General features: G+C 51.5%; 80 protein-coding genes, 1 pseudogene and 1 riboswitch (2 of these 82 only partly in view). Of the genes and pseudogenes, 37 read left to right on the forward strand and 44 right to left on the reverse strand.

Annotation, left to right across the window (positions count from 1 at the left end; genetic code table 11):
- From GU926_RS08655 to GU926_RS08670, 4 genes are all read left to right on the forward strand, one after another.
- Window positions 1–7,356, forward strand: the 3' portion of a protein-coding gene (locus GU926_RS08655) for a T9SS type B sorting domain-containing protein (RefSeq protein WP_160690965.1). The gene continues 9,744 nt to the left of window position 1, outside the view; the window shows 7,356 of its 17,100 coding nt (coding positions 9,745–17,100); its start codon lies beyond the left edge, outside the window; it ends in the stop codon at window positions 7,354–7,356.
- Window positions 7,357–7,366: 10 nt separating this feature from the next.
- Window positions 7,367–8,323: a PorP/SprF family type IX secretion system membrane protein gene (locus GU926_RS08660; protein ID WP_160690967.1), complete on the forward strand. Its 957-nt coding sequence runs from the start codon at window positions 7,367–7,369 to the stop codon at window positions 8,321–8,323.
- A 272-nt stretch (window positions 8,324–8,595) separates the two neighbouring features.
- Window positions 8,596–10,398 carry a translational GTPase TypA gene (gene typA, locus GU926_RS08665; protein ID WP_160690969.1) on the forward strand — a complete coding sequence of 601 codons (1,803 nt, stop codon included), beginning with the start codon at window positions 8,596–8,598 and terminating at the stop codon, window positions 10,396–10,398.
- Window positions 10,399–10,770: 372 nt separating this feature from the next.
- A complete protein-coding gene (locus GU926_RS08670; protein ID WP_160690971.1) occupies window positions 10,771–11,712 on the forward strand; it encodes an SDR family oxidoreductase in 942 nt (313 codons plus the stop codon).
- 262 nt (window positions 11,713–11,974) lie between these two features.
- On the opposite strand, the gene GU926_RS08675 is transcribed toward GU926_RS08670, so the two are convergent.
- Together GU926_RS08675 and GU926_RS08680 are read right to left on the reverse strand one after the other, a co-directional pair.
- Window positions 11,975–12,715, reverse strand: coding sequence for a hypothetical protein (locus tag GU926_RS08675; protein WP_160690973.1), 741 nt, complete (start codon window positions 12,713–12,715; stop codon window positions 11,975–11,977).
- 109 nt (window positions 12,716–12,824) lie between these two features.
- Entirely contained in the window at window positions 12,825–13,883 is a 1,059-nt protein-coding gene (locus GU926_RS08680; protein ID WP_160690975.1) for an oxidoreductase, read from the reverse strand.
- A gap of 375 nt (window positions 13,884–14,258) precedes the next feature.
- Here GU926_RS08680 and GU926_RS08685 point away from each other — a divergent pair, with 375 nt between their 5' ends.
- The 3 genes from GU926_RS08685 to GU926_RS08695 all read left to right on the forward strand — a co-directional run bounded on the left by GU926_RS08685 (window position 14,259) and on the right by GU926_RS08695 (window position 16,226).
- Window positions 14,259–14,450: a cold-shock protein gene (locus tag GU926_RS08685; protein ID WP_160690977.1), complete on the forward strand. Its 192-nt coding sequence runs from the start codon at window positions 14,259–14,261 to the stop codon at window positions 14,448–14,450.
- A gap of 126 nt (window positions 14,451–14,576) precedes the next feature.
- Window positions 14,577–15,482: a polysaccharide deacetylase family protein gene (locus GU926_RS08690; protein WP_160690979.1), complete on the forward strand. Its 906-nt coding sequence runs from the start codon at window positions 14,577–14,579 to the stop codon at window positions 15,480–15,482.
- 204 nt (window positions 15,483–15,686) lie between these two features.
- Window positions 15,687–16,226 carry a pyridoxamine 5'-phosphate oxidase family protein gene (locus GU926_RS08695; RefSeq protein WP_160690981.1) on the forward strand — a complete coding sequence of 180 codons (540 nt, stop codon included), beginning with the start codon at window positions 15,687–15,689 and terminating at the stop codon, window positions 16,224–16,226.
- Window positions 16,227–16,372: 146 nt separating this feature from the next.
- On the opposite strand, the gene GU926_RS08700 is transcribed toward GU926_RS08695, so the two are convergent.
- On the reverse strand, window positions 16,373–17,542 hold the full coding sequence (locus GU926_RS08700) for a trans-sulfuration enzyme family protein (RefSeq protein ID WP_160690983.1): 1,170 nt from the start codon (window positions 17,540–17,542) through the stop codon (window positions 16,373–16,375).
- Window positions 17,543–18,126: 584 nt separating this feature from the next.
- Window positions 18,127–18,549, reverse strand: coding sequence for an OsmC family protein (locus GU926_RS08705; RefSeq protein ID WP_160690985.1), 423 nt, complete (start codon window positions 18,547–18,549; stop codon window positions 18,127–18,129).
- A 59-nt stretch (window positions 18,550–18,608) separates the two neighbouring features.
- On the opposite strand from GU926_RS08705, the gene metX reads away from it, so the two are divergent.
- Together metX and GU926_RS08715 are read left to right on the forward strand one after the other, a co-directional pair.
- Complete coding sequence (gene metX / locus GU926_RS08710) at window positions 18,609–19,628, forward strand: homoserine O-acetyltransferase MetX (RefSeq protein WP_160690987.1); 1,020 nt, start codon at window positions 18,609–18,611, stop codon at window positions 19,626–19,628.
- 198 nt (window positions 19,629–19,826) lie between these two features.
- Entirely contained in the window at window positions 19,827–21,608 is a 1,782-nt protein-coding gene (locus GU926_RS08715; RefSeq protein ID WP_160690989.1) for a glycoside hydrolase family 15 protein, read from the forward strand.
- Between the two features lie 712 nt (window positions 21,609–22,320).
- Here GU926_RS08715 and GU926_RS08720 read toward each other — a convergent pair.
- Entirely contained in the window at window positions 22,321–24,498 is a 2,178-nt protein-coding gene (locus GU926_RS08720; RefSeq protein WP_160690991.1) for a bifunctional alpha,alpha-trehalose-phosphate synthase (UDP-forming)/trehalose-phosphatase, read from the reverse strand.
- 227 nt (window positions 24,499–24,725) lie between these two features.
- Here GU926_RS08720 and GU926_RS08725 point away from each other — a divergent pair, with 227 nt between their 5' ends.
- From GU926_RS08725 to GU926_RS08735, 3 genes are all read left to right on the forward strand, one after another.
- Window positions 24,726–25,820 carry a mechanosensitive ion channel family protein gene (locus GU926_RS08725; RefSeq protein WP_160690993.1) on the forward strand — a complete coding sequence of 365 codons (1,095 nt, stop codon included), beginning with the start codon at window positions 24,726–24,728 and terminating at the stop codon, window positions 25,818–25,820.
- A gap of 79 nt (window positions 25,821–25,899) precedes the next feature.
- On the forward strand, window positions 25,900–28,215 hold the full coding sequence (locus GU926_RS08730; protein WP_160690995.1) for a TonB-dependent receptor: 2,316 nt from the start codon (window positions 25,900–25,902) through the stop codon (window positions 28,213–28,215).
- A gap of 73 nt (window positions 28,216–28,288) precedes the next feature.
- Entirely contained in the window at window positions 28,289–29,407 is a 1,119-nt protein-coding gene (locus GU926_RS08735) for a PepSY-associated TM helix domain-containing protein (RefSeq protein ID WP_232058471.1), read from the forward strand.
- A gap of 520 nt (window positions 29,408–29,927) precedes the next feature.
- On the opposite strand, the gene GU926_RS08740 is transcribed toward GU926_RS08735, so the two are convergent.
- The 4 genes from GU926_RS08740 to GU926_RS08755 form a co-directional block, all read right to left on the reverse strand.
- Window positions 29,928–31,151, reverse strand: a complete 1,224-nt coding sequence (locus GU926_RS08740; protein ID WP_232058472.1) for an RtcB family protein — start codon at window positions 31,149–31,151, stop codon at window positions 29,928–29,930.
- 440 nt (window positions 31,152–31,591) lie between these two features.
- Window positions 31,592–34,867 carry a S41 family peptidase gene (locus GU926_RS08745; RefSeq protein ID WP_160690997.1) on the reverse strand — a complete coding sequence of 1,092 codons (3,276 nt, stop codon included), beginning with the start codon at window positions 34,865–34,867 and terminating at the stop codon, window positions 31,592–31,594.
- Between the two features lie 482 nt (window positions 34,868–35,349).
- A complete protein-coding gene (locus GU926_RS08750; protein WP_160690999.1) occupies window positions 35,350–35,943 on the reverse strand; it encodes a thymidine kinase in 594 nt (197 codons plus the stop codon).
- Window positions 35,944–36,367: 424 nt separating this feature from the next.
- Complete coding sequence (locus GU926_RS08755; RefSeq protein ID WP_160691001.1) at window positions 36,368–36,688, reverse strand: 2Fe-2S iron-sulfur cluster-binding protein; 321 nt, start codon at window positions 36,686–36,688, stop codon at window positions 36,368–36,370.
- Between the two features lie 43 nt (window positions 36,689–36,731).
- Between GU926_RS08755 and GU926_RS08760 the strand changes: the two genes are divergently transcribed.
- The gene (locus tag GU926_RS08760; RefSeq protein ID WP_160691003.1) at window positions 36,732–37,877 is read left to right on the forward strand and encodes a hypothetical protein; all 1,146 of its coding nucleotides are present in this window, start codon (window positions 36,732–36,734) and stop codon (window positions 37,875–37,877) included.
- Between the two features lie 127 nt (window positions 37,878–38,004).
- On the opposite strand, the gene GU926_RS08765 is transcribed toward GU926_RS08760, so the two are convergent.
- The 11 genes from GU926_RS08765 to GU926_RS08815 form a co-directional block, all read right to left on the reverse strand.
- On the reverse strand, window positions 38,005–38,211 hold the full coding sequence (locus GU926_RS08765) for a hypothetical protein (RefSeq protein WP_160691005.1): 207 nt from the start codon (window positions 38,209–38,211) through the stop codon (window positions 38,005–38,007).
- Between the two features lie 127 nt (window positions 38,212–38,338).
- Window positions 38,339–39,616, reverse strand: a complete 1,278-nt coding sequence (gene rodA, locus GU926_RS08770) for a rod shape-determining protein RodA (RefSeq protein WP_160691007.1) — start codon at window positions 39,614–39,616, stop codon at window positions 38,339–38,341.
- A 2-nt stretch (window positions 39,617–39,618) separates the two neighbouring features.
- Window positions 39,619–41,451 carry a penicillin-binding protein 2 gene (gene mrdA, locus GU926_RS08775; RefSeq protein ID WP_160691009.1) on the reverse strand — a complete coding sequence of 611 codons (1,833 nt, stop codon included), beginning with the start codon at window positions 41,449–41,451 and terminating at the stop codon, window positions 39,619–39,621.
- Entirely contained in the window at window positions 41,448–41,972 is a 525-nt protein-coding gene (locus tag GU926_RS08780) for a hypothetical protein (RefSeq protein WP_160691011.1), read from the reverse strand. Before GU926_RS08780 ends, mrdA begins: the two co-directional genes overlap by 4 nt.
- Entirely contained in the window at window positions 41,965–42,831 is an 867-nt protein-coding gene (gene mreC, locus GU926_RS08785) for a rod shape-determining protein MreC (protein ID WP_160691013.1), read from the reverse strand. Before mreC ends, GU926_RS08780 begins: the two co-directional genes overlap by 8 nt.
- Window positions 42,832–42,843: 12 nt before the next feature.
- Window positions 42,844–43,872, reverse strand: coding sequence for a rod shape-determining protein (locus tag GU926_RS08790; RefSeq protein ID WP_160691015.1), 1,029 nt, complete (start codon window positions 43,870–43,872; stop codon window positions 42,844–42,846).
- Window positions 43,873–44,218: 346 nt separating this feature from the next.
- Window positions 44,219–45,748: a bifunctional phosphoribosylaminoimidazolecarboxamide formyltransferase/IMP cyclohydrolase gene (purH, locus tag GU926_RS08795; protein ID WP_160691017.1), complete on the reverse strand. Its 1,530-nt coding sequence runs from the start codon at window positions 45,746–45,748 to the stop codon at window positions 44,219–44,221.
- 213 nt (window positions 45,749–45,961) lie between these two features.
- The gene (gene purN, locus GU926_RS08800) at window positions 45,962–46,561 is read right to left on the reverse strand and encodes a phosphoribosylglycinamide formyltransferase (protein ID WP_160691019.1); all 600 of its coding nucleotides are present in this window, start codon (window positions 46,559–46,561) and stop codon (window positions 45,962–45,964) included.
- A gap of 813 nt (window positions 46,562–47,374) precedes the next feature.
- On the reverse strand, window positions 47,375–48,208 hold the full coding sequence (locus GU926_RS08805; RefSeq protein WP_160691022.1) for a TIGR03915 family putative DNA repair protein: 834 nt from the start codon (window positions 48,206–48,208) through the stop codon (window positions 47,375–47,377).
- Between the two features lie 19 nt (window positions 48,209–48,227).
- Window positions 48,228–48,377: a hypothetical protein gene (locus GU926_RS08810; protein WP_160691025.1), complete on the reverse strand. Its 150-nt coding sequence runs from the start codon at window positions 48,375–48,377 to the stop codon at window positions 48,228–48,230.
- 89 nt (window positions 48,378–48,466) lie between these two features.
- Window positions 48,467–49,732 carry a putative DNA modification/repair radical SAM protein gene (locus GU926_RS08815; RefSeq protein WP_160691027.1) on the reverse strand — a complete coding sequence of 422 codons (1,266 nt, stop codon included), beginning with the start codon at window positions 49,730–49,732 and terminating at the stop codon, window positions 48,467–48,469.
- A 191-nt stretch (window positions 49,733–49,923) separates the two neighbouring features.
- Between GU926_RS08815 and GU926_RS08820 the strand changes: the two genes are divergently transcribed.
- From GU926_RS08820 to GU926_RS08850, 7 genes are all read left to right on the forward strand, one after another.
- A complete protein-coding gene (locus GU926_RS08820; RefSeq protein WP_160691030.1) occupies window positions 49,924–51,870 on the forward strand; it encodes a BamA/TamA family outer membrane protein in 1,947 nt (648 codons plus the stop codon).
- Window positions 51,871–52,178: 308 nt separating this feature from the next.
- The gene (locus GU926_RS18655; RefSeq protein ID WP_160691033.1) at window positions 52,179–55,865 is read left to right on the forward strand and encodes a PKD domain-containing protein; all 3,687 of its coding nucleotides are present in this window, start codon (window positions 52,179–52,181) and stop codon (window positions 55,863–55,865) included.
- A complete protein-coding gene (locus tag GU926_RS08830; RefSeq protein WP_160691035.1) occupies window positions 55,865–56,911 on the forward strand; it encodes a PorP/SprF family type IX secretion system membrane protein in 1,047 nt (348 codons plus the stop codon). Before GU926_RS18655 ends, GU926_RS08830 begins: the two co-directional genes overlap by 1 nt.
- A gap of 128 nt (window positions 56,912–57,039) precedes the next feature.
- Complete coding sequence (locus GU926_RS08835) at window positions 57,040–57,876, forward strand: CvfB family protein (protein ID WP_160694686.1); 837 nt, start codon at window positions 57,040–57,042, stop codon at window positions 57,874–57,876.
- Between the two features lie 35 nt (window positions 57,877–57,911).
- The gene (locus GU926_RS08840; protein ID WP_160691037.1) at window positions 57,912–60,404 is read left to right on the forward strand and encodes a DUF5916 domain-containing protein; all 2,493 of its coding nucleotides are present in this window, start codon (window positions 57,912–57,914) and stop codon (window positions 60,402–60,404) included.
- Between the two features lie 8 nt (window positions 60,405–60,412).
- Window positions 60,413–61,078: an oxidoreductase gene (locus tag GU926_RS08845; RefSeq protein ID WP_160691039.1), complete on the forward strand. Its 666-nt coding sequence runs from the start codon at window positions 60,413–60,415 to the stop codon at window positions 61,076–61,078.
- Between the two features lie 159 nt (window positions 61,079–61,237).
- Complete coding sequence (locus GU926_RS08850) at window positions 61,238–62,023, forward strand: SAM-dependent methyltransferase (protein WP_160691041.1); 786 nt, start codon at window positions 61,238–61,240, stop codon at window positions 62,021–62,023.
- 617 nt (window positions 62,024–62,640) lie between these two features.
- On the opposite strand, the gene GU926_RS08855 is transcribed toward GU926_RS08850, so the two are convergent.
- The 4 genes from GU926_RS08855 to GU926_RS08870 all read right to left on the reverse strand — a co-directional run bounded on the left by GU926_RS08855 (window position 62,641) and on the right by GU926_RS08870 (window position 65,218).
- Complete coding sequence (locus GU926_RS08855; protein ID WP_160691043.1) at window positions 62,641–63,504, reverse strand: cyanophycinase; 864 nt, start codon at window positions 63,502–63,504, stop codon at window positions 62,641–62,643.
- Window positions 63,505–63,514: 10 nt separating this feature from the next.
- On the reverse strand, window positions 63,515–63,862 hold the full coding sequence (locus GU926_RS08860; RefSeq protein WP_160691045.1) for a cupredoxin domain-containing protein: 348 nt from the start codon (window positions 63,860–63,862) through the stop codon (window positions 63,515–63,517).
- On the reverse strand, window positions 63,859–64,404 hold the full coding sequence (locus GU926_RS08865) for a DUF4142 domain-containing protein (RefSeq protein ID WP_160691048.1): 546 nt from the start codon (window positions 64,402–64,404) through the stop codon (window positions 63,859–63,861). Before GU926_RS08865 ends, GU926_RS08860 begins: the two co-directional genes overlap by 4 nt.
- Before the next feature lie 121 nt (window positions 64,405–64,525).
- Entirely contained in the window at window positions 64,526–65,218 is a 693-nt protein-coding gene (locus GU926_RS08870) for an RNA polymerase sigma factor (protein ID WP_160691050.1), read from the reverse strand.
- 296 nt (window positions 65,219–65,514) lie between these two features.
- Window positions 65,515–65,623, forward strand: a riboswitch (SAM riboswitch).
- A gap of 83 nt (window positions 65,624–65,706) precedes the next feature.
- Here GU926_RS08870 and metH point away from each other — a divergent pair.
- The 4 genes from metH to GU926_RS08890 all read left to right on the forward strand — a co-directional run bounded on the left by metH (window position 65,707) and on the right by GU926_RS08890 (window position 73,078).
- Window positions 65,707–69,852 carry a methionine synthase gene (gene metH, locus GU926_RS08875; protein WP_160691052.1) on the forward strand — a complete coding sequence of 1,382 codons (4,146 nt, stop codon included), beginning with the start codon at window positions 65,707–65,709 and terminating at the stop codon, window positions 69,850–69,852.
- Between the two features lie 302 nt (window positions 69,853–70,154).
- On the forward strand, window positions 70,155–71,108 hold the full coding sequence (gene metF / locus GU926_RS08880; RefSeq protein WP_160691054.1) for a methylenetetrahydrofolate reductase [NAD(P)H]: 954 nt from the start codon (window positions 70,155–70,157) through the stop codon (window positions 71,106–71,108).
- 191 nt (window positions 71,109–71,299) lie between these two features.
- Window positions 71,300–72,277 (forward strand): hypothetical protein, encoded by a 978-nt coding sequence (locus GU926_RS08885; RefSeq protein ID WP_160691056.1) that lies wholly within the window; start codon window positions 71,300–71,302, stop codon window positions 72,275–72,277.
- Window positions 72,278–72,523: 246 nt separating this feature from the next.
- On the forward strand, window positions 72,524–73,078 hold the full coding sequence (locus GU926_RS08890) for a hypothetical protein (RefSeq protein WP_160691058.1): 555 nt from the start codon (window positions 72,524–72,526) through the stop codon (window positions 73,076–73,078).
- Window positions 73,079–73,247: 169 nt separating this feature from the next.
- Here GU926_RS08890 and GU926_RS08895 read toward each other — a convergent pair whose 3' ends face one another.
- The 12 genes from GU926_RS08895 to cmk all read right to left on the reverse strand — a co-directional run bounded on the left by GU926_RS08895 (window position 73,248) and on the right by cmk (window position 85,451).
- Entirely contained in the window at window positions 73,248–74,186 is a 939-nt protein-coding gene (locus tag GU926_RS08895; RefSeq protein ID WP_160691060.1) for a succinylglutamate desuccinylase/aspartoacylase family protein, read from the reverse strand.
- Window positions 74,164–75,099: a 30S ribosomal protein S6--L-glutamate ligase gene (rimK, locus tag GU926_RS08900; protein WP_160691062.1), complete on the reverse strand. Its 936-nt coding sequence runs from the start codon at window positions 75,097–75,099 to the stop codon at window positions 74,164–74,166. Before rimK ends, GU926_RS08895 begins: the two co-directional genes overlap by 23 nt.
- The gene (locus tag GU926_RS08905) at window positions 75,096–75,596 is read right to left on the reverse strand and encodes an ATP-dependent zinc protease family protein (RefSeq protein WP_160691064.1); all 501 of its coding nucleotides are present in this window, start codon (window positions 75,594–75,596) and stop codon (window positions 75,096–75,098) included. The genes rimK and GU926_RS08905 overlap by 4 nt, the downstream gene beginning before the upstream one ends.
- A 138-nt stretch (window positions 75,597–75,734) precedes the next feature.
- Complete coding sequence (locus GU926_RS08910) at window positions 75,735–76,214, reverse strand: hypothetical protein (protein ID WP_160691066.1); 480 nt, start codon at window positions 76,212–76,214, stop codon at window positions 75,735–75,737.
- A gap of 89 nt (window positions 76,215–76,303) precedes the next feature.
- Window positions 76,304–76,768 (reverse strand): hypothetical protein, encoded by a 465-nt coding sequence (locus GU926_RS08915; protein ID WP_160691068.1) that lies wholly within the window; start codon window positions 76,766–76,768, stop codon window positions 76,304–76,306.
- A gap of 165 nt (window positions 76,769–76,933) precedes the next feature.
- A complete protein-coding gene (locus tag GU926_RS08920; protein WP_232058473.1) occupies window positions 76,934–78,142 on the reverse strand; it encodes a PQQ-dependent sugar dehydrogenase in 1,209 nt (402 codons plus the stop codon).
- Between the two features lie 142 nt (window positions 78,143–78,284).
- Window positions 78,285–79,100 (reverse strand): alpha/beta fold hydrolase, encoded by an 816-nt coding sequence (locus tag GU926_RS08925; RefSeq protein WP_160691070.1) that lies wholly within the window; start codon window positions 79,098–79,100, stop codon window positions 78,285–78,287.
- 301 nt (window positions 79,101–79,401) lie between these two features.
- Complete coding sequence (locus GU926_RS08930) at window positions 79,402–80,334, reverse strand: hypothetical protein (protein WP_160691071.1); 933 nt, start codon at window positions 80,332–80,334, stop codon at window positions 79,402–79,404.
- Window positions 80,335–80,355: 21 nt separating this feature from the next.
- On the reverse strand, window positions 80,356–82,926 hold the full coding sequence (locus GU926_RS08935) for a family 20 glycosylhydrolase (RefSeq protein ID WP_160691072.1): 2,571 nt from the start codon (window positions 82,924–82,926) through the stop codon (window positions 80,356–80,358).
- A 121-nt stretch (window positions 82,927–83,047) separates the two neighbouring features.
- Window positions 83,048–83,590, reverse strand: a complete 543-nt coding sequence (locus GU926_RS08940; protein WP_160691073.1) for a DUF502 domain-containing protein — start codon at window positions 83,588–83,590, stop codon at window positions 83,048–83,050.
- Window positions 83,591–83,667: 77 nt separating this feature from the next.
- Window positions 83,668–84,561: a 4-hydroxy-3-methylbut-2-enyl diphosphate reductase gene (locus GU926_RS08945; RefSeq protein ID WP_160691074.1), complete on the reverse strand. Its 894-nt coding sequence runs from the start codon at window positions 84,559–84,561 to the stop codon at window positions 83,668–83,670.
- Between the two features lie 188 nt (window positions 84,562–84,749).
- The gene (gene cmk, locus GU926_RS08950; RefSeq protein ID WP_160691075.1) at window positions 84,750–85,451 is read right to left on the reverse strand and encodes a (d)CMP kinase; all 702 of its coding nucleotides are present in this window, start codon (window positions 85,449–85,451) and stop codon (window positions 84,750–84,752) included.
- Window positions 85,452–85,755: 304 nt separating this feature from the next.
- Between cmk and ade the strand changes: the two genes are divergently transcribed.
- On the forward strand, window positions 85,756–87,402 hold the full coding sequence (gene ade / locus GU926_RS08955) for an adenine deaminase (protein ID WP_160691076.1): 1,647 nt from the start codon (window positions 85,756–85,758) through the stop codon (window positions 87,400–87,402).
- Between the two features lie 91 nt (window positions 87,403–87,493).
- Window positions 87,494–88,330: a sulfite exporter TauE/SafE family protein gene (locus tag GU926_RS08960; RefSeq protein ID WP_160691077.1), complete on the forward strand. Its 837-nt coding sequence runs from the start codon at window positions 87,494–87,496 to the stop codon at window positions 88,328–88,330.
- A 9-nt stretch (window positions 88,331–88,339) separates the two neighbouring features.
- Here GU926_RS08960 and GU926_RS08965 read toward each other — a convergent pair whose 3' ends face one another.
- From GU926_RS08965 to GU926_RS08990, 6 genes and pseudogenes are all read right to left on the reverse strand, one after another.
- Window positions 88,340–88,774, reverse strand: a complete 435-nt coding sequence (locus tag GU926_RS08965; protein WP_160691078.1) for a response regulator — start codon at window positions 88,772–88,774, stop codon at window positions 88,340–88,342.
- Window positions 88,771–90,054: a sensor histidine kinase gene (locus GU926_RS08970; RefSeq protein ID WP_160691080.1), complete on the reverse strand. Its 1,284-nt coding sequence runs from the start codon at window positions 90,052–90,054 to the stop codon at window positions 88,771–88,773. Before GU926_RS08970 ends, GU926_RS08965 begins: the two co-directional genes overlap by 4 nt.
- A 163-nt stretch (window positions 90,055–90,217) precedes the next feature.
- Window positions 90,218–91,195: pseudogene (locus GU926_RS08975) on the reverse strand (PLP-dependent cysteine synthase family protein); the annotation flags it as partial.
- 74 nt (window positions 91,196–91,269) lie between these two features.
- Window positions 91,270–91,974, reverse strand: coding sequence for a carboxypeptidase-like regulatory domain-containing protein (locus tag GU926_RS08980; protein WP_160691084.1), 705 nt, complete (start codon window positions 91,972–91,974; stop codon window positions 91,270–91,272).
- A gap of 87 nt (window positions 91,975–92,061) precedes the next feature.
- Window positions 92,062–92,802 carry a hypothetical protein gene (locus GU926_RS08985; RefSeq protein WP_160691086.1) on the reverse strand — a complete coding sequence of 247 codons (741 nt, stop codon included), beginning with the start codon at window positions 92,800–92,802 and terminating at the stop codon, window positions 92,062–92,064.
- Window positions 92,803–93,033: 231 nt separating this feature from the next.
- Entirely contained in the window at window positions 93,034–94,263 is a 1,230-nt protein-coding gene (locus tag GU926_RS08990; protein ID WP_160691088.1) for a metallophosphoesterase, read from the reverse strand.
- 150 nt (window positions 94,264–94,413) lie between these two features.
- Here GU926_RS08990 and radC point away from each other — a divergent pair, with 150 nt between their 5' ends.
- From radC to rny, 6 genes are all read left to right on the forward strand, one after another.
- Window positions 94,414–95,118, forward strand: a complete 705-nt coding sequence (gene radC / locus GU926_RS08995; RefSeq protein WP_160691090.1) for a RadC family protein — start codon at window positions 94,414–94,416, stop codon at window positions 95,116–95,118.
- 385 nt (window positions 95,119–95,503) lie between these two features.
- Window positions 95,504–96,106: a DUF1684 domain-containing protein gene (locus GU926_RS09000; protein ID WP_160691092.1), complete on the forward strand. Its 603-nt coding sequence runs from the start codon at window positions 95,504–95,506 to the stop codon at window positions 96,104–96,106.
- A 654-nt stretch (window positions 96,107–96,760) separates the two neighbouring features.
- Window positions 96,761–99,175 (forward strand): phenylalanine--tRNA ligase subunit beta, encoded by a 2,415-nt coding sequence (gene pheT, locus GU926_RS09005; protein ID WP_160691094.1) that lies wholly within the window; start codon window positions 96,761–96,763, stop codon window positions 99,173–99,175.
- 1 nt (window position 99,176) lies between these two features.
- Complete coding sequence (locus GU926_RS09010) at window positions 99,177–99,473, forward strand: hypothetical protein (protein ID WP_066505871.1); 297 nt, start codon at window positions 99,177–99,179, stop codon at window positions 99,471–99,473.
- Between the two features lie 159 nt (window positions 99,474–99,632).
- On the forward strand, window positions 99,633–99,923 hold the full coding sequence (locus GU926_RS09015; protein ID WP_066505874.1) for a cell division protein ZapA: 291 nt from the start codon (window positions 99,633–99,635) through the stop codon (window positions 99,921–99,923).
- 67 nt (window positions 99,924–99,990) lie between these two features.
- The gene (gene rny, locus GU926_RS09020; RefSeq protein ID WP_160691096.1) at window positions 99,991–101,589 is read left to right on the forward strand and encodes a ribonuclease Y; all 1,599 of its coding nucleotides are present in this window, start codon (window positions 99,991–99,993) and stop codon (window positions 101,587–101,589) included.
- Window positions 101,590–102,178: 589 nt separating this feature from the next.
- On the opposite strand, the gene GU926_RS09025 is transcribed toward rny, so the two are convergent.
- The gene (locus GU926_RS09025; RefSeq protein ID WP_160691098.1) at window positions 102,179–102,655 is read right to left on the reverse strand and encodes a Dps family protein; all 477 of its coding nucleotides are present in this window, start codon (window positions 102,653–102,655) and stop codon (window positions 102,179–102,181) included.
- 309 nt (window positions 102,656–102,964) lie between these two features.
- On the opposite strand from GU926_RS09025, the gene GU926_RS09030 reads away from it, so the two are divergent.
- Window positions 102,965–103,900 carry a hydrogen peroxide-inducible genes activator gene (locus GU926_RS09030; protein WP_160691100.1) on the forward strand — a complete coding sequence of 312 codons (936 nt, stop codon included), beginning with the start codon at window positions 102,965–102,967 and terminating at the stop codon, window positions 103,898–103,900.
- Between the two features lie 74 nt (window positions 103,901–103,974).
- Complete coding sequence (locus GU926_RS09035; protein WP_232058474.1) at window positions 103,975–105,558, forward strand: glycerol-3-phosphate dehydrogenase/oxidase; 1,584 nt, start codon at window positions 103,975–103,977, stop codon at window positions 105,556–105,558.
- 1,166 nt (window positions 105,559–106,724) lie between these two features.
- Here GU926_RS09035 and sucD read toward each other — a convergent pair.
- Window positions 106,725–107,615, reverse strand: coding sequence for a succinate--CoA ligase subunit alpha (gene sucD / locus GU926_RS09040; protein WP_160691102.1), 891 nt, complete (start codon window positions 107,613–107,615; stop codon window positions 106,725–106,727).
- A 259-nt stretch (window positions 107,616–107,874) separates the two neighbouring features.
- Here sucD and GU926_RS09045 point away from each other — a divergent pair, with 259 nt between their 5' ends.
- The 3 genes from GU926_RS09045 to GU926_RS09055 form a co-directional block, all read left to right on the forward strand.
- Window positions 107,875–113,754, forward strand: a complete 5,880-nt coding sequence (locus GU926_RS09045; RefSeq protein WP_160691104.1) for a carboxypeptidase-like regulatory domain-containing protein — start codon at window positions 107,875–107,877, stop codon at window positions 113,752–113,754.
- Between the two features lie 179 nt (window positions 113,755–113,933).
- The gene (gene uvsE / locus GU926_RS09050; protein WP_160691106.1) at window positions 113,934–114,827 is read left to right on the forward strand and encodes a UV DNA damage repair endonuclease UvsE; all 894 of its coding nucleotides are present in this window, start codon (window positions 113,934–113,936) and stop codon (window positions 114,825–114,827) included.
- A gap of 104 nt (window positions 114,828–114,931) precedes the next feature.
- Window positions 114,932–115,343, forward strand: the 5' portion of a protein-coding gene (locus GU926_RS09055) for a DUF6929 family protein (RefSeq protein ID WP_160691108.1). 602 nt of this gene lie beyond the right edge of the window; the window shows 412 of its 1,014 coding nt (coding positions 1–412); the start codon lies at window positions 114,932–114,934; the stop codon falls past the right edge of the window.

Genomic DNA, 115,343 nt, shown 5'->3' on the forward strand with positions numbered 1-115,343 from the left:
AACGTTCTGGCGGGTGAGCACACGGTGGTCGTGAAAGATGTCAATGGCTGTACGTTCACGCAAAAGGTAACCCTCACCAATATTGCAGGGCCTTCTACCTTTGCTTTTGCCACGCAGTCTTCTATCTGCGGCAGCAATAACGGAGCCATCACCATCACTGGAGTGACAGGCGGCACAGCCCCTTATACCTACAGCAAGGACGGCGTGAACTTCCAGGCGGATGCTTCCTTCACAGGAGTCTTGGCCGGTGCCCATATCGTCACGGTGAAGGATGCCAACGGCTGCACCGTCAGCAAGTCGGTTTCTGTATCTGATGTGAAGGGACCAACCGCCATAGCCACCTCCATCATCCCAAGCAGCTGTGCAGACAACGACGGTTCCATTAAAGTCTCTGGGGTAACCGGCGGAACGGCACCTTTCCAATATTCACTAAATGGAGCGGCTCTCACTTCTGAGTTGTCCTTCACAGGTTTAGGTGTCGGAACGTACACCCTCAAGGTAAGAGACGCCAATGGCTGCGAGGTTTCCACCTCAGTGAAAGTTGAGCAGAACCTGCCTACCACGTTTGCCTTCACCACTGTGGCTTCTACCTGCGGTAACAGCAATGGAAGCATTACCATTGGCAGCATCGCGGGAGGCTTCGGGCCGTACCAGTACAGCAAGGATGGGACAACTTTCCAGACGGGCGCTACCTTCTCTGGTTTGATGGCCGGCAATCATACTCTCACGGTGAAAGACGCCAGAGGCTGTGTGGTTTCTAAGTCTGTTACGCTCAACAACCTTGCGGGCCCTTCTGATTTGTTTACTTCTATCAAGGCATCTACCTGCGCAGACAGCAATGGAGAAATAACCATTTCAACCGTAACTGGTGGAACCGCTCCTTACACTTATAGCAAAGATGGCGGCACCTTCCAGACATCAGCCAACTTCACCAACTTATCTGCAAGTGCCTATTTGTTCACTGTGAAAGATGCCAATGGCTGTATCTATAAAGAAGAGGTAACCCTGCAAGATATCTCCGGACCTTCCTTCACGGCGGTGGCCCAGGCTTCTACCTGTAGCGCCAGCAACGGAACAGTTACGGTCAGAGATTTGATAGGCGGCACGGCACCGTTCACCTACAGCAAGGATGGCAAAACCTTCCAGACAAGCGCCACATTTACGGGACTGATGGCTGGCACCTATACCATTCTGGTGAAAGACGCCAATGGTTGCAGCTTCAGCCGCACTGTGAAAGTAGAGAATGTGGCTGGCCCGAGTGATTTGCAACTGACGGCCACCGCCTCTACCTGCGGTAGCAGCAATGGTGCCATTGAAGTCAGAGAAGCAACCGGCGGCACCGCGCCGTTTACCTATGCTTTAGACGGAGGCGCCTTCCAGACTTCCACTTATTTTGACGCCATCTTGAATGGTGAGCATACCATCCACGTGAAAGATGCCAACGGCTGTACGTATAGTGAGAAAATCACAGTGACAGACGTTGCTGGTCCATCGGCTATCGTGGCGACGGCCAAAGCTTCTACCTGCGGCAATGCCAACGGCGAATTGGTCATCACAGAGGTAGTGGACGGCACGGCTCCGTTTACCTATAGCAAAGACGGGGCAACGTTCCAGGCCACTTCTACCTTTACAGGTTTGGCAGCTGGGTCTTACACCATCACGGTGAAAGACGCGAACGGTTGTACCACCAGCAAAGTCTTTACGGTGAACAACACCGCAGGACCAACGCTGGTAGCCACAACCACCAACCCTGCTTCCTGCTCAAACCAGGACGGTCGTCTAACTATTGCAAGCGTGACCGGCGGCAAGGCTCCTTACAGCTATTCCATCAATGGCACCACCTTCCAACCGCAGACTACCTTTGAGGCAATTGCGGCGGGCACTTACACCATTACCGTGAAAGACGCCAACGGCTGCTTGGTAACCGCCACTGCGCAAGTAGGTCAGAATGTGCCCACCGCCTTTGCCAGCACTACCGTAGCCTCTACTTGTGGCCAAAGCAATGGCAAGATTCAGGTAACCGGAATAACGGGCGGCACGGCTCCATACAGCTATAGCTTGGATGGCACCACGTTCCAGTCGGCATCCAGCTTTTCTGGTGTAGGCGCTGGTACCCATACCGTCTTTGTGAAAGACGCCAAGGGCTGCACCTATAGTGGGCAGGTACAGGTCACCAACGTAGCCGGTCCTACCGCCTTTATTTTGAATCCTAAAGCCTCTACCTGCGGCAATGCCAACGGGCAGGCAACAGTGGGCACGGTAACGGGCGGAACGGCACCTTTCACCTACTCTTTAGACGGAGCTACCTTCCAGACGGGGTCTACTTTCTCTGGCTTGATGGCGAATGAGTACACCATCACCGTGAAAGATGCTAATGGCTGCACCTTCTCGCAACAAGTGATTATCCAGAATGTTGCCGGACCATCAGACCTCATCGCAGAAACCAAGGCCTCTAGCTGTGGTCGTAGCAACGGTCAGGTTTCGGTGGCGCAGGTAACGGGAGGAACAGGCCCTTATACCTATTCGTTAAACGGAGGAAACTTCCAGACATCCAACATCTTCACAGGACTGCCTGCAGGTAGCTTCCTTCTCATGGCTAAGGATGCCAATGGATGTATCTCCAGCAATACCATCACCATCACCAACGTAGCTGGCCCAACGGAGATTACTACCACTCTGGCAGCTTCTACTTGTGGCGCTCAGAACGGCAGCATTCACGTGACGGCAACCACCGGCGGAACTGCTCCTTACACCTACGCTTTGGGCAATGGCAACTTCCAAGTTGGGACAACCTTTGCTTCCCTAGCAGCTGGCGACTATACGCTTACCGTGAAAGACGCCAACGGATGTACCCATAGCACGCAGGTAACGGTGGAAAATATTGCTGGCCCTTCCGATTTGGTAGCCACGGTTACTTCCTCCACTTGCGGCGAGGCGAATGGTCAGGTGGCCTTCACCAAGGTATTGGGAGGAACGGAGCCTTATGTGTACAGCATTGATGGCACTTCGTTCCAGAGCTCAGTTACCTTTGCAGATCTGCTAGCCGGCACCCACACGTTCACGGTAAAAGATGCCAATGGCTGTACCCTCACCAAGGCCTTTACTGTCACTAATCTGGCTGGCCCTACTAAAGTGGTAGCCGCTTCTACTCTTGCCAGTTGCCAGGGCGCTGACGGTAGCATCACAGTAGGAACGGTAACTGGAGGCATGGCTCCTTATAGGTATTCTGTAGATGGTACTTTGTATCAATCAGGCCCCACCTTCGCCTCATTGACGGCGGGTAGGTATACCGTAACCGTGAAAGATGCCAATGGATGTCTGGTTAGCACTTCTATAACCGTAGACACCAACACGCCTAAGGCAGTCACCAGCACTACAAAAGCTTCTACCTGTGGCAATAGCAACGGAGAGATTACCATTACCTCCGTTACTGGCGGGACGGCACCTTACCAGTACAGCGTCAACGGGCTTGACTTCCAGGCTTCGGCTTCGTTTACCGGCTTAGAGGCAGGAACGCATACCATCACCGTGAAAGATGCAAAAGGTTGCACGGTCTCTCATGAGGTAGCCATCACCAACATTGCCGGGCCTTCTGGTTTTGCCAGCACCGTTCAGGCTTCCACGTGTGGCTTAGCCAATGGCGAAGTAACCCTAGGAAACATCACGGGTGGAACAGAACCTTTCAAGTATAGCTTAGACGGACAGGTATATCAGGCATCTGCCACCTTCAAAGCCTTGGCTGCCGGTACCTATACCATTACCGTAAAAGACGCCAACGGTTGCATTGTTGCCCAACAAGTAGAAATCACCAATGTATCGGGGCCGTCGGCTTTTGCCTTAGAGACGAAAGCCTCTACCTGTGGTCATAACAATGGCAGCATTACTATTACAGAAGTGACCGCTGGCACGGCTCCTTACAGCTATAGCAAAGACGGTAGCACCTTCCAGGCGTCTTCTGTCTTCTCTAATCTACCGGCGGGAGAATATACCTTCTGGGTGAAAGATGCCAATGGTTGCACCATCAGCAAAGCAGTGAGATTAGACAACGTACCAGGCCCTTCTGACCTGTTATTGACCAACACTGCCTCTACCTGCGGCGCTCAGAACGGAACCATCACTCTGAGCGAGGTAACAGGTGGTACCGCTCCATTCAGTTATGCATTGAACAACGGCGCCTTCCAGGCGGAAGCTGACTTTGCCAATGTAAAAGCGGGCACTTACACCATCACAGTGAAAGACGCGAATGGCTGCACGTTCTCCCAAACCATAACCGTGCGGGACATTGCAGGACCATCCGGTGTGTTGGCACAAACAACGGCCACTACCTGCGGCGCCAGCAATGGCGCGGTGACCATCACCTCGGTTTCCGGCGGAACGGCTCCTTACTCCTACAGTCTAAATGGTAACACGTACCAGGCTGCAGCAACCTTCCAGAAGGTAGCAGCCGGTACGTATACCATCCACGTGAAAGATGCCAATAGCTGTACGTTCACAACCACTGTAACCGTAGCCTCCGTGGCAGGACCAAGCGCATTGGCTTCTACTACCACCTCAGCTAGTTGCACTGACCAAGACGGTAGCCTGACTGTGACCGGCGTGACCGGCGGAACTGCTCCTTACAGCTATTCCATCAATGGCGGCAACTTCCAGAACAGTGCAACCTTCACAGCCCTTGCTTCTGGCAGACATGTAGTAACAGCTAAAGATGCCAATGGCTGCGAAACCAGTGCAACGGTTCAAATAGGCCAACAGGCACCTGTTCAGTTTGCTGCTTCGGCGTCTGCCTCTACATGCGCAGGAACAAATGGAAAGATCACCGTAGACAATGTAACTGGCGGCTCTGCTCCGTACAGCTACTCCCTCAACGGCGGTAGCTTCCAGTCAGGCAGCAGCTTCACGGGTCTTACTGCCGGCACCTACACCATCACGGTGAAAGACGCCAAAGGCTGCACGCACACAGAACAAGTAGAAGTAAGGGATGTGGCAGGCTTTGCCGGCATGACAGCTTCTGTGCAGGCGGCCACCTGCAATGCCAGCAATGGCAAGCTCACCGTCTCAACACTAGCGGGCGGAACGGCTCCATTCCAGTACAGTCTGGATGGCAACACCTTCCAGAGCGCCGCTACTTTCATCAAGTTGGAGGCCGGCAAGTACACCGTCTGGGTGAAAGATGCCAATGGTTGCACCTTCTCCCAAGAAGCAGAAATACCTGCAATAGAAGGGCCTTCTGACTTTAAGATTGGAGTACAAGCTTCGGCCTGTGGCAATGCCAACGGAACCATCTCCGTGGCCGATATTACCGGAGGGGTGGCACCATTCACCTACAGCAAAGACGGCAGTACATTCCAGGCTTCGGCAGTCTTTGAAAACCTGCCTGCCGGCACGTATGCCATCACGGTGAAAGATGCGAATGGCTGTACTCATGTCAGAGAGGTCGAAGTGGAGAAGGCAGACGGTCCTAAGGATTTCATGATGACCAGCCTTGCGCCGGCCTGCGGGAAATCTACCGGAAGCGTTACGGTGAGTGAATTCACGGGCGGAACGGCTCCGTTCACCATCGCCCTGGAGGGCGGCAACCTGAGGAAATCTGCTAAAAACGTTACCAGCTTCACCTTTGACCAGTTGCCAGCCGGCTCCTATACCGTCAGCGTGATTGATGTCAATGGCTGTAGCCTGACCAGGCAAATTACCTTGACCGACCAAAAAGGCATCACCGCCTTTATTACCTCTACCAAACCGGTCACCTGCTCAGAGAAAGGTACTTTAACGGTAACGGCCACCACCGGCGGAACGGCACCATTCCAGTACTCTCTGGATGGTACCACGTTCCAGGTGTCTAACACCTTTACCCAACTAGCAGCCGCCACCTATACCGTGCATGTAAAAGATACCAACGGCTGTAGCGCAGTAGCTACGGTGAAGGTGATAGAGAACAAGCTGCAGGAGGCCACCCTAACGGCCACGCCAGAAGATTGCGGCCTGAAGAATGGCTCCATCACCGCTACTAACATCACGGGCGGAACAGAACCATACAGCTACAGTCTGAACGGCGGCACCTTCCAGGCAACGGCTAGCTTCAAGTCTCTGACGGCCGGCAGCTATACGTTCGCCGTGAAAGACGCCACCGGCTGCGTGATTACCCAATCTATCACGGTTGGTAGCACGGGCGGCGTGCAGTCGTTCATATTGGCTAAGACAGATGCAACGTGCGGTAGCAACAGCGGCACGGTGACGGTAGGCCAGGTAACCGGCGGACAAAGCCCTTACACCTACAGCATCAATGGAACATACTTCCAAACCTCGCCAGCGTTTACCGGCTTGGCAGAAGGAACCTACCAGATGACGGTGAAAGACGCCAAAGGATGCCAGACGGTACAACCCATAACGGTGGCCAGCAGCCAGACCATTACCAAGGTGAGCTTCACGGCAGAACCAGCGGGTTGCGGACAGGCCACCGGACGAGTAACCGTTACGGAGGTGACCGGCGGCGTTGCCCCTTACACCTACTCGCTCAATGGCACTACCTTCACCAGCAACACGCTCCTGATCGGAATAGCCCCAGGTACTTACCAACTCACGGTAAAAGACGCCAAAGGCTGCACCTATTCAACTCCAGTGGCCGTCACGCAAGTGGGAGCCCAGATAGCCTTGGTGAAAGACGTGTTGTGCCAAGGCGATGCCAATGGTTCCATTTTGCTCTCTACGCAGGGCGCCAAAGGCCAGGCTGAGTTCAGCATTAACAACGGGCAGTCGTTCCAGAAGGATTCTGTGTTCAGCAACCTGGCAGCCGGCACTTATGAGGTAGTGGCCCGTTTCAACGGCAGCTGCACCATGAGCCTGGGCAAGATCACGGTGAAGGCTCCTGCGGTTCTCAAAGTGGCTGTGAAACCGTTGACCGCAAGCACAGCGTCTGTGACTTCTATTTCTGGCGGTACGGCCCCTTACACCTACCAGGTAGACCAAGGTGCTTTCATCACAGAATCTGAATTCCAGAACCTGACGGCGGGCAACCATACGCTGGTGGTGAAAGACAAGAACGGCTGTACCCTGAAAGTGACCTTCACCATGCCTACCATTGAAGACGGCAAAGGCATTGAGATTCCAACGGGCTTCACCCCTAACGGCGACGGGATCAATGATGTCTGGGTGTTGAAAAACGTGAGCACCTACTTCCCGGGTTGCAGCGTGACTGTGTACAACCGCTGGGGCAGCCCGGTGTTTGAGTCCAGAGGTTATGCCAAACCTTGGGATGGCACGCACATGGGCAAGCCCGTTCCGGCCGGTACTTATTACACCGTGGTGGAGCTTGGCAACGGACAGCCGGCCATCCGGAAATCATTGACCATCATTAGATAAGTAGCGTCTTATGAAAAAGTATTGCATTCTTTTATTCATCTTCTTGCTGGCAGCCTCTGTGGCGGAGGCCCAGCAGAAGGCCCTGTCCAGCCAGTACATGACCAATTACTTTCTCTTGAACCCGGCGGTGGCCGGGTTTGAGAAAGCCCCTGCCTTCAAGGCCGGTTTCCGGAACCAGTGGGTAGGGTTTGACGGGGCGCCCAAGACATTCTACATAAGCGGCGAGACGGCCTTGTTTCAAAACAGCAGGTCCAGAAGCCGGCGCAGAATGCAGGCCTTCCACGGGGCAGGTGGGTATATTTACACAGACAACACCGGCCCCACCAAGCAGACGGCGGTGCTGGCTTCTTATGCCTACCACGTCCCTTTGAACCGCGAAATCTACCTTTCCTCTGGCATGTTTGTGGGCGTGCAGCAGTTCAAGTTTGACCCCAACAAGGTAGAACTGGCAGACAACTCCAACCATCTGGACCCCGTGACCGCGGCTGGCCCCATCAACAAGTTCATGCCAGACCTGACCCTGGGCACCTACCTGCACAGCGAAGAGTTTTTTGTGGGCGTTTCCTTGTTTCAGGTGTTGGGCAATAAGTTTTTTGAGGCAGAGAACACCAACAATGAGAGCCGCCTGTACCGTCACTTGTTTGTGTCTGGGGGCTATAACTTTGATGTGCACAGAAACATTTCGCTCACGCCTTCGCTCTTACTTAAATACGCCGAGCCCGCCCCGGTGCAGGTAGATGTCAACGTGAAAGGCATTTACCATTTCAGCAAGCGCCGCAGAAAAGCAACCGATGACCAGCTATGGGCAGGAATTTCTTACCGTACGCAAGACGCCATTGTGGGCCTGCTGGGCACGCAGTTTAAAGAGCAGTACCAGTTTTCTTATTCCTATGACATTACCGTCTCCAGGCTCAGGCCCTACAGCGCAGGTTCTCATGAGATCATGCTGGGCTTTCGGCTGAAATAAACATCTGTAACTGGTACGGATAAGAGTCGTTTTTGGGCTGTTTTCATGAAAACAGCCCAAAAACGACTCTTTCTTTTTAAAGAATAAGTAAAGGCGCTCTGCAAGCATTTTTAGCATTTAATGACGGGTAAACTGGAACTTAGCAAGCCGCCCTCCTGTTAGCCCCTGAACAACACCAGAACCGTAACTGGTTGGGTCAAAGGCATTTTTATTTTTTAATATAAAATAACGCCTAAAAAACCCTACCTTTGCGCCCTGAAAATAACCTCTGAATGCAAAGTATCCGCAACATCGCGATTATTGCCCACGTGGACCACGGTAAGACCACGCTGGTAGACAAAATCATCCACGCCTCAAAAATTTTTGACGCCCACCAACAGTTCGACGACCTCATCCTGGACAACAATGACCTGGAGCGGGAGCGCGGCATCACCATCGTTTCCAAGAACGTATCGGTTCGTTACAAAGATGTGAAAATCAACATCATTGACACGCCTGGTCACGCCGACTTTGGAGGGGAAGTGGAGCGCGTGTTGAAAATGGCCGACGGTGTTCTTTTGTTGGTAGACGCCTTTGAAGGCCCTATGCCACAGACCCGTTTCGTGCTAGGAAAAGCCATCTCCCTTGGCTTGAAGCCAATTGTGGTGGTAAACAAGGTAGACAAAGAAAACTGCCGTCCGGACGAAGTACACGAAATGGTATTCGACCTGATGTTCAACTTGGACGCTACTGAAGACCAATTGGACTTCGTGACCCTGTACGGTTCTAGCAAGCAAGGTTGGATGAGCACTGACTACCAGAAGCCAACCGACAACATCACGCCTCTTTTGGACGCCATCATTGACGTGATTCCTCCGGCTCCTTATGAAGAAGGTACGCCGCAAATGCAGATCACGTCTTTGGACTACTCTTCTTTTGTGGGTCGTATTGCCATTGGACGCGTAAAGCGCGGTACCTTGAAAGAAGGCGCCAACATGAGCCTTTGCAAGCGTGACGGTTCTATCAAGAAAGTAAAAATCAAAGAACTTCAGGTATTTGAAGGCTTGGGTAAAGTAAAAGTGGAGTCTGTATCTGCCGGCGAAATCTGCGCCGTGACCGGTATTGAAGGCTTTGACATTGGCGACACCCTGGCTGACTTTGAAAACCCAGAGCCGTTGGAGCGCATCTCTATTGATGAGCCAACCATGAACATGTTGTTCACCATCAACAACTCTCCTTTCTTCGGGAAGGAAGGTAAGTTTGTAACATCGCGCCACTTGCGTGACCGTTTGTTCAAAGAGATGGAGAAAAACCTGGCCCTAAGAGTAGACGAGACAGATAAAGAAGATACCTTCCTGGTATACGGACGTGGTATTCTTCACTTGTCAGTTTTGATTGAGACCATGCGCCGCGAGGGCTACGAATTACAGGTAGGTCAGCCGCAGGTTATCTTCAAAGAAATTGACGGCCAGAAGCATGAGCCGATTGAGCACTTGGTAGTAGACGTTCCGGAAGAATCTGCTGGTAAAGTGATTGAATTGGTAACGCAACGTAAAGGCGATTTGACCATTATGGAGCCGAAAGGCGACTTGCAGCACTTGGAGTTCAACATTCCGGCGCGTGGTTTGATTGGTTTGCGTAACAACGTCTTGACGGCTACGGCTGGTGAGGCGATCATGAACCACCGTTTTGTAAGCTACGAGCCTTTCAAAGGTGCAATCCCAGGCCGTATCAACGGTTCTTTGATTGCCATGGAAACTGGTCCAGGAACGGCTTACTCTATTGATAAGCTGCAAGACAGGGGCGTGTTCTTTGTTGATCCGGGTGAAGATGTGTACATGGGCATGGTTATTGGCGAGCACTCTCGTCAGAATGACCTGACCGTGAACATCCAGAAAGGTAAGCAGTTGACCAACATGCGTGCCTCTGGTTCTGACAACAACGTGAAAATTGTTCCTAAGAAGCAGTTCTCTCTGGAAGAAGCCATGGAATACATCCAGAAGGATGAATTGCTGGAAATCACGCCTAAGAGCATTAGAATGCGTAAGATTTACCTGGACGAGAACGAGCGCAAGCGCTACTCAGACAAAAACTAATCTTAGTTATTCATAAAGAAGAAGCCCGGCCACATTGGTCGGGCTTCTTCTTTTATAGGCTGTTCCGCTTTTAGCCTGTTTTCTGAAAAACAGCCCAAAAACGACATTCCCCTTTGATTTACTTTGGTTTTATGCGCCAACATTAGTTTCACCTCTTCGGCTGTCAGGTATTTTCTCCATTTACCACCTCAGATTTTAGAACCGCAGCTATTTCCCAAGGGACAGATGGAGTAACTGTTCTGGAAGCAGGATAGTATAGCAATGGGTAGGTTTTATGAAAAGCGGAACGCTTACCTACTAGGCAAACGCAGGGAGCTTCCGGCTGTTACTGCCTTGCCTGAAACATCATTAAGCTATAAAGGGAACCCGAACATGAAAGACAAGAAGAAAGAGGAAAAGACCCAAGGCTCATCTAAGAAAGCTACTGAATCAAGCCAACTCCAGAACCCCGTTGATAAATACCCGAAGCCACCCTTCAAAGGCCAGAAGCAGCCTTGGCCGGGCTTGGCCTGCAAGATGGACCCGGTACCTGACCACGGCGAGAAAACCTATAAGGGATCTGGCAGGCTGCAAGGCCGCAAAGCGCTGATTACCGGTGGTGACTCGGGCATGGGCCGGGCCGCCGCCATTGCCTACGCGCGCGAGGGTGCCGATGTGGCCATCAACTACTACCCCACTGAGGAAGATGACGCCCAGGAAGTGATTGCTCTCATTGAGGCCGAAGGCAGAAAAGCCATTGCCATTCCAGGAGACATCCGTGACGAGGCCTTTTGTAAGAAACTAGTGGAAGAAGCCGTACGGGGACTGGGCGGATTGGATATTCTGGTGAACAATGCAGGCTACCAGCAAACCCAGGAATCCATTCTGGATGTCACCACGGAGCAGTTTGACTCCACCATGAAGACCAACATCTATGCACCCTTCTGGATTACCAAAGCTGCGCTTCCTCACCTGAAACCGGGCTCGGCAATCATTTCCACCTCCTCAGAACAGGCCACAGACCCTTCGCCCGACTTGTTTGACTATGCCCAGACCAAGGCCGCCAACACCAGTTTTGTGCGGTCTCTGGCTAAGCAGTTAGGTGCAAAAGGCATTCGGGTAAACGGTGTAGCCCCTGGCCCCATCTGGACTCCATTGCAGGTGAGCGGCGGTGCTACCCAGGAAAAACTAAAGCGGTTTGGCGGTGACACGCCCATGGGCCGGCCCGGACAACCGGCAGAATTGGCTTCCATCTACGTGCAACTAGCCGCCAGTGACGCCAGCTACGCCACCGGCCAGATTTACGCCTCTACAGGAGGTGGTGGCCAGCCATAATTTGGGAAGCATTTGCTTTCCATAAACAGAGAGAGGACTGTTTTAGGCAGTCCTCTCTCTGTTTATGTTATTTCCTATCAAAGTGGCTTCTAGAAATACTCAACCTTATTTGCTTTTCGCTTTCCATTATAGTTAATCGTTTTTGGCCTGTTTTCCAGAAATGAGGGCAAAAACAGAAGTAGTGGCTTGGACAGCCAAGAAGTTCAATGGACTCAACTATGCAATAGCTTTGGCAAATTGCTGTAGTTGCAACTAATATTTTTTATTCATCCATCAGCCATTCTTGGGCTTTTGTGTTTAGGTTGTATTTTAGAACTCCTTTCCTCATTCCAATAAATGCCACATCATCTTTAATAATCAGCGAGTTAGGATACAACCCATAGCTCCAAAATCCATCTTTAATAAGTACCTCTATACTCTTATCCTTTCTTACTTTTATAAGGTTGTTGGAAGTGATAACAATAAGGTTTTTGTTGCTGTCTACTCCTAACCCTTCCGGAGCGTATGGAAGCCCCAGATACTTCTCCACTTGCCATTTACCTCCTTTCTTATAAATTCTTAATAGACTCCCTCTAGAAGTTGAGAGATGCGCTAATCCTTCAATTGCAAATACCTGATCATCCACTCTTACTATCTTCACCACTTGGTCATCGGATATCTTCAGGCATTCCTTTCCTTTCTTATCAAACCAACCTAACGCACCGCCCCATTCGCCTTTATCAAAGCCGACCAAGTATCCATCTGGGAATGAGACTATTGTTTGTCGTCCGCCAAAGTCGCTGCTACATCCCTTTGGTAATCCAAATGGAAGGCTTTCTGGTTTGAAGTATCTGTCAGATGTAGCTAAAACTAGGTTGTCCTTTATAAATACCTGCCAGTCGCTTGAGTCCAGATTATAGCCCTTAGCTTGTTCTTTGGTTGGAACAGGATAAGATTTCCATAATTTAACCAATACTGGCTCTTTAAAGAGCCAGATAAGCAGGACGATGAAAAGGTATTTCATAATTTTCTAACTGGCCAATAATATTCTAAATAGAGGTTCTTATTCTGGGTATCATCCCAATATATTGAATATAATGCAGCCGAATTCACAAAAGGCAAGGCTCTTGTAATCAATCCACAGCCACCACCCGCTTCTCCGCACTGCTCTGCATGGCCAGCTCAATCACCCTAATCACATCCCGCGCCTGCTCGGGCTTTACTTCCAAATCTGCTTCTCCCAAAATAGCCTGCTTCACATTCTCATAGAACCCGCGGTAGTCCCCTACTTCACTCTCCACTTTGCCTAGGAAGTGTAATCCTTGGATTTCAGTGTTCAAATGGCCCCAGAGGTTTTCCGGTTCCACGCCCCAGGTGGCGGGCAGGTCCTTCGGGAAGAGGCCTTGCTTGAGGGCTTCCTCCTGCACGTCCAGGCCGTGCTTTAAGAAAGAACCTTTGTCGCCGTGCAGGATGTAGCGGGGGCCGGGTTCACGCACCAGCATGCCGGCCGTGAGAACCACTTTTAGTTTGTCATAGAAGAGGATGGTCTCAAACTTGTCAGGAATCTGGCTGCCTTCGCGCTGGCTTCTGATGTCTGCCCAAATGGATTGCGGCATTCCAAACAAGGTCAGGGCTTGGTCAATGAGGTGGGAGCCTAAATCATAGAGGATGGTGGTGCCGGGCACGGCTTGTTCCTTCCAGGTGTTGGGCCTGATGGCGTTTCTGAACCGGTCAAAGTGCGCTCTATATTCTACCAGGTTGCCTAATAGTTGCTGCTGCACTAGTTTCTGTACGGTTTTAAAGTCACTGTCCCAGCGGCGGTTGTGGTAGACGGTGAGGATTTTGTGCTGGGCCTTAGCCAGTTCTATGAGTTCACCTGCCTCTGCTGACGTGACGGTGAATGGTTTTTCTACTACCACGTGCTTGCCCGCCAGCAGGGCTTCCTTGGCCAGAGAATAATGGGCGCTGTTGGGCACGGCCACAATTACCAGGTCTATGTCATCATCTTTCAAGATGTCCTGCACATGGGCAGTCACCACGGCTTTGGGGTAGCGCTCCTGCGCCAGAAGAATATTCTCTTCCCTTGATTCCCTGATTCTGGTGAGTTCCAGACCCTCCACGGCCTCTACAAACGGGGCATGGAACACCTGTCCGGCCATGCCATAGCCTATCAATCCTACGTGTATCTTCATTATTCCTGCTTATTACGGATTCTGTGACCAATCCTGCTTCAAAGAAAGCCAATCATGGTGAACTCTACTATTCTCTCCATGAGAAGACGTAAACATGGACTTGCCCGTTTTTTGCCTCTTTTCCAGAAAATAGTCTAAAAACGTTGGTCAGCCATCAGGCCTTCCCTTGAAAAATAATAAGCCGCCTTTGTAAAAGCCATAAACGGTCTCCGTATTTGTACTCAATTTTTATAAAAAGGCTGAATAAAGACGTAATTCACTCATTTACAAGGCATAAAAGCTATTCATCCTGTAAGGTTCTAAACAATTTTATTTGTAAATAGCATAGAGTATTCGGGAGAATACCTACCTTTGCATATCTATTAAAATCACAAAATGAAAAACGGTAAAGTAAAATTCTTCAATGACTCCAAAGGATTTGGTTTCATTAAAGATGCAGAAACAAACGAAGAGTACTTTGTTCACGTGTCTAACCTGGTAGACGAGATCAGAGAAAATGATGAAGTAACTTTTGAGCTGAAAGAAGGCAGAAAAGGTTTGAACGCTGTTAATGTGAAGCTTGCATAAGTTTTAATATATATCAGTTTCAGGAAAGGGCTTTGCATACATGCGAAGCCCTTTTTTTGTACCTTACCTGTACGTAGAGCGTGGTACCTCTGCCAGCAATTTTTTCTTTCTTTTATCTCTTTTTGTATGACCCGGAACCGCAGTTGGTATTTCTTGCTCTTGCCCGTTTTGTTGTTGGCAGGCTATTTTCTTTTAACCTTTTCTGGGCAGACCGAAGCCCAGGCCCCCAAGCCGGCCGCGGCCAGCTCCACTCCATCACCCACGCAGGCTACTTCTGCCGCCCCGGCCACCACTGCACCTGCTGCCAACGCTCCCTTCAAGGAAGTAAAAGCCACCGCAGAATCTATTCTGGCCAGACCACAGGTGCCCATTCTGTGCTACCACCAGATACGCGAGTGGACGGCCAAAGACGGCAAAGTGGGTAAAGACTATATTGTGAAACCCGCTGAGTTCAAGGCCCAGATGAAGATGCTCGCCGACAGCGGGTACCATACCATCCTGCCCGACCAGCTCTACGCCTACCTCACCGAAGGCAAGCCTTTACCGTCCAAGCCCATCATGCTCACCTTTGATGACACCAAATTGGACCAGTACACCGTGGCCAAACCTACCCTGGAAAAATACGGTTTCAAAGGCGTGTTCTTTTTGATGACCGTGTCCATTGGCCGACCCAACTACATGACCAAGGCGCAAATCAAAGAACTCTCAGACCAGGGCCACGTGATAGGCTCGCATACCTATGACCACCACAACGTCAAGAAGTATGAAGGCAAGGATTGGATTACCCAGATTGAGAAACCTACCAAGCAACTAGAAGCCATCACCGGCAAGCCCATCCGCTACTTCGCGTACCCGTTTGGTTTGTGGAGGCCCGAAGCCATTCCAGAATTGCAGAAACGCGGCTTCGCGGCAGCCTTCCAACTCGCCACCAAACGCGACCAGCAAGACCCGCTCTTCACCATTAGACGCATCATAGCCAGCGGCTACTGGAGCACTCGTACCTTGCACAACAGCATCAAGAATAGCTTTTAGGTTAGAGTCAAGACGCAAGACATAGGATTCAAGATTTCCTAGTTTCGCTATCGCCCAAAACAAAACCCGTTTTTGGCCTGTTTTCTCAGAATCAGGTCAAAAACGGGTTTTCGCTTTCTATAGAAATTCAACCGCTAGAGGGAGAAAGAAAACCGATGCCTGGCAAACACAGTACATCTTTCTAACCTAACGACTTACAAAACTATGGATAGCATCAACCAGAATCAACCCGAGAAGAACCACCAGGATTTGCATGGCGCCGAGGCCGCCAAGAAAATGAAAGACTTGGCAGAAAACGCCGAAAGCTGTTTCTTCTGCACCAACATCAAAGCCAGCCAGCCCATCACTACCCGTCCCATGGCAGTCCTGAAAGCAGACGAGGCCGGTAATTTCTGGTTCCTGACCTCAGACGATTCCCATAAGATTGAAGAACTACAGCAAGACCCGTTTGTACAGTTGATGTTCCAGGGGTCCAAGCACTCAGACTTCTTGACCGTCTACGGCAACACCGAAGTGAGCAAGGACAAAGCCATGATCAAAGAACTCTGGAACCCCATGCTCAAAACTTGGTTCACTGAAGGCGAGGATGATCCCAGAATCACCGTCCTCAAAGTAGTGCCCACCGGCGGTTATTACTGGGACAACAAACACGGCAACGCGGTGGCGTTCGCAAAACAAGCCATTGGCGCAGCCACTGGGGTTACGCTAGATGATTCGATTGAAGGAAAGCTGGACATGCAATAAGAACCAGAGTCTTACTTGGTTTAAAACAGAAAAGCGTTTTTGGGCTGTTTTCTAGAAAACAGCCCAAAAACGCTTTTTTCATGCAAGAGCTTTTAACGGCTACTTAGGTTTAATCGAATCTAAAATAAAGACCAATCTTGGTTAGGCTAACACTTCTCCAGCGCTTGTAGAATGTCATTCAAGATATCATCTGCGTGCTCCAACCCTACGGATATTCTGATAAGCCCGGGCGTGATGTTGACGGCTAGGCGCTCCTCTTCGGTGAGTTTGGCGTGCGTGGTGCTGGCCGGGTGCGAGGCAATGCTCCGCGTGTCGCCCAGGTTGGCCGTGAGCGACAGCATTTGCAGACTATCCAGAAATTTTCTTCCGCTGGCTAAACCGCCGGTGAGTTCAAAGCAAAACAAGCCGCCGCCGTTTTGCATCTGCTTTTTGGCAATTTCATACTGCGGATGGCTGGGCAGAAACGGATACTTCACAGCGCTTAGTTTAGAATGGCCTTGCAAGGCGGTGGCAATCTTCAAGGCATTGCTGGCGTGGCGTTCCATGCGCACATCCAAGGTCTCCAGGCTTTTGCTCAAGACCCAACCGTTGAACGGCGACAGTGCTGGGCCTGTGCTTCGGCAGAATAGGTAAATGTCTTTTATAAGCTCCTTCTTGCCTACCACTACGCCGCCCATCACACGCCCTTGCCCGTCAATCCACTTGGTCGCTGAATGCACCACCAGATCAGCGCCAAACTCTATGGGTTTCTGGTTCACCGGTGTGGCGAAGCAGTTGTCCACGTTGAGCAGGATGTTGTGTTTCTTGGTCAGTTGCCCCACCCATTCTAGGTCAATGATGTCCAGGCCTGGGTTGGTGGGCGTCTCAATATAGAGCATCTTGGTATTGGGCCTGATGGCGGCTTCCCACTCCTCGGGCTTGTCTGCGGGCACGTAGCTGTATTCAATGCCGTACTTGGGCAGGTACTTGGTGATGACCGTGTGCGTACTCCCGAAGATGGAATTACAGGCCAGCAAATGGTCTCCCTCCTTGAGCAAGGCCATGAACGAGGCAAACACTGCACTCATACCAGACGCCGTTGCGAAGCCTGCCTCCGCTCCTTCTAAGGCTACCATTTTGTCGGTGAACTCCTGCACGCTGGGGTTGCTGAACCGGCTATAGATGTTATCGTCGGTCTCATCAGCGAAGGCGGCGCGCATGTCCTCGGCGTTGTCAAACACGAAACTGCTGGTCAGGAACAGCGGGGTGGCGTGTTCCATTTCTTGGGTGCGTTCGGTTTGGGTGCGGATGACTTGGGTGATGGGATGGTAGTTCATTCTTAATGTGCTAATATGCTGATGTGCTAGGTTTTTGCTTCAATCATTCTCGCCGTTGATGGGGTTCCCCAGCCGTGGTTTGTGCCCTCACCAACCACCTCAACTGCTTATTAAGTCTTCTTTCTTTCACACGCAGGGTGCATGCAGTTGGCTGTTGCTGAGTAGTTTCTTTCTTGCGGTGCGAAATACCTGCCGTGTTTCATAGTTTCCGGTAAGCGCTCATGGCCGCGGGGCCCCGTCCTGGCCCTTCGCGCTGCTGTTGTTTGTGGGACTTTGTCCCTCCCGCCGCTGGCCGCGGCGCACAAACACCAGAGGCGCTCAGGACCAGGACTGGTTTCGGTCCCATTCTGTTGTGGCTTGATGGGTGGTTTGCTTGTTGCTGGTGATGGCCTTGGCTGTTGATGCAGAGTCATGCGTGCTGACGCACGGTTTTGTTTATCTGCTGGCACGTAACCGGCTCAGGCCTGCGGCCTGGAAGCATATTTATCGTTTTTGGTCTGTTTTCTGGAAAACAGACCAAAAACCCACTCCAGACTCAAGACTCGCGACTCTAGACTCAGGACTAAAAAGGACTCAGGACTGGCTTACGCAATAAGCTTCACTTCCCAAGTAATATTGGCGCCGGCGCGGCGCAAAGTCTCAGCCACGGAGCAGTACTTGTCCATGGAGAGTTGGCAGGCGCGTTCGGCTTTGTCTGCGTCAATGGTGCCGCCTAGTTCGTAGACCACGTGGATGTTGGTCCAGAGGGCAGGCTCTTTGCCGGTTTCGCGCTCGCCGTCTATTAGCATTTTGAAGTGGGTGATGGTCTGGCGCTGTTTGTTCAGGATCATGACCACATCAATGCCGGCACATCCGCCCAGGGCCATCAACAGCATCTGCATGGGACGTACGCCAGCGTTGGTGCCGCCGCCTTCGGGGCTGGTGTCGGTGGTGATGACATGGCCGTTGGTGTCTTTGGCCTCGAAGCCGTAGTCGCCGGCGGTGCGTTCTAATTCTATTCGTATCATTTTCTTCGTATTTAAAACCTACAGCGCCTTTCTTTGCAGAACATTGGACCCTGTGCGGCATGAACTATTTTCAGTATCCCCATCCGTTTGAACTGGAGAACGGGCAAACCCTTCCAGCGCTCACTCTGGCCTACCATGCGTTTGGTCAGTTGAACGCAAAGAAAAGCAATGTAGTCTGGATTTGCCATGCCCTCACTGCTAATTCAGACCCATTGGACTGGTGGAACGGTGTCACCGCAGACGGCAAAGCCATCAACCCAAAGGACCATTTCATCATCTGCGCCAACATTCTGGGTTCCTGCTATGGCTCTACGGGCCCGTTGAGCGTGAATCCAGAAACCGGCCAACCCTATTATGCCATGTTTCCGCAGGTCACCATCCGGGACATGGTCAGGGCGCACGCGCTGTTGCGGGAGCATCTGGGCATAGAAAAGATTTACCTTCTGGCCGGCGGAAGCATGGGCGGATATCAGGCCTTGGAGTGGTGCCTGCGGGAGCCTGGCAGAATAGAGAACCTGTTCTTACTGGCCACCTCGGCCGCCGAAAGCGCCTGGGGCATTGCCATCCATACCACCCAGCGCCTATCCATTGAAGCTGACTGTACTTTTGGCGAAGCATCAGACACGGCCGGTAGCAAAGGCTTGAAAGCGGCCCGGGCCGTGGGTATTCTCACCTATAGGAGCTTCCAGATTCTGGAGCAGAACCAAACCGACCCAGACCCTGAGAAACTAGACAACTTCCGGGTCTCCTCGTACATCAACTACCAGGGTAACAAGTTAGTCAGTCGGTTTAACGCGTACAGTTACTGGATTCTAACCAAGGCCATGGACAGCCATCATCTGGGCCGTGGCCGAGGCGGCAACTTGGCAGACGTACTACAACAGATTCACCAGAAAACGCTGGTCATTGGCATTAGCAGTGACGTATTGTGCCCGGTACAGGAACAGAAGTTTATTGCCCAGCACGTGCCCAACGCTCAGTATGTGGAGATTGAATCTGACTATGGGCATGACGGCTTCATCATTGAAGGCGAGCGCATCACGCAGGCGTTACAGGCGTGGTTGCCGGCTATTCAGTAAACCAGTACACAGTCTTTTCCTCGTCACAATTTCACCTTTAGGGCTTGCCTGAATTTCGTTTTTGGCCTCTTTTCCAGAAAACAGGCCAAAAACAGGTTTGGGGAGTGGACTTCATATTTTTAGAAACCTCAGCCTAGGCAAAACGGTACACGGTATGGCAGAGGCCGGCAGACAATCCCGGCGTCTGGTAAATTCTGCATGGCGAAACACACGTATGACATGGGCTTGATTGGCAACTGCGCCTATCTGGCCCTGATCCACAAAGACACTAACATTGAATGGCTCTGCTGGCCACGTTTTGACAGCAGCTTTGTATTCGGGCCCATGATGGACCGGCAGAAAGGCGGCGAATTCTCTCTCAAACCGGACGCTGAGAATTTCACCTCGCACCAATACTACGTGGAGAACACTAACATTCTCTGCACAGAAATCACGTGCCAGGAGGGAAGCTACCGGGTCACTGACTTCGCGCCGCGTTTTAAACAGCACCAGCGGTATTACAAGCCGCTCATGTTAGTGAGAAAAGTGGAGCCGCTGGCGGGTTCGCCGCGCATAAAAGCTACTTGTAGACCAGTGGGCAACTACGGCCAGCTAGAGCTCAAACGAAGACGCAGTTCTAACCATATTGCGTTTCTGGGCTTGGACGAGGACGTGCGCCTGACCACCAATGCCTCTTTGAGCTATATCCTGGAGGACCAGTATTTTGTCTTGAACGAGACGCTTTATTTTGTACTCACCTACGGCGCGCCGCTGGAGGCCAACCTTGAGAGTACCGTAGAGGCGTTCTTAAACCAGACCAAGCGGTACTGGCATAACTGGGTCAAGAACACCAGCATCAGCAATTTCTTCCAGGAGCAAGTGATACGGTCTGCCTTGGCCTTGAAGATTCACCAGTACGAAGACACCGGTGCCATCATCGCCTCGCCTACCACCAGCTTGCCAGAACACCCCGGCAGCGGCCGAAACTGGGATTACCGCTTCTGCTGGATGCGCGACACGTTCTACATTCTCAACGCGTTCAACAACATTGGTCACTTTGAGGAGATGGAGCGGTACTTCCATTTCATCGCCAACATTACCGCCAAAGACACGCCGCGCTACCAGCCCTTGTACTCCATCAGTGGCCAGAGCAAATTGACAGAGCTGGAGCTGGAACTGGAAGGCTATTTAGGCAACAAGCCGGTACGCATTGGTAATGACGCCTACACCCATATTCAAAACGATGTCTACGGGCAGATTCTGGTAGCCTTGTTGCCGCTCTACATTGACCGCCGCTTTAATGACGCTGAGCGCATTGAGTCCCAGAAGCTGATTTACAAGACGCTGTACAAAATCCAAGACACCATGGAAGAGCCCGATGCGGGCCTGTGGGAGTTCCGGGATTTCGCGCAGTACCACACTTACACCTACCTGTTCCATTGGGCGGGCGCGGCGGCGGCAAGAAGCGCGGCCAGGCATTTCGGGGATGACCAGCTGCACCAACTAGCCACTGATTTGATGCAACAGGCCGCCGCTAAGATTGAGCAGTGCTTTGACCCAGAAAGAGGCGTGTACACGCAGGCCATAGGGAAGAACCACTTGGATGCCAGCACGCTGCAACTGATCATGATGCACTACATTGACCCCGCCTCTGAGGTAGCCAAAACGCACCTGAAAGCCATGGAACGCGAACTCAAAACCCCCGAAGGTCTCTTCTACCGCTACAAACACGCCGATGACTTTGGCGTGCCGCAAAGCACGTTCCTTATCTGCGCCTTCTGGTACATTGAGGCCCTGGCCTGCGTGGGCCGCGTAGACGAAGCCCTGCATGAGTTTGAGAACATCCTCCAATACACCAACCACTTGGGCTTATTGAGCGAGGACGTAGACTCCAGAGACGGAAGCCAGTGGGGCAACTTCCCGCAGGCCTACAGCCACGTTGGGTTGTTGAATGCCGCCTACCGCATCTCTAAACGACTGGACAGACCTTCTTTCTTGTAAAAAGGAGACTGCTTGATGTGAGAAAGGCCAGCATACTGCTGGCCTTTTCTATTTTATAAAGGTGCGCCGTTTTTGGCTTGTTTTAAGGGAATTAGGCTAAAAACGATGTTCTCACGCGCCAGGGCGCAAACGCATTGCAACCCCTCACCTAGCAGTCCGCCAGCCCTTGACCTCGGAAAAAGAGACTGGTCAATTTAAGTCTCTTTGCCCGAGGGAGAAAGTATTGGCTTGTCAACTGGCAGTGGCGCAAGCCCACTATGAAACGAATCACTTCTCAGCGTGCGCCTCTCTGAGCCCCCGCCCTGTCCGAGCGGTCAGCGAGTTCGGGGGCTCTTGATTCTTTTGGTTAGGTTGAACATCAAGGATCAACGTGACAAACCTCTCTCGGAGAGAGAAGCGTTGAAAGTTGGGAGTTAAGAATTGAGAGACAGAGGCGAAAAGGTGGCTCTACTGGTATAAACACCCCTCTATTGAGCTGCGCTCGCTGCCTCAAACTCCCGTTTGGGCAATCCTCAAGGGGAGAATCCGCTTTTAGAAAAGGGGTTTTAGTCGGCAACAGAATAAGTCAGCTCAAGAAGTCATCCCCCTACCCCCTTCAAAGGGGAACGAATTGCGTAGTTTCTCCTAAACAGATCAGCATCAAATTCCTGTAACCGTTTTTGGCCTGTTTCACCCGAAACAAGCCAAAAACGATTCTCAAGGTTAAAACGAATTATTGGTCACATACCTCCTGCAGCAACTTCCTTACCTCCTTAGAACTATCCAGATGGTACTTGGCCAATGAGCGCTGACTGCCTACTTTAATGGTATAGGCATCCTCCGGCATCATCTTGAACATATCCTCGTCGGTGCGGTCATCGCCTATGGCCAGCAGAAAGTCATGCGGAAGCAGTTCCAACCACCGCAGCACGGCTATTCCTTTGTTCACCTCCACGTTTTTGATCTCCAGCACCTTGTCGCCCTCCATGACCTGTAGGTTGATGTTGGCGGCCATGAACTGCAGGTGGTTGCCCAGCTCGCGGGCCCTGAGTTCACCCAGGGTTGGGTCTACCTTGCGGTAATGCCACACCAGGGAGTAATCCTTTTCTTCTATGAAGGAACCAGGGGTGCGGCTCACGTGCATGTCCATGATGGGCCTAACCTCGGTCTTCCACTCATTGGTGAGGTGGTGCATCATCTGCCACTCCTGGGTTTGGGGACGCATCCAGACGCCGTGCTCGGCAATGATGTCTACGGGCAGGTGTCCCACCCACTGTTGCAGCGTATTCCGGTCACGGCCACTGATGATGACCACCCGGTTTTTAGATTCCTGGGTCAGACACTCCAGCAAATGCAAAAGTTCTTCATCTGGGAAGGCATGTTTGGGATTCTGGGTGAAGCCGGTGAGCGTGCCGTCATAATCCAAGAACAAGATGCGCTGCTGGCCCCGGGTGTAGTCTTGCAGCAGTTGCTGGCGCTCTTGTTTAGACAATGACTCGGTGGCCAGGCTTAGTTGCTTGAGTTTGATGTACTCCAGGCGGTTCATGAAAATGCTCACCCACTGGTGAATGTCATAGCGCTTGAGCACCTCCTGCATGTGCTGCATGCGGGTTTGCTGCTCCTCTTCGGGCATGATCATGGCCTCGCGCATGGCCTGTACCATCTGGCCCAGGTCATTGGGGTTGATGATGATGGCCTCTGACAGTTCTTTGGACGCACCGGCCATCTCACTTAGAATAAGCACGCCCTTCTGGTCCAGCTTGCTGGCAATAAACTCCTTGCAGACCAGGTTCATGCCGTCGCGCATGGGCGTGATGAGCGCAATGTCTGCCACCGTATATAAAGCAGAAAGTTCCTCAATGGGAAACGAGCGGTAGAAGTACTGAATGGGGTTCCAGGTGATGGTGCGGTAAGAGCTGTTGATGCGGCCCACCAGTTCGTCAATGGTTTCTTTGAGCTCCTTATACTTTTCAACCTGGTCTCTGGACGGCACTACTAGCATGAACAAGGTCACCTTCTCCCTGAACTCCGGGTACTCCTGCAACAGCAGCTCAAAGGCCTGCAACCGCGCCGGAATACCTTTGGAATAGTCCAGACGGTCAATGGAGAGAATTACTTTCTGGTCATGGAGCACCTCATGGTAGGGAATGAGTTTTTCCTTCATCTCTGGAGAACCGGCCAGCTGCGCGTACTTGGTATAGTCAATGCCCATGGGGAACGCGTCTACCATAATCTGGCGGTGGCCGTTGTCAATGAGGCCTTGGGCGGTGTTCATACCCGCAATGCGGCTCACGGAGCTCAGGAAGTGGCGGGCATCGTCATAGGTATGAAAACCAATCAGATCGGCGCCCAGCATGCCTTTCAAGATTTGTTCGCGCCAGGGCAGCATTCTGAACACCTCATAAGAAGGGAACGGTATGTGCTGGAAAAACCCGATGCTGCTGTCTGGAAACGCTTCTCTGATATAGGCCGGCAATAAGAGTAATTGGTAGTCATGCACCCAGATAGTGTCGCCGGGTTGGGCCAGTTCCATCACCGCCTGGCAGAACTTCTGGTTCACGTGCTGGTAGGCAGCCCAATAGGCATCATCATAAACGGTGTATTGGCTGAAGTAGTGGAAGGAAGGCCAAAGCGTCTCATTGCTGAAGCCCTCGTAAAACTCTTTGATCTCGCTTTCAGTGAGAAAGACCGGGTGCATGCTCTGCTGCTTGAGGTCCTGAACAACCTGTTTTTCTTCTTCTTCGTCCTCAAAGGAAAGGCCGGGCCAGCCAATCCAGACGTTGTCGCCCTCCTTATAAATGGAACCTAAGCCTGTGGCTAAACCTCCTTCACTTGTTTCATACGCCAGCCCCTCTTCTTTTCGCTGCACTTTAATGGGGAGTCTGTTTGAAATAATAATGGTTTTAGACATAGGAAATCTTTAAATGGCACATAGAGCAGTGGGCAGAAGGAGTAAATTGGAAGTTTTTCCGTCTTCTGTCACCTGCTCGGGTCTTATAGTTTACTCGTTTCCTTACCCATAGGTTAAGAGATATATAAAAAGTCCTATACTCTTTCAGACACCCGGGCAGCGTGGCGCGGCAGGCAACCTTTAGAGCTTGCAAAAGGTAAGGGAAGACTTGGCAGCCCCTCTTGCACATGGAATTACTTGGACAATTAAAGCACTTCACCCTAGACCACTTATCTCAGTTCATGCAGGGCTTGAGCGTCATAGTGGGGGCTTTGCTGGCGGGTATTCTTCTGAAATGGGTAATATTCAAAGTGCTGGCCGCCTACCAGCACTGGTTCCCGCACGTGTGGGTTGAAGGCATGCTGCGCAAGCTACCCAAGCCGGTGGCGTACTTTCTTCCCTTACTCATATTATCTACCGCCCTGCCTTTGGTGCCTCTGGCGCCCAAGCCGTTTGAGGTAATGAGGCGGTTCATGGAGATCTTACTCACCTGCGCCTTCGCTTATTTCCTCATTGGCTGGGTGAACGTGGTACAGTTCAGGATCAGGAAGAAGCACCAGCTGGACAAGGAAGACAACATACGCGAACGGCGGCTGTTCACGCAATTGCAATTCATACGCAGATTTGTCATCATCCTGATCATCTTCTTTGCCGCAGCCTTGATTCTCATGAGCTTCCCAACGGTACGCAAAATAGGAACCGGTCTCATCACTTCTGCGGGTATTGCGGGCGTGATCATAGGCTTTGCCGCGCAACGGTCGTTGGCCAACCTGCTGGCGGGCTTCCAGATTGCGTTCACGCAGCCCATTAGAATTGACGATGTGCTAGTGGTGGAGAACGAATGGGGCCGGGTGGAAGAAATCAACCTCACCTATGTGGTCATGCGCCTCTGGGACCAGCGCCGTCTGGTCCTGCCCATCAATTACTTTATTGAAAAGCCCTTCCAGAACTGGACCCGCACCAATGCCGAGCTTCTGGGCACGGTGTTTCTGCACTTGGATTACACTGCCCCGGTAGAGGTCCTGCGCCTGGAACTCAACCGGGTTTTAAAAGAAACGCCGCTCTGGGACGGACGCGTGGGCATTCTGCAAGTAACGGATTCTAAGGAACGTACCCTGGAGTTGCGCATGCTGGTAAGCGCCCGCGACTCTGGGACCGCCTTTGACCTGCGTTGCCTGGTGCGGGAGAAGCTGGTGGACTTTGTGCAGAAGAACTACCCAGAATGCCTGCCGCTCACCAGAACCTTGGTGCCCGGAGCAGCCGACGGCGGCATGATTATTTAGAAACACTCTAAACAATTTTGCATTCCTGAATTCAACCCGTAAGTTTGCGCAAGTTTATAATTAGTCTAAATAAATAGACATGCGCCGCATTCTTACTTCCCTCGTTCTTTTTCTATTCACTTCCTCCGTCCTCTTTGCCCAGTCCACCACGGGCCGCATTGAGGGCCGCATCCAATCCCAGAAAGGCGAATCCCTGCCCGGCATCAGCGTAGGTCTGGAGGGAACCACCTTGGGCAGTACCACCGATGAAGAAGGCAAGTTTCTGATTAAAAGCATTCCGGCCGGCAACTATACGATGGTCATTTCGGGCATTGGTTATGAGTCTGTCAAGCAAACCATTTCTATTGCCGCTCAGCAGGTGCTACCCGTGTTTATGCGCTTGAATACTTCAGACTTCACCTTGGCGCAGGTAGAGATTACCGGTAGCAAAGCGGGCAATTACCTGGAGCGCGAAGGCACCACCGCCACCAAGATGGAAGCCCATTTAAGCACCGTGCCGCAGTCGGTGCAGGTGTTGTCTCGCCGGGCCATGGACCAGTTGCAGGTAGTGCGCGTAGAGGATGCCATGCGTAACGTAAGCGGTGTTTCGGTAGAGACTGGCTTTGGCGGCCGCACGGACATTTTCCAGATTAGAGGCTTTAGAACTGACCAGACCAGCATTTTCAAGAACGGTTTCAGAAACCCGGCCCGTACCTACCGCGAAAGCGCCAACGTGCAGCAGATTGAAGTCATGAAAGGCCCTGCCTCTGTCCTGTATGGCGTGAGCGACCCGGGCGGACTCATCAACATCACCACTAAAAAACCAACGGCCTACACGTTCCAGTCCATCCAATTAACAGGTAATAATTTTGGCCTGGTTAGACCCAGCGTAGATTTAGGTGGCACCATTGGCGAAGAAAAAAACTTTAAATATCGCCTGAATGGTTTGTACGAGCGCAGTGAAAGCTACCGTGATTTTGTGAAGACCAAGCGCTACTTTGTGGCCCCTTCGGTGACGTATGACTTCTCCCCTAACACGTCTTTGAGCGTAGAAGCTGAGCTCCTGAACCACAATCAGCCTTCTGACCGCGGTATTTTTGCCGTGAATGGAAAGATTGCCGACGTGCCTCGTAGCCGCAGCTTGGGCGAGCCCGACAACTATTCTTTCTACCAGAACCGCTTGGTGCAGTACAACCTCACGCACCGCCTGAATGATGCCTGGAGCCTGCGCCACGCCATGAACTTTAATTACGGCACAGAGACCCGCAAACTGGTTGAGCAGACTACGTTGGTGAAGAACTCAGACCGCCTCATTAACCGCCGTTACCAAGATCAGTACACCTTTGACCGCTACTTCGCCACCCAGAACGAGGTATACGGCAAGTTCAATACAGGCACAGACATTGCCCACCGCACCGTGGCCGGCGTGGAGTACAGTTCCTTCACATTGGATTTGAACGTGAAGCGTGCGGCTTATGACATTCTAGACATTTATAACCCAGAGTACAGCACCAAACCCAAGCCCGTTAATGGCACTGCCACCTCACAAGACTACCGTGACCGCACGCAGAACGTTGGCTTTTACCTGCAGGATTTCATCACCATCCGTCAGCGCCTGAACGTGCTACTAGGCGGCCGCTTTGACATCTTTGACTACCGCAGTGAAGACTATTTTGGCCAAGACACCACTACACAACGCAACTATGCTTTTAACCCGCGCATTGGCTTGCTGTATGAGGTCTATGGTCCTTTGTCTGCCTACGCCAACTACTCTACCGGTTTCCAGACTGAGGTTGGTCGTACCTTGGAAGGTGACACCTTTGAGCCTCTAAAAACTCAGCAATTAGAAGGTGGTATCAAACTAGGCTTGTTCCAGGACCGCTTGAACCTGACCACCAGCTACTTCAGAATCAAGAAAAGCAACATCTCTGCCGTAGACCCGCGCGACGTTAACTTTAGAGTACAGGTAGGCGAAATTTTGAGTGAAGGCGCTGAAGTAGACGTAACCGGTGAGATTTTGCCTGGTCTGAACCTGATTGCCACCTACAGCTTTATTGACGCCCTCATAAAGAGCGATGGTGTAACTACCAGCGGCACTCGTTTCCAAAATGTAAGCCCTCATAACTTCACTTTCTGGACTACCTATGAGTTGCAGGATGGCTTGTTGAAAGGCCTGGGCATTGGCGGTGGTTTCACCTCGGTGCAGTCGCGCCCAGGAGACATCAATGACACGTTCAGACTGCCAGGTTATACCAAGGTGGAAGCCACCATCTTCTACCGCGCTAAGCGTTTCAACGTGAGTGTGAACGGCAAGAACCTGACAGATGAGTACTACTATGACGGCGCGCAGTCGGCCACGGGCATTATGCCAGGTGCCCCACTGACCGTGATTGGCACCGTTGGGTTTAACTTCTAAGGAATTTCCGCTTAATTTTACAGCGCCGGCTTCTCTTGCTTATAGGTAAAAGAAGCCGGCGTTTTTTGTGACTATGAAACTGAAAAAAGTCCTTGTCTTTGTACACCTCTGGGTGGGTCTGGTGAGCGGAGCCGTTTTGTCTGTGGTAGGCATTACGGGCTCTTTGTATGTGTTTCAACCAGAACTGACGGGCTTATTCTATTCACAATATTACCAGACCCAAAACACAGGTCCTGTCTTTCCAGCAGCCCAAGTGGTACAGAAAGCCGAAGCTCAGTTTCAAGAACCTATTGCCACACTCAACTTCCCCACCCGCGAACTGGAGAACTATCAAATCAAGCTTCTGAAAAAGAAAGAATGGCTGTTTTATGATTTTCATACCGGCGAGTTTCTAGGCGAGATGAAACAGCGCCGGGGCGTCTTTGAAGGCATTCTGGAACTGCACCGCCAATTGACCCTAGGCGAAACCGGCTCACTCATCACGGGCACCTGCGCTTTATTGATGGCCATAGTCTTGCTGAGCACCGGCCTGTATTTGTGGTTCCCCAGAAAGAAGCGTTTACTAAAAGACGGGTTGCGTTACAAGAAAGGCGCCGGACCCAAACGCCGGGTGTATGATTTGCACAATGTGACCGGTTTCTACGCGTCCATCCCGTTGTTCATCATGGCTGTGACCGGCGTAAACTTCGCGTTCCCCGAAGAGACTCAAACCGCCTTCAACCAGATTACCGCTACCACTGAGCGCATGCCCGCCGGCAAAAAGCTAAAGTCTGCTTATGTGGCTAACGCGGAAAGCATAGATGTAGAACAGGCCTTACAACGCATGGCCACCTATTACCCCAATCACGCCAAGCGCAGTCTGGCCATGCCCAAAGACAGTGTGGGCACCATCCTGTTCACATTTGTAGAGGACCCTACCGTGGGAGCCGGGCCAGAGTTGCGCCCGATGGTGTATCTGGACCAATATACCGGCAAAGAGATTTATCATTTCAACCCAGAGACTAGCCCAAGGGGTGCCCGCATTCTGCGCAACTGGTTTATCCCTATCCACTTCGGGGAGGTGGGGGGCTATGTGACCAGAGTTCTTTGGTTTGTCTTGGGCTTTCTACCTGCTTTCCTCTGGGTGTCTGGCTTTGTCATCTGGCGGAACAAGAAGTGCAAGAACAAGTTCGCTACTGTCAAGGCTGGCTGAGTCGTTTTTAGCTTGTTTTCCAGAAAATAGGCCAAAAACGAATCACAGCCGTCCCTTCTCCCTGAGGGATAAGATTAGAATGACAGGTCCCATTGCTGAGTTAAATTTGGCGCGGAGTCTTCCGACTCGTGACTTAGGATGGCGGGTAGTCTCCAGAATACTCTCGTGGGCACCGCGAAATCCCTTACGCATTGCTTCTCGGAATAATTCCCTAATGCGTTATCATCCCCCTACCCCCTTCAAAGGGGACGGAATGCGTATTAATCGTAGAGACTAGGCATTGCCTTGTCTCAGGCGCATTCCTGATTTATCTACTAATGTGAACACCCCCTCGCCCCCCTCAAAGGGGGAATTTGCGTTTGGCAAGAGCTGTTGGCGCAGACACTCGCAGGTGCTGGCACACATTACGAGGTCTTTTGAGTTAGCAACTTACCGTTTTTGAACAGTTTCCTGGAAATCGAATCAAAAACACCTCAGGTCAAATTGAATAACAATCAGCAATTGACAATCAACAATAATATTAATCTTTATAAGGGTCATACACTTCATCACTGGCCATGGCTACGCCCAAAGGTCTAAGTGTATGCAGGATTTTGATGGTGTTGCCTTGGTGTTTGAGTACGTCTTCTAGCTTCTTGTAGGCTTCGGGGGCCTCATCGGCGCCGGCGCCGCGTAGTTCAATTTTGCGGGCTTTCATGCGCATCTGCACTTCGTCAAAGTCTATGAGTCCCGGCGAGATGACGGTCTTGCGTTTGACGCCTTTTCTATCGCGCATCCATTTGGTTTTGCCGGCAGCGGCTCTTCGGCTCATAACCCTTCCCGCGCCGTGCACGGTGGAGTACAGCCCTCTAATAGAAAGCTCGCTCTCCACGCCTTCAATAATCACCGAATTGTCATGCATGTTGGCGCCAATAAAGCCTTTCTGACCCGGAAACGCAGGCGTACAACCCTTGCGCACCACCCAGTATTCTTCGCCCTGATGCTTCTCAAACCACGCGAAGTTGTGGTGGTTATGGATAATCTCAGTACTCTGCGCGCCCAGTATCTCCAGCACTTTCTCTACCACCACATCGCGCCCGGCATACGCATACTCACCCGCCAAGCCCATGGCCGCAATGTAGTCTTGCCCCAGTTCTGAGTGAATGTCAAACAAGATGGGCGGGCCGTCCATGGGGCCTTCTTTGGCCTTGTCAAAAAACGAAAGACCCTGTGACATGGCAATAAACCCAGAGGCCGTCTTGTGCCCGAACCCCCTGGACCCGAAGTGCACGCCAATCCAGAGAAAGCCTTTCTCGTCCTCGAACAAATCAATGAAGTGGTTGCCGCTCCCCACGGTGCCTAACTGTTCGGCGGCCATCTTGCGCAGTTCACGCTGGGGCTTAAAGTCGGCGTTTTTGATGTGCTCCAATACCGGATGGTCCACGCGCTTGGGATTAGGCCGGCCCACCCCGAAGCCAATCTGGTCCACAATCTCATCCATGATGCGGGCAATATTCACATCGCTGGCCAGCACGTTGGTCTTGACGGCCTTGTTGCCACAGCCAATGTCAAACCCCACCCCCGACAAAGACACCTTGTTTTTATAGGCCACCGCCCCGCCAATGGGGTGCGCGTAGCCGTAGTGGGCATCGGCGGTGAGGACGCCAATGTCTTCCTCACTCACGCACCGCTGTATCTGTTCAATAGCGCTCTGGTCAATGATTTCTTCCCCGAAGACTGTGATGTTGTTGATTACCGTAGCCATAGCAATTGGAGTTGGTGGCTTAGGCTATACGAGAAAAAGCTCGTTCGTTTTTAGGCTATTTTCTGGAAAAGAGGCAGAAAACGGGAAGTAAGAGCAGATGACAAACACTCGCTCGCGTCCCGCGAGTGTGAGGAACGACGGCGTCCCGCCACTTCTTAAAACATTGCATGAAGCCCCTATAACGGCCAGAGGCCTGCAGTAGCTCACACTCGCGGGACGCGAGCGAGGGCTTTGAAGCAATTACTTAATTCCCTCTCCTGCTTTTTTGAAAGGAGAAGGCCGACACTTCCTCATACAGCCTACCCAAAGACCTCGTAGTGTCCGCAGGTCCTACGAGTGTCTTCACCCATTTTTGGCCTATTTCCACCAAAATACGCCAAAAACGAAAGAAGCCCTACCAAATCTGGCAGGGCTTCTTTTTATCAAACTGACATTAATGATTACTTCTTAGGCAGTTCTTGCAAGAGAACCTCCACGGCTTTCTCTAGCTGCTGGTCGCGGCCTTGGGCGGCGAGGGCAGGCTCATTAGCCACCATATAGTCTGGCTCCAATTGGGTGTTCTCCAAGAACTTACCTCCTTTTAAGGTGCGATATCCTACTTGTGGTATCCCGAAGACCATGGTTGGGTCAATCAAGGTTTCCCACCAGACAAACGTACCGGTACCGGCTACGGGCATGCCCACGGTCTTACCCAAGCCCAGTTCTTTGTAGAGCATCGGGAAGATGTGCGCGTCTGAGTAGTTGCTCTCGTTCATGACCACCACCGATGGCTTCGTCCATTTGTTGCGGGGCTCATCTGAGAGGTGCTGGTTTCTAGGGATAAACTCGGCATAGCGCTTGGTGTTCAGGAAGCTGATGAGGTCATCATGCAGGTTTCCACCACCGTTGGAACGGGTGTCTACAATGAGCGCTTCTTTGGTGGCGTTCTTGCCCAAGGCGTCTTCATACACCGTGCGGTAGCTGGCGTCGTTCATGCCTCTAATGTGCACGTAGCCCAAACGGCCACCTGACAAGCGGTCTACTTCTTTCCGGCGGTTTTCAACCCAACGCTGGTACAGGAGTTCGCTCAGTTCACCAGAATTGATAGGCTTCACGGTTTCTTCCCAGCGCTTTTTGGTTTTCTCATCATACAGAGACACCAATGTGTACTTACCAGATTTGCGGTTGAGGATTTGGTCCAGGTCGGTGTTTTCCTCGATGGCCTGTCCGTCAATCATCTCAATGATGATACCCGGCTTCACTTTGGAGCTGGCGCGGTCAAATGGGCTCAGGTTGATGACTTCCTTCACCTTCAAGCCTCGGCCAGTGTACTGCTCATCATAGAATAAACCAAGCGACGCGGTGGCATCTGGATTGGTGGCGCGGTGGCTGTAACGACCGCCGGTGTGCGAGGCGTTCAGTTCGCCCAGCAACTCGCTCAACACATCTGCGAAGTCATAATTATTGGCGATGTGTGGCAGGAACTGACGGTAATTCTCAGTATTGGCTTTCCAGTCTACGCCGTGCAAATCTGTGACATAGAACTTCTGCTCCAGCTCCCGTATCACGTGGTCATACATGTAGGCACGCTCCGCAGAGGCGTTCAGGTTCATCTCGCCATTCACTTTAAGCGTTTCCTGCTTGCCGTTCTCGGTGTCCAGTTTCAGGATTTTACCTTCGGTGAGCACGAACAGGTTTTTGCCGTCTTTGCTCATGACCATGTCACCGCCGCGGGCTCCTAGTTTGGCCAGCAGTTTGGTGTCATTGTCACGCAGGTTGGTTACCCACAGGTCATAGCCTTTCTCGAAGCGGGTCAAATAGAATAATCTGTCTCCTTTAGAGGAAACCACCGCGTCTGCGATGTCTGAAGAAGTGCCGGTCAGGCGGGCTTTGCGGTAAGCCAAGTTGTCTAGCTCAATGCCCATGCCCGCTGGAGCCATGGTTTTAGGTGCTTCCCCTTTCTTGCCTTTGCCCTTAGGCTCGGCTTTCTCGGCTTGGCTTCTGGCTTCGGTCTCGCGCTTCTCCAGGTCTTCCAGCAGGTTGTAGTCATCCTTGCTCAGCTTGAAGCGGTCGAAGGCGTCTTGCGTAGTGAACAAGGCGTAGATGTCTCCGGTCCCCGAGTTGTTGCCGTTGCCTCGCAGGCCTTCGCGGTTAGAGTAGTAGATAATCATTTTACCACCCATCATCCACTGCGGACCGTTCTCATAGAAACCGCTTTGGGTCAGGTTTCTAATAGCACCGTTGCCTGTGGCCGACACCAAACCTACTTCACTAATCCACTGCTTGGGTTGGTTGTATTGCACCAAAAACCACTTGCCGTCCGGAGACCACTCATAGTATTGGTCACCGTCTGAGTAAGAGTAGTTATTGGCGGTAGTCATGATGTCTCGCACCTGTTTGGTGGCTTTGTTGACCACGCGCAATTTCACGCGGTCTTCCAGAAACGCCACCTCTTTGCCGTCCGGCGAATAGGCGGGTTGGAATTCCTCCACCTTAGGATTGGCAATCACTACGTCTTCCTTTAGAATGGTTGACGCGTAGAAATAAGGCTCATTGGCGCGCACCAGGCTGGTTTCATAGACGTTCCAGCTTCCGTTGCGCTCGCCGGCGTACAGAATCTTGCGGCCGTCTGGCGAGAAACTCACGCTCCGCTCCTGCTCTGGCGTGTTGGTGATGCGCTTGGTGATACCGCCTTCCACCGAGGACACGAACACCTCCCCGCGGTTTACAAACACCACCTCTTTGCCGTTGGGCGAAACCTCCATTTCAGTCATGCCACCTGAAATTGGCAACACGGTTTCTTGGTTGGCCCGAATGTCTGAGTACAGCTGAATGGCTACCTTCTGAGGTTGCGCGCCCGGCTTCTGGGTATAGATTTCGCCGTTGTAGGTGAAGGACAGCACGCCATCTTTAGAACCGCTCAAGTGCCGTAACGGGTGTTTGGTGAAGTTGGTTACCGCCGTACTCTGCTTCGGGTTTTGCAGGCTCATTTTGCGCACGTTGAACGTGCCATTGGGCTGTTCGCTCAGGTAATACACGTCCTGACCGTTGGCTGAAACCATGGGCTGACGGTCTTCGCCGGTATTATCCGTGAGTTTGGTGTGCTGTTTGGTTTTGGCGTTGTAGGCCCATATATCACGGGTAATGGAAGAAACATGGTGCTTACGCAACGCATTCTCCGGCCCTTTGCGGTCCTGGTACACAATCACATCACCAGCGGCGTTGTAACGAGCGGCCTCGGCGGGCGTGGTCAAGACCATGCTGTTTTTGCCACCGCTTACCGGCACGCTGTACAACTCCGGGAATGCCCCCGACGGGAACATGGAGTTGCTGGCCGCATCTAGTCTGGCCGCGGTAAACAATACATTCTTCCCATCCGCAGAAAAGTCTGAAGGCAAATCTCCGGAGGAGTTAAACGTCAAGCGCTTGGACTCACCGCCCTGCGATGGCATCACAAACACGTCAAAGTTGCCGTGTCGGTCAGAGGCGTAGGCCAGTTGCTTACCGTCCGGAGACCAAACGGGCATGTATTCGTAGCCTTCGTGCATGGTCAACGGGGTGGCATTACCTCCGGCGGAGGCTACTCTGTAAAGGTCGCCTTTGTAACTGAAGACAATGGTTTGGCCGTCTGGCGAAATGGCCGGCGTGGTCATCCAGAGCGGGGTTTGGGTTTGCGCACTCGCCCCCAGACTGCTTGCACAGCAGATGGCCAGAGCGGCTAAAAACCTCTTTTTCATATAGGAATTGGAATTTGTTAGATTGGTACTAGAAAGCTACGCAATAAACGCCTTCTATTCAACTGGTTTGAATGAGCATTTATAAAATCGTTTTTAGGCTGTTTTGGAGAAATTAGGCAAAAAACGAAGGACAACAATGCCTTCTTCCTGAGGAAGAAGGCTAGGATGAGGGGAATGACATTTGTGTGGTAGAGACAATGGCACTGCCTTGTCTCCCACGCATTGTTGATTAAATCTGCTTGTGTAAACACCCCTCTTCGCTCCCCTCAAGGGGAGAATCTGCGTTTACTTAGGCGACTACCTAGATCCTTCCAGAATGACAAAAAGTAAAAGAGAGAATAGGTGGAAGGAATCAGTTTATTGAATCAATGTGAAATCAGCTAAAATACAAATCCTCGTTTTTGGCCTGTTTTCATGAAAACAGGCCAAAAACGAGGATTTCAAAATGACTCGCGACTCAGAACTCGCGACTCGAGACTAAATCAAAGTTTTCCCTTCAAGCCTTCTTGGAAGCAATGACGACAGCGGGCCTCGTAAGAGTCAGTCTCACCTAACAACACTTTCTCCTGGGAGGCGGCATTTCTAAAAGAGTAAGAGGCGATGTCGCCGCACTGTACGCAAATGGCGTGTACTTTGGTCACGTACTCGGCTACGCCCATTAAGGCCGGCATAGGGCCGAAGGGCTTGCCCAGATAGTCCATGTCCAGACCGGCTACAATCACGCGTACGCCGTTGTTGGCCAGCTGTACGCAGACATCGGTTATGGCATCGTCAAAGAACTGGGCCTCGTCTACGCCTAGCACGTCACAGCCACTGCCCAGCAACAGCATGTCGTTGGCGAACTGCACGGGCGTGGAGCGGATGGAGGTGGCGTTATGCGAGACCACGTCCTCTACATGATAACGCGTATCAATAGCGGGCTTGAAAATCTCCACGCGCTGTTTGGCAATCTTGGCGCGGTTTAGTCTGCGTATGAGCTCCTCGGTCTTGCCCGAAAACATGGACCCGCAAATCACTTCTATCCAACCACGCTTCTGGGTCTGTTGGCGGTTTCCCACCCGAGGCTCTATGAACATACTACTTTAATGAGAGATTGAGTGAATGAGTGAGTGAGAGAATGAGATTTCTACCTCTGCTCTAAACGAAGGTACTAGCGCTAGCCCCTTCCCTAATGCACAATTTTTCCACACAGTTATCCATTTCGCTAGCACTCTGGATATTGAGAGATTGAATGACTGAATGAGTGAGAGAATTAATTGAATGGGGATTAGCAATAACTTAAATGGTAGCCGTCATTACAGCTTGCCCACAAGGTCCTTTCAGGATGACAATAGAGAAGACAAGTTTATTGGTTGTGCAGTAGCAGGAAATGATGACACTTTTAAAGCATTACCATCTTCACATTTCCACATTTTCAAATCTTCAAATTTAAAAAGCCATTCTCACACTCACTCACTCACTCACTCACTCACTCACTCACTCACTCACTCACTCACTCAATCATTCACTATAAGAAAGGTGCGGCAATTTGGTCTGCTCAGGAACCCGGCAGGTAACAGGACCGGTGATGTGGGTTTGGCAGGTGAGCCGGGCATTGGGTTTGAGGCGGCCGTTCTCCCTGAATCGCACCTCTGGGGCAGTGAGCGGGGCCAGGTTTTCTTCGCCGGCTTTGATGATCATGCGGCAAGAGGTGCAGCGGCCTCTTCCGCCGCAGGCGTGCATCCAGTCTACGCCGGCGGCTTGCAGGGCGGCCAGAACCGTCTGCCCCGGGGCCACGTTTAGCGTTTTATCTGCCAGATTCTGCACGGTTAATTCGCCCATTTTTCCCTATCTTCGCTATCTTTACCCCTGTATGCTTCCGCCAATGAAAGACAAATATAATCAAATCCGCCTAGCGCAATACAGCCAGCAATTGGCCCAGCGCCTCAGTGAGGAACATTTTGCCACTCATGAGGCCGTTACTGCCCAGCAGTTGATTTCGTTTACGCCTGTCAAACAGGTGAACCTGTACATGATACGCGAACTGCTCACGCTCTGGAACCACGAGATGGCCAACCTGCGCAGCCCGTACTTTGACTTTGAGCACCCAGAGGTGAAAGATGCCCTAGTGCAGTTCATGAACGTGCTCTCCCGCAAAATCTCCATCAAGCGCGAGCACTTTGAGCCGCTGTTGGTGAACGCCATTGAAGACACTATCAGGATTCCGTTAGAGCCTGTAGCGGTTTTTGAGGAGAAATTTCTTCGTCTGGAAGACTTAACCGTAACCAAACTACAGGACAGCCTCAAGTACCAGGACATAGACAAAGAGCTCTACAGAAGCTTTATTGGCACGCTTTCTGGCATTGACATGGAGCGTTCTACCATCATGTCTCAGCTGGACCGTTTCCTGGCAGAGCACGAAGAAGAGCGCGTGTCTTTGAAGGAGGTACTGGATAAGTTTTACACTCTTCAGCCAATAGAAGTAGAGGAACTGTTGATTTCTGAGCCAACCCCTTCTGCTGAACCAGTGGTGATGGAAGAAGAAACTCCAATGCCCGTTGCTGAAAGACAAGCCATCCCAACGCCAGAGCCTCTGGTGCCCGTTGCTCCTATTGTACAAGAAGAGCCGCAGGCACCCGCCGTGGCCGCCCCGTTCTTCAGGCCGGTGTTGCAGGCAGAGCCTAAGCTGATGAACGACCGTTTCCAGTCTGAGCAGAAGCCCAGCCTCAACGACCGCTTAAAGCAAACCACGGCCTCTACCAGTTCACTTTCTGACCGCAACCAAGAGCAGAAAATAGGTTCGTTGCGCGAAGCAATTTCCATTAACCAGCGCTTCTCGTTCATCAATGAGCTCTTTGACGGTGACAACATGGCCTACCATGCCGCCATCAAACAGTTAGACGAGCAACCCTCTGCCGAAGAAGGCCGACGCGTTCTTATAGAAGAGATAGGCAGTCTCTACAACTGGTCCAAGAAAGAAGAACACGTACAGAAACTGACCAGACTGATTGAGCGCAAATTCGCCGTTTAACAAGTATCAGTGAACAGTAAAAAGTTAACAGTCAGACTTCCGTTTTTAAGCTGTTTTCTGGAAAATAAGCTAAAAACGCCCGGTTCTCTAGCAGAGCCGGGCGTTTTGCTTTATAGGTTAGAGAAGCTTATTTCTGCTGGGCTGATATGTCTTCTAGGTTTACTTTTCTCAGCAACCGCCCAATCACCACCGTGGGGAAAGGCGAACTAAGAAACTGCACCAGCATGCTTCCGTTCTTGCCTCTAATGCATTTGCCATTCTCTTGGCGCACCGCCTCACAAAGCGCTCCCTTCAGCGCCGGGTCTGTGTGCTTGTCTCCTAGATAGCGATACATGATGACAGTAAACAGTTAACAGTAAGTAATAAACAGCGCTATGCTAAAAGCAGAAATTCCGTTTTTGGTCTGTTTTACAGAAAACAGACCAAAAACGGAAGCCAAAAGTCTTGCTACTTGATACAAATTAACCTCGACCTAAATCTAGTTTGCGGTGAGCGTCAATGGCCAGTAAGATGAACAGCAAGATGGTGAAGGACCAGAGCCCAGAACCTCCGTAGCTGAAGAATGGCAAGGGAATGCCCACCACCGGCGCCAGACCAATGGTCATGCCTATATTCACCAGAAAGTGGAAGAAGATGATGGAGGCCACGCAATAGCCGTAGGTTCTACCAAAGACGGAGCGCTGTCGTTCGGCTATGAAAATGATACGCGTGAGCAAGCCCAGGAACAAGGCTACTACTACAAAACTACCTATCCAGCCGTGCTCTTCGCCAATGGTACAAAAAATAAAGTCAGTGGACTGCTCCGGCACGAAGTCAAACTTAGTCTGCGTCCCTTCCAAGAACCCCTTCCCGAAGAACCCTCCTGAGCCGATGGCAATCTTAGACTGTGTCACGTTCCAGCCCACGCCCAAGGGGTCAATCTCTGGGTCTACCAGTACCTTGATGCGGTTCTGCTGGTGCTCCTGCAACACGTTCTCCACAAAGTAGTGCACGCTGAACACCATGGCCACCACCGCTACCCAAATGCCCACATATGTGCGTATGTGCCGTCTTAATCTATGGAAGTTAAACCACAGATACGCCGCCATGAGCACCGTTAAGACGCCCACCAACCACCACTGCGGAATCAAGAGCGTTAGCACGAACACAAACACCGCCACCGCGCCAATGATCAGAATCAACGGCGACATGCCTTCTCTGAAGAACGCCAGCGTAAAAGCGGCAAACACCAGGGCAGAACCCGTCTCGTTCTGAAGGATGATAATGACCGGTGGCAGAAGCGCCAACCCCGCCAGTTTGGCTTGATCCCTCCAGTTTTGCTGGCGCAGGTTAATGCCGCTCATGAATTTAGATACCGCCAGGGCCGTGGCAAACTTGGCAAACTCGGCGGGCTGTAGCCGCACAGACTCCGTGATGACCAGCCAGGACCTGGAACCTTTGATCTCTGAGGCAAACGCCAAGGTGCCCAACAGGAGAAGAATGAGAAACCAGTAGATCACGTACGCCAGGGAATCATAGGCTTTGTAGTCAATGGCAAACAGCATGACAATAATCACCACAGACGTCCCAATCCAAGCCAACTGTTTTCCTGAGTTCAGAGAAAAGTCAAAGATGTTGGTCACATTCTCAGGGTTGTACACGGCCGCGTAAATGTTCATCCAACCCAAAAGCACCATCAAGGCATATAAGCCAATGGTGATCCAGTCTACGTTGCGGGTGAGGTTATAGGAAGTACGCATGCTTAGTTGATTTTGTAGAAGCCACCGTCAATGAGCCACTCTTCCCAGCGTTTGCGCGGAGCGGTCTTGATGGAGTCTGTCAGGTACTTTTCTACCATGAGGCTGGCCATAGGCGCAGCGGCCACGGCGCCACCACCGGCGTTCTCCACGTACACGGCAATGGCAATCTTCGGATTCTCCTTGGGCGCGAAGGCAATGAACACCGAGTGGTCTTTGCCGTGCGGGTTCTGCACCGTACCGGTTTTTCCGCAGAGGGCCACGCCAATGTGGTTCAATTTGGCAAACTGAGCCGTCCCTGACTGCACTACGCGTTCCATGCCGTCAATAACGGGCAAGAAATGCTGCGGAGCCACCGTGGTATGGTGCTTAACCGAGTACTCAGGCAGCGGCTTTCCCTTCTCCCCAACAGACCTGATCAAATGCGGCGTGTAGTAATAGCCTCTGTTGGCAATGATGGCGGCAAAGTTGGCCATTTGCAAAGGCGTCACCCCCGTCTCGCCTTGTCCAATGCTAATGGAATAGATGGTCGGGAATTTCCAGCCTTTGGGACCGTAAATCTTGTCATAGAACTTGCTGCCCGGCATCAACCCCTTTTTCTCCTGCGGAAAGTCGATGCCCAGTTGTGAGGCAAACCCAAACGAGGTGATGTGCTCGCGCCAGGCGTCTAGCCCTAGCTTCGCGTCTTGGTAGACATTGGTAGAGCGACCTTTGTTCACCACCGATCTAAACACCTGATAAAAATACGGATTGCAGGACTGCTCAATGGCAATGCCCAGATTGGCCGGGTACGGGTGCCGGTGTGAACATTTCACCAGAGACCAGTTGCAGGGGTAGCCGGTGTTGGCGGTAAGCGTGCCTTCCTGCATGGCTACCAGCGCCTGCGCCAGCTTAAAGATAGAGCCCGGCGGGTACGTGGCCATGGTGGGCCGGTTGAAGAGCGGCTTCACCGGATCTTTGAGCAGCTTCATGTAGTTATTGCCCAACTCCTTGCCCGTGAGCAGAGAAGGGTCATAATACGGCGCCGAAATCATGGACAGAATCTCGCCAGTCTGGGGTTCAATGGCCACTATACTGCCCACTTTGCCCGCCATCAGCTTTTCGCCGTACTTCTGCAGTTCCAGGTCAATGGTGGTAATGAGGTTCTGGCCGGCAATGGAAAGGGTGTCATACTCACCGTTCTTGAAGGAGCCCTTCTCAATGCCGCGCACGTTGACCATGGTGTACTTGACGCCCCGGCGGCCCATGAGGAATTTCTCGTACTCCTTCTCCAGACCGCTTACGCCCAGGTAATCACCTGGCATGTAGCCTTTAAACGAAGAATCTTCTAACTGCCGGGGACTGATTTCACCGATGTAGCCCAAGGCGTGGGAAAGGCTCTGGTGCGGATAGCCGCGCACGGTACGCGCACTTATGTAGAATCCCGGAAAATCTACCAGGTTGTCCTGAATCTGGGCAAACTCCTCATTGGTTAACCGTTGCAGAAACGGCGAAGGCTTGACGTAGGAATAGGTCTTGGCAGCTTTGATTTTCTCGCGGTACTCTGGTAGCGTAATGCCCATGACCTGGCAGAACTTGAGCGTGTCTATGACCTTGGCCTCCTTGGGTACCACCATCAAATCATACACCGGCTTGTTTTCCACCAAGAGTCGGCCTTCGCGGTCATACATGAGCCCCCTGAACGGGTATTGCACCACGCGGCGCATGGCATTGCTTTCGGCGGCAGTCTTGTAGCTGTCGTCTAAGACCTGTATGTAAAAAAGCTTAATGAGATAAACCGCACCAATGGCCAGGAAAATGGCTTGAATTACGTATTTGCGGCCTTCTAAGTATTTCATCTAAAACCTCTAACCCTCCTTGCAAAAAATAGCATCTGAAAAATGACCAACACCGCTCCGGTGAAAAAAGTGCTGGCAATGATCTTCGCCAAGGTAAATCCAATGAGTTTGAAGCCGTTCAGCTCTAAAAAGAACAGGGTAAAATGGTGCACCAGCAGCAAGACAATGCCATAGGTCAGGAACCAGCGCCACCCCATAGACGTCAAACTGGCATTGTCTGAGGTCTCATAGCCGTCTCTGGGCGTGAGCAGTTTAAGCATGAAAGGCCGCAAATAGCCCACCAGCACCGTGGCCGCGGCGTGCACCCCGGCCGTGTCATAGAAAAGGTCAATGGTGATGCCCGTAATAAAGGCCAGCACCAGCAACAGCACCTTGTCAATGTCTATGGGCAGGAACAGGATAAACCCGATGTAGACAAAGCAAAACCCGGTGTCAAACAGCACCAGGTTGCGCATAAGCAGAATCTGCAGCGCCATGAGCACCACAAACTGCACCAAATGAATAAACCGGAAACTACTCATCTTCTGCCTTAATGCCTGATTGAATCTGCAAGGTATCTAGTTCGGCCTGGCCTTTGTTCTGCACCACGTACACGTAGGAGAGCTTCTCAAAGTCAACGGCCAAACGCACGCGTATGGTATAAAAGCTTTTGTCCAATTCTTTCTGCACGCTCACCACCCGGCCAATCATGATGCCCTGCGGATAAATGGCATTGAACCCAGACGTGACCACGGTATCGCCTTTGAACACCTTCTCGCTCAAGGGAATATAGTGCAGCGTGGCCAGCTCAGGATTACCCGTGTCCCACTTGATGCTGCCAAAGCTTTGGTTGCGCTTGAGTTTCACGGAGATGAGCGTCTGCGAATGGAGCAGGGACGTGACCGTGGCATAATGCTTGGACACCGCCTTCACGCGGCCCACCACGCCTCTGGACGTCAAGACCCCCATGCCCGCCTGCACCCCCGCCTCAGACCCTATGTTGAGCGTGAGGTAGTTGTTGAGCCGGCGCACCGAGTTATTGATCACCCGCGCCGGCCTGAAGGTGTACAGCGCCGCGGCCACAGAGTCTGCGGCGGCAAACGTAGAGTCCTTGACCACGCCAATGCTGTCATTGAGGGCCAGCTCCTGCTTTTGGGTAAGTTGCGCCCGCAAAAGGGCATTTTCAGCGGCCAGGGACTGGTTTTGTTCCCGCAACTGAAAATACTCTGTCACCTCGCTCTGAAACTCCAGCACCTTCCCCACATAATAGTTAGAAGACTGGTAGAACGCGGCATTGTGGTAGGTGTTGCTCCGGTACAGCAGGTACAATGACAGCACCTCAAACAAGACAAACACCAGAAACGCCCGTATCCGGAAGATAAACTGAAAAAGTTTCCGCATGGGCGCGTGTTCTTAGCTTAGCAGTACGCTACGGAAACCTTCAATATTTTTAACGGCCACCCCGGTACCCCGCACTACGGCGCGCAACGGATCTTCAGCGATATGGATGGGCAACTTGGTTTTGGTAGCCAGACGCTTGTCCAGGCCGCGCAGCAAAGCGCCGCCGCCGGTGAGGTGAATCCCATTGTCGTAGATGTCCGCAGAAAGTTCTGGCGGGGCAATCTCCAGGGCCTTCAAAACAGCCTCTTCAATCTTAGAAACCGATTTATCTAAGGCAATGGCTATTTCTTGATACGTTACCTTGATAACTTTAGGAATACCGGTCATCAAGTCACGGCCGCGTATCTCAAAGTCGGCCGGCGGGTTGTCCAGTTCGGTCAGGGCCGCGCCTACTTCAATCTTAATTCTCTCTGCAGAGCGCTCTCCAATCAAAAGATTGTGCTGGCGGCGCATGTGGTCCAGGATGTCTTTGTTGAACACGTCACCGGCTACTCTTATGGACTGCTCGCAGACAATACCAGAAAGCGCAATGACGGCAATCTCTGTGGTACCACCTCCTACGTCTACAATCATGGTGCCCACGGGCTGCTCCACGTCAATGCCAATCCCTATGGCGGCGGCCATCGGCTCCTGGATCATCCATACCTCGCGGGCATCGGCGTGCTCGGCAGAGTCTTTTACGGCGCGCTTCTCCACCTCCGTAATACCCGAAGGAATACAGATGACCATGCGGTACGATGGCTGGAACAAACGCTTCTTGCCCTTGTCAATCATCTTGATCAAGCCTCTGATCATCTGCTCCGCCGCGGTAAAGTCCGCGATTACACCGTCTTTCAAAGGACGGATGGTCTTGATGTTCTCGTGGGTTTTCTCGTGCATCTGCATTGCCTCACGGCCTACGGCAATCACCTTGTTGGTGGTGCGGTCCATGGCAATGATAGAAGGCTCGTCTACCACAATTTTATCATTATGAATGATGAGGGTGTTGGCCGTGCCCAAATCAATCGCTATATCGGCAGTGAAAAAATTAAATAATCCCATTCGTTGTCGTTTTGTGCTTCTAAGAGAAACACTATATATGAAGAATATTTTCTTTACAAGGTACTACAATAGGCAAAATTACGTATTTCTGCCATATTTTTTCATTATCCGTGAAAACGCTTTCGTTTTTAGCTTATTTTCTGGAAAACAGCCCAAAAACGCACTTTTTATACCTCATTTTTTGAGGCTCCCCACCAGCGCACCTTGTTTTTTTACTATATAGAAAAAGCACTGCTACCAGAAATGCCTCTCTCGTTTTTGGCCTCTTTTCTGGAAATCAAGCCAAAAACGAAAGGCCCGACTGCCAATAAAGCAACCGGGCCTTTTGCAATTTAATGTATACGACTTAGTGTTTGAAATGGCGCACTCCCGTCACGACCATGGCTAGGTTACGCTCATTACAAGCATCTATGGAGTCCTGATCCTTGATGGAACCGCCCGGCTGAACCACGGCCGTAATGCCCGCCTCAGCAGCAATGGTCACGCAGTCTGGGAACGGGAAGAACGCGTCTGAGGCCATCACGGCGCCCTGCAAATCAAACCCGAAACTTCTGGCTTTCTCAATGGCCTGGCGCAGCGCATCTACCCGGGAGGTCTGCCCTACTCCGCTGGCCAGCAGCTGGTTTCCTTTGGCCAACACAATGGTATTGGACTTGGTGTGCTTGCAAACTTTCAAAGCGAACTCCAATCCTTCAACCTCTTCCGGAGACGGCGCGCGGTTGGTCGCGGTTTTGAACTCCTTGGCAGTCTCAGTGGCCAGGTCTTTGTCTTGCTCTATCACGCCGTTCAATAATGTCTTGAACAGTTTGGCAGGCAGTTGCACCGGCTTCTGTCTCAGCAAAATGCGGTTCTTCTTAGACTTTAACAGCTCCAACGCGTCCTGGTCAAACTCCGGGGCAATTAATACTTCAAAGAACAGCTTGTTCAGTTCCTGGGCGGTGGCCAAGTCAATGGTTTTGTTGGCAATGATCACACCGCCAAACGCTGACACCGGGTCACAGGCCAGAGCATTCAGATAGGCTTGGTGAAGAGAATCGGCAACGGCCACACCACAGGCGTTGGTATGTTTTAAGATGGCCACGGCGGGCTGGTCAGAAAACTCGGCCATGAGTAACACAGCAGCATCCACGTCTACTAGGTTATTGTAAGACAACTCTTTACCGTTGAGTTTGTCAAAAAGTTGGTCCAGGTTGCCATAGAATGTACCAGCCTGGTGCGGATTCTCGCCGTAGCGAAGGGCTTGGCTGGTGCGCTCGCTTTGCTTGAAGGCCGGGGCCAGCTCCTGCTCCTTGCTCAGGTGGTTAAAGATGTGCGTGTCATAATGCGAAGACACGTCAAACGCCTTCGCGGCAAAACGCTTTCTGTCAGATAAATCAGTACTGCCGTCTTTGGCCTGGAGCAATTCTACCACCTCGCCGTACTGCTCACGGTTAGAGACAATGAGCACATCCTGGAAGTTTTTGGCCGCCGCCCTAATCAAGGAAATACCGCCAATGTCAATCTTCTCAATGATGTCTTCCACTGCCGCGCCAGAGGCCACTGTTTCTTCAAACGGGTACAAATCCACAATCACCAAATCCAAGGCCGGAATCTGGAAGTGGCGCAATTCCTGCTGGTCCTGCTCATGCCCGCGGCGGTGCAGAATTCCCCCAAATATTTTTGGATGCAAAGTCTTCACGCGCCCACCGAAGATGGAGGGATAATCAGTTACGTTCTCTACCGGCACTACTTCAACGCCCAGCTTTTCCAGGAAATCCTGAGTTCCGCCGGTAGAGTAAAAGGTCACGCCTTGTTTCTGCAACTCGCGCACCAGCGGCTCCAGGCCGTCTTTGTAATACACAGAAATTAAGGCAGATTTGATTTTAACGGTATTCATATAGTTGAGAATGATTGGGTTCTTATTGGAAACTTTAAGGCAGAACGCCTTTGTACATACGTTGCCACCCCAAACTCCAGATGAAGTTGGGTATGCCAATAAAGCAAACTATCACAGCAGGTAATGTCCTTGAAGGGAACGCGCGAAAAGATGGCGGGCAGATGAAGTGAGCAAAACACAGAGGGCTGGCGTAGTCGCTTCATCTTTGGCAGGTTAGGCTCTGGGGGTCTGTTTCTCCTGGGTGAGTAACTCTTCTACCACGCGCGGCAGGTGTTGGTGCTCCAGGGAAAGCACGCGCGCCGCCAGGGTCTCGCAGGTATCGTCTGGCCGTACGGGGCACGTCTCCTGGTAAATGGGTGCGCCCTCGTCATAGTGCTCATTCACGTAATGAATGGTGATGCCCGTCTGTGCCTCTGCCGCATCCAGCACCGCTTGGTGCACATGCTGTCCGTGCATGCCTTTGCCGCCAAACCTGGGCAACAACGCCGGATGAATATTGATGATTTTGTTATGGAAGGCCTTCACAAACTCTGCCGGCAACAGCCACAGAAAGCCGGCCAGCACAATTAGGTCCGGCTCATAGGCATAGACTTGCTGCGCGACGGTTCCGTCCTTTAAAGAAGGTCTGTCAAAGACGACGGTGGGTACGTTAAAGTTTTCGGCACGCTGCAGGGCAAACGCATCTGGGTTGTTGGAGAAGAGCGCCGCCACCTGAATGGCTGGGTGGTTCTCAAACTGTTCCAGCAGGCGCTGGGCGTTGCTCCCGGAGCCGGAAGCGAAAATGACGATGTTCTTTTTAGAAGAAGTACCCAAAACAGCGAGTCATGCAGATGGAAGAGCAAAGATAGCGTTTTTGCCTTCTTTTCCAGAAAATAGGCTAAAAACGATGGAATTGTTTTCGTGGGAGGCCTCGTATTTCTTTCTTCCCATTCCTCCGCCGTTGTTGGTGTTCTCACCAACGATCCAGACTGCCATCCAAGCAGCTCCTTCTATGGGGCAGAAGTTTCTTCCGTGACTCGCTGTTAGGCATTTGCCGTGCACTTCCGTTGGCCTTTGCCTTGGCAGTGCCGTCTGTTCCGGTGCGAAAGACCAACCTTGTTTCATTTCTTCTGCTAAGCGCTCACGGCCGCGAGGCCCCGTCCCGGCCCTTCGCACTGCTGTTGTTTGTGGGACTTTGTCCCTGCCGTCGCTGGCCGCGGCGCACAAACACCAGAGGCGCTCAGGACCAGGACTGGTTTCGGTCCCATTCTGCTGCTGTTGGATGGTTGGTTTAGCTTGTTGCAGGTGATAGCTTTGGCTGTCGGTGCAGAGTCACGCGTGCCAAGGCACGGTTTGTTATTCTCTTTCCCGCATTGGTAGTCCCTGTCTAGAACGGCCTCTCCCAACGCGGATACCCCCTTGAGGGGGGCGAAGGGGGGTGTTTACACCTGTAGAATTTTAGCATTCCGTCCTCCTTTGAAGGAAGTAAGGGGATGGAAGGTGGTTACCAATTGCGACGGCTTCTACTCAAAATGCCTTGTAGCATCCGGTAGGATGTAATAGTGTTCGCGAGCGAGGACGTGGGAGTGACTTCGCAAGAAACCGTTTTTGGCTTGTTTTCCAGAAAATAGGCTAAAAACGGCCAAATTAATTTAAGCGGGCCAGCCCCGTAGGCAATTGTTTGTTCTGGATAGGCTGGTGCGACTGGATTCTGGGTTTCTTCTCTGTGAGGTATTTCCAATAGCGCTTTGGCATATGGCGCATGTGCAGTTTCTTGTTGCGCCGTTCTGGAATGTTGACGTGGTCAAAGTACGCCTGCCACAGTTGTTGGTACAAAGGCTCTACACCCGCTAGGATATCCTGCGGCAAATCTATCTTTTGGAACGCCGGTGCTTCTTCTTCCATAGACACCAGCTCTACAAACTGGCCATTATAGAACGCGCCGTACTGCCGCTTTACGTCATAGATAAGCCATTGCTGGTCGGCGTAGCGTTTCTCAAAGTGGGTGACAATCAAAGGCAACACGTTGAAGTCAGGTTGGATGGGCGCTACGTATAGGCCGTCTTGAGTGCACTGGAACCTGACAAAGGCTTCCATGCGGTGCTTCTCTCTAAACATCTGCTTGCCCACCTGCGCCATCTTCTGCACGCAGGGCTCCGCGAAGTTCTCTTCTATGCCCTCCTGCTGACTGGAGAAGACCAATTGCACAAACTGCCAGATGAGCATCTCAAACCCCGCCTGTTCCCAGAGGTAGGCTTTGTACACGTTCTCCCACGCCGGCTTTGACAGTTTCTTTCCCAAGCCTTCCCAAACGCGTTTGGCTTTGGCCTCGTCTGAAGGAATGAAATGGTGCTCGGCAAAAATACCGGGAGGTGCCTCGCCTTCTTTCCCTATCTGGTCTGGCCACGCCTTGCGCTCATACGCCTCAAAGATGACCGTGAGCAGTCCCTCAAAAGAGCCGTCATAGGTATAGAAGTGCATAGCCAAAGGATACGCGAGCTTAGGAAGCGATGCGGATGTTGCTCAAGGCGGCGTTGGCGGCTTCTTCCTGGCGCTGGGCAGATAGTTGGCGCAGATAAGGCACCAGGGTGCTTAGCTTGCAACGGAAAGAAACAGGAGCTACAGTTTGGCGGGCAGTGATAGATTGCATGGCAGTAATGGTTTGATTTTTAACAAGTAAGATTTTCTTTTGTTTGGGAGCGTTCAGCTTCCCAGTTCTGGGGTTCCGGTGGCGGCGGCTCAGCTGGCCTGCTGAAACAAATCCAGCTGACTTCCCCACAGACCGTTTCTGTCTCCCTTTTCCCCGAAAAGGATTCTTCTTCGGATGGCTTCCTCGTCCCATTCTCTCGTCTCCAAACTGCGCCCTCCGCAGGTGATAAAATACTTGGCCCGTTTAATGACTACTCCAATCTGTTTCAGGTTCTCCCAACTGAGGTAGGCAAAGCGGCGGGCCGCCACTATCTTTTTGGCTGACTTCAATCCAATGCCCGGCACCCGGACAATCATCTCATAGTCTGCCGTGTTAATCTCTAAAGGAAACACGTGCCGGTTGCGCAACGCCCAAGCCAACTTAGGGTCAATCTGCAAATCCAGGTTAGGGTTTTGTTCATCCAGCAACTCCTTGGCATCAAAACCATACAAGCGCATGAGCCAATCTGCCTGATACAACCGGTTCTCTCTGATAATGGGCGGCGTGCTGATGATAGGCAGGCGGCTGTCTGTCACCACGGGCACGTAGCCAGAATAATAGACCCGCTTTAACTCAAAGTTCTTGTACAAGCCACTGGACAAGGCCAGGATTTGACGGTCACTCTCGGGCGTGGCACCCACTATCAATTGCGTGCTTTGTCCGGCTGGCGCGAACGACGGCGTGGACTTGAACAGCTTTTTCTCTTCCTTCACCAAAACCAACTGGTCTTTGATGTTTCCCATGGGCGTGAGAATTTCTTGGTAGTTCTTCTCAGGCGCCAAGGTCTGCAGGCTCAGTTCAGAAGGAAGCTCAATGTTCACACTCAGCCTGTCGGCATATTTACCGGCTTCTTTGATGAGTTCTTCGCTAGCCCCTGGAATAGTCTTGAGGTGGATGTACCCATTGAAGTTGTGCTCCAGGCGCAGCTTCTTGGCAATGCGCACCAAGCGCTCCATGGTATAGTCAGAGTCCTTGAAAATACCAGAACTCAGAAACAGACCTTCAATGTAATTGCGACGGTAGAAGTTGATGGTTAAATCCACTACCTCTTGCACGGTGAACCCCACGCGCTTCACGTCATTGCTCTTTCTAGACACGCAGTAGGCACAGTCAAAAATGCAGAAGTTGGTCAGCAGGATTTTGAGCAGAGACACGCAACGGCCATCCTCGGTGTAGCTGTGGCAAATGCCCATTCCTTCGGCGTTGCCTAATCCTTTGCCTTCGTTTTTGCGTTTACCGCCGCTAGAAGAGCAAGAGACGTCGTACTTAGCCGAGTCTGCCAAAATGCTTAGCTTTTCAATGATAGTGTTCTGCATCTGTGTGGGTTTATCTTCTCCTGAATGCGTTAGCAAGATACTAACCACTCGCTTTTATAACTAATATTTTTAGCTTTTGTTTTCCACAAGCTGATGTTCATATGTTTATAACGCTAAAAAAATTAGCATATATAGCTTCTATGCCAGATATGGATGATTTTTGCGTACTTTAGAAGGATGGATCATTGGGCATGAACGCTAACAGACCCGGCACCGGTCTTTTGCAGACCCTTAGAGTTGCCACAATCTTTCTACTGTTTTCTTGGCTGTGGCTTTATGGCTCACCCATGGCCTGCGCCCAGGTGGTGGTGCCAGATACCTCCTTTGTCCCCTCGCCCGTTATAGCTCCTGTAGACACGGTTGCCAAAGACTCTATCCACCAAAAGCGGTTCCTGGATTTTTTGCGGCGCATGAGCCAGCGCAAAACCATTTTTGGCAGAGCCATCAGAGCGTTGGTGGTTTTTAAACCGCGCAAACTGGAAGGCCCCGTAGACGCAGAGCTTCTCCCCCAAGACCAGGATCAGCATAATTACAAGGTGGTGCGCAAAATCCATTTTGTGAGAATGGATGCCTTCGGCTACAACATCAATGACACCTTGCAAGTACCAGACAATGGGCTGGAGAAGTTTGGCAACGCCCTGCACTCCAGGTCCAAGCCCCGGCTGCTGCGCAACAAGCTGCTGTTTCAGAAGGGCAAGATTCTGGAGCCATTGGCCCTTTCTGAGTCAGAGCGTCTGTTGCGCCAGACGGACTATATAGTAGATGCGCGCGTTCTGGTCAATGAAGCCACCTCCACCCAGGACAGCGTAGACGTCACGGTCATCACCAAAGACATCTTCAGCCTGAGTGGTTCTGGGTCTGTAAGCACCTCGGGCACCCGGCTGGCTTTGCGGGACATGAACTTTATGGGATTAGGGCACCAGATACGCACCGTGGGCCGGTTTGGGATGGATGACCCGCAGGGCTGGCTGTTCCAGGGGAGCTACGTGATAGAGAACCTCTACCGCTCCTACATCTCGGCCCAGTTGATCTACCGCAATGAGTACACCTACAAACAGCAGGGCATCTCTTTTCAGCGCGATTTTTACTCCACCAACACCAAATACGCCGGCGGGGCTTCCATTTTCTGGTACCAGACCCTGCAAAAAGACTTTTATGAGCCCGAGGTGTATGACACGGACCCCGTTCCCGCGCCGGCCGCCATCCTCTACAAACCCTTGGATTACAACATCCAGGATGTGTGGGTGGGCCGCGCCTTCCGCCTCAAGTCCTATGACCTGGGCCAGGACAACCCGGGCCGCCTTATTACCGCCCTGCGGGTCATGAACGTGCAATACACGCAAGGCACCGGCCCTACCATCCAAAGTGCCAGGTTGTACCTGTCTGGCCTGGGTTACAGTTTCAGGAGGTATTACAAAGACCAGTACCTGTTTGGTTTTGGTAGAACAGAGGATATTCCGGCGGGTAATCTATTGGCGGTGACGGCAGGCTTTGAAGACGGCTCTGCCAAAAACCGCCTGTACTTTGGCACCAAGGCCGCGTTTGGCAAGTACCGTCCCAACTTTGGGTATCTGTACGGCGGCATTGAGTATGGCAGCTACCGGTACCAGGACGCTTGGGAACAGGGCGTGCTCACCTCTGAGGCCTTGTATTTTACGCCGCTCTACAAGCTCAACCGCTGGCGCTGGCGTCATTTTCTCTGGAACAGAACCCAGATTGGCCTGCGCCGCCCAGATTTGTTTGCCCTGCACATTAACCAGGAAGACGGCATCAGGGGGTTTAGGTCTGAGACGGTGCGTGGGTACCGCAAATTTGTCTTGAACTATGAGACCAACTTCTTTGCGCCGGTGACCGTGTTTGGGTTCAGGCTGGCGGTGGTGGGCTTCGCCGATCTGGCCTGGATCACGGACAAGAAGGACGCCTCTCCTTTTTCAGAAAAGCCATACACGGGTTTTGGCATGGGCTTCCGGTTCCGGAACGAATATTTACCCTTCAGCACCATTCAGATTCTGGCAGGCTATTACCCTCGGGTACCCATTGACAACCAAACCGACTTCAAGTTTTTCAGAAGCTCCCGTCCGTATTATGACTTCAATGACCTGCGCTTTACCCAACCCTTGATCACGGAGTTCAGGTAAGCCGTTTTTAGGCTATTTTCTGGAAAAGAGGCCAAAAATGGGCTATCCTTCTGTAGTTGCCATCTATCAGGTATTGCGGGCGCGCTGAATTCTCATTAATTTCCTTAGCTTTATCTCCACCTCGTTCAAAGCAACTTCCTGAAGGCCAGAGATTCTGCACCCGGTTGCTGCCTTTTTTTGCGCACCGTATGGTAAAACGTTTACACACACCGTTCTTTCTGCTTTTTTGGGCTTTGCTGCTCCTTTTGGCAAGCAACAGTCAGGGGCAAAGCACGTCTAACAAGGGGCGTGATTTCTGGCTGGGTTACATGGCGCATTTTGAGGGTACCAACTCCAGAATGAACCTCTACGTCACCTCAGACCGAAACGCCCAAGTGACGGTGGCCGTGGGCCAGAATACTCCATCTACTTATTCTGTGACGGCCAACCAGGTGACGGTCATTCCCATTAGCGTGGCGCAGGCGTATGTGGGCACCTCAGAAGTCATTGAAGCCAAGGCCATCCATGTCACCTCAGATGTGCCGGTGGTGGTCTATTCTCATATCTACTACACCAACAAGTCGGCGGCTACGCTGGTCTTGCCTACCAACACTTTGGGCCGGTCTTACTACGCCATCAGCTATGACCAGCTCTTATACCCCACAGACCCCGGCCGGGCCTCGTCGCAATTGATGGTGGTAGCCCTGGAAGACAATACCACCATTGAAATCACGCCTACCGTGCCTACCTTAGACGGCAAACCCGCTGGTGTGGCATTCTCCCCAGAAAGGCCCCTCATGAAAGGCGAAGTCTACCAGGTACGCACCTTTCAGGACCTAACGGGCACCAAGGTGGAATCCATTGACACAGGCCTGGGTTCCTGCAAGCGCATTGCGGTTTTCTCTGGCAGCGCCTGGACGGCCGTGCCTTTAAACTGCCCGGCCGTGGTGAGCGGCGACAACCTCTACCAGCAACTGTACCCGGTGAGTGCCTGGGGCAAGAACTTTGTGACCGCGCCCTTCAAAAGTCGCTTGGCTGGGGATGTATTTAGAGTTCTGGCTTCTGAGGACAATACTACCATTAGTATCAACGGCACGCCAGTAACCAAAAACAAGGGGCAGTTCCATGAATTTGAGAGCAGCACACCCAATTTCGTTTCCTCAGATAAGCCCATTCTGTTTGCGCAATACGCTAAAACCCAGTCTTGTGACAACGTGCAGGCAGACCCCGAGATGACCTTGGTCAATCCTGTTGAACAGACCCTAAAAGACATTACGCTGTACTCCTCCAAAGACTTCCAGATTTCCAGGCACTACATCAACGTGACCATGAAGGCGCAGGACACGGCCACGTTTCTGATGGACGGCAAAAAGGTGCCGTTCACGCCTATTCCCGCCAATCCACAGTTTGCCTATTCCCAGAACACGGTACAACAGGGAAACCACGCGCTCAAGGCAGACAGCGGGTTCAATGCGGTGGCGTACGGGTTTGGGCAGGTAGAATCATATGGGTACTCGGCGGGGGCCAACGTGAACAACCTGGTGCAGAACATTACGGTGCTGTCAGATTCTGTCTGTGATAGCCGCAACATCAAGTTCAAAGGCTTTGCCATCTACAACCCGCTGGCCTGGAAGTGGTATTTTGGAGATGGCGCCACCTCAACTGAGCAAAATCCTTCGCATACGTTTCCTAAACCCGGCACCTATACGGTATCCTTGGTTACCACCAAGTCCAACGGAAACGACTGTGACTCACAGGACTCTACCTACATTGAGGTAGAGGTACACAACAACCCGCAGGCAGATTTTACTTACAACACGGTCTGCACCAATGAAAGCACGCAGTTCACAGATGCCACCAACGTGACTACCGGCGAGGTCTTGAAAGAGTGGTACTGGAACTTTGGGGACGGCACCAAATCCAGAGAACAAAACCCACTGCACCAGTTCAAGACGCCGGGCACCTACACCGTAACTCTGATGGTGGCAACGCAGGCGCTCTGCATCAATGAAATTCAAAAGGTGATCACCATTTATGCCCCGCCCAAGGCCAAATTCAGCGCACCAGCGGTTTGTGACCAACAACAAATGATGTTCACAGACCAAAGCACCGTGGCCCAGGGAAGCATTACGCAGTGGGCCTGGGATTTTGGCGATGGTTCTGCCCTGACTACGGCCGCCTCGCCCAAGCATTTGTACGCCGCGCCCGGCACCTATTTGGTAAAGATGAAGGTAACCTCAGACAAAGGTTGTGTAGACTCCACCCAGCTTTCGGTGACCGTCAACCACCAACCCATCGCTGAGTTCAACCTACCTGATATTTGCATCAAGGACGATGCGGTCTTCCAGAACACCTCCCGCATCGCCTTGGGCACCCTCTCCTACTTGTGGGAGTTCGGGGACGGCAAGACCTCCACGGAGCGTCACCCGCGCCACCGCTACGCGGCAGAGGGAGTCTACACCGTCAAGCTCACCGCCACTTCAGACAAGGGCTGCGTGGCAACGGCCTCCAACACCTACACCGTGAGCGGCGCCGTGCCCGAGCCGGACTTAAGCGCCTCCTCCTTCTGCCAGAAGCAGGGCGTGCAGTTCACAGACGCCAGCAAAATCGCCTTTGGGAACATTGTGCGCTGGCGCTGGACCTTCGGAGACGGACAATTCTCCGATGACCGAAACCCTAAACACCAATATGCAGCCGCAGGCACCTACCAAGTGAAGCTGCGCGTCTGGTCGGGCATTGTTTGCACAGATTCTCTCACCAAGCAGATCACCGTCGTACCCAACCCCGTGGCCGGATTCACCACGGCCAACGTCTGCGAGGGCGAGGCAGCCCAGTTCACCAACACCTCTACGGCCAACGGCAACGGCGCCCTTTCCTATGACTGGGCCTTTGGGGATGGAAAAACCTCCACGGAGCAGAACCCGAGCCACAAATATACTGCGCCCGGCACCTACTCAGTGACTCTGGTGGTGAAGGCGGCCAACTCCTGCGAAGAAACCTTCACCAAGACCTTCACCGTCTACCCCACTCCGCGCGCGGACTTCTCTCCCACGGTGGGCTGCCAGGCAGACGCGGTCACGTTCCAGGACATGACCAGCCTCTCGGGCGGCAGGCTCACCAAGTGGGCCTGGGATTTTGGGGACGGCACCAGCTCTACGCAACAGAAGGCCAGCCACAAGTACACCAACCCAGGCACCTACGCCGTCCGGCTCACCGTCACCTCAGACAAAGGCTGCGCCAGCACCGTCACCAAGCAAATCGTCATCACGCCTACGCCCGTGGCCACCGCCGGCCCCGACCAGCTGATCTGCGGCAAGACCACTACCACCCTGTCTGCCAATGTAACCAAACCCGCCGCCGGGAAATGGACCGTGACTAGTGGCGCCGGCGGAAACTTCTCTGATGCAACCTCACCCAAGGCCACCTTCACGGGCATAATGAACGAGACCTACGTGCTGCGCTGGACGGCCAGCAACAGCCCCTGTGTCAATGTTTTTGACGAAATGGAAATCAAGTTCAGGCCCACGCCTAAGGCAGACGCTGGCAAAGACGTGGTTTTGGTGGAAGGTGAGAGTACCACCCTGGCCGGCACTGGGGAAGGCAGCCTGAGATGGACGCCGGGCACCAGCCTGAGCAACACCAACACTGGCAACCCGGTGGCCACGCCGCTGGTCACCACCCAATACTACCTGAACGTGCTCTCAGCGGCGGGCTGCCCCAACGTGGACAGCGTGCTGGTGACGGTGCTTAAGAAACTCAAGATCCCGAAGGCCTTCTCACCCAACGGCGACGGCGTGAACGACACCTGGGAGATTCCCGGCGTGGAGGACTACCCTAACCTGAGCATGGAGGTCTACAACCGCTGGGGAGAGCTTGTCTACACCGCCCACGGCTACCCCGTGCCCTGGGACGGCAGGCGCAACGGGGTGGACCTGCCGGTGGGCGCCTACTACTTCATCATCAACCCGCACAACGGGCGTCCTAAGTTCTCTGGGTCTTTAACTATCCTGCGCTAATGGAAAAGCTATTCAGAAAAGTATCGCTTGTGCTGGCATTGGTGTTACTGCTTATGGTAGAAAGCCGTGCCCAGCAGATTCCGCACTACAGCCAGTACACGCTCAATCCGCTTCTCCTAAACCCAGCCATCTCCGGCACCGACAACTATCTGGACGTGCGTGCCGGGTACCGCAACCAGTGGGTGGGGCTGGAGGGCGCGCCCACCTCCTACTACCTGAGCGGCCACATGTCGCTTGGCAAGCTGGACTACAACAGCACGCCCACCACGTTCAGGCCGCAGTCCTTTTCCAAAACCAAGAGCCGCGCCCAGTGGAAGCCCCAGCACAAGAGCACCCTGCAGAAGACCCGCGCCCACCACGGGCTGGGCGCGCTTATCCAGGTGGACCAGGCCGCCGGCCTCAAGCGCACCGATGCCCAGCTCCTCTACGCCTACCACCTGCCGCTCAGCGCCAACGTCAAGCTGGCCGCAGGCATAGCGGCGGGCGTCACGCAGTACGGCCTCAACTGGGAGCACCTCTCCTTCACCAACCCCGGCGACCCGGTGACCAGCGCCAACGACTACCGCAAGACCCGGCCCAACCTGGGCGTGGGCCTCATGGCCTACGGCGACCGCTTCTACGCGGGCGTGTCATTGGCGCAGATCCTGCCCGCTCCGTTCAGCTTCCGGGCCTCGGGGCCGGGCCAGACGCCGGCCAGCCAGCAGCGCCACCTCTTCGCGCACGGCGGCTACCGGTTCGCGGCGGGCCGGCAGTTCAGCGTGCTGCCCTCCCTGGTGCTCAAGTACGCCAGCCCCAGCCCGCTGTCTTTTGACGCCACCGCCAAGGTATACTACCGGGACCAGTTCTGGCTGGGCGGCACCTACCGGCATCATGACGCGGCGGTGGCCATGGCGGGCTTTCAATTGAAACAGCGCCTGCACCTGGGCTACGCCTACGACTTCACCACCAGCGCGCTCGGTACCGTGAGCCACGGCAGCCACGAGGTAGTGCTGGGCCTCATGCTCCGCAACACCCGAGGCGTCTTCTCCCCTTCCCAGTACTGGTAGTTCGTTTTTGGGCTGTTTTCTGGAAAACAGCCCAAAAACGAAGGCTTTGCACAAAGTTTGCGCCGTCTATCCAAGGTGCCGCTTAGAATTTCTACCTTTGTTCAAATAACCATACATTTTTGGACGGCATGCTGCACCTAGGCGACTACAACTACCTTGAAATTCTGAGAGAACTGGACCACGGCTATTATCTGGGCTCTGAGGATGGAGACGTGCTGTTGCCGCGCAAGTACATTCCGGAGGGCGTGCACGTGGGTGACATGATCACCGTCTTTGTATACCGTGACTCTGAAGACCGCCTCATTGCCACCACGCTAGAACCCAAAGCCAAGGTAGACCAGTTTGCCTGTTTGCAGGTGAAAGACATCAGCAATTTTGGGGCATTTATGGAGTGGGGCCTGGAGAAGGATTTGTTTGTGCCGTACCAGAACCAGCATGAGCCCTTGCACGTGGGCCAATGGGCGCTGGTGTACGTGTACTTAGACGAATCTTCTGACCGGTTGGTGGGCTCTACCAAACTGGCTCCCTTTCTTAATTATGATGACATGCCTCCGCAGGAAGGTGAAGAGGTGCAGATTCTGATTGGCCCGGAGAAGGCCCTGGGCTACCAAGTGATGGTAAACAACGGTTTTCTGGGCATGCTCTACCGCAACGAAATCTTCAAACCGCTGCAATCTGGAGAATATACTCAAGGCTTCGTGAAAAAAGTACGGAAAGACAACCGCCTGGATGTGAGCCTGCAAAAACAAAGCTATGATGAGGCCCTGGAAGCCGCCGAAGCCATTCTAGCCAAGCTTAAGGCAGAGGGTGGCACCCTATCCCTCACTGACAAGAGCAGCCCAGAGCTGATCTACCAGACCTTGGGCATGAGCAAGAAGACCTTTAAAAAAGCGATTGGTGCCTTATATAAAAGAGGAGACGTGCAACTATTGCCAGACAGCGTGAGTCTTTCTCCCAAGAACTAGCGCTTGCCCATCCCTTTTGCCATTACCATTGCCCAATGAAATACGTCTGTCTACTTTCTCTTTTTATCTGCAGCGCCCTGTATTGTCAGGCGCAGGCGCCCAAAGTTACCAAGAAAATAACCGCCGCCCGCACGCAGACGCCCCCTAAGCTAGACGGCCTACCAGACGAGGAAATATGGCAGCAGGCACCCGTGGCCTCAGACTTCATACAGAACGTTCCTAACTTGGGAGCTCCCTCCAAGCAGCGCACCGAGGTGCGCATGCTCTATGACGATGCCGCCGTGTACGTGAGCGCCATGCTCTTTGACACCGCCCCAGACTCTATCCTTACCCAGTTAAGCGCCCGTGACGGCGGCCAGGTGAACGCAGACATGTTTGGCGTATACTTTGACACGTATTTAGACAAACAGAACGCTTTCGGGTTTGAGGTGGCCACCTCTGGCGTGCAGACCGATTTTAAGCTGACCAGCAACGGCGATGACCGCGCCTGGGACGCCGTGTGGCAGAGCGCCGTGGCCCGCCATGACAAAGGCTGGTCCGTGGAGATCCGGATTCCGTATTCCGCCATCCGTTTCCCTAATAAGGAGGTACAAACCTGGGGCATTAACTTCTGGCGGGGCATACGCCGCTACCGCGAGGATGCCTTCTGGAACTTCGTGGACAGCTCCGTACAAGGGTTCGTGAATCAGTTTGGCCAGGTAGAAGGCATCTCTAACATCAAGTCTCCGTTACGTCTCTCTTTAATGCCCTACATCTCTGGGTACGCCACGCATAATGAAGCCGGCAAAGACAAGGTGGAAATGAGTGTGAACGGCGGCATGGACGTGAAATACGGTATCAACGACGCCTTCACCCTGGACATGACCTTGGTCCCGGACTTCGGGCAGACGCAGTCAGACGCCCAAGTACTGAACCTCTCTCCGTTTGAGGTGCGCTTCAATGAAAATCGGCAGTTCTTTACAGAAGGGACAGAACTCTTTAACAAAGCCGGTCTTTTCTACTCCAGGCGCATTGGCACCACGCCAATAGAATACTTCAGCCTGCCCTATGACAAACAGCGGTACGGCGAAACCATTTCTGTGATAGAAAACCCAGACAAGGCCAGCCTGGTTAACGCTACAAAGGTTTCTGGGCGAACAAACAAGGGCTTGGGCATTGGCGTCTTCAACGCCGTGACCAAAAACACTTATGCTACCCTGCGCAGCGAGGAAATCGGTGAGGAGTTTGAAGTATTAACGGATCCGGTGACCAACTACAACGTGCTGGTGCTGGACCAAAGCCTGCCCAACAGTTCTTACATCACCTTCACCAACACCAATGTGACCAGGGGCCATGGCTATTACAACGCCAACGTGTCTGGGGTGCTGGCCAAGTTCTCCAACAAAAAGAACAGCTATACTGGCGGCGGGCAGTTTAACCTGAGCCAGAAGTATTTTAAAAACACAGAGCCCTCGCAGGAAAAGGTAGACCTGGGCTACACCTATAACGCCTGGTTTGGCAAGACCAGCGGCAACTTTCAGTTTACGGCAGAGCATAGCGTCAAGAACCACACCTATGACATCAATGACCTGGGCTACCTGAGCAACAACAACAGCATTGACAACAAAGCCAACGTACGGTATAACATCTACAAGCCCTTCTGGAAGTTGAACAACCTCTACAACGCCGTGGGCATCCAGCATCGCATGTTGTACAAGCCAGCAGCTTTTTCTCAGATAGTTTACTTTATTGAGACCAACGCCACTACCAAGAACTTCCTGGCTTTTGGCTATACCCTCGCGTTTCTGCCGCACAACAACTATGACTACTTTGAACCCAGGTCTTATGAGAACGGCGTACCAAACCGTAAATGGAGACAGCCCGGCGGCGCAGAGTACAGCGGCTATATTTCCTCTGATTACCGCAAAAGGTTTGCCCTGGATGTAAACGGCGGCATTTTCATCTCAGGAGAATATGACCAGAAGACCTATTGGGTGAATGTAAGCCCCAGAGTGCGCGTGAGTGACCACCTGATGCTCGTTTACAGAACCGGCTACAATGAAAATTTAAACAGCTTTGGTTTTGTAAAGAACCTAACCAGTGGAAACGGGCAAAAAGACATCGTCTTTGGCCGACGCACCGTGAAAACCATTGAGAACAGCCTCACTGGGTCTTACATATTCAATGCCCGCACGGCCTTGAATATTAACGCCCGTCACTATTATTCCAACGCCTCTTATCATGAGTATTTCTTACTGCAGGAAGACGGCAACATGAGTGCATACACTAACATGGCTGAAAGCCCGTCCAGCGCTAACCGCAACTTCAACGCCTTCAACATAGACGTGGTGTACAGCTGGCGGTTTGCCCCGGGCAGTGAGATGAGCATTGTCTGGAAGAATGCCATTTACGATGATCTGGTGCCTACGCACACAAACTATTTCAGGAATTTCAACAATACCCTGCACGCTAACCAATTAAATAGCTTCTCCGTTAAGCTGTTATATTATCTGGACTACCTGGTGATAAAACAAGCCCTCAAAAAATAACGGACTCTATGGAATCTGCCAAAACCGCCCTCATTGCAGGTGCCAGTGGGTTGGTGGGCAGCCACTGCCTGCAACTGCTACTGAATGACCCCAGATACAGCAAGGTCATCTCCATTGGCAGGCGCCCCCTGCACCAAGAACATCCAAAGCTAAAGCAGCTGGTGGTAGACTTCAATGACCTGACCAAGGTGCAGCAAAGCCTGGTGGCAGATGACGTGTACTGCTGCCTGGGTACCACCATCAAAAAGGCGGGCTCTAAGGAAAACTTCCGGAAGGTGGACTTGCATTACGTGGTGAACCTGGCCAAAATCACCGCCAAGAACTTCGCCACGCAGTTTCTGGTAGTCTCTGCCTTGGACGCAGACCCAGAGTCGCATATTTTCTATAACCACACCAAAGGCGAAATGGAGCAGGCCGTGAAAGCGCTGCCCTTCACCGCCGTGCACATTTTCCAGCCGTCTTTGCTTTTGGGCAACCGCCAGGAGAAACGAACGGGTGAGACTATGGCCGCCGTCGCCATGCGCTGGTTTGGGTTCCTGCTGCGCGGCCCTCTGCGCAAGTACAGGCCCATTCAAGCCAAAACCGTAGCCAAAGCCATGCTGGAAGCTGCCAAACAAGACGGCGGTGGCGTGCTGGTACACCCTTCTGAGCAAATGCAGCAATACGCAGCCTAATGGTTGATTGCTGATTGTTGTTTTTGGCTTGTTTTCTGGAAAAGAGGCTAAAAACGGCTAAAGTAAGAAGCACATTATTGCCACCCAGCTACGATTTTTTCTAAAACCCGAGGCAGAGATTAGAGTATTAAGAAAACTTCTACTTCTTAATTTCTACCCATGGCGTCTGCTGAGCATCAGTTTAAACACCTCTTTCCGCGCAGTGTGCAATATGACCCTCATTGGGTGCGTACCCATTCCATGGGCGAGAACGTGCTTTTCAACCTGGAGAGCATTACGGCTCAGATTCCGCTCAAGAAGGGCATGCGCGTGTTGGACTTGGGCTGCGGCAAGGCCATCAGTTCTATCTTTCTGGCCAAGGAGTTTGGGGTGCAGGTATGGGCGGTAGATGAGGCCATCTCTGCAACAGACAATTACAAGCGCATACTGGAAGAGAACTTAGAGAACCAGGTATTCCCCATTCAGGCAGATGCCCGGTCCCTGCCCTTTCCGCAGGAATTCTTTGACGTGGTGCTGGTCATTGACTCGTACACCTACTTTGGCACGGATGACAAGTACCTACCCTACATCTGCAAGTTCCTGAAGCCCGACGGCTACATTGGCGTGGTGGACGTTTGCTTTCTGGAGGAGATTGAGACGCTGGACCAGGTCCCGGATTTTCTGCAGGAAGACTACCAGGATTACTGGTACTACATCCACTCCATACCCTGGTGGAAGAAGCTCTGGGAGAAGACTGGCTTGGTAGAAGTGACCACTGCAGAGCTGCTCCCGGCCGCCCAGCTCATCAAGGAGCAGTATGTGAAGGACTTTGAGGAGCATGGTCAAAAAAAAGACCCGTTTGCCCGGGCGCTCAAAAAAGATAATCAGCAAACAATCAGCTTCTTCCGGCTGGTGGGCCAGCGCACCGACAAAAATGCCTACCTGCAGTCTTACAAAAAAAGCTAACTTGCAAGCGCAAAAGTTAGCTTAGACGAAGCAGACCTAGTTTTTAGCAGTAAATTCTCTGCTGCTACCTATAATAAATACAGTATCCTGACGATTATAAAATGACCCTCTCTAAGAAGCTGTCATTCATGATATTGTAGGTTTGGAATATCACATAGCGGAAACGCTGACAACGGTGAGCATTGATTTTAAGCCATTTTTTCATGCGCACCAGGACGGCCTATTCTTGTTGCCTGACGGCCCACTAACCGTGAGGCACATCACCTGATGCTTCCCCGAACCTACTTGAAAAGCCTGCCCTCGCGCAGGCTTTTTCATTGTATACCCGTTCCAACTTCACTCCAAGGGGAGAACGGTCCTTGGCTTTTCGTTTTTAGCCTCTTTTCTGGAAAACAGCCCAAAAACGACCATTGGCAGAGTTAAGATTAAGGTCTAAACAAAACGGCTGCTTGGCAAGGCAATGACTATGAGTAGGCGAAGTGGGAATATTGATTTTGCTATACGCCCACCACAAACTAGCCCATAGGCAACCGCATATACCACAGCAATCGGTTTTGGGATAGGTGGAATTTTCGTTGCTAGTCTCTTTTCCTGAAATACAGTCACCTCATTTCACATCATCTAACCTCATCCATGAACTCCCCGGTGACCAGATTGTAGCGCCTACCTTTGGGCAGCACGTGCAGCAGCAGGTGTTCCAGGCACAGAGGCTCTCCCTGCTCTATCTGGGTGAAGTTGTTCTCCTCCAGGTGTCGGCCATCAATGACCACTACCAAGCCAGAGCCGATGGTTTCAATGCACTCGTTCTCTCTAATCAAAATGCCGGTGTCCTCTCCCAGCCCAATGCCCACGTGTGACGGGTACGCCGAGATGGCTTCTATCAGGCGAGGCATGCGCCGTCGGTTGACAAAGTGGGTGTCAATGACCAGGTCTTCCAGCAGCCCCATGCCCTCTTGCAGACGCACCATTCCCTTAACCAGGGCATTGTCATCCCGTGACTCCTCAATCATGATCTTAGAAAGCGCCATGGCCCCGGCACTGGTCCCCGAGATGAGAAACTTCTCCTCCTGCTGGTAGCGCTGTTTCAAGAGTTCCAGCGCCGGCGACCCCAGAAAAACCTCTGAGATGCGGCGCTGGTCTCCGCCGGTGAACATGAGCCCGTCGGCCTTTTTGATCCTTTCCAGAAAATAGTCGTCCTGAGCGGTGTCTGAGTGTTGCATGTACAAGACTCCCACGTTGTCACATCCCAGCTTCAGAAACGCATCTAGGTAAAGCTGGCCCATCTGCTCTGGAATATGGGAGGCCGAGGTGATAACCTCAATGCGGGTGCCCAGGCCATGCAGCTCGTCATGAATGCGTTTGAGAATGCCATGGTCAAAGAACCGAAGATGCGTCTGCAAATGCTCCTCGGCAGGACTGGGATAGGTGCCCTTGTCCTCGTTGCCGCCAATGGCCACTATTTTCCCTTTGGGCTTTTGCATACGCGTCTGCTTACTCATGTACCGTAAGGCTCCCTTTCATGACCGGGTGGAAACTGCAGTAATAGGCCACACTTTTTGAAGCCACCAGGGTCCAGGATTGGCCGCTGGCCAGCGCCGGAGACTGCCAGGCGTTCTTTGAGGTTTCTGTGACATTATGCGTGACCACGTCCTTGTTGACAAACACCACCTTGTCGCCTTTCTTGACGGAGAGGCTGCCGGGAGAGAACTTCATCTGACTGATCTCTACCGTGTGCGTGACCTGAGCAAGCATACGCGGCCTGGTCCCCACCGCCATGAACAAGAAGAGCAGGAACAGGCCGTAGACCGCTTTGGCGCGCCAGTTAGCCGACCTTCTCATTTCTTATGGAAGTGTTTCTGCACCATCTCAGCATGTTCCAGGTGCGCTTTAAGGGCCGGAACCACAGACTCCAGAAAACCTCTCAGGTCTGCGTTGTCAGACTCTGGAATCAAGAGATCCTGCACCGCAGAGATTACAGACTTGTGGTAGGCCACCTCATTGTCAATGTAGGCTTTGTCAAAGGCCGCCCCAGATTTGGCCCGAAGGTCTTGCTTGGTTTTCTCTGCCTCTGCCAGGAGTTGTTTGCCCACGGCATGCTCCACGGGGGTAACGCCCAGTTTCTGCACCAAGGCCACAGCCTGGTTTATTACGGCGGTATGGTCATTGGTCATGGTCTGGGCAAACTGCAGGATCTCTTTGTTCTTGGATTTCTCCTGGGCCACTTGGGCAAACTCAATGTCTATTTTGTTGGCAGTCACCGCCACAGAGGCTACCTCTGCATCAGACAGTTGGGTAGTACCTTGCGCAAGCGCAGCGTGGCTAAACAGGGCGCAGAACAGAAAGCCCAAAGCGCCGGAAAATGTTGTTTTCAGTGTTTTCATGGTCGTTATAGATTAATGGTTTCTTATTAGATGCACCTGCCCTTAAGCCGTTACAAAATTTCATCTGAATCTTTAAGACGACCAGAAACCAGCAACCCAGGAAACTGACAAGCGGGAATGACTATTGACTGACTAGGATCCGCTGCATAACCCGTTCTACCAGCTCATCGCAGTGGGTAGAGCCAAACGCATAGGCAGTGGATTGGTCAAACAGGCTGCCCAGGCTCGTTTTTAGCATTTCTTTAGCCCTGTGCAGACGTACCCTGGTGTTGCTTTCAGAGATGTCCAGACAATGTACTACTTCTTGCAGGCTCATTCCCTCTACTTCCCTTAGAATGTACACAATCCTGTATTTCTCTGGAATCCTGTCAATGGCTGCTTCCAGTTCCTGCTTGATCTCCTGCCGAATGATGTTTTGCTCAGGGCTCAAATAGTTGACCGCCTGCAGATAGGTAGTGGCTAAATCTACCAACATACCAGGTTCTACAGCATTGGCCATTAGCTTCTTCTGGTCACGCAACTTGCCCAGCGCCACGTTGATCCCTATCCTGATGAGCCAGGTAGAGAAGAAAAGATGGTTTTTGAGCTGAGCCAGCCGTTCATAGGCTAGCAAATAGGTGTCCTGCATGGCATCTTCGGCGTCTGCCACCTCCTGCAAGTACGATCTGATGGCCCGGTACAGCTTCTGGTTATGACGGCGCATGAGCACCTCGTACAATTCCTTCTCGCCGTGCAACACCCGCTCCACTACCTCAGCATCTGAGTACAAGGAAGCGTGCGTGATCTGGTCTTTGGTTTTGGAGGAAGTTTCCATGCCGGAAGAATTTGAATGTGATGAAAGCGCAGGAAAAGCAGGTACTCACGCGGTATGGGAGGGCATTCTGTAGTACGTTTTTAATTGGCCTTCATCTAAGAAAAAGACCGGAACATTGATGGCTTTGGAGCCTGTGCTTTCATAGACCAGCCTAGAGACTTTTGGCAAATACTCTCTTAGCTCCGTTTTTTGCTTGTTTTCCAGGAAATAGCCCAAAAACGCCTTCCAACAGTCAGCAATGAAAAATCAGCAATAATCCAATTTGGAGAATGACACGCCGGCGCTTACATTTGCAACACTTATCCAGAAAGACGGAGGGATTAGGCCCTGTGATGTCTTAGCAACCCAATTCAGTTGGGTGCTACTTCCTACCCAGTTCGCTTGGCGTGCTGGGGGAGATGAGTGACGGAATTTCCTGCCCGCCCGCCCGCCACTTTCCTCCGCGCTTTCTGTATACGTAACCATACCCACGGTGAACCCAGAAAGAGATGACGCGCATAGAGGAAGAAGTACAAAAACGAATTTTAGTCTTAGACGGTGCCATGGGCACCATGATTCAACGCTACAACCTCCAAGAAGAGGACTACCGCGGTGAGCGTTTTAAAGACCATCCCACAGATGTAAAGGGCAACAATGATTTGCTTTCCCTCACGCAGCCGCACATCATCAAAGAAATACACAGCCAGTACTTTGAGGCCGGCGCCGATATAGCGGAGACCAACACGTTCAGCGGCACCTCCATTGCCATGGCCGATTACCAGATGGAGGATTTGGTCTACGAACTCAATTTTGAATCTGCCCGCGTAGCCCGTGAAGCGGCCGATGAGTGGACCGCGAAGACCCCAGACAAACCGCGTTTTGTGGCCGGCGCCATGGGCCCTACCAACCGTACTGCCTCTCTTTCACCAGACGTAAACAACCCTGGCTACCGCGCCATCACCTTTGATGATTTAGTAGAGGCGTACACTGAGCAGATTAGAGGCTTGGTAGACGGCGGCGTAGATGTGCTATTGGTGGAAACCATCTTTGATACCTTGAATGCCAAGGCGGCTTTGTTCGCCATTGACCAATACAGCCAGCAGACGGGCAAGCGTCTGCCTATCATGGTGTCTGGTACCATCACAGATGCCAGCGGCCGTACCCTTTCTGGGCAAACGGTAGAGGCGTTTTTGTACTCGGTGTCGCACATGCCGTTATTGAGTGTGGGCTTTAATTGCGCCTTGGGCGCGAAGCAGTTGCGTCCGCACTTGCAGTCTTTGGACAAAGCGTCTAAATTCAGAATCAGTGCCTACCCGAATGCTGGTTTGCCAAACGCGTTTGGGGCCTATGATGAGACGCCTGAGCAGATGGGCGAGCACATACGGGATTATTTAGAAAACAACTTCGTGAACATTGTGGGTGGTTGTTGTGGCACTACGCCGCCGCACATCAAAGTCATTGCCCAGATTGCCCAAGAATTCTCACCGCGTCCCCTCCCGGAATTACCGGCCGTTCCCACCTACTCCGGCTTGGAACCCCTCACCGTCTTTGAAGGCTCCAACTTCGTCAACATCGGCGAACGAACCAACATCACCGGCTCCAAGCAATTCAAGCGCCTTATTGTAAACGGCCAGTATGAAGAAGCCCTGGCCATCGCCCGCGGGCAGGTAGAAAACGGTGCCCAAATCATAGACGTGAACATGGACGAAGGTCTGCTGGACTCCGAAGCCGCCATGACCACCTTCCTCAACCTTATCGCCTCAGAACCAGACATCGCCCGCGTGCCCATCATGATTGACTCCTCTAAGTGGAGCGTGATTGAAGCCGGTCTGAAGTGCGTGCAAGGAAAAGCCATTGTCAACTCCATCTCCCTCAAAGAAGGCGAAGCCCAGTTCAAGGAAATCGCTCGCAAGGTGCGCAGTTACGGGGCCGCCGTGGTGGTGATGGCTTTTGACGAAGAAGGCCAAGCCGACAACTACGAACGCCGCATACAAATCTGCCAGCGTGCTTATAACATATTAACAAAAGAAGTAGGCTTCCCGCCGCAGGACATCATCTTTGACCCGAACATCTTAACGGTGGCCACGGGCATGGAAGAGCACAACAACTACGCCGTAGACTTCATCAACGCCACCCGCTGGATTAAAGAAAACCTGCCGGGCTGTAAAGTAAGCGGCGGCGTGAGCAACATTTCTTTCTCGTTCAGGGGCAATGACCCCGTGCGCGAGGCCATGCACTCTGTGTTTTTGTACCACGCCATCAAAGCCGGTCTGGACATGGGTATTGTCAACGCGGGAATGCTGGAAGTCTACGAGCAAATCCCGAAGGATCTGCTGGAGCGCGTAGAGGATGTAATCTTGAACCGCCGTCCAGATGCCACCGAGCGCTTGGTAGATTTCGCTGAAACGGTAAAAAACAAAGGCAAAGAGATTGTCCGGGATGAGGCCTGGCGCAGTGAGCCGGTGCAGAAGCGTCTGACGCACGCGCTGGTGAAAGGCCTGGTGGAATACATTGACCAGGACGTAGAAGAAGCCCGTCACCTGTTCCAGAAGCCGCTGGAAGTGATTGAAGGCCCGTTGATGGATGGCATGAACGTGGTGGGCGACTTGTTCCAGGAAGGAAAAATGTTTCTGCCGCAAGTGGTGAAAAGTGCGCGCGTCATGAAAAAGGCCGTGGCCTATCTGTTGCCGTTTATTGAGGAGGAGAAGGCAAGAGTGGCGGCGTTAGAGCCCCACCCCCAGCCCCTCGGCTCTCTTTTAGGCGAGCATGTTTTTAGAGCTGATCCGAAGAAGTGGGAAGCGCTTTTGAATTTTAGTCGTGATGGCCGGAAGAACCCAACCGTAGCTGAAGATATCTTATGGCCAGAGCTTAGAGGAAAGAAGCTAGAAGGTCATAAATTCAGAAGGCAACACCCCATACATGAATTTATTGCTGACTTTGTCTGCATCAGAAAGATGCTAGTCATAGAAGTTGATGGAGAATATCATACTAAACAACAAGAATATGACGCTCTTCGCTCTGAAGTCCTTAACAGCCTAGGTTACCGGGTTCTCCGCTTCACTAATGAAGAAATACTGCAGGAAACACCACTGGTTTTAGAAAAAATCAAGCAGACCCTTCAACTAGAACCATTATCTCCTCAAAACACACCAGCGGACACCCCCTCTCCACGGGGGAGGGGGCAGGGGAGTGGGGCCTCCCGGTTCGCCGGCAAAATCCTCCTCGCCACCGTCAAAGGCGATGTGCACGACATAGGAAAAAACATTGTGGGCGTAGTCTTGGCCTGCAACAACTATGAAGTGATAGACCTGGGCGTGATGACCCCAATAGATAAAATCCTAGAAACTGCCCGCCAGGAGAATGTAGACGTGATTGGCCTGAGTGGTTTGATTACTCCTTCTCTGGATGAGATGGTGTCGGTGGCCAGGGAGATGGAGCGCCAGAACTTTAACGTGCCGTTACTCATTGGCGGAGCCACTACTTCGCGCGCGCACACGGCCGTGAAGATTGCCCCGGCTTACAAGGGCACGGTGGTGCACGTACTGGATGCTTCGCGCAGTGTGCCAGTGGTAGGTTCTTTGCTGAGCCCCGACAACCGCGAGAAGTTTGCGCAAGACATGAAGGCGGAGTATGATGAGATGCGCGAAGGCTACCTGAGCCGCCAGAAGGAGAAAAAATACCTCACACTGCCACAGGCCCGCGCCAACAAACTGCCCATCGACTGGAAAGCCGAGGACATTTACCAACCCGCTAAAACAGGCGTGACCGTATTCAAAGGCTTCCCACTGGAGGAGTTGGTGCCCTACATTGACTGGACGCCTTTCTTCCAGACTTGGGAGTTGCACGGCCGCTTCCCTAAACTGCTGGAAGACCCGCTCATTGGTTCAGAAGCCACCAAGCTTTTTGCAGATGCGCAGGCGTTATTGAAGCGCATTGTAGATGAGAAACTGCTTATTGCCAACGGCATTGTGGGTCTCTTTCCGGCTAACAGCATCGGGGAAGATGACATTGAAGTGTATGGCCATGAGCAACGCACCGAGGTGTTAACCACCTTCCGCTCTTTGCGTCAGCAAGGACAGAAAGGGCCGGGTGTTCCCAACTTGGCGCTGGCAGATTTTGTAGCACCCAAGGAGACTGCTTTACCTGACTACGTGGGTGGCTTTGCGGTAACCACAGGCCATGGCTTGGAGGAATTGCTTCAAGAATTCGCCGCCGACCACGACGACTACCACAGCATCATGGCCAAAGCGTTGGCAGACCGCCTGGCCGAGGCCTTCGCCGAGAAACTGCATGAGATTGTGCGCAAGGAATTGTGGGCCTATGAGCCAGAAGAAAGCCTCACCAACGAGGAACTGATTAAGGAGAAATACCAAGGCATCCGTCCGGCGCCGGGTTATCCGGCCTGCCCAGACCACACGGAGAAAACCACGCTGTTCCAGTTGCTAGACGTGGAGAAACACACCGGCATCACCTTAACCGAAAGCCTGGCCATGTACCCCACCGCAGCAGTGTCTGGCTTGTACTTCGCGCATAAGCAGTCACGGTATTTCGGGTTGGGTAAGATTGAGAAGGACCAGGTGACAGATTATGCCCAGCGCAAAGGCATGACCGTGGAGGAAACCGAGCGCTGGTTGTCACCGAATTTGAATTACTAAGCGGTTCCGTTTTTGGCCTGTTTTCAGGAAATCAGGCCAAAAACAGAGAGGTAAACACATTATTCCTTTTCAGGGTTTCCCTCTTTCCTGTCATCCTGAAAGGAACTTGTGAGCAAACTAATTTAGCGCCTGAGTAAACGCTATTACAAATACCCACAAGGTCCTTTCAGGATGACAACTGGGTGAGATTGATGAGGAAACTTCCTTAGAGGCAAAACCTCTTAAAGACATTCTTTACATCGCCTAGGGCGAACAGGAACAACTAAACGCCAACAGGCAAAACAGCACCCGACATTACGTCAATGAAAGTAACCGAGCATTTACAAAACGCCACTTCTACCCTATTTTCTTTTGAGATTCTTCCGCCTGTGAAAGGGAAAAGCATCCAGTCTATTTATGAAGGTATTGACCCTTTAATGGAATTCAATCCGCCGTTCATCAACGTGACCTATCACCGCGAAGAATATGTATTCAAAGAACGCGGCAACGGGCTGCTGGAGAAAATCACCATCCGAAAAAGGCCGGGCACCGTGGGGATTTGTTCGGCTATCATGAACAAGTACAAGGTGGACACGGTGCCGCACATCATCTGCGGGGGCTTCAGCAAGGAAGACACAGAGAACGCCTTGATGGACCTCAACTTCCTGGGCATTGACAACGTGCTTCTGCTTCGCGGCGATGCCGTGAAAACCGAGGCGCATTTCAGGCCGCACACAGACGGGCACGCGCACGCCTCAGACCTCATCCAGCAGGTGGTACAACTCAACCATGGCCAGTATCTGGATGAGGAAATGGAGAGCCCTACCCCAACAGATTTCTGCATTGGCGTAGCCGGTTACCCAGAGAAACACGTAGAGGCCCCCAACCTGGCCACTGACCTCAAGTACCTCAAACAGAAAGTAGATTTGGGCGCCCAGTACATCATCACGCAAATGTTCTTTGACAACAAGAAGTTCTGCGACTTCGTGACTGCCTGCCGTGAAGCGGGTATTACCGTTCCTATCATTCCGGGTCTCAAGCCCTTGACCACCTGCAACCAGCTTACGGTTTTGCCGCGCTTCTTCAATATTGACTTGCCAGAAGATTTGGTAAATGCCGTAGAGGCCTGCAAAACACCGCAAGACGTGAAGCAAGTGGGCATTGAATGGACCATCCAGCAGTGCAAAGAGTTGATGAATTTTGGGGTGCCGTGTCTGCATTTTTATACCATGAGTAAGTCTGAAGCTACCGCCGCCGTAGCCAGAGCCATTTTCTAATTGCCATTTTTGGCCTGTTTTCCAGAAATCTGGCCGAAAACGGATTTATAGCCTCTTCAAAAAGCACTAACTTGTAGCCTTCTAATTTTATTCTAGCTACCTGATATGTGTTGCTGCAATCTGGGGCTTTATCCCATATATTGATAAGCCGAATATTTTGCTTGATTCAGTTGTTGGTTGCATTAAGTATTATGATTAAGAAACTGCTATCGTTACTAATTATACTTTTCGTAAACCTTTGTGCCTATGCACAGGATGAGGATATTCCTTACAATTTAAACAGAGCCTACCTAAATGGAGTGGACGGATATAAAACAATTAAGGTAACCACCACCTACGATTCAGGAGATTACAGGGTAGAGGATTACCATCTATACAATTCCTTAAACCAAAATTACTTGACGCTATCCTACTTCATGGACACTCTAAGCAGCAAATACACTTTTGACTTTGATGCGAAGGGAAGGGTTGTCAAGCAGATAAATTGGGGAATGACAATCAGAGACTGGGACAAAACCTATCATGACATTAACAAGATATTTTGGATAACCACTTACGACTATTATTCCAGCGGTAGGATAAAAACCGTCACCAATACTTGGTTCAACGAGAGCGGCCCTGAGTCAAGGACAGTGATTCTGTATAGGTATGACGCAAAGTTGAATATCCTTGAAGAGGAGACAATCAACTACGACCTCGACAGTCTAACCTCTAAGTTATACTTTGAGCCTAATTCAGTGAAATTGGCAGAGAATCAAAATATTCCTTCAGTTAGGAAATCCACCAAGAAATACATTCAACAAAAGAATAAGACAATAATAGAGAACTATCAGGACGGGACGCTGAAAACCAGAGCAATAGTTGTAAACTCCAATAAAACGACAACTGAAAAATTGACTGATTTAACAGGCAAAATTTTAAGGGTTACCACAATTAGCTATAACAGCCTAGGCAAAAAAGTAAAGGAGGAAATAAGCGGAGACAAGGATATTTCTGACTTGGAGGAGTACGGAGATGGGTATGGGAATGATTTAATATCTTATGCTTATAACAAGCAGCACCTACTAAGTATGATTACTTACGGGAATAAAGCTGAGAAGGGAAAGCAATTTGTAAAGTTTGAATATTACAGAGAATTACTGCAACCATCAAAACCTGGAAAGCATTAGTCACATTCCCTTTTTACCATATCCCAATTTTTAGGCTATTTTCCCGTAAAACAGGCCAAAAACGATTTATTGCGCCTTCCATTGCACCCATTTGTAGCCACCTAATTTTATTCTGTCATCCGTTAAGCGCCGCTGTAATCTGGGGGTTTATTCCATATATTGAACTGATAAGCCGAATAAAATTTTTATTCTGTAGGTGGGCAAAATGAGAAGTGGGGAAAAATCAAGCCAGAAGAGAGACAATACATGAAACAACACTTCGCATTTTTCTTGGCTCTCCTGTTCCAAAGCTGTGCAACCCAACAACATAATAGAAATGCAGTTGTAAGTAACAAATATGACTGCCGCCTATTTAGCAGTGAATTTGACGAAAAACCTTATGTGTTAGTAAAGAGCATTGAGCCAGCCTTCACTATATTCAAGGATAGCATTAATGACGGCACGATCTTCTTCAGGAGGTATTTTAACGATTCCGAATCTCAAACGGCAATAGTGTTGGATGCAAAGACAGGAGAGTTATGGATAAGCGATGCAGGCATTATAAATAAATCCTCTTTTACTGGCCAGGACTTTTTTGTTGCAATGGAATTGATAACAAAAATTGAGAAAGGTTCTTTTAGACAAATCTGTAGTGCTGGACCAAGTGAAGGCTCCCTGTCTCTTTTACTTGTTAAAGAAAATGGCAAAATAGTGTCCAAATATGAAGCGAGCCAATACGACTATAGCCATTTGAACGAATCAGAGGAAGAGAAAATTAAGAATGCTCTAGGTTTAATCCGCTTGTTAGATACAAAGAATTAAGAATCGCTTTTCCCAACATTGTGTATAAGACAAACTAAAGTTTTGCACGCCTCATACACGAGACCGGAAGCTGTATTCCCGTTTTTAGCCTACTTTCTAGAAAACAAGCCAAAAACGCCCCTCCTCAACTCTTCCCTCACCTATCCTCGAGCAACCAACAACGATACTCTTAATACCCAATATGCAGAATGGCGTCGCCTTGGTTAACGACGGGCATATGGTTGAGACCAATCACGTAACCGCTAACGGGTGAGATGATGGGATAACTGTCAAAGCCATACGGATCTGCCGAGGTGCCTATCTGTTGGCCGCGGTTGATGATTTGGCCGTTCTTCACGAAGCTTCTGAACAAGCCAGCCTTGGGCGCGCGTACCCAGGTGTCTTTTTCGCAGATGATGCTGGGTTGGGAAAGCGGCGTGGACGAACTGATGATACCCAGATGGTGCATGACGCGGTGCGTACCTTCAATGGCTACGTTGATACCGTGCTCATCAAAGCGTAAAGACTCGCCGGTTTCATATACAATAATGGGCTTGCCCATCTGGGAGGCTTCTTTACGCAGCGAGCCTAACCGCAGGTTAGAGTTAAGGATGAAAGGCGCGCCAAAAGCATGAGCCAACTGCGCGTTTGTTTCTTCCTCTAGCACACAGCGCAGTTGGGGAAAGTTGGACCGACTGGCCCCACCCGTATGGAAATCAATGCCATAGTCTACCAGCGGCAGAATCTCTTTGGTGAACCTCGCGGCCACGCGGCTGGCCAGAGAGCCGTTGGCGTTCCCCGGAAAGCTTCTATTCACGTCTTTGCCGTCTGGCACCTCTCTGGAGAAGTTCAGGAAGCCGTAGATGTTGAGTACCGGAACGGCAATGATAGTGCCTCGCTCTGGTTGCAGCATATTCCGCCGAATCATACGCCGGATGATTTCAATGCCGTTCACCTCATCGCCATGCATGCCGGCCATGAGCAAGAGCACCGGCCCCGGCTCCTGAGCCCGGAACACGTGTACGGGTATGTCAATCTCAGTTCCGCTGGGGAGCCTGGAAATAGCCAGCCTGATTAGGATGTTCTCACCGGGCTGAATGGCGGTCTCATTGATGATCATCTCCGCCATCGCCGGTGGTTTTCTTTTTGCTGGTTTTAGTGGCCTTCTTGTTGACCAGTAGCTCTGTAAATTCTATTATTTTGCCGGCTATATCTTTCTGAGTGGCTCTCTCAATGCCTTCCAAACCCGGGGACGAGTTCACTTCTAAGATAAGCGGTCCGCGTTTGGATTGCAGCATGTCTACGCCGGCCACGTCTAAGCCCAAAGATTTGGCGGCCATGAGGGCGGCGGCTTTCTCGGCGCGGGACAGTTTGATGAGCGTGGCCGTACCACCGCGGTGCAGGTTAGATCTGAACTCGCCCTCCTTGCCCTGGCGTTTCATGGCGCCCACCACCTCGCCGTTCACTACAAATACGCGGATGTCGGCACCTTTGCTTTCAGCGATGAATTCCTGCACAATGATGCGGGCCTTAAGGTTATGGAAGGCCTCAATCACCGACTCGGCGGCTTTGCCAGTCTCTGCCAGCACTACGCCCAGACCTTGCGTGCCTTCCAGCAGTTTAATCACTAGTGGGGCACCGCCTACTTCCTGAATCAACTGCTTTACTTCTTTGGAGTAATTAGTGAAGGCAGTCTTAGGCATACCCAGACCGGCGCGCGCCATAATCTGCAAAGAGCGCAGTTTGTCTCTAGAGCGCACAATGGACTGGCTGGCCACCACGCTTTTCACTTTCATCATTTCAAACTGGCGTACCACGGCCGTCCCGTAGAACGTGACAGAGGCCCCAATACGCGGAATGATGGCGTCTATGCCGGTGAGCAGTTCGCCTTTGTAGAGAATGTGGGGCGCGCCTTTTTCCATGACCAGGTCACAGCGCAGGTGGTCCAGCACCACGGCTTCGTGGCCGCGTTGTTGCGCGGCTTCAACTAACCGGCGCGTAGAGTACAGCCGGGCATTACGCGAGAGAATCGCTATCTTCATGAGGTCTGGTCTTTTTTCTTGGGTGTTCTTTTGGCCTTGGTGGCTTTCTTGTTTTTGGCTTTGAGCGACAGGTTCTTCTTAGAAACGTCTACCACAAACCGGCGCCGCAACAGCGTACGGCCCAACAGCACAGGGTATTTCAAATCGCTTCGGTCTGAGAGGGAGAACTCGGTCTCCATCTCCTGCCCATGCACCACAATGGTAGTACGAATGATGTAGCGTTCCTGTACATCGCCAAACGAACTTTTTACATTGCGCAACGTGAAGTCATTGAACTCAAAGGCTTTGTGGTTGTAGGCGGGGTGCGACGGGTCTAGCAGCTCAAAGTGAATGGCCTTGCGGCCGTCTGCCTGCGTGACCTCCCGTATGTTGTTGCAATGGATGGAGGAGGTGAAGGCCCCCGTGTCAATCTTGGCCTCTACCTCAAACAACTCCAGCCCGGGGAAGTCTACCATCTCCCGTCTGCCAATGATTTTTTTCTCAAGACTCTCTGTCATATCGCTAAAAGCTAAGGGTCTGTGCTCGTCGTTTCTCGGCTAATTTCTGAAAAACAGGCCAAAAACGGTTGTCTCTTTTACGTGTGGCTGGTAACATGGAGAGGTTCAGGGGGAAAGAATTTGTGATTGGTTGGATGATTATCTTCGGATATACTCTTTTAATAACTTTTCTCCTTCTGGCTCGCCTTCCCAAATTTCAATTCTATAATAATCATCTCCTTCATCACCTTCTACACTTGCTAAATTCATTGAGGAAACCCTAACCCTATAGTTTCCGGGCTTTAATTCCTTTTCAAATTCTACATGCCCATTAGGGCAATCTCGCAATTGCAGTGTCTTTGAAGTCACCATTAAGTCTCCTTCAACTACATGGTCATACCTATCGAGGTTATTAGCAAAAGGTGGTTGTTGAAGGAAAGCAATTTCTCCTTTTGCAGGGCCATAACATTCAGTTCCCACCCCCAAAACGCCAACATCCTTAGCTAACCTTATTCTAAAAGCAGTTTCATTCCAAAAGTCGTCTCCAGTTTTCAAGGGGGACTCTTTATCACAGATGTAGAATTGGTTGTAAGAAGTGTTAAAGCTTATCTTACTTACATCTTCACTAGTAGAAATCATGGCACCTTTAGGTTGACAGGATAGTAAATGGAATATTAAAACGGCCAATGATATAAAGTATTTATACCTCATGTCTAGTTTTAATCATTTCACAATCCACGGTTTCTTTGTTTTATCCGTTCACTAAACAGTGGATTTCTCTCAATAGCTTTAAGAAACTCATCATCAAAACTACTTACTGTCATGAATTCAAAATCTACCCAAAAGAAGTGTCTTAGCCCATTTTGTTTTAGAATCTTGAATTTAGAGTCTTCAGGGAGATGCTCAAGTCTCAATGTATCAGGCACGGGTTTATCAAACTGATAGATTCTTAATTGATTGGTGTTCATTTCTAGAATCTGCTTTAGTCCATTTAGGTCGGTTTGTAAATCAAACTCCATTCCTCTTACAAGACTGTCCTTTAGAACCAACCCGGTTTCAAATTTCAGGTCAGTTTTCCACCAATGGATTACCTCCGTTGGCCAGAATTTATGGATAAAAATGTTATTGACGCTTTTATCAATAAGCTCCCAAATCTCTTCATTTGAATTTATATCGAATATAATTTCCTTCATTTTTAGAGTCTGGAATAAATTTGAAATAACCGCCTTTCTAACTCGCCCACAAATTCCTTTCAGGATGACAGGGTGGGAAGTGCATGCGTTGAGAAGCCAATATAAAAAGAAAAGGAGCCGTACTCCCAAGCACGGCTCTTTTTCATATATCAATTTTCCTATGGCTTACTTCCCGCTGTAGGTGATGCGGTAGATGGCATCGTTCATGTCATCTGAGACTAGCATTGAGCCGTCTGGCATTACTTCTACGTCCACGGGGCGTCCCCATTCTTTGCCGTTCTGCAACCAACCGGCCGCGAAGGGCATGAAGCTGGTTTTGCCTTGCGCATCGGTCCGGAAGAGGCTTACCTGATAGCCTATTTTCTCAGTACGGTTCCAGGAGCCGTGCTCGGCAATGAAGATTTGCTTGCGGTAGGTTGATGGGAACATGGTGCCGGTGTAGAACTCCATGCCTAGCGTTCCGCCGTGCGGGTTCAACTTTTGAACTGGGGCGGTGTAGTCTGCGCAGTTCTTGCCTTTGCCAAACTCAGGGTCCAATACATCGCCGGCGTGGCAGAAAGGATACCCGAAGTGCATGCCTTTTTTAGGCGCTTTGTTCAGCTCATCTGGCGGGGTGTTGTCACCCATCAGGTCACGGCCGTTGTCGGTGAACCAGAGTTCTTTGGTGTCTGGGTGCCAGTCAAAGCCCACGGTGTTGCGCACGCCGTTGGCAAACACTTCCAGGCCAGAGCCGTCAGGGTTCATTCGGTTGATGGCGGCGTACACGGGCTTCTCAGAAAGGCAGATGTTACAGGGTGCGCCCACCGGCACATACAGCTTATCATCTGGCCCGAAGGCGATGTACTTCCAGCCGTGGTGTTCCTCTGTCGGGAATTTGTCATAGACTACCACCGGTTTGGGCGGATTCTTGAGGTTGGCTTCAATGTTGTCATAGCGCAGGATGCGGTGAATCTCGGCTACGTACAGAGACCCGTTTCTAAAGGCCACGCCGTTGGGCATTCTCAGGCCGGTGGCAATGGTGATGACCTCATCGGCTTTGTTGTCTTTGTTGCGGTCCACTATGGCGTAGACACTGCCTTTGTCGCGGGTGCCCACAAACAGGGTGCCGTTGGGCGTGAGCGCCATGGAGCGGGCATTCACCACTTTTTGGGCGTAGTAGCTTATTTTGAAACCATCAGGCATCACAATCTTGGCTAGGTTGCCTTCGGTGGCGGGTTCTTCGGTGACGTTCTCAGAGAGGGTGTCCTGGGCTTCGGTGGAAGGTTTCTCGCCCTCAGCGTTGGCATTTGGTTTGCTGCTGTCTGAGGAACAGCTCATCTGGAAAGCCAGGGCCAGGCCCAGAACGCTCAATTTAACGGTAGAAAGTCTTTTCATAGGTTGGTTAGTGGTTGTTCGTTGTTCGTTAATCGAAGGTGAAGTAATTGATACGCATCCTGAACATCGTTTTTGGCTTCTTTTCTGGAAAACAGCCTAAAAACGGAACAAGGTAGACAAGAATTAGTTTGGTGTACGCGCCTTACAAATTCTTGGCCGAGCGCCGGTGGTTCTTCAGCCAGGAGGCTACGTCATAGAGCAGGTGCGTATGTCCGGCGTTCAAGATGACCAGATTGTGTTTGCGCAGGGCTTTCAAGAATACCTCTAGCCGCTTGGGCGAAATAATCTGGTCATACTTACCCAGAAAAACGGTCACCTCCATCTCGCTCTGGTTGAGCAGTTTGACTACGTTTCTAATGTCAAAGGTGAGGTTTCTAAAGGCAGTCCAACTGCGGTACACGCGCAGGCGCTTCTCTTGGGAGTTCATCTGCCAATTGGCAAATTTCACCAGCCCCGAGTCTACCACCCGCTTGCGCTCCAGCCAACCCAACGTCTGAAAAAACCGCGTAGGCCGAAGCACGATGCGTTTGAACAAGCCTTGCAACCAACCTGGGTACGTGGCAATGTTATACAGCAAATGCGTCTTGATGCCATCGGGTGCAATCAGGTACAACTCATCCATCTGCCCATGGAATTTCTCCAACGTGGCCAGCGCGAACTTCCCGCCCATGCTAAACGCCATCACCGAGAACCGTTCTATTTTTTCCTTCTCCAGCAAGGCCTGCACAAATTCCTGCAGCCTGGTTTTGGTAAGCGGTTGGTCTGCCTTGCTCAAGGTACTCCCCCCATGGAAGAACAAATCCACGGCATACACCGTGTAGTCTGGTTGCAAGGTGCGCGCCATCACGTCAAAGTAATGTCCTTCCTGCCCGTACCCATGAAACGCCAACAACGCCCTAGGGCCGTTCCCTAACTTTCTGTAGTGGAGCTTAGAGGTTTGCAGTCTGATGATGGACACTGGAAGAAGTTTTGGTGATTTTCTCTATACGAGAGGCGCTGGCGCTTTTGGCTTGTTTTGGTGAAAAGAGGAGGAAAACAAATCAAATAAGATCAAATATCAATTCCAAAGCATCTCCTTTAAAATACTTCCCTCCCATTCTAAAATCAAGATGGATAATTAGCCTCAGTTCAATCTCAGTTAATTGTGAGATTGTCAATTTAAAGTATTCTTGGAACCCCTCAACTGATATCTCTTTATCACCTACTTCATATCTAACTGAAATAGGAAATCCCTCTTCTTTTGTAGTATACAAAAGTGACTATGTATCAGTAAAATCTAAAATTTCAAAGCTTGGGAAGCTTATCATGCCTCCAAAATTCTTTTGGGAAGAATCTGGCAATTCACTCAATGCCTTAAATTTCCAAACTTTATATAATGATGTAGTTGATAAATTTCCTTCCGTTCGGTTTTGAGACAGATGCACCTCTAAGAGTTTTACATTTTCCAGTTCTTCTTCACTTGGCACTTTCTCCCTTAGCCATTCATGATAGCCATATTCAACATCTCCCCTTATTGGAATTTCTATATCAATCAAAGAACCGAACAACGCATTATGAACGGAAGATTTAATCCTATCATCTATCCTGTCAGGATCAACTTTAACACCAGCTATTTGCTCCCTATTAATTTCATAGGGGACAAACTTGTAATCAGGAAACCAACCTGCTATCTTTTGTTTTAGCAACAGGAACGTCTCTCTATACTCAAATTCAGGAGACACTGTAATTGCCTGAAAACTAGAGAAAGTTTGACACTTTACTCCTTCAGGCTCACCCCAAGTACTTGCCCGTTCTAGAGTAATTTGAGTCATATCAAGACCAAAGATTGTATAGTAGGGACCAAGTAAGCTTATATAAAAACGAAGCTCCTTCGTCCATCTAAAATTTTTGCCCTTTTGATTACTTAATGAGATATATCCCTGAAAGCTAGGGTCATTACGATACGCAAGGAGATGGATTTTTTTCCCAAACTCTTGTCTCAAATGCTTCTCAAATTCTCCCCATTTTAGCTTGTAGTTCTTTGGATTAAAGACACTATCATAAATAAGGCATTCCAGATTATGAGCCTTCTCATCCGCTAAAAGTGCATCATCTTCCTCTTCGCCTTTCTCTAAGTAATAATGCTTTTCTATTGTGCTTAGAATTGAGGAAAAGTCGTACTTATCTTCATTAAAGCTGAAAGAATTGTCCATAAGGTTTACAGAGATTTCTACCTACTTATTCTCCACCACCGTCACCCTACTCCCTCTGCCAGTCACATCAAAGACTTTCAACTTCACCGTACCTTTTTCAGCGATGGACCCTGAATACACCTTGCTTTGGACAGTTGGTTCTGAGCCATCTACTGTGTACCGAATCACCATCCCCGGCAACTGCACATTGGCTACCACTTTTCCGTTTTCTACTAAGGCGCCAGCAGTTGGGATGCGGTATTGGAAGCCGTTGTGGTAGTAGTTGAGACGTGACAATTCACGTTTGCCAAGGATATTTACAAACTGGGACCAGGCGGTGTTGTAAAGGGCTTCGCTTTTGGCAGGATTGGGTTCAGTGGCCCAGGTGGGGTCTGGTGCCCAAGCGCGTTCTGCCAGTCCTAAGAGTTTGGGCAGGAGCATGTATTCCTGGCGTTCGGGGCTGAGGATTCTTTCGCTCCAGAGCGGGGCCTGCAGACCTACAATGTTGGCTTTGCCTTTGGCGGTGAGTTGTTCTTTTCCGGCGAAGGTGCCTGGCTTGATGGGGTTGTTGCTCTCATCCACCTTCATGTTTTTCATGTAATCCAGCGGAATGAAATAGAAGGGCTTGTCCAGGTCTACGAAGCCTCCCCAGTACAAACCGGGCTCTTCGTAGGCTTTTTGGTAAGCTAAATCCAAGTATAGGTTGGTCACGTTGGTTAGCACCACTTTGTAACCTGCGTTGGCCATGCGGTAGGCCAAGTCGCTGTTGGAGCCGATGTTGTTCCAGACGTCTACGTGCACATTCTCCTTGGCCAGCACTGGGTTGGCCACATAGGTCAGTTTTCCATTATCGCGCACCTTGCGCAGGCCCACTTCCTCCCAACCCGACAAGTACAATTTGCGGGCTTTTACCATGGCGTTAAGCTTGTTGAAGAAGTAGTACCACAAGTCATCAATTTCTTTGATGGACGCATCTTTCTTCATCAAGGCATGCACCGACGGTGATTTCTCCCAGACGCCTTTGGGCACCTCGTCGCCCCCGAAGTGGATGGTCTGGATAGGCGCGCCAGCTTCTTTGTACATGGCTAATACTTCATCCGTCACCTTCTCCAAAAACTGATAAGTAGACGGCATAGACACGTCCATCACGTTGTCGTTCCAGTACTGCACGGAACGGTAGACGGACTTGTCGTTCAGGTCACGGAGCAGGTACTGCTCGGCCTCGGTTTTCTTGCCTTCCTTGAGCAGACGGTAATAGCGGGCGTCCATGGCCTTGATGGCGGCACGGGCGTGGCCGGGCGTCTCAATCTCTGGAATGACTTTGATGTGTCGGGCCTTCGCGTATTTGAGAATCTCGATGAAGTCAGCCTTGGTGTAATGACCGCTTCCGGTAGTGTTGTTCACATCTGGGCCAGAGGCATAGGCAGATTGCAGGAACTGTAGATTATCCAGCGTGTGTCCGCGTCTTCCGCCTACTTGGGTCAGTTCTGACAGGCCGGCAATCTCCAGTCGCCAGCCTTCGTCATCATTCAGGTGGAAGTGCAGAACGTTGAGTTTGTAGAGCGCCATTAAATCCAGCACCTTGAGCACCTGGTCTTTCGGCTGGAAGTTGCGGGCCACGTCCATCATAAACGCACGGTGCGGAAACCTAGGCGCGTCCTTTACCTGCACTCCATCAATGGTCACCGAGGTTTGCTTTTTGGCCAGCGCCAAAGGTGGCATTAGTGTTTTTAATGACTGAATGCCATAGAACAGGCCGGCCGGCGAAGTGGCAGAAATCACAATGGACTTTGGCTGTACTTGTAACTCATAGCCTTCAGCGCCTAAACCTGCTTTCTTTTTTAACTGAATAGTAGTGGCACCCGCTCCCGCCGCATCCTGCTTCCCGAACACATTTTCCAGAAACGCCTCTAAGTGTTGCTGTTCATTTGCAAAGCCTTGGTCAGCGGTGATTCCAGTAGCAGGAGTTAAAACAATGGATGTTCCGGTTTTGGTGTATTGCACCGGCGCGGGAAAAACCTTCGTCAGTTTGTCTTCTGCAATGTCCTGTATGACTTGGTTCTGGCGGTAGATGTCCTGGGCTTCTATCCAACCTACTGCGTTTTTGGTGGGCTTGACGTACTGCGTGTTGATTGCATGACCTTTGGCAGGCTCCTTGTCCCAAACCAGGTAAAAACCGTAAGGCGCCCGCGAATCATTGATAATCTGACCGGCAGATACCAACTCCACGCTGACAGAATCACCGCTTGCAATGGCTTTAAAATTCTCAGTAGGTGTTAAACGCAGTAAATCACCGTTGATGGATTCTATTTTGATTGGTCCATTGGTGTCCTTGGCTTTGTAGGACGGCGACCCATTAAAATAAATCGTCCAGCCGTTGGCCAGCAAGGGTGCATTGCCGGTGTTTTTGAAGGTCAGCGAAGAACGGGATTGCGTTTTGCCTAAGTACTTTTCTTCCAAGACTTGAAAGGTGAGTTTAAGGTCGGATTTGGCATTGTCTTGCGGGGTAGAAGTGGTTTCTACCTTTTCCTGCTTTTTAGGGCTCGGCTGTCCGCAACTCACCGTCCAGACCGAAAAGAAACAACCCAAGAAACCAATCCAATACTTTGCCATGCCGTCTATCTTTTAGGGGAAGAAAAGGTAAAACTAGAAATCCGTTTTTGGCCTGTTTCTCAGAAACCAAGCCAAAAACGGACCATTACAAAATCAAATTACTGACTACTCACTATCAAGTCTATAACTTAGAAACGCCGCCGGAGACAACAAATTTCATGACTTCACTGCTTGGCATCTCCAGGTAGGTCACATTCTCACGGGGCACTAAGAATAATTCACCTGAGAAGTTGTAAGAGTGCGGAAAGTACACGGCCACTTTGTCGGGTAGATGCAAAGCGTCCATGGACGTCTGCGTGATAAAGCCCATCTTCAAGACATCCTGAAACTGCGTCATCTTCACCAGAACCGGCTGATTGAATTTCTGGTTCTCGCCTACAAAGGCATCAAACAAGTCTTTGAGCGAAGAGTAAATCATGCTCACCAGCGGCAAGCGGTTCATGATGCGCTCGGTGAGCACAAAGAAGGGCTTCACCAAAAAAGACGAACCAATGAACCCCACCAAGGTGATCAGGAAAATCATGATGAGCAGGCCCAACCCGGGGTAGTAAAGCAGAAACAGATTGTCCAGCCAGTTCACAATGGCTACAATGATGTAGATGGTGAGGCTGATGGGCGCTATAATCAGGAACCCGTTAAGGAAGTATTTGAAGAATTTTTTCATGCTATAGGAAAGGTAAAGAAAAAGCCCCGACGAGGCGGGGCTTAAAAATAAGGATAATCTGCTATATTGTTTCTTTCTTATACTGCTACCGGCTCTTGCGCTTGAATAGCCTCCTTCACCTGCTGCATCAACCACATAGGCGTAGACGTGGCTCCGCAAATTCCCACCGAAGCGGCATTCTTAAACCAGTCCGGGTCCAGTTCCTGCGCGTTCTCCACAAAATAGCTCTGCGGATTCACGCGCTGGCAGACGGCGTACAAGGCTTTGCCGTTGGAGCTTTTCTTTCCGCTCACAAAGATGACCACGTCATGCAATTGGGCAAACTTCTGCAGTTGCGGTTCGCGGTTAGAAACCTGGCGGCAGATGCTGTCATTGGCGTCCAAAGACTCTACGGGCACCCCAGCCGCCTGGGCTGCGGCCACGCGCTGCTCAATCAGCTCCTTCATGTGGTAAAAGCCCTTGGTGCTCTTGGTGGTCTGGCTGAACAAGGTGATAGGACGGCTATAATCCAGTTGGTCCAGGTCCTCTTCGGTGGTGATGACGATGGCCTCGTTGCCTGTCTGGCCGGCTAGACCAATCACCTCGGCATGACCTTGCTGTCCGTAAAGCACAATCTGGCCATTCATGGCCTTGTTGGAGTCGTAGGCGTGCTTGACGCGGTTTTGCAACTTAAGCACCACCGGGCAAGAGGCATCAATCAGCTCCAGGTTGTTCTGCAGGGCGGTCTGATACGTTTCTGGCGGTTCGCCGTGGGCCCTAATCAAGACTTTACAGTCCCGCAGTTCTTTGAGCTGGTCACGGTCAATGATGCGCAGGCCTTTGTTGTACAAACGCTGTACCTCCATGCTGTTGTGCACAATGTCGCCTAAACAATAGAGTTCGGTTACTTCCTCCAGTTCGTCCTCTGCCATCTGTATGGCAAACTCCACCCCAAAGCAATAGCCTGAATTCTGATCTATGGTTACGTTCATTTTTTTACAGTAAACAGTTAGCAGTAAATAGTTAACAGTAATCTACTTACTATAGCCTATATGCTTGTTTTCTACTTTGAATAACCTGCGCACCTCTCAGATAATTCCTATTTCATTAATTTAATACAGCTCAAACACGTTATACGTCTTTGCTTAGTTCTAAACCAAGAATTTTCACTGATAACTACTTACTGATCACTGCTCACTGTCAAGTGTGCCAGTTTGGAGTCTACCAAGCGCATGACAAATTCTACCTGCTCATCAATGGTGATGTGCGAGGTATCCAATAGATGAGCGTCCTCGGCCTGACGTAGAGGACTGTCCTCACGGGTTGAATCAATGTGGTCGCGCTTCTGCAAGTTTTCCACTATCTCGTCAAACGGCACCAGCTGGTCTTTCTCAAAAAGCTCCTCCTGACGGCGCTTGGCGCGGGTCTCCACATCAGCAGTCATGAAGACTTTCACCTCGGCGTCTGGGAATACCACGGTGCCAATATCACGGCCGTCCATGACCACGCCGCGGCGCTTGCCCATTTTCTGTTGTTCGGCTACCATGGCGCGGCGCACGGCCGGTATCACGCTCACCTCGCTCACCATGTTAGACACGTACATGGTCCTGATCTCATCCTCCACGTTGAGGCCGTTCAAGAAGACCTCGTTGCGGTGCGTTTTGGGGTTCCGATGGAAGGTGACCTCAATATGAGCCAGGGCATCCTGCACTTTTTTGGGGTTGGTGAGGTCAATGTAATGCTCCAGAAAATAAAGCGTTACCGCCCGGTACATGGCCCCGGTGTCAATGTAGGCATAGCCCAGTTCTTTCGCCACCTGCTTAGCGGTGGTGCTTTTACCGCAGGAAGAGTGCCCGTCCAGGGCTACTACAATCTTCTTCATACCAGTGCCTTGTGTACTATAAAAAGGAATTAACAATCTTTGGTGGGGCAGGGAATGGCCTTGCCCGCGCGTTGATGGCGCTGGTAGCTTTTTGTTTTCTTACTCAGGGACGTCTTGCGCGTGCAGGCAGGCGTTACCGCTCCCAGCAACAGGCACCAGACTAAACCAAGGGAAAATATCTTTTTCAAAACCATTAACTTTGAGTGCAAAGATACACGTTAAAGCCAGAACCACCGTACCCAACATTTTTTTGATGCGGTCGATTTTGGCTAGTTTTTCCTAAAACTCCTCTAAACTGAAGGCTATGAGTACACGTCGTTTTTTCAAGGTAAGCGGGCAAATTGTAGATGTGTTACGTCAGGAAATCTACCCAGGCACCCTGGAAATCATGGACGGCACCATCACAGCCATTACCCGCGAACCCGTCTCTGAAACGCACTACATACTACCTGGGTTCATAGACGCCCACGTGCACGTAGAGAGTTCCATGCTGGTGCCTTCTGAGTTTGCGCGCCTGGCCGTTCCGCACGGCACCGTGGCCACCGTCTCTGACCCGCATGAGATTGGCAACGTACTGGGCCTCAAAGGCGTGGAGTACATGCTGGACAACGGCAAGAAAGTGCCTTTCAAGTTTTTCTTCGGGGCGCCGTCCTGCGTGCCGGCCACTCCGTTTGAGACCGCCGGCGCAGAGATAACGCCCGAAGACATAGAGGAATTGTTCCTTCGCCCTGAGGTGAAGTACTTGGCCGAGATGATGAACTGGCCCGGTGTTTTGAACGGCGATGACCTGGTGATGCAGAAAATAACGCTGGCCCAGAAGTTTGACAAACAGGTAGACGGTCACGCGCCCGGCCTGCGCGGCGAACAAGCCGCCGCCTACGCCGCCGCCGGTATGACCACCGACCATGAGTGCTTCACCGCCGAGGAGGCTTTGGACAAACTGGCCGTGGGCATGAAGATTCTCATACGCGAAGGAAGCGCCGCCAAGAACTTTGAAGCCCTCATCCCGCTTCTCAAAGACCACAGTACCCGCATCATGTTCTGCTCAGATGACAAGCACCCAGACAACCTGGTGGAAGGCCACATCAATGAGTTAGTGAAACGCGCCTTGGCCCATGGGCATGAGCTGTTCCATGTCTTGCAAGCCGCCTGCGTGAACCCTGTTAAGCATTACAAATTGGAAGTTGGTCTGCTCCAAGAGAAAGACCCCGCTGATTTTATCATCGTCGATAATCTGGAGGATTTCACTATTCAGCAGACGTACATCAATGGGCAGTTGGTAGCTGAGAACGGGAAGACTAAGATTGAATTCACGCCCAGCGAGATCATCAACAACTTCCACGCAGAGGCAAAAACGGTTGAGCAGTTCAGACTTCCTGCGCAACAGGCGACTAAGGTGAAAGTCATTGAGCCGTATGACGGGCAGTTGATTACCGGTCTGCTCACCGCCGAGGCGAGGATTGAGAACGGCAACATTGTCTCTGATGTACAAAACGATGTGCTCAAGATGACCGTCGTAAACCGCTATGAAAATGCCGAGCCGGCCATTGCCTTCATCAAGAACTTCGGGCTGAAACAGGGGGCTATTGCGTCTAGTGTAGGGCATGACTCGCATAACATTATTGCGGTGGGTTGTGATGATGAGAGCCTGTGCCGCGCCGTAAACCTGGTCATTGAGGCCAAAGGCGGAATTTCGGCAGTTTCTCAGGAATTAGAGGAAATCCTGCCGTTGCCGGTGGCGGGCATCATGAGTGCAGAGGACGGGTTTTGGGTGGCCGAGCAGTACGCCAAGCTGGACAGAATCGCTAAGGAGATGGGCAGCACCTTGAACTCTCCTTACATGACCTTGAGCTTTATGGCCCTGTTGGTGATTCCGGCGCTCAAACTTAGCGACAAAGGCTTGTTTGACGGACAGAAGTTTGCCTTTGTAGACGTTCTGGAGGCACAATAACCTTAGAAGACAACTATTCCTGCCCTAGGCAGTACGCTAAAGGAGGGCTGGTATACTATCAGCTCTTTTTTAGTGTCTAACAGGTACAGGATTGGTCACAGAGATTCTCCTTTTTGTAGTGGGCGTTTTGGTCAGCGCGTTCGGGACCCTTATTGGGTTTGGGGGCGGCGTGTTTCTGGTACCTATCCTCATCATTTTCTTCCAGTTTCCCATTGAAGTGGCCATTGGCAGCGCCATGTGCGCCTTGTTGCCGGCGGCGCTCATCTCCTCCATCTTCAATTATCGCGAAAAAAACATAGACTACGTGGTGGCCTCGCTCATTCAGCCGTTTGCCATGCTGGGCACGGTGCTGGGTGCATTTCTGGTGGCCTATATGCCCGTGCTGCTCATGCAGATGCTGTTCGCGCTTTTTGTGTCTGTGACGGGGGTGTACATGCTGGTGTCACATGCGCAGGCCAAAATCAGAAAGCAAGGCATGCTCTACCGCATCAACCGCATGCCCACCTCCTTCATCAGGAGAAATAAGACCAAGCACCTGGCCTATAGATTGAACGGAAGCCTGGTGTCTTTCTTCGGGTTGTGCACGGGCACGGTGGCGGGGTTGTTTGGGATTGGCGGCGGATTTCTGCAGACGCCCCTCATGATCAAGGTCTTCAAGATTCCCAGCCAGATTGCCATCTCCACTTCTTTATTTCTGCTCATCATCACCAGCCTCACGGGCATCTCGTCGCATTACTGGCTGGGCAACGTGGACTGGGTCAAGAGTGCACCTTTGATGCTGGCCTTTGCCGTGGGGGCGGTGCTGGGCCGCATGTTAAGGAAACAAAACCGATTGCAACACCCAGAGCGCATGATTGGCATAGGCCTGTTGCTGGCGGGCGCCAGCGTGGTCATCCATATCTTCCTCAAATACGATTTCAACTGGTAAGCCGCCAGACTACTTTAGCCGAAGCTCTGGGAAGTGCTGATTCAGGAGTTCTTCTACCTTCTCGGTGGTCAGGGGTTTGGTGAGGTAGGTGATGTTGCTGGCCGCGGCGCGTTCCGTGTCCTGCTTGTGCTCTGAGGTAGTGAGCAGCGCCAGCACAATGTCTGCCCTGAAGGCGGGGTCCAGCTTCTCAAACATCTGCAGAAACTCAAAGCCGTCCATCACGGGCATGTTGATGTCCAGCAAGATCAAGGACGGTTTCACGTACTCAGCCGAAGAGGCGTCTACAATACCCTGACTGATGGCATACAGGTAGTCAAAGGCCTGCTTCCCGTTCCTGAACTCTCGTATCTGGTCTGCAATCTCTAAACGTGACAGCAGGCGGTTGTTCAGGAAATTGTTGGTGTCGTCATCGTCTATGAGCAGAATGCCTTGTAGTTTTTTCATACCCGTGCGGTGGTTTCTGGTGAGGTTGTTTGGGGGAAGAAAAGGAGGAACGTGGTGCCTTCACCCAACGCGCTCTTCACTTCTATTTTGCCGCGGTTGTTGTCCATGATCCGCTTGATGATGTATAAGCCAATGCCGCTGCCCTCTACGTGGTCATGGAACCGCCGGAAGAGCGAAAAGATTTTACCCTCATACTGCGAGGTCTCCATGCCCAGGCCGTTGTCCTGCACTTTCAACCGTACAAACCTATCCTGCAGGTCTGAGGCCACCGTAATGCGCAAGGGCCGCGAGGGCTCTCTGTATTTAATGGCGTTGGTAAGCAGATGGTACAACAGGCTGCGCAGGTTCTCCCGTGACAAGGACACCTGCGGGGCGGCTGAAAAGTCTACCTCCATGGTATGCTCTACGCCTTCCAATCTATCCATCACAACCCGCCGAACCTCTTCAAAGACTTCATCAAAAGAGACGCTGATCTGTTGCGCCTGCTCTACGGGGCGTTGTATTCTGCTTACCTCTGAAAGGTTGTTGAGCTTGCGGTTGATCTGGTCCACAGACTTGTCCAAGCGCGTGAAGAGTTCGCTCAGGGCGGGGTTGTTGGTGGGCAGTTCTTCTTTAATGGCGGCAACCAGACCGGCCACGTTGAGCACGGGACCTTTAATATCCCGTGAGGCGTAGTACACAAAATCATCCAGGTCTGCGTTGGCGCGCACCAGCTCATAGTTCTTGGCCATGAGCTGTTTTTCAGTGCTTTTGCGGGTTTCCATCTCACGCTCCATGTCGCGGTTGGCGGTAATGAGCTGAGCCGTGCGCTGCTGCACGCGTTTTTCCAGCTCCAGTTGGGTTTCGCGGAGGGCCGCCTCGGCGCGCTGCCGCTCCAGCACCTGCTCGCGTAACTCCTGGTTGGCTATCTCAAGTCGTTTGGGACTAGGAATGGCCAACAACCCCGGAATGACTTTGTACAGCAGAAACGCGCCCAGCACAGAGGCAACCCCAACCACCAGCCGCAACACCTGCACCGTCAGAAACCACTCCTCGCCTCCCCACAAATTGAGAAAGTGCACTCCTGCGCCCAACAAGCCCAGAACACCAAACAGCAACAAGACCATCTTGCGCTGCCGGTCATCTCGTTTAAGGGCCAGGAAAAAGAGCGTGCTGGCTACTACCAGATAAGACGTACCGGACAGGATTTCGCCAATCAGAAAAAGCCACTCATATTTGGGTGGAACGGCAGGCCAGACCTGAGCCAGTGCGGGCATCGGCAGAAAGTGCAATAAATCCATCTGGTATACAATGTAGGATAAGAAACGGCTAGCACCAAAAGAAAGTTATGCCTTCTCTCCACTCCCCTTCGCCTAAACGCAAAACAGGCTTGCCGCCTAAACGCACAAGCCTGTTTTTGAGGTGTTTTCTGGAAATTAAGCCAAAAACGGAACGAAGGGACTAGTCAATATATCCTTGTTCGCGCATCCAGGCGTCATTGTAGATTTTGCCCAGGTAACGGGTACCGTGGTCTGGCAGCACAATCACCAGGGTGTCTTCTTCGGTTAGGTGTTCTTTGGCATACTCCAGGGCGCCGTACACGGCAGAACCGCAAGACCAACCCACAAACAAACCTTCCTCCTTGGCCAGTCTTCTGGTCATGAGAGCAGCATCTTTGTCCGTTACTTTGATGAAGGTGTCAATGAGCGAGAAGTCCACGTTCTTGGGCAGAATGTCTTCGCCAATCCCTTCGGTCTTGTAAGAATAGATTTCGTTCTCGTCAAAGATGCCGGTCTCTTTGTATTTCTTGAACACAGAACCATACGTGTCCAGGCCTACTACTTTAATGTCTGGGTTCTGCTCTTTCAGGTACTTAGAGATGCCGCAGATGGTACCGCCGGTGCCTACGCCCGCCGCAAAGCAGGTGATTTTACCTTCGGTCTGTTTCCATATCTCAGGGCCGCTGGTCTCATAGTGCGCCGCGGTGTTGGACAGGTTGTCGTACTGGTTGGGATAGAACGAATTAGGAATTTCCTGGTTCAGGCGTTTGGCCACTGAATAGTAGGAGTCTGGATGGTCTGGAGACACGTTGGTAGGACACACGATCACCTCGGCGCCCACGGCTTTCAAGATGTCCATCTTCTCCTGGCTCTGCTTGTCAGACATGGTGAAGATGCACTTGTAGCCTTTGGCAATGGCGGCCAGTGCCAGACCCATGCCGGTATTACCAGATGTTCCTTCAATGATGGTGCCGCCCGGCTTTAAGATGCCCGCCTTCTCAGCGTCTTCCACCATGCGCAGGGCCATGCGGTCCTTCACAGAGTTGCCCGGGTTAAAATACTCCACCTTGGCCAGAACCGTAGCTTTGATGCCGTCTGTGACGCTGTTCAGTTTTACCAGAGGCGTGTTGCCAATGGCTTCTATAATGTTGTTGAAATACATACAATAGCGGTTAAGTCAGATTCTTGGAATCTGCCACAAAGATAACCAAAAAAATCAAGAAGGGTGGGCGCCTGCTACCAGCGCGGGTAGAAGCTCACGGTGTCTCTGAAGAACCGGTTGTAGCGCAGGCGGGCCTGCCGGAGAGAGTCCTGGCGCAGGCTTTCTCGCCGGGCGGCTTTCTCCAGCTCCTGTTCCTCCATAAGCAAGGCCACGCGGCGGCGTTGTTTTCCGTCTTTGGAGAACTGCTCCCATAGATAATTCAAAGGGCTGGACAACAGCATGAGCGGGGAGGGCGGTTGTGAGCTCTGCGGCGTAGGCGGAATGATGACGCGCGGCACCATGGGGTTCATGCGGGGCTTGGGAATGGCGGCGCGGGGCTTCATGTTCCGGAGCACGCGGTCTACCTTCTCTGGCGTGGCCACCGGCCCTACCTGCACTTCTTTAAGTTGCACGCTCTCTTCTTGCAGCAGAATGTTCACCCGCAGCTCTGTGACGCTGCGCAAGGCAGGCACGTACATGCGCTGCCGGTAGCCCAGAGCCCTGAACACCAGCGTGTCTGTAGAGACTATCTGCATCCTGAACCTGCCTTCTGCATCTGTGGCCGCCCCCATGCCTGTTTTCTTGGAAAACACAGACACGCCGGCAATGGGTGTCTTGTCTATCTGGCGCAGCACCTGGCCGCTCACCCACAAAGAAGGATCCTGGGTTTGGGCACACAGAGTACCCCCTGCCACCAGGCAGAAACAAAAGCAGATAAGAAAGCGAACGTACAGATTCATTGAGCGGAACAAGGTACAAGGCGGCACCCTCACATAGAAAAAGGCCTGCCCTCACAGGCAAGCCTTTCAAAGGTAGTAACAGAACGGTTACTCTTCCATCTTTATTTTACCATCATCTGTCTTGACTTTGGTTTCATTGCCGTCTTTCTTGATTTTGGTGTCGCCGGCCTTGAATTTGGCTTCATCGCCGTCACGCTTCATTTTGGCGTCTCCCACTTTCACCTTGGCCTCATCGCCGTCAATTTTCAGCTTGTCGCCGGTAGAGGTCTCATATTTGATGTCATCGCCGTAGTATTTGCCACGGTTGCTTTGGTATACCTTGAACTGCTGCGGGGTAAGAAGTCCTTTCAGTTCCAGGTCTACGTTGCTGTTGATGGTCTCCAACTCTGTATAATAGGTTTCGGGGCGCTCCTCTGGGTAGCCATTCACCTGCATATCACCTTCTATTAGGTCTTCGCTGCCAGACGTCACGGCGCTGTCAAAGGCTAGCCCCGCACTGGCGTTTCGGCTGGAATAGGTGCGCTCCAGCTCGTCTACCTGGCGGGCGCGGTTATAGTAGACGGTTCTTACGCGCTCCTGGGTGGCCTGGTCTAGCTGCAAGTCTGAGGTGACCTGACGGGCCAGGCGGGTGGCCCGCTCGCGGTACTCTGCGTCATAGTTGTAGTTGGCCGCCGTGGTGCTGGTAGAATCCATCTGGGTGGAGCCTGCCGCGTTGTCTGGCGTATCGCTGTCGTTGGTATTGGTTTCAGTAGAAGTGCCGGAATCTTCTCTGCAAGCAGTAAAGGTCAGTGCCCCTGCCGCCATGCATAGTAACATCAGTTTTTTCATGGTCGTAGCATTTAATTTGGCTGTGAAGGAAGCTTGCGTCCAGCAAACCCCTCCCCTCAATACGAAACGCCCTACCTTAGGTTTACACCCGTTTGCACTAATCCAACATCCTACAACTATCCAACAAGACCTACCATATCAAACACTACACAGTTTCAGGGATAAATTTTTCGTTTTTAGTCTGTTTTCCAGAAAAGAAGCCAAAAACGAAAATTGAATTATGTCTATATATCACCCTCGCTTAAATTCAAAGACCGTAATCTCTGGCAGGAAGCCCACGCGCCCATGGTAGCCTAGAAAGCCCAGACCCACGTTCACGTACAGGTACTGCTTCCCTTTTCGGTAGAGGCCCGCCCACTGCTTGTAGACGTACTGCACAGGACTCCATTTAAAACCAGGTATGTTCACGCCAAACTGCATGCCGTGCGTATGGCCAGACAGCATGAGGTCGATGTCCTGGTATTTCTGGTTCACCTCGCCGTCCCAGTGGGAAGGGTCATGCGACAGCAGTATTTTAACAGGATATTCCTGGGTGCCTTCATAGGCCTTGGACAGGATGCCGTACTTAGGGAAGTTCATGCGGTGGCCCCAGTTCTCAACGCCCAGTAAGGCAATCTTCTGCCCGTCGCGCTCCAAGACGCGGTGCTCGTTCAACAGCAAGTCCCAGCCCATGCGCTTGTGGGCGTTTTTGAGGTCTATCAGGTTCTGCACTTTCTGCGTGGCTGTCTCCCATTGCATATAGTCGCCGTAGTCATGGTTGCCCAGAATGGAATAGACGCCCGCCTTGGCTTTGATTTGCCCTAGGATCTCCACATACGGCTCCACCTCGGCGGCTACGTTATTGACCAGGTCACCGGTGAACACCACCACGTCACAGGCCTGCTGGTTGATGAGCCTGACCGCTTCTTGCAGGTGCTCGCCAGAATGGAAACTACCCGTGTGCAAGTCTGTAATCTGCAATAGTCTGAACCCGTCAAAGGCTGGTGGCAGGTTAGGAAACTTGAGCGTCACCTTCTTAATCTGGTAGTCATATGCGCCTTTGACCATGCCCCAAATCAAAGTACCCAAAGGGAGCGCGCCCATCACCAAGGCCATCTGGCTCAGGAATTTGTGTCTGCCCAGGTTAAACTTAGGACTCTCAGGGCTTCTCACCGTGTTGGAGATTAGTTGCGTTAACCGCACCAAGTCATCAATCAGCAGGAACAGCACAATCACCACCTTGGAGATAAAGAAGATGAAGAGGATGTTGGCCACCTGCATGCGCATGGGATTGGGCGCCGTGCCGCGGGTAAACATGGCCAGCAGAATGGTACCCAGCGTGAAGAGGCTCAAGGCCCAGTACATAAAATAGACGCTTCTTTTCAAAAGCGGCGCAGAACCCACCATCACTGTTCTTACCGCCTGGAAGACGTACACGTCAATGAGCAGAATCAGGATGAGGGTTATGATTAATCGGGTCATAGAAAGTATTAAATGAACAGGATAGCCTAGTTACGCGGCCGTCTGTGTTCTGGTGCACAAAATGATTGTTTACGATGAACTATTTCTCCCGCTCAACGCTTAACAGGACAATTTTAGCCTGAATTTCCTGCAAAAATAACCAGAAACCTTATGTCTACCGTCTACGCGCCTGCCCCATTGACCATTAAATCCTGGGCCGAGGAAGACCGTCCCCGCGAAAAGCTCCTACTCAAAGGCCGCGCCGCCCTCTCAGACGCAGAATTGATTGGCATCTTAATAGGCTCGGGCACGCCAAGCCTCAGCGCCGTAGACGTAGCCAAACTTATCCTGCAGGCTGTAGATAATGACCTGAACGCCCTGGCCAAGCTCACTGTCAACGAGCTCAAAAAACACCGAGGCATCGGGGAAGCCAAGGCCATCACCATTGTCAGCGCCTTAGAACTGGGCAGAAGACGAAAGGAAGCCGCCGCTACCCAGCTCACCAAAATCACCTGCTCCACGGATATCTACAACTACATGCGCCCCCATCTCTTGGATTTGCCCCATGAGGAGTTCTGGATTATTCTGCTCAACCGCGCAAACGCCATCATGAAGAAGGTGCAGATTAGCAGTGGCGGTGTGGCCGGCACCGTCGCCGACCCTAAAATCATCTTCAAGCACGCCTTGGAGAACTTGGCCAGCGCCATGATACTGGTGCACAACCACCCCTCGGGGCAGTTGAAACCCAGCGCCGCCGACATCTCGCTCACCAAGAAACTGCAGGAAGCCGGAAAAGTTTTAGACCTGCCCATCCTGGACCACCTCATCTTCACCGACAGCAGTTACTACAGCTTCGCGGATGAGGACATGCTGTAATTTATTGTTGGTTGTTAGTTGTTGATTGTTGGATTTTGAAAGCGGCGACCTATTGCTTAGGTGGCCGCTTTTCGTTTTGGCTTATATTTTGGAAAATAAGCTAAAAACTGAGCTTCTCCCCTAAACTAATTAATGGCGCGAGTCTCCAGACTCGCTGGACGCCAAAAGCAGAAATAGAGTCTGAAGACTCGTGACAGTCATGAGCGGTGCAGGCGATTCAATTCATGATGTAATAGTGAGCACCAACCGTGAATGTGCAAATCCGTTTTTGGCCTATTTCCCATAAAACAAGCCAAAAACGATACCTTTCTAAAAAGTGCGGACAATCATGCCTAGAAACGTTCGTCTGGTTCTACCTTTGCGGCTACATTCAATTGCACTGTACATGAAAGGTTTTAAATACATTGTCCTAATAGGCGTTCTGGCCATTGTGGGCTATCTGGTGAGTGACTTGTTTTTCAACGATGAAAGCTACAACCAAGCCGTGGCCAAGTTCAGAGAAAACAAAGACCTTACGTTCAGGAGCCTAAGCGCCTCTCCCCTTTCAGATTCTTTGCGCCGCAAGTTCAACAAGCTGGACTACTTTGAACCCAACCGCGACTATGAAATCACCGCCGACTTCACCCCAGAAGAACGTCCTGAGCCTATTGCTATGGAAATGACTGGCGGCACCAAAGAACCCTACCACGTGAAGGGAAAGGCCACGTTTGAGCTAGACGGAAAAGAGCACACCCTCACGCTCTACCAAAAAGCAGGTGCCACCTCAGACTCACTCTTCATCCCGTTCACCGACCAAACCAACGGTTTTGACACCTATGGCGGCGGCCGCTACCTGGACGCCTTACCCAACGGAAGCAACATCGTGCTGGACTTTAACCGCACTTACAATCCCTTCTGCGCCTACAACCCCGATTTCGTCTGCCCCATGCCCCCCGCAGAGAACCGCCTGAAAGTGAAGATTCCGGCTGGCGAGAAGAACTTTAAGTAGTTAGTCGCGAGTTCTGAGTCTTGAGTCGCGAGTCTTAAATGCGTTTTTGGCCTGTTTTCTAGAAAACAGGCCAAAAACGCATTTTTTATTGCTTCCGCCCGCAGGGTGATGAAGGTGTTGCAACTTATCCACTGGCAGTCCGCCGGCCCTTAACCGAGGGAAAAGAGCCAGTTCTCTGAGGGCTCTTTTCACGAGGGAGAAAGTAACGGACGTTCATGTGGCAGCGGCTTAAGCCCACGATAAAACAGACAGCATCAACCAGGTGCAGAAGAAGGAAGAGAAGACTGTCCGAGCGGCAGCGAGTTTCTTCTCTTCTTGATTCTTTTGGTTACTTTTCTCATCAAGGAGAAAAGTGACAAACGCGGGCAGAAAGTAAAACAGGTAGAATTGAGGAAGGTGTGGTTGGGAAGCAGAGGCGGAAAGAATAATCTGCTTATGTAAACACCCCTCTACGCTCCCCTCAAGGGGAGAATCCGCACTTAGCTTAGGCAATCGACATTTGAGGCAGAGTGCTAGACAAGCAACTCCAGGCTCGTACTAATAAAAAATCCCTCCCATCTTCCCCAGTTTTTGGTAATTTTGAAAATTGTAGCCCAAAAACGGCCACAGGTGCAAATCACCGCGCCCCTAACACCTTGAGAGACAAACAACACCATGCGCATATCATTTGACTGGCTGAAGCAACTTTTCCCCACAGACAAACCTGCCCAAGAGATTGGCCAATTCCTGACAGACGCCGGTCTGGAAGTAGAAGGCATTGAGACCTTTGACGTAGTACCCGGCGGATTGCAGGGCATGGTCATTGGCGAAGTCTTGACCTGCGCTAAACACCCAGACGCCGACAAACTCAGTGTGACCACAGTAGACACCGGCGAGGGCGAGCCCAAGCACATTGTCTGCGGAGCGCCCAACGTGGCGGCCGGACAGAAAGTAGTCATTGCCACCGTAGGCGCTACGTTGTACCCAGCAGGCGGCGAGCCTTTCCAAATCAAGAAGTCAAAGATTCGTGGAGCTGTGTCTGAAGGCATGATTTGCGCCGAGGATGAGATTGGCGTAGGTTCTTCGCACGCCGGCATCATGGTCTTGGACACCGATTTACCGAACGGCACGCCAGCCGCCCAGTACTTCGGACTGGCTTCTGATGAGGTTTTTGAGATTGGCCTGACGCCTAATCGCGCTGATGCCGCCTCTCACCTGGGCGTAGCCCGCGACTTGCAGGCCTTGCTGAACGCGCCGTACCAATTGCCAGACGTAAGCGGTTTCCAAGTGGCCAATACGTCTCTGCCCATCACAGTGGAAGTAGAAAATACAGAAGCCTGTCCACGCTATGCCGGTGTAACCATTTCGGGCGTGATCGTGCAGGATTCTCCGGCTTGGTTGCAACGCAGACTGCGCGCCATTGGCCTGTCGCCTATCAACAATGTGGTAGACGCTACCAACTACGTGTTGCATGAGTTGGGCCAGCCGTTGCACGCCTTTGACGCCGCCAAAATAAAGGGCGGAAAAATCATCGTGAAGAACGCCACAGAAGGCGCCAAATTCACCACTCTTGACAGCGTAGAGCGCACCTTGCGCGCCGAAGACCTGACTATCAGCAACGCCGAAGAGCCGATGGTACTGGCTGGGGTATTCGGGGGATTGCAGGCAGGTGTGACCGCAGAGACGCAGAACATTTTCGTGGAGAGCGCTTATTTCGCGCCAGCGGGCATCAGAAAAACATCTCAAGTGCACGGCATCAAAACAGATTCGTCGTTTCGTTTTGAGCGCGGCACTGACCCTGATATGGTGATTCTAGCGTTGAAACGCGCGGCTTTGTTGATTCAGGAGATTGCCGGCGGGGTTATCTCTTCTGAGATTGTGGACGTGTACCCGCAGCCTATCCAGCCGCAACAAATCACCTTGCGCTACAGCCGTGTGCAACAACTGATTGGCCAGCACATTGAGCCGGCGCACATCAAAGCCATCCTGACCAACCTGGGCATTGAAGTTCTGAGTGAGAACGAGGAGCAGTTGGCCTTGTCTATTCCAGCGTACAAAGTGGATGTGACCCGTGAGGCGGATGTGGTGGAAGAGATTCTGCGCATCTACGGCTACAACAATATTATCTTAAGCGAGAACCTGGCGGCTGACTTCCTGGCCAAGTTCCCGAACCCGGACCCAGAGATTATCACCAGCCGCGTGGCAGACGCTCTGGCCGCCAACGGCTACCTGGAGATGTTCACCAACTCGCTCACCAACTCCAACTACTACAAAGACCAAGAAGGCAACGTGCCGGCAGAACTGGTGCCCATCCTCAACTACAACTCAGAGGACCTGGACGCCATGCGCCTGACCTTGGTGTATTCTGGACTGGAAGTATTAAGACATAACATCAACCGCCGTCAGCGGGACCTCAAAGTGTTCGAGCTGGGCAAGGTGTACCGCAAAGACGGCGAGAAGTACAAGGAGAACAACTACCTGGTGCTGTTCATGACGGGTAACAAGGAGGGTGAAAGCTGGCAACAGGCCAGTGCCAAAGCCTCTTTCCATGACCTAGCCACGCAGGTACAGCAGACACTCACCCTTTGCCGTCAGACCAATTTCATTACCAAGCCAACCGAGCATCCATATTTAGCCGGCGGTGTGACCTACCAGAAAGGCGACATCACCCTGGCGCACGTGGGTCTGGTGAAGGACAGCGTGTGCAAGCAGGCCGACGTGAAAGAGCAGGTATGGTACGCCGAGCTCAATTGGGACTATCTGTTGCGCAACTACAAAGACAAGCTGGTGTTTGAGGAGCTATCCAAGTTCCCTGAGGTGCGCAGAGATTTATCTTTGGTTGTGGATAAAGCCGTTACCTTTGAGCAGATTAAGCAAGTGGCCCAGCGGACAGAGCGTAAGCTGTTGCAAGACGTAAATGCCTTTGACGTGTATGAGGGTGACAAGATTGAGAGCGGAAAGAAGGCAATTGCTGTGAGTTTCACCCTGCAAGACAAACAGCAGACGCTCACAGACAAAGTGATTGATTCTACCATGGGCCGTCTTATGCAGCAGTTTGAACACCAATTGGGCGCCGTCATCCGGAAGTAATATGAAAGCGAGCAGCTATCTTCATCAAATCCAGAACATTGAGGCCAAAGTCCATGCCTTGGTGGAGCAATACCAGGCCGGGCAGGACAGATTACAGGCCGCCCACCAAGAAATTGCGCGTTTGCAACAAGTGATACAGGAAAAAGAGACTGAGATAAAAAATTTTCAGAATCAAGATAATATTAGTAAAATTGTACAAACCATAGCAGTAGACACTGCCAGTTCCACAGAGCTGAAGCTAAAAATAAACGAGTACCTGCGAGAGATTGACAAGTGCATCGCTTATTTAAGAGAGTAACCAAAGTGTCTGGACGCGGTTTGTGATGTCCATTTTAGACAGCGTGCGTGCACGTTTCTTTTAGATTATACAGTACCAGAGAGATTAGGACCTTTTACAGAACATGATTTCTCTTTTAGACATAACAAAACGCGCAGGCAATTAAGAAAGCATCAGGAGATGAGTGAGTTATCTATAAAGATAAAGATAGCAGACCGCGAGTATCCGATGCGGGTAAGCGAGGAAGAAGAAGAACGACTGCGTTTGGCGGGCAAATACCTGAATGAGCGCATAAAAATGTTCAGGGACCAGTTTGGCATCCATGACAAGCAAGATTTGCTGGCCATGATTGCCTTGGAGACCGCCGCAGATAAGATTAAAACCGAAGACGCCGCGCAACAAGACCAGATGGGTCTGGAACAGCAGCTGTCGTCTTTGAATGATTTGCTTTCCTCCCTCAAGCTCGGGTAGAGCTTTCTCTGTGAGGCCTAGGGCCATTGTCTAATGCTATACTTTTAACCATAAAAGCTATAGCCACATGTCTACCATTGTTTATATTCTAATCACGGCTGTTGTCTGTCTGGGCATCGGCTTCTATATTGGCCGCGTCCTGCTGGTCAAGCTGTTCCAAGACCAGGAAACCCAGTCCAAGCAACGCGCCCAGCAAATCATCAAAGACGCTGAGAGCCGTGCCGAAAGCCAGAAGAAAGAAAAGATGCTGGAGGCCAAAGAGCATTTCTTAAAGCTGAAAGCCGAGCACGAAGAACAGGCCAACCACAAGAAAAACATCATCATCCAGAACGAGGCCAAGGTAAAACAGCGCGAAGTCCTGATTACCAAGCAACAGGAAGATCTCAAGAAAAAAGAGCAGGAAACCGACGCCGTCAGAGAAAAGCTGAACAAGCAACTGGAAGGCATTGACCAGCGCAAAGAGGAACTGGAAGCCCAGTACCGCGACAAACAGGCCAAAGTAGACAAAGACCACCACGAAATCCTGAGCAAACTGGAGCGCATTGCTAACTTGTCTGCCGAGGAAGCCCGTGAGCAACTAGTAGAAAGCCTGAAGTCTGAAGCCTCTACCCGCGCTTCTTCCTACATCAAAGACATTGTAGCCGAGGCCAAGCTCACTGCTACCAAAGAAGCCAAAAAGGTGGTAATTGAGACCATCCAGCGCACCGCCGCCGAGCACGCCATTGAGAACTGCGTCTCTATCTTCAACATTGAGTCTGATGACATCAAAGGCAAGATTATCGGTCGTGAGGGACGTAACATCCGTGCTCTAGAAGCCGCCACCGGTGTTGAAATTATTGTAGACGACACCCCAGAGGCCATCATCATCTCTGGCTTTGACCCGGTAAGACGTGAGATTGCCCGCCTGGCCCTGCACCGCCTGGTAGCCGACGGACGTATTCACCCAGCCCGTATTGAAGAGGTGGTTGCCAAGACCAAGAAAGGCATTGAAGAAGAGATTGTGGAGATTGGCGAGCGCACCGCTATTGACTTAGGCATTCATGGTCTGCATCCAGAACTGATTAGAATGGTAGGCCGCATGCGCTTCAGGTCATCATATGGCCAGAACTTGTTGCAACACTCCAGAGAAGTAGCCAACCTTTGCGCTACCATGGCCGCCGAACTAGGCTTGAACGTGAAACTGGCCAAACGTGCCGGCCTTTTGCATGACATCGGAAAGGTAACGCCAGAGGAGCCAGAATTGCCACACGCTATCATTGGTATGCAGTTGGCTCAGAAGTACAAAGAGCATCCAGACGTTTGCAACGCCATTGGCGCTCACCACGACGAGATTGAGATGACCGCCATGATTTCGCCTATCATCCAAGCCTGTGACGCCATCTCTGGCTCACGTCCAGGTGCCCGCCGCGAGATTATGGAATCCTACATCAAGCGTCTGAAAGAACTGGAAGAAACCGCCCACTCCTTTGAAGGTGTGAACCAGTGCTACGCCATCCAGGCCGGCCGCGAGCTGCGCGTGATGGTAGACGCTGAGAACGTAACCGATGAGCGTGCCCAGGAGCTTTCTTTTGACATCTCCCAGAAGATTGAGAAAGAGATGCAGTACCCAGGCCAGATCAAAATCACGGTTATCCGGGAGATGCGCTCTGTCTCCTACGCCAAGTAAGGTAGTAGACGCAAGATTCAGGACACAAGACGTAAGACTATTCGTTTTTAGCCTGATTCTTGGAAAATAAGCCAAAACGCCCGTTGCTTCTTTAGCAACGGGCGTTTTTGTTTTAGGGCCTTAATGGTTTGACAATAACCAATGATGGCTTGAAAACAGATTCTCCCCTTGAGGATTACCCAAACGTGAGTTCGAGGTTGCAAACACAGAATGCGCAAGAGACAAGGCAGTGCCATTGTCTCTACATTGTTCCAATCATCGGCTGTTCGGGATTTGTAATCCCGAACCACTGAAAAGCGGATTTGAAATCCGCCTGTTGGTGGTTTGATGAAGTAACCATGGTACGGGGATTACAAATCCCCTTCTCGGTACTTTCGGATTACAAATCCGAAAGAGCTTTTGGGGTTACAAATCCGAAAGAGTCTTTGGGAGCTATTGGGCTTTTGAGAGAAGGAACTTGGCTAATTCGTTTTTAGGCTGTTTTCCAGAAAACAGCCTAAAAACAGAAATCCTGTGAAGTGTTTAAAACCTCACAGGATTTCTGTTATACTATGACCTCGTAGCGTGCGAAGCTCCTACGAGTGTCTAATTACTTCGCCTGGAAAGCATTTAGCATCCAAAGCGTTTTCTCCAGGGCGTTCAGGTCATCACTGATTAAACCTTGCGTACCTTCGTCCTCCAGTTCAGAGGCCATGGCCAGGACTTCGCGCTCTAGGTGAATGATCTGCCCAATGTTTTCCACGGTGGCGCTTACAGTGTCAACATCCGTCGTCAGACCTTTGCGTTCCTGCACTCTGGACGTGGCCAGGTAATCTGAGAAGCTGTGCATAGGCGTATGACGCAAGGTCAAAATACGCTCGGCAATCTCATCAATGGTTTCAAAGGCGGCCGTGTATAATTCTTCAAATTTGGCGTGCAGGGCAAAGAAATTTCCGCCGCGAATGTTCCAATGGAACGCGCGCAGGTTCTGGTAGTAGACGTGGTAGTTGGCCAGCAGTTCGTTTAGTTTAACGGCTAAATCTTTAGTATCTCTGCGTGCTAAGCCTAGTTCATTATGTGATTCCATAGTCAAATGTGTTCTTAATTAGGTTTGTGTTGGTGCATACGGGAAAACACTGGCTTATGATGTCATTGCATAAATTGATTATATAACTTTCGCTATAGAGAAAAACTATTATATTCGCAGAGTACCTTCGTTTTTGGCCTATTTTCCAAGAAATAGCCCAAAAACGCAGTCCGCTACCTCAGCACTCGCACAAGGAATCTATATGACGACTTGTTACAGGGAAAGGGACATTATCACTTTTGGGCCCATTTTCCTTGTTACTACCGGACATTGCTTCGTCTCTGCAACCCTTGCCTATCCCCTATTTGCATGACCCTTACTCAACTAGAATATCTGCTGGCCGTAGACACGTACCGTCACTTCGCGACTGCCGCCGAGCATTGTTTTGTGACCCAGCCCACCCTGAGCATGCAGTTGCAGAAGCTGGAGGATGAACTGGGCGTGCAGTTGTTTGACCGGAGCCGCGTGCCCGTGAGGCCCACTGAGCTGGGGAAAGACGTGATTGAGCAGGCCCGCGTCACGGTGTCTGAATTCAAGAAAATACAGGAAATTGTGCAGGCCCAGCGCACGGGCATCACCGGCGAGTTACGCATAGGCGTTATTCCCACGCTGGCGCCTTACCTCATTCCGCTGTTCATCACCGACTTTATCCAGAAATATCCCAAGGTGCACGTAGTGGTGCAGGAACTGGTCACAGATTCTATCATTGAGAAGCTCCGGCTGGAGATGCTGGACGTGGGCTTGTTGGTGACGCCCTTGCAGGAGAAGACCATTGTGGAGATTCCGCTGTTTTATGAAGCCTTTGTGGGCTACCTGCATCCTAAGCATCCATTGTTCTCTGAACAGGAAATCACGCCCGGCTCCATTGACAATGAAGATCTGTGGCTGATGAACGAAGGCCACTGCTTTAGGAGCCAGGTACTTCAAATCTGCAACCGTACCAAGCCACCCAAGAACGTGCACCTGGACTATGAAAGCGGCTCCCTGGAAACCCTCAAGCGCATTGTAGAAACCCAGAGTGGCATGACGCTCTTGCCAGAGTTGTCGGTAATGGACCTACCCGAAGACAAGAAACTGCTGGTGCGTCCTTTCACAGACCCCGCCCCTCTGCGCGAGGTGAGCTTGGTGGTACACAAAAGCTTCCTGAAGAAACGGATGATTGAGGCACTGAGGGAAACCATTTTGGCCCATATCCCCACAGACCTCAAGACCAGAAATCCCGTACGAGTGGTTAAAATCAAATAAGCCGTTTTTAGCCTCTTTTCTGGAAACCAGGCCAAAAACGAACACTTATATAGCTTGCTCAACCTCCACTCCCTGTGAAAGAACCTCGTCCCTTTGTCTTTAGTAGAGAGCATTTCTTGCAACAACTGCAACAAGAAGGCCTTTGGGATGTGGTGGTGATTGGCGGCGGCGCCACTGGTCTGGGCATTGCCGTGGATGCGGCCTCCCGGGGCTACAAAACCGTATTGCTGGAGCAGGCAGACTTTGCCAAAGGCACCTCCAGCCGAAGCACCAAGTTAGTCCACGGCGGTGTGCGCTATCTTGCGCAGGGACACATCAAACTGGTCTTGGAGGCCTTGCGCGAGCGAGGCCGCTTGCTCCAAAACGCGCCGCACCTGGTCAACGTCCAGTCCTTCATCATTCCTACCTACAGTTGGTGGGACAGGCTGGTGTATGGTTTTGGATTGACCGTGTATGATTGGATGGCCGGGAAACTTCGCCTGCGTTCCACCACTTTTCTCTCTGCCCAAGAAACCGCCCAGCAACTCCCTAACATTAAGCCTAAAGGCCTGACCGGCGGCGTGCAGTATTTTGACGGTCAGTTTGACGACACCCGCCTGGCCATTAACCTGGCCCAAACCTGCGCTGAGCAAGACGGCGTGCTTCTCAACTATATGCCCGTGGTCAACCTGCTCAAAGACGGCCATGGCAAGGTCGTTGGCGTTCAGGCAAAGGACCTGGAATCTGGCCAGCACTACTCTCTACAAGCCAAGACAGTCATCAACGCGACGGGTGTTTTCGTGAATAGCATTCTGCACATGGACGCCCCAGCCCAAGCGCCACTGGTTCGGCCCAGTCAAGGGGTGCATGTGGTCTTGGACCAATCTTTTCTGAAAGGCGAGAACGCGTTGATGATACCCAAGACCTCGGATGGGCGGGTGCTGTTCATGGTGCCGTGGCACGGCTATCTGCTGGTGGGCACTACAGACACCTTAGTAAATGAAACCAGTCTGGAACCTCAGGCGCAGGAACAGGAAATTGATTTCATCCTGGAGACGGCCAGTCACTACTTAACGCGTACTCCCAGCCGGGCAGATGTATTGAGTGTCTTTGCCGGCCAAAGACCCTTAGCGGCTCCTACTGTTCACACGCACAAAACCAAAGAAATCTCCCGTAGCCATAGCTTGCTGGTAGCCTCATCGGGCCTCATCACAGTCACCGGCGGTAAGTGGACCACCTACCGCCAAATGGCCGAAGACACTATCGATTTGGCCATTTTTCATGGCCTTCTTCCTTCTGCTGCCTGCCGTACTGCTCAGTTGAAAATCCACGGCTATACTTTAGACGAAAACTCAACAGACCCACTGAACATTTACGGCACCGACAAAGCAAGGATTTTAGCCTTGGTTCAGCAGTTTCAAGACTTGGGCCAGCCACTTCATCCTAAATTCCCCCACATCGCCGCTCAAGTAGTTTGGGCAGTGCAACATGAAATGGCGAGGACCGTGGAAGATGTTTTGGCCCGACGGCTTCGGGTTTTGTTTTTGGATGCCCGCACTGCCCAAGAATTAGCGCCGAAGGTGGCTGCGTTAATGGCCTCTACTTTGGGGAAAGATGCTTCTTGGGAGGAAATACAAATCAAACAATTCCAGGCGCTGGCCAGGCAGTATGTACTGTAATACATCAGAGTACTTACCCAGCCAATCGCTGAAATAAGTAAACGTGTCTGCTTGTAACTGCCCGTATGCAAGATCCTCAACCCAATCTTTTTCTACGGAGAGGAGCTTTATCTGCTCATCTCAACGCCTGTTGCGTTTTGCCAACTGCCTAAAATATGGCTTGATGAAGGTCATTGGCGCAGACGCTCGCAGGTCCTGCCGGACGCTACGAGGTCTTTTGAGCAGGCGTAGTTTCGTTTTTGGCCTGATTCCCGGAAATCAGGCCAAAAACGCCTTGCCTAGGGTATCTGATCATGTAGCGTCGTGCCACCGACACGACGTGTGCCCATGCAACCGGAACGGCTCAATCCGAAAAGACCCTTCTCCCGGCAAGTTCCAAGGCCTCAGTTGCAAAGACGGTTCTAGTAAAAGGTGCTGGTGTAGCTGCGTGGGACCACGTCGTAATAATATCACGACGCTACATTCCGCCATTCGGGCTCAGGATGTATATTGGCAAGCTGAGAAGGAAACCGTGCGCAGCACGAATGACTCTGCTATGCGCAATGACGGACGTTGCCTGCAAGAACACAGAAACACAGACTACCTTAACAGCATTGGGACCAGAACCAGTCCCGGTTCCGAGCGCCTCTGTTGTTGCGGTGCCCGGAGGGCAGGGGGACGAAGTACCCAGCTTCAACAGCAGTGCGAGGGGCCGGGACTGGGCCCCGCGGCCGTGAGCGCTTAGCAGAGAATATGACACAAGGCAGTGAGTGCGCACCGGAAGGAAAGGCCACCTCAGGAATAGCCGAATGCATGCACCAAGAAACTGGAGGATAAATCTTCTTAGATCCTTCGGCCTTGTTCAGGATGACAGGATGGTATTACAACCGCAGTCTTAGTCGTTGGCCCAATGTAACACCAACAACGGCGGAAGGTATTTTATTCGTAACTTTTCACAGACAGTCTTTTCTAATTCGCCCACAAGGTCCTTTCAGGATGACAAAATGAGTAAGTTGGCAAACCTTATAGCATAATACAGAAGCATACTAGGAAACTACCTTCCATTACCCACCCTCTTAAACCACCAATCCACTTTCAGCCTAATTCCCAGAAAACAAGCCAAAAACGCTGACAAACAAAAAGGCCGCTCTGTGGGGAGCGGCCTTTTTTATAAGAGAAAGAAAAGCTTATGCGTTGGTCGCTTCGCCTTTCAATGCTTTCAACATAGTGTCACCGATCTCTGCGGGAGAATCCACTACGAAGATGCCGTTCTCACGCATGATGCGCATTTTAGCAGCAGCCGTATCATCAGCACCACCAATGATGGCACCAGCGTGGCCCATTCTACGACCAGCAGGAGCCGTCTGGCCTGCGATGAAACCAACCACTGGCTTTTTGTTACCAGTGGAGCGGATGTACTCAGCGGCCATGGCCTCATAGTTACCACCAATCTCACCAATCATTACAATAGCGTCAGTCTCTGGATCTTCCATCAACAACTCCACGGCGTTTTTAGTAGGCGTTCCAATGATGGGGTCACCACCAATCCCGATAGCGGTAGAGATACCCAAGCCAGCCTTCACGATTTGGTCTGCGGCCTCATAGGTCAAGGTACCAGATTTAGACACAATGCCAATTCTACCTGGCTTGAACACGAAACCTGGCATGATACCAACCTTCGCCTCGCCTGGGGTGATCACACCTGGACAGTTTGGTCCGATAAGAGTAACCGCTTTGTTTTTGATGTAGTTTTTAGCGGCAACCATGTCTTTCACTGGAATACCTTCCGTGATACAAACAATCACTGCAATACCAGCATCGGCGGCTTCCATGATGGCGTCAGCAGCAAAAGCCGGCGGCACGAAAATGATAGACACGTTGGCTTGCGCTTTCTGCACGGCCTCGGCCACGGTGTTAAATACCGGACGGTCTAAGTGGGTAGAACCGCCTTTGCCCGGGGTTACGCCACCAACTACGTTGGTACCATACTCAATCATCTGCTGTGCGTGGAAAGAACCTTCTGAGCCGGTGAAGCCCTGCACAATCACCTTGGAATCTTTATTTACTAAAACACTCATGTGTAGTGGATTATGTGGTAGATGTACGCTCTATTTTGAAACTGTACGCAAAAATAGGCTTTTTTGGCGCGCATCCAAACTAAGAATCTGCATTAAACCCTGCAGAAGCGCGCACGGCGCTTTTAGCCTGATTCCTGGAAAACAGCCTAAAAACGAGCCTCGCAGGCCATTCTACTGGCATTGCTGTAAAATTTCTATATATTAAATAAAAAATACAAGCTCAGTACTCATGCTCTCCTACCCGCGTCTCCTCCCTTTTTTGCTTTTGTTCTTAGGCACCTTCACAGCACTTAGTCAGCGCAACTTAGGCAACAGCCGCACTTCCAGTTATTACACCTACGTGTACCAGCTCACCAATCAAGAAGCCCGGGAGGTGTTTACAAACGGCATCTACAGAGTGGAACCCTCTTACTTTCACACGGTAATAGATTCTTTCCAGACAGATTGGTCTTACAGCCGCCCGTTGCCGGTGGGCCATTACCTGTTCACGCATGCGGCTGGGGCCGATCTGGAGTTTGAACTAAAGACGCAGGCAGGTTTTCAGGTGAAATTGCTGGACAACCAACGGGATCTGGCGGTGCTGGTGCATGACAGCCTGGGCAACGTCATACCCACTGCCCAGGTCAAAATCAATAAAAGAACCGTCCCTTTTGACCAGGCCACGCACACCTACAGACTAGCCAATTACAAGAAGGGCGGGCTTTTGACAGTGCAGGCAGAGAGTTTCACGTTCTACCAACCAGTTACCAATGGAAAACGCTCTGCCGCACTCTGGAAAAAGATACTATTCCAACGTCCTATCTACTACCTCTGGTCACCGTTCAGAGATATCGTGCAAACCGCCAGGTTCGGTTCTCCGCAAGGCATTGTCAGAAGCCTTTTCAGCCTGTTTAACAAAGACCTTAGGAGAAACTCTAAACAGCAGTTCAAGGAATACCTGGTCCTCAACAAACCCATGTATCGCCCCGGAGATACCGTTAGGTACAAGGCCTTCATCACCACGTACAAAGGCAAGCCCTACAAAAAACCCCTGGCCGTTTCTTTGTACGACTATGGCAAGACCAAGGCGCTGGGCACCGTGCAGCCCTACCGGGATGGGGCTTATGAAGGTTCTTTCATTTTGCATGACTCTTTGAAACTGACCCTGGACCGGCAAATCAACCTGCATCTCTCAGCGGTGGGCAAGAAAAAGAAGATTATTAGCCGGGCTAATTTCAAGTATGAGGACTATGAGCTGAAGGAAAACAACTACAGTCTGCGCCTGCAGCAAGAAGAACACTATGCCGGCCAAACCAATGCCGTCCTCTTAAAAGGGACGGACGCCAACGGCCTCACGCTGCCAGACGCCCGGGTAGAACTGGTGGTCCTGACAACGGCCGTGAAGCAGAGCCAACTCCCTTCGCAGTTCATTCCAGACACGCTGTGGCAGCACAAACAAGCCTTGAACCAGAACGGCGAAACCACCATCCCCCTGCCGCCTACCATCTTCCCGAAGGCGGGCATTACCTACAAAGTACAAGCGGCTTTTTTGAACGCCAGCAATGAGCGCAGCACCAAAGGCGCCACCGGCGAATATTTTTACCAACAGGGCCACTTTAGGCTCACCCTAAAACAAGACAGCCTTTTAGCCGAGTACCTGGAAGGTGAGAAAAGCCTCACCAAACAGGCCATTCTGGAAATAGAGGGCAAGGATGAGGAAACATTTAAAACACAGCTTCTCCAGCTGCCTGCCTTGGTACCGCTTCATCCGTATGCCCGCGCCTATCTTTTGAAATCTGTCACCCCATCTCCTGCTTTGTCTAAGCATTCTGATTACCTGGACTTGGAGGACGAGCAGGACCAGGTGCAGTTCTACATAGACCGGAAATTAGACTCCTTACACTTGGTTTTAAACAATCCGCGCGGCTTGCCCTTCTGGTATTTCATTTACCGCAAGAACGCCCTCGTTTCCAGAGGGCAGGGCACCCAGCAAGAATGGACTAAAACATTACCATTACACGGCGAAGAACCTTTTTACGTGTCTCTGCAATATGCTTGGGCCGGCCAGATACAGCAAAAAGAGCTGGGTGCACCCTTCCCCAAGCAGGAACTGACGGTAGCACTGCAGGCCCCTCCGGTGGTGTACCCGGGTCAGCAGACGTCCATTACCTTGGAGGTAAAAGACGCCAAAGGAAAACCTGCTTCTAATGTAGACCTCACTGCGTATGCCCTTACCTCTAAGTTTAAAAATACCTCGCCGCCCACGGTGCCTTTCTACGGGTTTTACAAGGGCCGCAAGAGTCTCAGCGAGTTTAAGCTTACGCCATTAGATGACCAAACGCTGGAGCATAGCACCTTGCTCTCCTGGCAGGCCTGGCACCAAAAACTAGGCCTGGACAGTCTGATCTACTACCAGGCCTTGTACCCGGCACAGGGCCAGTTCACCCATTACAGTTCCACCAAAGACAGCCTCACCCAGTTGGCCCCGTTCGTGGTGGACTCGGGTAGATTGGTGCCCGTGCATGTAGTGTACCTGGACCAGGTGCCGGTGTACTTTTCAGGTAACGGGGTGGACGCTCCCTATTCGTTTGCGACAACAGCAGGCTACCATACCCTCAAACTCCGGACGGCCAGACACATCATCACCCTGGACAGCGTGTACCTGCGAGAGCGGCAGAAACTGACCTTGGTGATAGACCAGCGCAAAAATCAGAATCTGTTGAAAGAAGCATCAAAAGGGAAATTCACCGACCTGGAGAGAAACAACCTTAGCCAGTACCTATTTGAAGTGGAGAAGACGCCACACCGCGGACTGGTATATCTACAACAAGGCAATCAGGTACAAAGGCTGCCTATGCATGATTCACGTGGGTACATGCCTTATTATGCTAACCAGCGGTACGGCTCTGTCCTGGTCGGCCCTTTCAGGCCAGATACCATGCGGTTCAAGGAACTGGGGCATTTCTCTACCGTTTTCACCCCAGAGCCTAACTTCCTGTATCGGTTTGAGCCAGGCCTCCTGAAGATGCGAGAAAGACAAATCCTGCATCCCTCCTATGGGCTTTCCTTAGGATATGAGACCTTGAGCAACCAGATTCTAATCCAGGAGGCGCTTACCGAGAAGAAACTAAAAGCAGTCTGGGAAAAGCAGGAAGAAGCCTTCTGGCAAGATAGAATCTATTCCTTCAACCCCAGGTACTCCTCTCCGCCCGGCAAAGGCAAGCTGGTGTGGCGCTTTGACTCAACGTTTATCAGAAAAGCCAACCCAGAACTGGTATTTTTGTACAAGGCAGGCGCACCCGTAGACTCCATCCAGATTTTTGCGGGCACTACCACTACCCTCAACGCCGTGGCTCCCGGCACCTACACCTTAACGCTGGCCTACCCAGACAGACAGCAGCTTTCTACGCAGTTAAGCATTCAGGCCAACGGCGCGCTGCATCTAACCTTTACCTCGGCCCAGGTGAAACCCGCCATTGCGCAAAGCAAAGCCCTGGAGAAAGTAGTACAGCAACGCATTCTCAAAGAGCAACAAAGACAAACCGAAGCCACCCAACCAGCTCCGCCTACCGTGCCTGTGACCACAGCACTCACAGACGGGTCTAGCAGCTACTCTTTCCAGGTGCGGGGCACGGTGGTAGACAAGGAGTCCGGCGATCCCCTGCCCGGCGTCACTGTGTTGGTAAAAGGCACCACTGTAGGCGCCGCCACTGACATTAATGGCGAATACACGATTTATGCCCCCTCTTTGGGCACGCTCGTCTTTTCTTACATAGGGTATGTTCAACAACAAATTGGAATTAAAGGCGAAAGCAGAATAAATGCCGCGTTGGCAGGTGATACCAGGCAATTGCAAGAGGTAGTGGTAACCGCCTACGGTGAATCAAGGGAGAAACGAACCCTTTCTGCATCAGTGGCTACCGTTAATAATCAATTGCAGGGACAAGTTGCCGGGGTACGGGTTACCGGAGGCATCCAAGAAATAAGAGGAATATCCAGCATGTATGGCAACAAAGCCGCCAACGCGCTTATCATAGTAGACGGGCTTCCGTTTAGCGGTGAATTGAAAGACATTGACCCGCAGTCCATCGCCTCCATGACCACTTTGCAGGGAACAGACGCCACTAGTCTGTATGGAGCAGCTGGGCAGAACGGTATCATTCTCATCACCACCAAAAACGGCCTAAAAACCGCTAATAACATGCAAAACACCGCCCATTCAGACCAAAGCTCTGAAGAAGCAGACGAAGCCTCCATTAGAAGTTATTTCTCTGACTACGCTTTCTGGCAGCCCCGCCTGGCTACTGATCGTCAGGGCAAAGTGACCTTCCCGGTCACGTTCCCCGACAATGTGACCAGCTGGAACGCCTACGTGCTGGCCATGGACAGCAAGAAAAGAAGCGGCAGCACCAGCACCCAAATCAAATCCTTCAAAGCCATGATGGCCACCTTGAGCGGCCCCCGTTTCTTGATAGAAGGAGACCGAAGCCAGCTGGTGGGCAAAGCCGTGAATTACCTACCAGACACAGCTACAGTGCAGGTGCGGTTTTCCCTGAACGGCAAAGACCTGATGCAGAAAGAAGTGAAATTGGGCAGGCTGCACACAGATTCCTTGTGGATAGAGGCGCCGGCCATTGCCCCAGATTCGGTGGAGTCCTTGTTTATGGTTCGGCAGGCGAATGGTTACGCAGACGGAGAGCGGCGGCAAATTGTCGTATACAAGAAAGGCGTGGTGGAGCGCACCGCCCAATTCCTTTCCCTGCCCACAGACACTACGCTAACATTGACTTTTGATGCCCGCAAAGGCCCGGTGCGGCTCTATGCCCAGAGCAATCTGGTACAGGTCATGCAGGACGAGATCAACTATCTGCACCGCAACGAGTACTGGTGCAATGAGCAAGCCGCCTCTAAACTGAAAGGCCTCCTCTGGAAGAAACGTATACAGGAAGGACAAGGCCAACCTTTTGCCCATGACCGCATGGTACGCCGCCTGATAAAGCACCTGGAGAAAACCCAACAGCCAGACGGTGCGTGGAGCTGGTGGACCAAAGGCCCTACGCATGTATGGATAAGTCAGCACGCCACCCAAGCCCTAATCATGGCGCAGCAAGAAACCTATGCCACCAACTTCAAGAAAGAACCGCTTATAGAGCAACTCACCTACCTGGTAGAAAGCAAAAACGGTCAGGATAAGGTAAGAGCGCTGGAAACCCTCTATCTCTTAAAAGCCAAAGTAGATTTTGCGGCCTACATCCCTAAGCTGGAGAAACAGACCGGGATTACACTAGAAGAGCAGTTGCGGCTCACGCGCCTGAGACAGCAATTAAACATGCCAGCGCCGCTAGACACCCTGCAGAAGTACCGCCAAACCACCATGTTGGGCGGTGTGTATTGGGGCAAGGAAAATAGCAGCCTCTTTGACAACCACATCTCCAACACATTGTTGGCCTATGACATCTTAAAAGCCACCGGCAACCACTCAAAAGACTTGCGTTCCATACAGGCCTACCTGCTCAATGAGCGCAGAACCGGCCACTGGCGCAATACTTATGAGTCGGCGAGGGTACTGGAAACCCTGCTGCCAGATCTGGTGAAGGACAAAACACCTTTGCAACAAAACCAGGTACAGCTGGCAGGCCCGCTTCAGGGCACGTTCACTCGCTTCCCGGTAGATACCACGTTCACGCCCGGCCAGCCGCTCACATTGCGCAAGCAAGGCAGCCTGCCCTTGTACCTGAGCGTGTCACAGGACCAGTGGGTGGCCCAACCGGCGCGGGTAGACAAGGATTTTGTGGTACGCACCTCGTTTGCCAATTCTAAAACCGCAACAGCTACTCTGGAGGCAGGCAAACCAGTAGAGTTGCAGGTAGAGGTAGAAGTGAAAGGAGACGCGTCTTACGTGATGATAGAAGTACCCATTCCGGCGGGTTGCTCTTATGACGCCAAAACCACTTGGGGCCGTAATGAATCACACCGCGAATACTTTAGAAACAAGGTGGCCATTTTCTCGGACCATCTTAAGAAAGGTAAATACACGTTCACCATCCAACTGCTGCCGCGCTATAAAGGTACCTACACGGTAAACCCGGCCAAGGCCGAGCTCATGTACTTCCCCACTTTCTTTGGTAGGGAAGGAGTGAAGACAGTGGAAGTAAAGTAGGCAACTTGTCATCTTTCCTTGGGCCTCGTTTTTGGCTTGTTTTCCAGAAAACAAGCCAAAAACGAGGCCCAGCTATTTCTGCGCGGCATGCCCACGCCAACTCCCTTTTCTGCGTTTCGTTTACCCTAGTTTAAACATCTGCCTAAGATGACGGTTAATAGCCCCAAACCTTGCAAATTATGAAGATTGGATACCCATGCGTGAATGAGTCCCTGGACTGCAGTACTTCTACCACTTTTAGATTGGCGTCTTACAGTGAAGAACGGTTGGTACAGAGCGTGGAGAAGAACCTGGCCTGCCTGCGGCGCATTCTGGAATACAACCTGGAGCATGGGTTCTTGTTCTTCAGGATGAGTTCTGGGTTGGTGCCGTTTGCCAGCCATGCGGTGTGCACCTACAACTGGCAGCAACATTTCCAGATGACGTTCAAACGCCTTGGCGATTTCATCAAGAAGCACAACATGCGCATCTCCATGCACCCAGACCAGTTTGTGGTACTCAACTCACCCGATGAACGCATAGTCCGCAATAGCATCGCAGAGCTTATCTACCAGGGCAGCGTCATGGATTTGATGGGCCTGGACTCCACCGCCAAACTGCAGATACACGCGGGCGGCGTCTACGGCGACAAACCCGCCGCCCTCAAACGGTTCATTCATACCTACAACACCATGCTCCCCGAAGCAGTAAAAGCCAGACTGGTAGTGGAGAACGATGACCGCCTGTACAGCCTGCGCGACTGCCTGGAACTGCACGGCGAGACCGGCATTCCCATTCTGTTTGATAACTTTCATCACGAGTGCCTGAACAACGGAGAACCCATGGCCGAGGCCCTGCAACTAGCCGCCGGCACCTGGCACCCTACAACGGATGGCGTTTTGATGGTGGACTACAGCTCTCAGTCCCACGGCGAGCGCAAAGGCAAGCACACCCACAGCATGGACGCAGATTTGTTCCGGGAGTTTCTGACCCATTTGAACGACCTGGACGTAGACATTATGCTGGAAATCAAGGACAAGGAAGCCAGCTGCCTGCGGGCCCGGCAGGTATTAGAAGAACTGTCTCTGGTGTAAACACCCCTTGCACCTGACGCAGAAGCATTATCGTTTTTAGGCTATTTCCCGAAAAAAAGGCCAAAAACGCTGTCTTTCTGTGGAAGCTTTCGTACTGTGGGGGTATGAAAAGGATTACCCACTATTTGACGTTTAGCCTTTTGGTCTCACTTTCAGTTTTCTCTTCGGCGTGCTTCTCCCCTTCAGAATCCTCTACGGCGCCGCTGTCGGCGGTGGTAACCCAGAAGATCGTTTTCACTGATCTTCCCTCTGCGTCTGGCATTGAAAAGGTAGAGAACCGCTACTATGTGATTGGGGATGACTCGCCGTACCTGTTCACCTTGGATGAGAAGTTCAAGATCATAGACAAGACCCAACTCCTGGAATCCAAAGAGCTGACCGGCGGCCGCATTCCCAAGCCCGTCAAGCCAGACCTGGAGGCCATCACAGCATTGAACATTGAAGGCGAGCCGTTCCTGCTGGTGCTGGGCTCTGGGGCCACTGAGTTCAGAAACCACGGCTATCTGGTACATCTTT

The sequence above is a fragment of the Nibribacter ruber genome (assembly GCF_009913235.1).
Classification (GTDB): Bacteria; Bacteroidota; Bacteroidia; order Cytophagales; family Hymenobacteraceae; genus Nibribacter; species Nibribacter ruber.

Excerpts from the sequence above, each read along its gene's own strand:
- pheT (WP_160691094.1), top strand. The coding sequence starts at position 96,761 with ATGCGCATATCATTTGACTGGCTGAAGCAACTTTTCCCCACAGACAAA.
- GU926_RS09000 (WP_160691092.1), top strand. The coding sequence starts at position 95,504 with ATGAAAGGTTTTAAATACATTGTCCTAATAGGCGTTCTGGCCATTGTG.
- GU926_RS08715 (WP_160690989.1), top strand. The coding sequence starts at position 19,827 with ATGGCGAAACACACGTATGACATGGGCTTGATTGGCAACTGCGCCTAT.
- GU926_RS08870 (WP_160691050.1), bottom strand. The coding sequence starts at position 65,218 with ATGGAAACTTCCTCCAAAACCAAAGACCAGATCACGCACGCTTCCTTG.
- GU926_RS08680 (WP_160690975.1), bottom strand. The coding sequence starts at position 13,883 with ATGAAGATACACGTAGGATTGATAGGCTATGGCATGGCCGGACAGGTG.
- GU926_RS08945 (WP_160691074.1), bottom strand. The coding sequence starts at position 84,561 with ATGAACGTAACCATAGATCAGAATTCAGGCTATTGCTTTGGGGTGGAG.
- GU926_RS08910 (WP_160691066.1), bottom strand. The coding sequence starts at position 76,214 with ATGATTTCTACTAGTGAAGATGTAAGTAAGATAAGCTTTAACACTTCT.
- sucD (WP_160691102.1), bottom strand. The coding sequence starts at position 107,615 with ATGAGTGTTTTAGTAAATAAAGATTCCAAGGTGATTGTGCAGGGCTTC.
- rny (WP_160691096.1), top strand. The coding sequence starts at position 99,991 with ATGTCTACCATTGTTTATATTCTAATCACGGCTGTTGTCTGTCTGGGC.
- typA (WP_160690969.1), top strand. The coding sequence starts at position 8,596 with ATGCAAAGTATCCGCAACATCGCGATTATTGCCCACGTGGACCACGGT.
- GU926_RS08740 (WP_232058472.1), bottom strand. The coding sequence starts at position 31,151 with ATGGCTACGGTAATCAACAACATCACAGTCTTCGGGGAAGAAATCATT.
- GU926_RS08850 (WP_160691041.1), top strand. The coding sequence starts at position 61,238 with ATGGCGTCTGCTGAGCATCAGTTTAAACACCTCTTTCCGCGCAGTGTG.
- purH (WP_160691017.1), bottom strand. The coding sequence starts at position 45,748 with ATGAATACCGTTAAAATCAAATCTGCCTTAATTTCTGTGTATTACAAA.
- GU926_RS08690 (WP_160690979.1), top strand. The coding sequence starts at position 14,577 with ATGACCCGGAACCGCAGTTGGTATTTCTTGCTCTTGCCCGTTTTGTTG.
- GU926_RS09015 (WP_066505874.1), top strand. The coding sequence starts at position 99,633 with ATGAGTGAGTTATCTATAAAGATAAAGATAGCAGACCGCGAGTATCCG.
- GU926_RS08720 (WP_160690991.1), bottom strand. The coding sequence starts at position 24,498 with ATGTCTAAAACCATTATTATTTCAAACAGACTCCCCATTAAAGTGCAG.
- mreC (WP_160691013.1), bottom strand. The coding sequence starts at position 42,831 with ATGCGGAAACTTTTTCAGTTTATCTTCCGGATACGGGCGTTTCTGGTG.
- GU926_RS08750 (WP_160690999.1), bottom strand. The coding sequence starts at position 35,943 with ATGTTCATAGAGCCTCGGGTGGGAAACCGCCAACAGACCCAGAAGCGT.
- GU926_RS18655 (WP_160691033.1), top strand. The coding sequence starts at position 52,179 with ATGGCGCATTTTGAGGGTACCAACTCCAGAATGAACCTCTACGTCACC.
- GU926_RS09010 (WP_066505871.1), top strand. The coding sequence starts at position 99,177 with ATGAAAGCGAGCAGCTATCTTCATCAAATCCAGAACATTGAGGCCAAA.
- GU926_RS08855 (WP_160691043.1), bottom strand. The coding sequence starts at position 63,504 with ATGCAAAAGCCCAAAGGGAAAATAGTGGCCATTGGCGGCAACGAGGAC.
- GU926_RS08695 (WP_160690981.1), top strand. The coding sequence starts at position 15,687 with ATGGATAGCATCAACCAGAATCAACCCGAGAAGAACCACCAGGATTTG.
- GU926_RS08735 (WP_232058471.1), top strand. The coding sequence starts at position 28,289 with ATGAAACTGAAAAAAGTCCTTGTCTTTGTACACCTCTGGGTGGGTCTG.
- ade (WP_160691076.1), top strand. The coding sequence starts at position 85,756 with ATGAGTACACGTCGTTTTTTCAAGGTAAGCGGGCAAATTGTAGATGTG.
- cmk (WP_160691075.1), bottom strand. The coding sequence starts at position 85,451 with ATGAAGAAGATTGTAGTAGCCCTGGACGGGCACTCTTCCTGCGGTAAA.
- metF (WP_160691054.1), top strand. The coding sequence starts at position 70,155 with ATGAAAGTAACCGAGCATTTACAAAACGCCACTTCTACCCTATTTTCT.
- radC (WP_160691090.1), top strand. The coding sequence starts at position 94,414 with ATGTCTACCGTCTACGCGCCTGCCCCATTGACCATTAAATCCTGGGCC.
- GU926_RS08985 (WP_160691086.1), bottom strand. The coding sequence starts at position 92,802 with ATGAAAAAACTGATGTTACTATGCATGGCGGCAGGGGCACTGACCTTT.
- GU926_RS08830 (WP_160691035.1), top strand. The coding sequence starts at position 55,865 with ATGGAAAAGCTATTCAGAAAAGTATCGCTTGTGCTGGCATTGGTGTTA.
- GU926_RS08760 (WP_160691003.1), top strand. The coding sequence starts at position 36,732 with ATGAAAGACAAATATAATCAAATCCGCCTAGCGCAATACAGCCAGCAA.
- GU926_RS09025 (WP_160691098.1), bottom strand. The coding sequence starts at position 102,655 with ATGGAATCACATAATGAACTAGGCTTAGCACGCAGAGATACTAAAGAT.
- GU926_RS08730 (WP_160690995.1), top strand. The coding sequence starts at position 25,900 with ATGCGCCGCATTCTTACTTCCCTCGTTCTTTTTCTATTCACTTCCTCC.
- GU926_RS08790 (WP_160691015.1), bottom strand. The coding sequence starts at position 43,872 with ATGGGATTATTTAATTTTTTCACTGCCGATATAGCGATTGATTTGGGC.
- GU926_RS08940 (WP_160691073.1), bottom strand. The coding sequence starts at position 83,590 with ATGAAAAAATTCTTCAAATACTTCCTTAACGGGTTCCTGATTATAGCG.
- GU926_RS08685 (WP_160690977.1), top strand. The coding sequence starts at position 14,259 with ATGAAAAACGGTAAAGTAAAATTCTTCAATGACTCCAAAGGATTTGGT.
- GU926_RS08915 (WP_160691068.1), bottom strand. The coding sequence starts at position 76,768 with ATGAAGGAAATTATATTCGATATAAATTCAAATGAAGAGATTTGGGAG.
- GU926_RS08980 (WP_160691084.1), bottom strand. The coding sequence starts at position 91,974 with ATGAATCTGTACGTTCGCTTTCTTATCTGCTTTTGTTTCTGCCTGGTG.
- GU926_RS08895 (WP_160691060.1), bottom strand. The coding sequence starts at position 74,186 with ATGGCGGAGATGATCATCAATGAGACCGCCATTCAGCCCGGTGAGAAC.
- GU926_RS08660 (WP_160690967.1), top strand. The coding sequence starts at position 7,367 with ATGAAAAAGTATTGCATTCTTTTATTCATCTTCTTGCTGGCAGCCTCT.
- GU926_RS08765 (WP_160691005.1), bottom strand. The coding sequence starts at position 38,211 with ATGTATCGCTATCTAGGAGACAAGCACACAGACCCGGCGCTGAAGGGA.
- GU926_RS08820 (WP_160691030.1), top strand. The coding sequence starts at position 49,924 with ATGAACGCTAACAGACCCGGCACCGGTCTTTTGCAGACCCTTAGAGTT.
- rimK (WP_160691062.1), bottom strand. The coding sequence starts at position 75,099 with ATGAAGATAGCGATTCTCTCGCGTAATGCCCGGCTGTACTCTACGCGC.
- GU926_RS08700 (WP_160690983.1), bottom strand. The coding sequence starts at position 17,542 with ATGAACTACCATCCCATCACCCAAGTCATCCGCACCCAAACCGAACGC.
- GU926_RS08810 (WP_160691025.1), bottom strand. The coding sequence starts at position 48,377 with ATGCAATCTATCACTGCCCGCCAAACTGTAGCTCCTGTTTCTTTCCGT.
- GU926_RS08755 (WP_160691001.1), bottom strand. The coding sequence starts at position 36,688 with ATGGGCGAATTAACCGTGCAGAATCTGGCAGATAAAACGCTAAACGTG.
- mrdA (WP_160691009.1), bottom strand. The coding sequence starts at position 41,451 with ATGAAATACTTAGAAGGCCGCAAATACGTAATTCAAGCCATTTTCCTG.
- metX (WP_160690987.1), top strand. The coding sequence starts at position 18,609 with ATGAACTATTTTCAGTATCCCCATCCGTTTGAACTGGAGAACGGGCAA.
- GU926_RS08815 (WP_160691027.1), bottom strand. The coding sequence starts at position 49,732 with ATGCAGAACACTATCATTGAAAAGCTAAGCATTTTGGCAGACTCGGCT.
- metH (WP_160691052.1), top strand. The coding sequence starts at position 65,707 with ATGACGCGCATAGAGGAAGAAGTACAAAAACGAATTTTAGTCTTAGAC.
- GU926_RS08835 (WP_160694686.1), top strand. The coding sequence starts at position 57,040 with ATGCTGCACCTAGGCGACTACAACTACCTTGAAATTCTGAGAGAACTG.
- GU926_RS08970 (WP_160691080.1), bottom strand. The coding sequence starts at position 90,054 with ATGGATTTATTGCACTTTCTGCCGATGCCCGCACTGGCTCAGGTCTGG.
- GU926_RS08670 (WP_160690971.1), top strand. The coding sequence starts at position 10,771 with ATGAAAGACAAGAAGAAAGAGGAAAAGACCCAAGGCTCATCTAAGAAA.
- GU926_RS08930 (WP_160691071.1), bottom strand. The coding sequence starts at position 80,334 with ATGGACAATTCTTTCAGCTTTAATGAAGATAAGTACGACTTTTCCTCA.
- GU926_RS08920 (WP_232058473.1), bottom strand. The coding sequence starts at position 78,142 with ATGAAAAGACTTTCTACCGTTAAATTGAGCGTTCTGGGCCTGGCCCTG.
- GU926_RS08890 (WP_160691058.1), top strand. The coding sequence starts at position 72,524 with ATGAAACAACACTTCGCATTTTTCTTGGCTCTCCTGTTCCAAAGCTGT.
- GU926_RS08675 (WP_160690973.1), bottom strand. The coding sequence starts at position 12,715 with ATGAAATACCTTTTCATCGTCCTGCTTATCTGGCTCTTTAAAGAGCCA.
- GU926_RS08860 (WP_160691045.1), bottom strand. The coding sequence starts at position 63,862 with ATGAGAAGGTCGGCTAACTGGCGCGCCAAAGCGGTCTACGGCCTGTTC.
- rodA (WP_160691007.1), bottom strand. The coding sequence starts at position 39,616 with ATGCGTACTTCCTATAACCTCACCCGCAACGTAGACTGGATCACCATT.
- GU926_RS08705 (WP_160690985.1), bottom strand. The coding sequence starts at position 18,549 with ATGATACGAATAGAATTAGAACGCACCGCCGGCGACTACGGCTTCGAG.
- GU926_RS08745 (WP_160690997.1), bottom strand. The coding sequence starts at position 34,867 with ATGAAAAAGAGGTTTTTAGCCGCTCTGGCCATCTGCTGTGCAAGCAGT.
- GU926_RS08780 (WP_160691011.1), bottom strand. The coding sequence starts at position 41,972 with ATGAGTAGTTTCCGGTTTATTCATTTGGTGCAGTTTGTGGTGCTCATG.
- GU926_RS08905 (WP_160691064.1), bottom strand. The coding sequence starts at position 75,596 with ATGACAGAGAGTCTTGAGAAAAAAATCATTGGCAGACGGGAGATGGTA.
- GU926_RS08885 (WP_160691056.1), top strand. The coding sequence starts at position 71,300 with ATGATTAAGAAACTGCTATCGTTACTAATTATACTTTTCGTAAACCTT.
- GU926_RS08865 (WP_160691048.1), bottom strand. The coding sequence starts at position 64,404 with ATGAAAACACTGAAAACAACATTTTCCGGCGCTTTGGGCTTTCTGTTC.
- GU926_RS08935 (WP_160691072.1), bottom strand. The coding sequence starts at position 82,926 with ATGGCAAAGTATTGGATTGGTTTCTTGGGTTGTTTCTTTTCGGTCTGG.
- GU926_RS08840 (WP_160691037.1), top strand. The coding sequence starts at position 57,912 with ATGAAATACGTCTGTCTACTTTCTCTTTTTATCTGCAGCGCCCTGTAT.
- GU926_RS08845 (WP_160691039.1), top strand. The coding sequence starts at position 60,413 with ATGGAATCTGCCAAAACCGCCCTCATTGCAGGTGCCAGTGGGTTGGTG.
- GU926_RS08805 (WP_160691022.1), bottom strand. The coding sequence starts at position 48,208 with ATGCACTTCTATACCTATGACGGCTCTTTTGAGGGACTGCTCACGGTC.
- GU926_RS08725 (WP_160690993.1), top strand. The coding sequence starts at position 24,726 with ATGGAATTACTTGGACAATTAAAGCACTTCACCCTAGACCACTTATCT.
- GU926_RS08990 (WP_160691088.1), bottom strand. The coding sequence starts at position 94,263 with ATGACCCGATTAATCATAACCCTCATCCTGATTCTGCTCATTGACGTG.
- GU926_RS09030 (WP_160691100.1), top strand. The coding sequence starts at position 102,965 with ATGACCCTTACTCAACTAGAATATCTGCTGGCCGTAGACACGTACCGT.
- uvsE (WP_160691106.1), top strand. The coding sequence starts at position 113,934 with ATGAAGATTGGATACCCATGCGTGAATGAGTCCCTGGACTGCAGTACT.
- GU926_RS08965 (WP_160691078.1), bottom strand. The coding sequence starts at position 88,774 with ATGAAAAAACTACAAGGCATTCTGCTCATAGACGATGACGACACCAAC.